A 114,213-nucleotide genomic window follows, 5' to 3' on the forward strand; every position below is an offset into this window, starting at 1 on the left:
CACTGGATCTCGGCCCGTGGGACGTGCGCGTCTTCGCCTGCGCCGACACCGACGGCACCCCGGCCCGCTGAAGCCGGCGACCGCTCCTGGAACCCGAACATCATCTGGTCATCCCCGAAGGAGGGGCCATGCAGAGAAGAAGGCTGGCGAAGGCGCTGGGAGGCGTCGTCGGAGCATCCGTGTTGCTGGCCATACCCGCGTCCGGTGCGCAGGCGTACAGCCCGACCGGCGGGATTCTCTACCAGCTCGGCGGCGACCCGTGCCTGAAGGGCCGGGGCAACTGCGCCGTCTACCCGAAGTCGGCCGAGCTGCCGAGCGGGCGTCTGGTCGCGTCGTTCGAGAAGTCCACGGTCGTGACGGAGACGGGAAGCGCCGACAAGCAGACCCTGCCGGTCTACAAGAGCGACGACCACGGAACGACGTGGCAGCCGCTGTCCGAGGTCAAGGCTCCGGCGTATCTGTCCAGCGATCCCCAGTACGCGAAGTACACGAGCAACTGGACCAACCCGTACCTCTACGTCCTTCCGCAGGACGTCGGAAACCTGAAGCAGGGCACGCTGCTGCTCGCGAGCGTCGTGTCGGGCGACGACTACTACTACAAGGAACACAAGGCGGCCGATCCCAACTGGACGCCGTCCAACGACGGCGACCGCAAGGACCTGGCGATCGCCCTGTACTCCAGCACCGACGACGGTGCGACCTGGAAGATCGTCAACGTCGTGGCGACCGGGGGCTGGCAGGGCGGCAGCGCGGGCGCCGTCGGCCAGAACATCGCGGCCGCGAACACGAACAGGCAGGTGGACCCCCTCTGGGAGCCGTACCTGATGGTCTACAAGGGCCAGCTCGTCTGCTACTACTCCGACGAGAACGACTACACCGGCTTCAACGCCACGACCGGCGTCCCGACCTTGGACCCCGCCAACGACACCGCCACGGACTCACAGGGCCAGATCCTCGTCCACAAGACCTGGGACGGCCGTAGCACGGCGTGGAGCGCTCCCGTCGTCGACATCGCCGGGCTGAACCAGACCATGAGCGGCGGCAAGACGGAGATCGGCGGCGGCCGTCCGGGCATGGCGAACGTCGTCCGCACGACGGACGGCAAGTGGCTGCTGACCTTCGAGTACTGGGGCGGAGGCGTCAACACCAAGTACGTGCTCGCCGACAACCCGCTGAAGTTCTACACCGGCTCCGCCACGGGCACGGGCGTCACCACCCTGCCGCTCGACACCGGTTCGCACGCCCTCGCCACGGGCGGCAGCCCGGTGCTCGTCAGGCTTCCCGGTGGGCGCCTGGTCTACAACGCCGCGGGCAGCGGCAACGTCTGGGTCAACGACAGCGGACGCGGCGACGGTACGTGGAAGGAGTACCAGACGACCTCGCAGGCCGGTTACAGCCGCAACCTGCAGTACGTCGGGGGCACCGGCCGCATCGCGATCCTCAACAACCAGGGCACGTCCACGATCGCCTACGCCGAAGTCGACCTCGGCCACTCGGACGGCGCCTACTACCAGTTGGTCAACCGCAAGACCGACCAGGTGATCGGCACCGGGAACAAGACCAACGACGCCAACATCGGCAACGGAGACGTCCCCGACGTCCGGCTCGAGGCCCCGGGCTCCGCGACGAACGCGGACACCCAGTACTGGCACGTCGTCACCGAGCCGAACGGCGGCGTGACTCTGCTGAACAAGTCGGGCGGCCGCGCGGCGGCCATCTGGACGGGCAACGCGACAGCCGGCCAGAAGATCGGCCAGTGGGTCGACAACAGCGCCACCGGCAGCTGGAACCTCGTCAAGACCAGCGACGGCTTCTACAGGCTCCAGTCCGTCAAGGACACGAGCCTGTACCTGACCGGTGCGACCGCCGGAGCGCAGCTGACCTTGCAGACCGCGCTCACGGACGGTTCCCAGGACTGGGAACTCGTCCAGTAGGGCGGCCCTGCAAACGAACTCCCGTCCGGGCCTGGTCTCCTCCGACCAGGCCCACAGGGCAGCGCTGCCCCCCTCTCTTCACCCCCGGCACCGACGGCGACAATGAGCAGTCGACGGTTCGACGGCTTGGGGGAACGGGGATGCTGACCGGGATCGTGATCGACGCGCTGGATGTCGCGCGCATGGACCGCTTCTGGCAGGACGCGACGCAGGGCCGGACGGGCGGCCTGCGGCTGCGTTTCGTGCCGAGCGCGAAGCCGAAGGCGGCGCACAAGAACCGACTCCACCTCGACCTGGCCGGGGGGCCGGACTGGGAGGCCGAGGTGGCGCGCCTGCTCACCCTCGGTGCGACGCCGGTCGACATCGGCCAGGGCGACGTCCCGTGGGACGTACTGGCCGATCCGGAGGGCAACGAGTTCTGCGTACTGCGTCCCGGTCACCCCGGCGTGCTCGCCGACTCCGGCCTCGTCGCGATCTGCCTCGACGTGGCCGAGGAGGACCGCTACGCGCAATGGGCCTTCTGGCAGGCCGAGGCCGGCTGGCACACGGCCGAGTCCCACCACGGGGGCGTCCGGCTGCGCCGGAGCCCCACCAGCACGGTCTCGCTGGTGATGGGGCCGCCTGCGGCGCCGAAGGCGGGGCGGAACAGAGTGCGCCTGGAGGTCACCCAACGCGACCGGGAACCCGGCGAGTTCCTCGACGCCGGCGGGAACGAGTTCCACGTCACGTACTGACCTCCGGCTGCCCCGTCCAGCCGGAGCGAGCGAACTCACCCGCACCTCGCCGAGGTCGGCCATGAGCGGAAAATCGCTGGAACTTATCCGCCGGGCCGCTAGTTCCCACGGCGTCGCAGATCGCGAGCATCGGACCGCCGACGGGGCGGACCGGCCGTCGACTCGACCATACGGAGTTCTCATGGCCCTGTGGGACCGCTTCAAGGAGTCCGCGTCGCAGATGCAGACCCAGCTCGTGGCGAAGAAGAACGACCTCAAGAGCGGTGCCTTCCGGGACGCGAGCATGGCGATGTGCGCGCTCGTGGCCGCCGCCGACGGCACCGTCGACCCCTCGGAGCGGCAGCGCGTGGCACAGCTGATCGCCACCAACGAGGTGCTGCAGAACTTCGACGCCACGGATCTCCAGCGGCGCTTCGACTCCAACCTCGACAAGCTCACCGCCGACTTCGCCTTCGGCAAGGTGAGTGTTCTGCAGGAGATCGCCAAGGCGAAGAAGAAGCCGGCCGAAGCCCGAGCCGTCATCCAGATCGGCATCGTCATCGGCGGCGCCGACGGTGACTTCGACAAGACCGAGCAGGCCGTCGTACGGGAAGCCTGCTTCACCCTGGAACTGCCGCCGCACGAGTTCGACCTCTGAGTCGTCCTCCCGGCTGTAAAACAAGCGCCACCCGCCCGTGGCTCCCGCCTGTGCAACCTGTACCTCGGCGGCAAGCCGACCGGCACCGACGTCACGGCGGCGGCGCCACCCGCCACGCCTGACCCGCCGCCGGCGGCCGGGGAACCGTCGACAGCGTCTACGTCCCGGTGTCGTTGCTCGTGACGCCGGTGGCGGGCGGGCGGAAACAGGCCGTGACGGTCTTCCCGTGCGGGCACGGGTGCGCCTCCCAGCTGTCGGCCAGCGCGCCGACGAGGAACATGCCCCGTCCGCCGACGCGGTCGCCGCTGGGCTGCCGGGGAGCGGGCAGTTCGGCCGAGGCGTCGTGGACCGCGATGTGCAGGCACCGGCTGTCCCAGGTCATCACGAGCTGGGCGTCGCTGCGGGCGTGACGGTGGGCGTTGGTGACCAGTTCGGAGACGGTCAGCAGCACGGCGTCGACCGTCTCCGGAGTGCTCTCGGTCCAGCCCAGGCCGTCGAGGTGCTGCCGGGCCCAGTCGCGGGCCGCCTTCACCGTGCAGTCCATGGGCAGAGAGCGGGCCCACCCGACGGCCCGCAGCGCTGATCGGTCCATGCTGATCCCTCCCGAGACACTTCGCGACTGGCCGGCGTGTACCCCGGGACGCCGAGGTGACGCGGGGCATACGGCGGTCCACCCGAAGGCGTGAAGATCACACCCCGCGTGCGACACCGCCGACTCAGGTGCCCGCTCCCCGGTGCCGGGAGGCATCGTGAGGTCGTGATCGCGCTCGCCGTCCTCTTCGCCGTCCTGGGCGCCGTCAGCAACGCCGTGGGCACGGTGTTCCAGCGCAAGGCCGCCGCCACGGTGGCGCGGGGCGGCGGCCTGCGTCTGCTGCTCGCCCTCATGCGGCGGCCCGCCTGGTCGGTCGGTATCGCCGGTGTGGTGGGCGCCGCGGTGTTCCAGGCTCTGGCCCTGGTCAACGGACCCATGGCACTGGTCCAGCCCCTCTTCATCCTCGAACTGCCGTTCGTGCTGTTGGTCGCCGGGCCCGTGATGCACCGCAGGCTGTCGGCCGAGGGCTGGCGGGCGGTCGGGGGCGTAGTGGCCGGACTCGCCCTGCTCCTGGTCTCGGCCGCCCCCTCCGGGACCCGGGGACAGGCCTCCATGGAGCGGTGGATTCCAGTGCTGGCGGTCACCCTGGGAGCGATGGCCGGGGCCCTCGTCCTCGCTCGCTCCTCGTCCTCGCCGTTGTTCCGCGCCGCCGCGCTGGCCGCGGCCGCCGCGGTCGGCAACGCGCTGACCGCCGCGCTCATGAAGTCGGCCACGGGCCGCCTCGCCGACGCCGGGCTGCCCGCCTTCCTCACCACATGGCAGACCTACGGCTTCGCACTCACCGGGGTCGCGGCGCTCCTGCTGCTGGAGAACGCCCTGCAGGCCGGCCCGCTGGTCGCTTCGCAGCCGGCGCTGACCATCGGGGACGCGTCGGTGAGCCTCCTGCTGGGCGTCACGCTGTTCGACGAGAGTGTTCGTACGGGGTGGTGGCTGCTGCCCGAGGCGATCGGCGCGCTCCTGATCCTGTGGGGCGTGCTCCGGCTGACCCGCGTGGTGCCGCAGCTGGCCGACGTCATGCGGTGAGCCGGCGGTGGCAGGACGGCTTCGGTGGCTCCGCCCGGTCCGCGAGGTCCCGCTCCGCTCGAAGACCCCTGCCCGCGCACTCGGCCAAGTGGAGGACGCGTACGACACGCCGTACCCAAGCCGGGTGACGCCAGTGTCCACCGGATGCCGGAGTGCCTCGTGTGAGCGGGGGAGCGACGGGGCAACCCATCCTGCATGCGCAAAAAGGAGGCCGGGTCCGGCCGGACACCGGTGCTGCGCCCACGCACCGTCCTCGACGCGCTCGGCGACGCGATCCGTTGCGGGCCGGTCGCTGTGCGGCGGTGTCCGTGACCGGCGACGCGGCCCCGACGCGCCCCGGGCCGCAGCCCGTGCTCGCGCTGCTCGCCGCCGCCCACGGCGGGCCGGCCCTGGCGGTCGGCGTCATCGCGGGCCTGCTCGCGCTCCGCAGCGACCTTCGCCCGCTCGACGCCGCCGTCGTCACCGCGGCGGTCCTCACCGGCCAGCTCACGATCGGTTGGGGCAACGACCTGCGCGACCTGCCTCGCGACCGTGCCGTCGGCCGTACCGACAAGCCGTTGGCCTGCGGAGACCTCCCGGTCGACTGGGTGGTGCGCGCCCTCGTCGTGGCCGGACTCGCCTGCCTCGTGCTGTCCGCGCTGGCCGGCTGGCGCGTCGCGCTGGTCAACGTCGTCCTCGGCGTCGGCGCGGGCCACGCCTACAACCTGGGGCTCAAAGCGACCCGGTGGTCGTGGGTGCCGTACGCCTGTGCCTGCGGGACGCTGCCCTCGGTCGTCACCCTCGCCGGCGCCGCCCCGGCCTGGGCGCCGCCGTGGGCGACCGGTACCGGCGCCGCGCTCGGTGTCGGGGCGCACCTGCTCAACACGCTGCCCGATCTCGCCGACGACGAACGCACCGGCGTCCGCGGCCTGCCCCACCGGATCGGCGAGCGCCCTTCGCGCGTCCTGGCCGTCGTACTGCTGTCCGCTGCCTCGCTGCTGGCCGTGCTCGGTCCCGCCGGGCCCCCTCCGGCATGGGCATGGGCGGTCCTCGTGCTGGTGGCGGTCCTCGTGGTGCTCACCTCGGCCACCCGCGGCCGTGCTCCCTTCCGGGCCGCGGTGGCCATCGCCCTGCTCGACGTCGTGCTGCTCGTGGCGGCCGGTTGATGGCGCCGGCACCCATCCACTGGGACCTCGCGGTGGTCGGCGCCGGACCGGCCGGTGCCGCCGCCGCCCTGGGCGCGTTGCACGCCGACCCGGGTCTGCGCGTCGCCCTCCTGGACCGGGCGGACTTCCCGCGGGACAAGGCCTGCGGCGACGGGGTGGCCCCGCACGTCCTCGACCTCCTCGCCGAGGTCGGCGTCACCGGTCTCTTCGACGACCGCGTCCCGGTCGACCGCCTCCGCCTCGGCCGCGGCAGCCTGATCACCGAGCGGCGGATGGCCCGCCCGGCGTGGGTGGTGCCGCGCCGGATCCTCGACGCCCGGCTGGTCGACGCGGCGGTCGCCGCCGGCGTCCGGCTCCTCCGGCACCGCGTCCGCGACCTGCGGCAGCACTGCGACGCGGTGGTCCTGGACGGGGAGGTCTCCGCCGCGGTCGTGGTCGGCGCCGACGGCGCCCACTCGGCCGTCCGGCGCGCGCTCGGCCTGCCCCGCGGTCCGGTGGCCCTGGCGCTGCGCGGCTACGCCCCGGTCACACCCGGGCGGCGCGGCGCGCAGGTCATCGAGTTCGGCACCCGGCACCAGCCGTCGTACGCCTGGTCCTTCGACCGCGGTGACGGCCTCGCGAACGTCGGGTACGGCGAGTTCCTCCACCCCGGCCGTCCGGCTCCGACCCGTGCCCGACTGCTCGAGCGCCTGGAGACCCTCCTGCCCGGCACCACCGAGGGCGGGCGGCAGTGGGTCGGGCACCACCTGCCGCTCTCGACGGCGCGCCGACCCCTTCCGGCCGGCCGCGTCCTGCTCGCGGGCGACGCCGCCTGCCTGGTGAACCCGTTGACCGGGGAGGGCATCCACTCCGCCGTGGCCACCGGTATCGCGGCCGGTCGCGCCGCCGCCGCGGCCCTGCGTGAGGGACGGCCCGAGCGGGCGGGGGAACGGTACGCCGGTGCCACCCGCCGGATCCTGGAGCCCCACCTGCGCCACACCGCCCTGGCCGCCCGGCTCGCCCGCAGCACGCGCGTCATCGAGGCCGGGCTGCGGGCCTCGGCCGCCGACCAGCGCGTCTTCGACGACCTGGTCGAACTCGGTCTCGCCCGGGGCCGCCTCACCCCCACCCTCATGCTCGGCCTCGGCCGGGCGTTGCTCACACCCATCCGTCCGAGCGGCCGACATCAGGAGCCAGCATGACCATGCGCGTCCTCAGCGTCCGTGGCGTCCTGCCCGAGCACTGCCACCGCCAAGAGGAGATCACCGAGTCCTTCGCCACCACGCTGGTCCAGGGCACGGTCGACCGCGCCGTCGTCGAGAGGTTCCACCGCAACGCGTGCGTCGAGACCCGGCACCTCGTGCTCCCGCTGGAGGAGTACGCCCGGCTCGGGGACTTCGGCCGGTCGAACGACGTGTTCATCCGAGCCGGCGTCGAGCTCGGCGGGCGTGCGGTCGTCGACGCGCTCAAGAGCGCCGGCCTCACACCGGCCGACGTCGACTACATCGTGTCGTGCACCGCGACCGGCCTGGCCGTCCCGACGCTCGAGGCCCGCGTCGCGGCGCAGATCGGACTGCGCCCCGACGTGGTGCGCCTGCCCCTGGTCGGGCTCGGCTGTGTCGCCGGCACGGCGGGCATCGCACGCCTGCACGATCTGCTGCGCGGCCGCCCGGACGGGGTCGCGGTGCTGATGTCGGTCGAGCTGTGCTCGCTCACGCTCCAGCGCCAGGACACCTCGGTCGCCAATCTCGTGGCGAGCGGCCTGTTCGGGGACGGTGCCGCGGCGGTGGTCGCCGTCGGTCCCGAGCATCCGCTCGCGCGGTCCGACGACCCCGCCCGCCCCGAGGTGCTCGCCTCGCGAAGCCGCCTCTACCCCGAATCGGAACGCATGATGGGCTGGGACGTCGGTTCCGGTGGGTTCAGGATCGTGCTCGACTCCTCGGTCCCCGACCTGGTGCGCCGGTACGTCGGCGGGGACGTCCGCGGCTTCCTGGCCGACCACGGTCTGACCGACGACGACCTCGGCTGGTATGTGGCGCACCCCGGCGGCCCCAAGGTCATGGAGGCGCTGCAGGACGCCCTCGGGGTCGAGCGGGACGCCCTGGGCGTGACCTGGGACTCGCTGCGCCGGATCGGAAACCTCTCCTCCTCCTCGGTGCTGCACGTCCTGGCGGACACGCTCGCCGACCGCCCGCCCCGGCCCGGCTCCCACGGGCTCATGCTCGCCATGGGGCCGGGCTTCTGCTCCGAACTCGTCCTCCTGCGCGCCCCGGGGGACGAGAGGTGAACGGTCAGGTCCTGTTCACCGTCCTGGTCCTGGCCGTCGGTCTGGAGCGGGTCGCCGAACTGGTGGTGTCCCATCGCAACGCCGCCTGGAGCCTCGCGCAGGGCGGCGTGGAGTCGGGGCGGGGGCACTACCCGTTCATGGTGGTGCTGCACACGGGCCTGCTCGCCGGCGCGCTCGTGGAGGTGTGGGTGCGCCGACCGGACACCGTACCGGTCCTCGCCTGGACGATGCTCGCCCTCGTCGCGGCCTCGCAGGCGCTGCGCTGGTGGTGCATCGCCACCTTGGGCCGGCAGTGGAACACCCGGGTGATCGTGGTGCCCGATGCTCCGCGCGTGACCGGCGGCCCCTACCGCCGCCTCCCGCACCCGAACTACGTCGCCGTCGCCGTCGAGGGGCTCGCCCTCCCGCTGGTGCACTCGGCCTGGGTCACGGCGGTCGTCTTCACCGTGCTCAACGGGTTCCTGCTCGCCACCCGCATCCGCACCGAGGACGCCGCCCTGACGCGGCTCGCCTGAGGAGACACGCATGGATCTGCTCGTCGCGGGAGGGGGGCCCGCGGGTCTCGCCACGGCCCTGCACGCGGCCCGGGCGGGGCTCGACGTGACCGTCTGGGAGCAGCACGCCGGCACCGTCGACAAGGCGTGCGGCGAGGGTCTGATGCCGGGTGCGGTCACCGCCCTGGCAGCCCTCGGCGTGCACCCGCCGGGGCACGACCTGCGGGGCATCCGGTACGTCGCCGGGCCGCGCCGGGTCGACGCCGACTTCCGGGCGGGCCCGGGCCGCGGGGTGCGGCGCACCGCGCTGCACGGGGCGCTGCGCGCGGTGGCGCTGGCCGCGGGCGTGCGGGTCGAGCAGCGCACCGTGCGCCGTGTCGAGCAGGACGAGGACGGTGTGGTGGTCGACGGCACCCGTGCGGGCCACCTCGTCGCGGCCGACGGCCTGCACTCGCCGATCCGACGGGCCCTGGGCCTGCACCGGCCGCGTCGGGCCCACCGGCGGCACGGGCTGCGACGCCACTACGTGCTCACCCCCTGGAGCGACCGCGTCGAGGTGCACTGGGCCCGTGACGCGGAGGTCTACGTGACCCCGGTGGCCGAGGACCTCGTAGGCATCGCGGTGCTCACCTCCGGCCGCGGACCGTACGACGACCACCTCGCCGCCTTCCCCGAGGTGCGGGAGCGGCTGGCCGGAGCCCGGACTGCCGGGCCCGTGCGCGGGGCGGGCCCGCTCCGCCAGGACGCGAGCGCGCGCACCGCCGGCCGGGTGCTGCTCGTCGGCGACGCGGCCGGCTACGTCGACGCACTGACCGGCGAGGGCATCGCGCTGGCACTCGCACAGGCGCCGGCGGCGGTGCGGGCGGTCATCAGCGGCGACCTGGCGGCCTACGAACGGGAGTGGTGGCGACTCACCCGGCGCTACCGCTGGCTGACCCACGCGCTGCTCGGGGCGACCAGGGTGCCCCCGGTCCGCGCGGCACTGGTGCCCGCGGCGCAGCGGCTGCCGTGGTTGTTCTCCGCGACCGTCGACGCGCTGGCGCGTCCGGTGGGGCCGTGATCAGACGGACTGCGGGCACCGTCGTCACGGCACTAGGCGGCGACGAGGTCGGCCCATCGGGTGACCCCGCCGGAGTGGACGCGCTTGCCGTGCCGGGTCGCCAGGGCGTGCACGATCTGCTCGCCGCGGCCGTGCTCGTCCGGGTCGATGCCCGCGCGTGACTGACCCGGTGCGAGCGCCGGTCCCGCGTCGGTGACCTCGACCCGCAGGGTGCCGGGACCGTGGCCCCTGGCCCACTTCAGCCGCAGCTCGGCCGGGGGCAGGGCGTGCACGATGGCGTTCGTGAGCAGCTCCGACACCACCAGGAGCGAGTCGTCGACGAGGTCCGCGGACACCTTCCAGTCGGCAAGGACCGCCCCCACGCGTCGGCGTACTGCTGCGACGGCCCCGGGGACGGGCGGCAGCGGACACACGTGTTCCACTGTCTCCCGAGGCAGCATGTCGAGCGGTACCGCCATTTTCTCTCCTCCATTGCGTTCCGTGGGCCGGCGCCGGCCGTCGGCGCGGTTGCCGGGCACTCGGAGCACGTTAGGGAGCAAAGGGGTCCGGGTCAACGAATGGGGGTCGGCATTACCGAACACCCATGAAGCGGACCTTTCGCCGCGGTAAGAAGCGGACCCTTCGCCGCGGTAATAGGCTCGCCTCATGACCGGCCCGGTCCAGTCGATCGAACGGGCGGCGGCGATCCTGCGTCTGCTCGCCGGCGGACCCCGTCGTCTCGGGCTCGGTGAGGTGGCGACCTCGCTCGGCCTTGCGAAGGGCACCGCCCACGGCATTCTGCGCACGCTCCAGCACGTGGACTTCGTGGAGCAGGACGCGGCGACCGGAAAGTACCAGCTCGGGGCGGCCCTGCTGCATCTCGGCACCAGTTACCTCGATGTCAACGAGCTGCGGTCGCGGTCCATCAACTGGGCCGACGCCCTGGCCGCCCGCAGCGGGGAGGCGGTCCGCCTGGGCACCCCGCTGGAGGGCAAGGTCCTCGTCGTCCATCACGTGTTCCGGCCGGACGACACGTTCCAGACCCTGGACGTGGGCTCCCTGCTGCCGCTGCACGCCTCCTCGCTCGGCAAGGTGCTGCTCGCCTTCGGGACCGCTCCCGTCGACTCGGCCCTGGAATCGGGGCTGGACGCGTACACCCGGCACACCCTGGTCGACCGGCACCGGCTGGGCCGGGCGCTCGCCGAGATCCGCGAGCGCGGATGGGCGGCCGAGGTCCAGGAGATGAGCATGGGGGAGGCCGGGGTCGCCGCGCCGATCCGGGGGCACGGCGGCCTGGTGGTGGGCGCCATCGGACTGTCGGGCCCGGTCGAGCGGATCTGCGACGGCCAGGGGCATCCCCGGTCGAGCCTGATCACCCTGTTGAGGGAGGCCGCACGGGCGATCTCCAGAGACCTGGGCGCGGCGCGCTGGTGACCCCGCCCCCTCCTAGGGAGCCGGAAGGAGACCCGATCATGGTCGAACGGTATGTGATGTCCATCGATCAGGGCACCAACTCCACCCGTTGCATTCTCTTCGACCACCACGGGCGGCTGGCGTCGGTCGCCCAGCGGGAGCACCAGCAGCACTTCCCCCGGCCCGGCTGGGTCGAGCACGACGCCGTCGAGATCTGGCGCAACCTGCGGCGCATCGTGCCCGAGACGTTGTCCGGCGCCGGTGTCGACGCGGGCGAGATCGCCGCGATCGGCCTCGCCAACCAGCGGGAGACGACGGTGCTCTGGGACCGGCGCACCGGCACCCCCCTGGGCCGGGCGATCGTATGGCAGGACACCCGTACGGCGCCGCTCGTCGCGGACCTGCGCCACGACCCGGGGGACGAGTTCTTCCTCGAGCGGTGCGGTCTGCCCCCTTCGACGTATTTCTCGGCACTGCGGCTCAGATGGCTGTTCGACCACGTCGACGGTCTGAAGCGGCGTGCCGAGGACGGCGAGGTGCTGTGCGGCACGATGGAGAGCTGGCTCATCTGGAACCTGACCGGGGGCCCGGACGGCGGCCTGCACCTCACCGACGCCACGAACGCCAGCCGCACCATGCTGATGAACATCCGCACGCTCACCTGGGACGAGGAACTGCTGGCGTTCTTCGGAGTGCCCCGTGCCATGCTGCCCGAGATCAGGTCGTCCGCCGAGACGTACGGAGCCGCCCACTCGCTCCTGCCGGGCGTACGCATCACGGCCGCCCTCGGTGACCAGCAGGCGGCCCTCTTCGGCCAGACGTGCTTCTCCCCGGGCGAGGCGAAGTGCACCTACGGGACGGGCAGCTTCCTGCTGCTCAACACCGGCACCGACGTGGTGCGCTCCCGGCACGGGCTGCTGACCACCGTCGCCTACAAGATCGGGGACCGGCCGCCGGTCTACGCCCTGGAGGGCTCGATAGCCGTCACCGGCTCGCTGGTCCAGTGGTTCCGTGACCGTCTGGGACTGATCAGCAGCGCCCCGGAGATCGAGACGCTCGCCCTGACGGTCGAGGACAACGGCGGCTGCTACATCGTCCCCGCCTTCTCCGGTCTGTTCGCCCCGCACTGGCGCAGCGACGCGCGCGGGGTCATGGTCGGGCTCACCTCGTACATCACCAAGGGACATCTGGCGCGGGCCGTCCTGGAGGCCACCGGCTGGCAGACCCGGGAGGTCGTCGACGCGATGAACGCCGACTCCTCGGTGGGCCTGAAGCAGCTCAAGGTGGACGGGGGCATGACGGCGGACAACCTGCTCATGCAGTTCATCGCCGACGTCCTCGATGTGCCGGTGGTGCGGCCGATGGTCGCCGAGACGGTCTCCCTGGGCGCCGCCTACGCCGCCGGGCTCGCCGCCGGTTACTGGCCGGACCTGGAGGTCCTGCGCCGCAACTGGCACCGGGCGGCCCAATGGCTGCCGGACATGGACCCCGAACGACGGGAGTCCGAGTACGACAACTGGCAGCGAGCCGTCGAGCGGTCCCTGGGGTGGGTCAAGCCGCCGAGCCCCCCCTGACCAGGTGGAGGGCGTTGTTCAGACGCACCCCGCGAGGGCCACCGTCGTCGTGACCCGGGTGAGCGAGGGTCTCCTCGGCACCGACCCGAATCCGAAGCGCACGGGCGGTTCCACGGGTGCCGCACCACCGAGCCCGACGCCCTCCCAGAACGCCCACACCGCACGGATCGGCCGCAGGTCGCGGGCGGCGTACCACTCGTGGCGACCGGCGCCGGCGCTGCCCCGGGTCCGTACGCCGGGCAGCAGCACCCGTGCGGGCCGGTCCGTCAGCGCGCTCCACGCCGGACGGCGGGCGAGCGCGGTGGGCACCCCACGGAGCAGGAGCCCCAGCAGCCCCCGCCGCCCGGTGACGAAGCGCAGGTCGAGTGAGCCGGCGGTGACGGACCAGGTGTCGTCCGCGACGCTCACCCGCACCGGGACGACGCGTACGGTGTCGAAGGTGTAGGTGCCGCCGATGAAGTCCGCCGTCTCCCGGGTGGGGGCCAGGAGCAGCCGTTCCCCGTCGGCCCGTTCGAGCATCACATCGCTGAACGGACCGAACGGCGACCGTCGCCAGTGCCCGAGCACGACGCGTGTCCCGGAGGAGGTGCCCAGGCCGCCGATCCAGCCGTCGAAGCGCAGCAGCGGCGGACGGGCCCCTTCAGGAAGGGGCCGCCGCCGGGGCGCAGGGCCGCGAGGCTCCCAGCCGGACATGCCGGACTCCCTCCGAGAAGTGCACCACGGGCTCGCCGACCGGCGCGGGCAGTCCCACGGCCGTGGTCAGCGTCTGCTCCAGCACCTCCAGGGCGGCGCCGGCCAGTGGCCACGGCTCGTGCTCGACGGGTATCTCCCAGAGCATGCCGAACCGGTGGGTGTAGGCCCGCCACCGCGAGGTCAGCCACACGTCCCGTGCCGTCGGCTGCCTGATCGGGTCTCCGGGGCGGACGACCAGACGGTACGAGGGTCCCCGCGCCCATCTCCGGCCGGTGTACGAGACGGTGTCGCCGTTCGCGCTGACACCGAGGGTGCCCGGGTGGTACGGCGCGCCGACGGCGCGTGCCGCCAGCATCAGCGGACAGCCGACCTCCAGGGTCAGGAACCACAGGCCGTCCCGGCCGTTCCGGTGCCTGACGTAGGTCCGCACATTGGTCTCCGGGAACGTCCGCCCCCGCACCGCGGCGGGCATGCCGGGCGGGCGCACGTCCGCCATGAGGAACGGGGTCAGCCCCACCCAGGCCGCGCCCTCGTACTCCTCGACGACCAGGTGTGCGGGCAGCAGCGCCTGGACCGTCTCCGGCGGAAAGGACCAGTGGACGAACGTCTGCGTCAGCCACCCCGCCCGCAGCACGGGCAGCCACACCCTTTGCTCCGCTCCGTAGGCCACCACGACCGGCGAGTCCCCCTCGACCGGCCGCCGGAAACGCACGGCGGGCAGGGCTCGCCCCTATGCGGATGGTGGGCGAGCCCTGTCCGCCGGTTCGATTCTCGGGGCCGTGGCGCCGCGGACCCATGGGTGCGCGTGGGCCGACCGTGGTGTACGGCGCCCACGGTGTGCGGGCCGCGCACACCCCGTACGAATGTGCTGGCGGGACGCGTGACGGCCCGTACGGCGGGGAAGGGACACGTTCGACCGGGTACGACCGGTGCCTCCGGGTCCGTCCGCCCCGCCCGGGTGATCAAGCACACCCCCCGGCGCGCGATACTGGCCTGCGCGTCACCTCGTCCGCCCCTGACACCCTCTCCCACGAACGGACTCATGCACATCTCCGCGACCGTCCCGCCCACGACCCCCTCCACGGTCTGGCTCGGCCGTGGCCGCCACACCGGCCCGGCCGCGCCGGACGTGCTGCGCAAGCACCTGCAGGTGCTCAAGGACAGCGGGACGCTCCATGACTTCCGGGAGCTGCCCGACACCGAGACCGCCGAGGGCGAGTCGGCCTTCGAGGCCCGCTGGCAGGTGCCGGAGGAGGTGACCGTGCGGGCCCGGCTGAAGCTGGCCGAGTGGTCGGGCCGCGGTCAGGAGTGGACGCTGGTCGCGGAGGCGGAGCGGCCCTGGGATCCGCGGTGGCCGTCGCCCGCCGGAATGTTCTGGCCGTGGGAGACGGACACCGCGTGGGGCCACGAGACCGTGACGGGTCTGCGGTTCCTCGACGTCAACCCCCTGCCGGCCGACGACAAGGAACTGCGCCGCACGCTCCGGGGCGCCCTGCGCGACACCTGGACCATCGACGTCGTCGTCCACGAGGCCATGACGCCGGACGAGCTCGGCCGGCGTTCGCTGGTCCCGCTGCTGCCTCCGGGTCTGCACCACCGGGTGGTGGAGCACCGGGCGGCGCCGCACCAACTGCGCACAGTGAACTGGGCCCTGAAGGACTTCGGCGTCGAGGTGCCGCGCGGCGGGGCGCTGGTGCTGCCCGGCACCCCCGCGCCGGACGGATACGACGCCGGTGACTTCTCGGTGCGCAGTGTGTTCCTGGACGGCTCGCACCCGACCGAAGTGCTGGACGCGGTACGGCGGTTCGCCGCGCTGCCCGCGCAGTTGCCGGAGGGCGGCGACGCCGCGCTCACCCTGTTGCGGGAGAAGTGGCAGCTGCTGACCCTGGAGGAGGAACTCGCCCGGGAACGCGAGCTGGTCGCCATGTACAAGGAGGCCCTGGAGGCGATGACCCAGTCCCGGGACCTGTACCGGGAGGCCGCCGAGCAGGCGCACGAGGCGCTGGCCGCCTACCGCGAGGCGGCGGAGGCCGGCGGGCAGCAGCAGCCGGCGCCGGTGAAGAAGGGCGGCTCGCCGTTCCAGCAGCTGGGCCGGACCCTGGAGCGGCTCAAGGAGACCACCATGGGCCTGCGGCCGACGCCGGCGGAACCCTCCCAGGACCCGCGCGACCCGGCCGGCCCACCGGCTGACGGTCCCGAGGCGACGGACAGGTAGCCGCGCCCCGGGGCCGGGGTGCGGGGGTCGGCCATGCCGACGACACATGTGACATCCGCCACGTGAACACGCCACCCTGCGTGGCGGCCGGGCGGGCGGCGAACGGCCGGAAATCGCCTCCTCCGTTGTGGTAATCCCGCCGGAAGTGGGGAATTCGGGAACCGAAATCGGGGAAATCGAAAACTAGGCAGGAACGCCGCGCGACGGACCCGGAGGGAGGGCCCGTGGACACGACCACCACGCTCGTCACCGTCGCCGCGGCAGTGGCCGTGGCTCTTCTCGCGATCGCCGCCACGATCCTGTTGCGACTGGTCCGGGCCCGAAAGGACCTCAGACGCGCCGGACTTCCCACCGGCCCGCGCTGGGTGTTCTGGGGCGCGGTCCTGTACTTCGTGCTCCCCACCGACGTCCTGCCCGATCCGGTCTACCTCGACGACATCGGTGTCCTGCTGCTCGCCCTGCGCTCCCTGCGCCGCGCCCCCGACCGCGCGGGGATCCCAACTGACCGTATTTGAAGACGTTTTCGTCCCCCGTTCGGCTCATCTCCCCTGCTCCGCGCCCTGTTCGGGTCCCGACTCGCCGATGATCACGGAGAGTAAGGAAACCAACCACCCGTTCGATTCGTATAAGTGACTGAAGGTCGCACCAATGCAGCGGGCCCGAGTGACGTCGCACAGCGGCACCGCTTGATCGAGGCAGTACCGACGAGGGAGAGAACATGCAACCGTTCGCGCTCAACTACGCACGCCCTGCGGCGGAGTTGGAGTTCGCAACTCCGTACGCCTATGACCCCGGACTGCAGTTGAACGTACTCCTCGACGGCCGTGTCGCCGCTCGTGACCACGCCCTGCTCAGAGAACTGGGGACCACCACCTCCACAGCGGGTTCCAAGACCCACTTCGACGACTGAGCACGGGCCGCGCAAGATGACCGTGCTCATCCTGACCTGCGAAGAGGACGTCACGGCGGACATGGTGGTCGTGCACCTGAACGCCGCGGGCGTCCCGGTCGTCCGGTTCGACCCGGCCGATCTGACCAGCACCGTCGCCCTCTCGGGCGAGTACGTCCACGGTGCCTTCCGGGGCCATCTGTCCTCGGCCGGCCGGCTGGTGAGCCTGGACGGACTGCGGTCCGTGTGGGTGCGCCGGCCGGGGGTCGCGGCGGCGCGGGCGGCCCAGCCGTCCGCATGGCTCACGGAAGAGGCCTCGCAGGCCCTCTACGGCATGCTCCGGGGCACCGGGGCGCGCTGGATGAACCATCCCGACGCGTCCCTGCGTGCCCGGCACAAGCCGTGGCAGCTGCGGCTCGCCCAGCGCAGCGGGCTGCCCGTTCCCGCCACCCTCATCACGACCTTCCCGCAGGCCGCGCGGGACTTCGCGGAGCGCTACCCGGACCTGGTGGTCAAGCCGGTGTCCGGTGCTCATCCGCAGGATCCACCCCGTGCGGTGCCCACCACGCGGGTCCCGCCCGGCGCCGACTTCGCGGCCGTCGCCTACGGTCCGACGCTGCTGCAGCGCCGGGTCGCCAAGCGGGCCGACATACGGCTGACGGCGGTCGGCGACCGGATCCTGGCCGCCCGCAAGGACACGGCGCCCGGCGCGGACCCCGAGGTGGTGGACGTGCGGTACGCGCCCTCCGCCACACCGTGGCGCCCCGCCGACGTCCCGCCGCGCCTCGCCGAGGCCGTACGGACGTATCTGCGCGAGGCGGAACTGTCGTACGGCGCCTTCGACTTCGCCGAGGACGCGGACGGGACCTGGTGGTTCCTGGAGTGCAACCAGTCGGGGCAGTTCGGCTTCGTGGAGGTGGACACCGGTCAGCCCATCGCCCGCACCATCGCGGAGTGGCTCGCCGGACCTGCCCCGAAGTCCGGCCCCCGGCCCGCCGACCGGTGCGGCTCGGCGGCCTCCTGAAGGACACCCCGGTGCGGCCGGGGCCCCGATCGGGGCCCCGGCCGCACCGGCAACCGCTCAGACGGCGAGCGACAACCCCTTGCCGGCCGACGTGGCCCGGGACTCGAGCAGGGCGTCCGCCGCGGCGAGCGCCTCGCGGACCTCGGATGTGCCCATCAGCACACAGAGCGTGTAGGTCACGTCCCGCAGCTCACGGGCCGTCTCCGGCCGCTCCTGCTCCGCCTGAGCGATCCTCAGCGTCGCGTACCGGGTCAACAACGTCCTGGCTACCTTGGGGTCCGGAACGATCACGAGCGCCCCTCTCTACAGTTGTTGCGCTGCGTGTGCCCGGAGCTGGGCGAATCATGCGCACGGGGCGGACGTGTCACCCTCCGGGGGCACTATCGCGCCACGCGGGTTCGTGCCGTACGTAACGCGGGCACGCACGCTGAGTCACGCACGTTCCCCTTCGTGCCACGCCACTCGTGCGCGGTGCGGGTCCGTCACTTCCAGACTGCGAGGAGTACACCCCGAATGGACGACGCCACGGCCGTGACGTTGCGGTCCCTGCTGGCCTTCGAGGACGGCAACGCGCTGCGCCTGCTGTGCGCGCCCGCCGCGGCCGACACCGCGGTGCGGCGGATCGCGGTCGGTCTGGACGACCTGAGCCCCGGTCAGGAGGGCGTCCTGCTGCTGGCGGTCGGGGCGGCCCCCGTCGCCGGGACGGTCGAGGAGGCCGCCCGGCGGGGTGCCTGCGCCGTCGTCCTGGGCGAGGCGGACGAGGGACTCGTGCCGGTGGCCCGCGAGGCCGGCATCGCGCTCCTGGCGCGCGCCGAGGGCACCGACTGGGCCGAGGCCGCCGCGCTGCTGCGGTCGGCGCTGTCGTACGTCGGCGCCGGCCGGGAGGAAGACACCGAGCCGCTGCGGGGCCCGGAGGCGGCGCCCTCGCTCGCCGTGCTGGCGGCGCGGGTCGCGGCGTACGTGAAGGGGTCGATCACCATCGAGGACACCCGGCTGCGGGTCCTGGCCCACTCCGCGACCGGCCCCGGGGCCGACGCGCTGCGCCGGACCGTCATCCTCGGCGGCCGGGTGCCGGACTGGCGGGTGGCCGAGCTGCGCCGCAGCGGGCTGCTGCGGGCCCTGTGGACCTCGCCGGACGTCATTCACAGGGCGGCCGACGGCGACAACCCCGAGCGGCTGGTGGTCGCCGTGCGCAGCGGCCGGGAGGTGCTCGGGTCGATCTGGGCGGCGGCGGACGGCGCGGCGCTGGCCCCGGACGCCGCCCGCTATCTGCGTACCGCCGCCGGGCTGGCCGCTCCCCTGCTGGTGCGCGAGCGGCTGCGGGAGAGCGGCACGGCACACCGCCGGGAGGCCGCGCTGCGCGGACTGCTGCACGGGCTCGGGGACCGCCGTACGCACGCCTGGTCACTGGGGCTGTCCCCGGACGCGCCGTGCGCGGTGGTGGTGGCCGAACGCCGGCCCACGGGACGGGCCGACGACCGCTCCCTGGACGTACTCGTCCTGGAGATCTCGGCGCACCGCCCCGGCACGGGTGTCCTGCGGGACGGCGACCGGCTGGCGCTGCTGCTCACCGGGGAGGGTGCGGCGGCGGACCACGAGAAGGCCGTACGGGCCGTCGTGCGCGACCTGGACGCGGCCGTCTCCTCGCTGCCCGGCGCGGGGGCGGTGTGGCTGGGCGTCGGCCCGGTGGTGCCGCCGGAGCGGGCCGCGTGGTCGCAGGAGCGGGCGATGCTGGTCGTACGGGCGCTGCGGGAGCGGGAGGCCCGGGCGTCCGCCGCCGGACGGCCCCGGCCGGCGCGCTTCTCGGACGCCGCCGGCGTGGGCGCCCCGCTGGAGGTGCTGCGGGTGCTGGACGCGGTGCGGCCGGTGTGGGAGTCGGGGGCCGGACCGGTCCACGAGCTGATCCGCGCGGATCTCGCCACGGGCGGGGAGCTGGTCCGGACGCTGGCGGAGTGGTGCGACACCGGGGGCGACGTCCCGGAGGCGGCCCGTCGGCTCCTCGTGCACCCCAACACGCTCCGCTACCGCCTGGGCCGGGTCCGGGAGCGGTACGACGTGGACCTGGACGACCCCGACACGCGGCTGCTGCTGGCCCTGGCGGTCCGACTGGCCGCTCCTCCGTCGCCCTGAGGTTGTGGGCGGACACAGGGATTGCGGTCGTCTTTGGACCGTACTCCAAAGACGTATGCCTCGTCGGGGGGTGAACCTGGAAGTGTCCCGCCCCTCACCGAAGGAGACCCGGACGTGTCGCTTCCCACCCCGCACCCCACCTCGCCGCCCGCCGAGAAGCTCGCGCCCGCCGTCCGGCAGGCCGTCGCCGACGGCCTGCTGACCGAGGACCGGCCGGTGGCCGGCTTCCTCGACGTCCGGGGCGTGCGCGAAAGCGTCGCCGCGCTGCACGAGGCGTTCGCGGACGTGCCGGACGTGCTGCACGCCTTCGCGGCCAAGGCCTGCCCCCTGGTACCCGTACTACGGCTGCTCGCCGACGCCGGGATGGGCTGCGAGGTGGCGAGCCCCGGCGAGCTGCGGCTGGCGCTGGACGCGGGCTTCGCCCCCGCGCGTGTCGTGCTGGACTCCCCCGCCAAGACCCGCCGGGAGATCCGGGAGGCACTGGAGCTGGGCGTCGCGGTGAACGCCGACAACCTCGCCGAACTCGACCGGATCGACGTCCTGCGCCCCGCCGACTGCGCCTCCGTCCTCGGGCTGCGGGTCAATCCGCAGGTCGGCAGCGGCTCCATCGGCGCGATGAGCACCGCGACCGCGCACTCCAAGTTCGGCGTGGCCCTGCGCGACCCCGGCGCCCGTGAGCGCGTCGTCCAGGCCTTCGCACGGCGCCCCTGGCTGACCCGGCTGCACGCGCACGTCGGCTCGCAGGGCTGCCCCCTGCCGCTGATCGCGCAGGGGCTCGCGGCACTGCACCGGCTCGCCGAGGAGATCAACGCGCGCGTCGGCCGCCGTCAGGTCACCAGCCTCGACCTCGGTGGCGGGCTGCCGGTGAACTTCGCCGACGACTGCGTCACGCCGTCCTACGCCGAGTACGTGGCCGCGCTCACGGCCGTGGAGCCGGCCCTGCTGGACGGCCGCTACCAGGTGGTGACCGAGTTCGGGCGCTCCCTGCTCGCCAAGAACGGCTTCACCGCCGCGCTCGTCGAGTACGTCAAGGAAGCGGGCGGCCGCCGGATCGCGCTCACCCACGCCGGCGCCCACCTCGCCACCCGGACGGTGTTCATGCCGGAGGCCTGGCCGCTGCGGATCTCCGCGTACGGCCCCGACGGCACGCCGAAGCGGACGCCCGTGGTGCCGCAGGACGTCGCCGGGCCCCTCTGCTTCGCCGGGGACGTCGTCGCCCACGCCCGCCCGCTGCCCGAACTCGACGAGGGGGACGTGGTCGTCCTGCACGACACGGGCGCCTACTACTTCTCGGCGCCCTGGGCGTACAACAGCCTGGCCAGGCCCGCCGTGTACGGCTATCTGGAGCAGGGAGGCCGGATCGAGTTCGCGGCGGTCCGGCCCGCCCAGTCGCTGCGGGAGATCTCCCTGGAGAGCGGCCTGGACCTGGCGGACGCGCTGCTGACGGGTTTCGCCGCGCCCTCCCTGCCCTGATCCGGCGGAGAGTGGCGTGCATCACCTGGCCGATTCTGAGCACCCGTCCCGCTGTCGCCGGACGAGGAGAGAACCGTGCTCTGGGTCGCCGTACTGCTGCTGCCGTCCCTGTCAGCCCTGCTGGCGCTCATGGACCGTGTCGAGGACCAACTGCTGGCCCCCGCCACGGCCAGGCGCCGGCACGCGGCACGCCGACGGCATCTGTACCTGATCGGGGGCACCACGGCAGTGCGCGCGGGGGCCACGGACGGGCCCGCGCACAGGGCCGGCCCGGCGGAGGCTCGATCGGCGCACTCGGGCGAACCGGCGAAGGCTCAGCCGGCGCCCTCGGGCCGAGCCGCCGAGGCCCTGGCGGCGGACGCGGGGTCGGCGGCGGACCACGAGGGTCGGCCGTCGGGGGCGCGGGCCGCCTGAAAGGGCCGTGCCCGGCCGCCTGAAGTGGGCGTTCCCCGGACGGGGGCGCACCCCGGGCTACCCCCGGCAAACTTCGTGTGCGAGGCTCGCCCACGGTCTGTTCTCTACAGCAGGGAGAGCCAACAGCATGCGTATCGGTCTGCTCGGCACCGGTCCCTGGGCCGGGATGGTCCACGCCCCCGTCCTCGCCTCGCACGACGGTCTCGACTTCGCGGGGGTGTGGGGCCGCCGGCCGGAGGCCGCCAAGGAGCTGGCGGACCGTCACGGGACGCGGCCCTACGACGACGTCGACGCGCTGCTCGCGGACGTGGACGCGGTCGCCGTCGCGTTGCCGCCGGACGTGCAGGCGGAGCTGGCGGTCCGGGCCGCCGGCGCGGGCTGCCATCTGCTGCTCGACAAGCCCGTCGCCACCAGGCCGGCCGCGGCACGGGCCGTGGTACGGGCCGCCGAGGAGGCCGGCGTCGCCTCGGTCGTCTTCTTCACCACCCGGTTCCTGTCCGAGACCGGCGACTGGATCGCCGAACAGGCCCGGACCGGGGGCTGGTTCACGGCGCACGCCCAGTGGCTGGGATCGGTGTTCGCCGAGGAGAACGGGAGCCCGTTCGCCACGCCCTGGCGGCGGGAGAAGGGCGCCCTGTGGGACGTGGGCCCGCACGCCCTGTCCGTCCTGCTGCCCGTACTCGGCGACGTCCGCCGGGTGACGGCCGCGGCGGCCGGCCCGGGCGACACCGTCCACCTGGTCCTCGACCACACCGGCGGCGCCTCCAGCACGGTGACCCTCAGTCTGACGGCCCCGCCCCAGGCATCGGGCGCGGGCATCGAGGTGTACGGCGCGTCCGGGGTCACCCGGCTGCCGCAGCCCACGGGAAGCGCCGCCGACGCCCTCACCCGGGCCGCGGACGAACTGTGCGCCGCGGCCCGGGACGGCAGTCCGCACCCCTGCGACGCCGCCTTCGGCCTGCGCGTCACCGAGATACTCGCCGACGCCGAGGCCCTGTTGGGCGACGGCGTCGGCGCAACACCCTGACTCCGGGGGGACCTCGTCAGCGGGCGTCGAAGTTCGCCCGTTCGCGTACGACGGGGTAGCCCGCCTCGGCGAAGTGGGCGGCCATGGGGAAGTTGCCCTGGTCGGTCGCGGCGGCGATGAACTGCGCGCCCCGTTCGACGAGGTAGTGGGTGCACTCGGCGAGGAGGTCGTAGGCGTACCCGTGGCCGCGGTGTTCCGGCAGGACGCCGATGAAGCCGACGCAGGGGCCGGAGGGGTTGTGGGCCGGGATGTGGATGCCGACCGGATCGCCGTCCGGGGTGTACGCGACCTGCCACCACTCGCGCGGGGACGGGCACCAGCGGAAGAAGTCCAGCTCCTCCTGGGCGGCTTGGTCGAGTCCGCCCTCCTCGACGGCCTTCAGGGCGTGGGCGTCGAGGGTGGCGGAGTGGATGCGGCGCAGGGCGTCGAAGAACACCGCGTCGTCGGGCTCGGGGGCGAACCGCAGCCTGCCGGGGCGGTCGGGAAGGCCGCACTCCGGTGTCCAGCGGTACACGAAGCGTTCCACGAGCAGGGTGTGGCCGGCGGCGCGGGCGGCAGCGTAACGGGCCTCGGCGGCCGCCCGCAGGGCGGGGTCCTGGCGCCAGCCACCGGGCAGGGCCAGTTCCAGGCCGACCCGCCAGGGCGCGGTGCGCAGGAGTTCGGCGCCCGCCTCCTCCTCTCCGTCGGCGAAGTCGAACCACTCGACGACGACGGGTTCGCCGTCGTCGGGTCCGCCCCACCATGCGGCGCGGGCCACGACCCGGCCGTCGCGCAGGGCGACCCGCTTCCATTCGGGGCGGTATGTCGCGTTGCGGAACGCCTCGGCCGCGCGCAGCGGGTCGGGCAGGGTGTCGAAGAGATGGACGTCGCGCTCGTCGAGCGCGCGGATGACCGGATCGGTCACGGATTCCTCCGGGATACGGACGGCTTGGTGCGCTCCCGGGCGTCGGACACGGAGGTCAGACGTGGCACGCCGGGGTCACGGAACGGGAGCGCGGGGCGGATGAGTACGTCATCGGCGCTCGCCTCCTTCCGTGGTGTCCGGGCGTGCGGTCACACGCTACGGAGTCGTCCTCGACCGCGTCCAACGGTTTTCTCGGCGTGCGGCGGCCGGTGCCGGGGTGGAGCGTGGTGATGTGGCACGAGTGGACGGGGACCGGCGGAGCTGGCTGCGGGGCGCGCCCGCGCCGCCCTGGGTGCGGGCACTGCCCATCCTGCTGATCGCGGGCGTCGGCGCGGCGACGCTGGCGAGCCCCGAGCGGCTCGACATCGGCTTCCTGCTGGGTGCCATCCCGCCGCTGGCGGTGCTGTCGTACGGCCCCGTGGCGACCGCGGTGCTCGGCGCGGCCGTGGTCGTGATGCTCAACGTGCCGGCGTTCGGACTGGACCGGCCGGGCCGGACCGACCTCCTGACGGTCTGTTTCGTCGCCCTGCTGAGCGTGTTCGTGGCGTTCGTGCGCAGCCGCCGGGACGAGCAGGCGGACATGGAGCGCATGGTCGCGGAGGCGGCGCAGCGCGCCGTGGTGCCCTCGGTGCCGGAGCGGGTGGGTCCGGTGTGCTGTGCGGGCCTGTACCGGGCGGCCGAGCGCGGGACGCTGGTCGGCGGCGACTTCTTCGACGTACGGGAGAGCGCGCACGGGGTGCGGGCGGTGCTGGGGGACGTCAAGGGGCACGGACTGGCGGCGATCGCGACGGTGGCGTCCCTGATGGGGGCGTTCCGGGAGGCGGTGCTCGACCAGCCGTCCCTGGAGGCGGTGGCGGCCCGCCTCGACCGGCGGCTGGCGGTGGACTCGGCGCGGGTCCCGCACGCCGAGCTGTTCGCGACGGCCGTCCTGCTGGAGTTCGCGCCGGCCGCGGACGCCGTACGGATCGTGGTGTGCGGGCATCCGCCGCCGGTGCTGCTGCGCGACGGTACGGCGACGGAGGTGGCCCTCGCCCCGTGGACGCCGCTGGGTCTCGGCCTCCCGGACGCGGCCCGGCCCGTCGGCCACGCCGTGCCCCTGCTCCCCGGCGACCGCCTCTTCCTCGCCTCCGACGGCGTCTGGGAGGCCAGGAACACCGCCGGCGCCTTCTATCCCCTCACCGACCGGCTGCCCGCCCTCACCGCCGGCACCGACCCGGCGACCACGGCCGAGCGTGTCTGGGCGGATCTGCTGCGTCACTCCCCCACCGTCGGCGACGACGTCACGATGCTCGTTCTCGCGCCCGGCCGTCCGGCTCGCCGCTGAGGTTCTCGGCGTCCCCCTCGGCGTCGATGTGCGGCAGGATCCGGTCCAGCCAGCGCGGCGTCCACCAGGCGTGCGCCCCGAGCAGGGTCATCACCGCGGGCACCATGAGCAGCCGTACGACGGTGGCGTCGATGAGCACGCTGACGGCGAGGCCCAGGCCCAGCATCTTGACGACGATGCTGTCGCTGATGAGGAACGCCGCGAACACGCTCACCATGATCAGGGCCGCACAGGTGATCACCCGGGCGGTGATCTCCAGGGCGTGGGCGACGGAGTCCTTGGCGTCGCCGGTGCGCTTCCAGGCCTCGTGGACGCGGGAGAGCAGGAAGATCTCGTAGTCCATGCTGAGGCCGAAGATGATGGCGAACATCATCATCGGCACATAGCTCTCGATGGGCACGTCGCCGTTGACGCCCAGCGCGGGGCCGCCCCAGCCCCACTGGAAGACGGCGACGACGACGCCGTAGGAGGCCGTGATCGACAGGACGTTGAGGACGGCGGCCTTGACCGCGACGAGGAGGCCGCGGAAGACGGCGAGGATGATCAGGAAGGCGAGGGCGACGACCACCCCGATGATCAGGGGCAGCCGGCTGGCCACGATGTCGCGGAAGTCCACCTGGGCGGCCGTGGTGCCGGTGACGTACCCCTTGGCGTCGTAGCCGGAGACGGCGTCGGGGAGGGTGTCGTCCTTGAGCCGGTTCGTCAGGTCGGTGGTGGTGGCGTCCTGCGGGGCCTGGGTGGAGTAGACGGTGGCGATCAGGACGTCGCCGTCCTCGGTGGCCGTCAGCGGGGTGACCGTGGCCGCGTCGGGGACGGCGTTCAGGGTCTTCTGCGCCTGGGAGGTGAGGTCGGAGCGTTTGTCCGAGGGGACGTCCGTCTGGTCGATGACGACGGTGAGGGGCCCGTTGGAGCCGGGGCCGAAGGCGTCGGTCATCAGGTCGTAGGCACGCCGGTCGGTGAAGGACGTCGGGTCGGCGCCGTCTCCGATGTGGCCGAGCTGGATGGAGAAGACGGGGATGGCGAGGATCGCGATGACGGCGACGCCGGCCCCGAGGTACTCCCAGGGTCTGCGCTCGACGCGTCTGGCGTAGCGGTGCCAGGTGCCGTGCGGGGTGGCGCCCGGTTCGGCGTCGGTCTCGGCGACCGGTTCGCGCACGTGGTAGCGGTCGATGTGCCGGCCGATGAGCCCGAGAAGGGCGGGGACGAGGGTGAGGGCGCCGACGACGGCGGAGACGACCGTGATGGCGGCGGCGAGGCCGAGCTTGCCGATGAAGGACACCCCGGAGGCGTAGAGGCCCGCGAGCGCGATGATCACGGTGGTGCCGGAGACCAGGACGGCGCGGCCGCTGGTGGCGGTGGCGTGTCCGGCGGCCTCTGCGGGATCGGCGCCGTTCATGAGGTTCTGCCGGTGCCGGGTGATCAGGAAGAGGGCGTAGTCGATGCCGACGCCCAGGCCGATCATGGTGGCGAGGGTCGGTGAGACGGTCGCGAAGGTGAAGGCGGCGGCGAGCAGGCCGAGGCAGGCGAGACCGCCGACGACGCTGATCAGCGCGGTGACCAGCGGCAGACCGGCGGCGATGACGCTGCCGAAGCCGACGAGCAGGACCACGACGGCGACCGCGAACCCGATCAGCTCGCTGACCCGGTCGTCGGCCGTGGGCCGGGCCAGTTCGCCGAGCGAGCCGCCGTACTCGACCTCGGCGCCGGCCTCCCGCAGCGGCTGGACCGCCTTGTCGACGCCGGTCAGGTAGTCGTCGCCGAGGGTGGAGGGCTGGACGTCGAAGCGGATGGTGATGTACCCGGTCCTGCCGTCGTCGGATACCGGGCCGACCTTGCCGGGGGTCTGCGAGAGCGGATTCTGCGCGGCGAGCACATGGGGCAGTTTCTGCAGGTCACCGACGGTGGTGGACATCTGGGACCCGAGGGCGCTCAGCGCCTGCTTGTCGTCGTGCAGGACGATCTGGCTGCTGTAGCCGCCGGCCTGGGGGTCGTGCTCCTTCAGGACCTCCAGGCCCTTCTCGGACTGCACGTCCGACAGCTGGAAGTTGTCCTCGTAGGTTCCGCCGACGGAGCGGTCGATCACCTGGAGGGCGACCAGGGCCACCAGCCAGGCGACGATGACGAACAAGGAGTGATGGGCGCACCAGGCGCCGAGCCTGCGCAGTCCCCCGCGTCGCGGGTCCCCGGCGGTGGTGGGTGCCATAGGGCCCATTGCACGCCCGCCCGATCTTCCCGGCATCTCAGCCGCGTCTGATCGGATTGCACGGCGCGGCTCCAGGATGAATGGTGTTAGTACATTCCTTCGGACGCGAGGAGCAGACATCATGCCGACGTCACAGCCCGGCGCCGCCCGGCCCTCCCCGGAACGCGTCACCCCGGACAACCTGCTCCACACGCGCACCGGCACCGAAGTGTCGCCTGAGGACATGGTCCTGGCCACGGGCAGGGACCTCACCCCGCGCAACCTCGAGTGGGCCCGGCGCAAGCTCGACAAGGAGGGCCCGAGCGCGATCGAGAAGCTGCTGCCCTAGAAGTCCGTACGCTCTTTCGCTGTGGGCCCCCGCGCTGTCAGACTGCGGAGGGTGCCCGACTTCGACATGCTCGTCCTCGGATCAGGTCCCGGCGGTCAGAAGGCCGCCATCGCCGCGGCCAAACTGGGCCGCCGAGTCGCCGTCGTCGACCGCCCCGACATGGTCGGCGGGGTCTCCCTCCACACCGGCACCATCCCCTCCAAGACCCTGCGCGAGGCGGTGCTGTACCTCACCGGTCTCACCCAGCGCGACCTGTACGGACAGAGCTACCGGCTGAAGGAGGACATCACCGTCGCCGATCTCACCGCGCGCACCCAGCACGTGGTCGGCCGGGAGATCGACGTCATCCGCAGCCAGCTGTCCCGCAACCACGTCTCCGTGTTCGCCGGCACGGGCCGGTTCGTCGACGCCCACACCGTCGCGCTGCGCGAGATCAGCGGCCAGGAGCGGCTGATCAGCGCCGACCACGTCGTCATCGCCACCGGGACCAGGCCCGCGCGCCCGGACAGCGTGGAGTTCGACGGGCGGACCATCCTCGACTCCGACAACGTCCTGACGATCGAGCGGGTGCCGCGGTCCATGGTGATCGTGGGCGCGGGTGTCATCGGCATGGAATACGCCAGCATGTTCGCCGCGCTCGGCAGCAAGGTCACGGTGGTGGAGAAGAGGGCCGGGATGCTCGACATGTGCGACGTCGAGGTCATCGAGTCGCTCAAGTACCACCTGCGGGACCTGGCGGTCACCTTCCGGTTCGGGGAGACCGTCGCCGCCGTGGAACGGCATCCGCGGGGTGCGCTGACCGTGCTGGCCAGCGGCAAGAAGATCCCCGCGGACGCCGTGATGTACTCGGCGGGCCGGCAGGGCCTGACCGACGGACTCGACCTGCACCGGGCGGGGCTGACGGCGGACCGGCGCGGCCGGATCGAGGTGGACGAGCACTACCGTACGCAGGTCCCGCACATCTTCGCCGTCGGTGACGTCATCGGCTTCCCGGCGCTGGCGGCGACGGCGATGGAACAGGGCCGGGCGGCCGCCTACCACGCCTTCGGAGAGCCGGTCGGGCAGATGCACCACCTCCAGCCGATCGGTATCTACACCATCCCGGAGATCAGCTTCGTGGGGCGCACGGAGGACCAGCTCACCGAGGACAGCGTGCCGTTCGAGGTGGGTGTCGCCCGCTACCGGGAGCTGGCGCGCGGGCAGATCATCGGCGACGCGCACGGCATGCTGAAGCTGTTGGTCTCGCCCGAGGACCGCACGCTTCTCGGCGTGCACTGCTTCGGGGCCGGCGCGACCGAGCTGATCCACATCGGGCAGTCGGTGATGGGCTGCGGCGGGACGGTCGACTACCTGGTCGACGCGGTGTTCAACTACCCGACGCTGGCGGAGTCGTACAAGGTCGCCGCGCTGGACGCCACCAACCGGCTGCGGCAGTTGGACCGGATCGGGGACTGATCATTCACTCCTCGATGATGTGAACGGCGGCCTCCTCGGCGCCCGCCGCCCCGCCGTCGATCCCCTTGTCCTCGGCGACCTCCTCCTTGGTGGTGTCGGGGTGGGCGCCCTCGTCCGGGGCGACCAGACGGCCGGCGCGGGCGTCGCCGACCTCGGGGTCGAGGGGTTCTCCCGCCCCGTCGGGGAGGTCGCCGATGCCGTCCCCGGCCGGCTCGGAGACGTCCGGGACCTCCTGGGCGAGGCGCTGGTCGAGGGTCTCGCCGTCGTGCTGCTCGGCCGCGGTGGTGCCGTGTTTCGTGACGCCGAGCGGCTTCTCGGGCGGGGAGTAGCCTTCGTCCAGGGTGTCGTCGTAGGTGCGTTCGTCGAGGGCGTCCTGGAGGTCGAGCGGGGCGGCGTCCTCCTGCTCCTCGTTCGTGCCGGTGGGCTGGTAGGCGTCGTCGCCCATCGCCGCGGACCCGGTACCCATGGGTGCCTCCCTCGTCTTCGGACTGCTGGTGTCCCCGTCCGCGTTTCCCGTGTCGCCCGCTCCAATCGCGGTACCTGCCGCGCCCGCGCGGACGCACGGTTACCCACCCGTCAATCTTGAAAGCTCAAGCGGTGGGGCTATCATCACTCGCACACTGGGTGTGACCGTTCCTGAACGCTCTGGTGACCGGCAACCGCCGTGCTCCTCCCCGCCGTCGTTTCCCGAGGACATCCCTCTCCGGTGCGCGGCGGTGCTCCACCCTCACCCCCCATACGCCGTCGTACCGTTCCCCACCGGCGGTGTGCACGAAGGAAAGCGGCACAAGCATGAGCAACAGCACCGGAAGAGGGCTGCAGGCCAACGTCCTCGGCACCTTCGACACGGTGGTGATGGCGGTCGCGGGCAGCGCACCGGCGTACTCCATCGCCGCCACGACGGCGGTCCTGGTGGGCGCGGTGGGCCTGGCCAGCCCGGCGGCGCTGCTGTACTGCGCGATACCGATGCTGGGCATCGCGCTCGCCTTCAGCCGGCTCAGCCGGATCGACGTGAACGCGGGCGCCAGTTACTCATGGGTGGGCCGGACCCTCCACCCCTTCCTCGGCTTCCTCAGCGGCTGGGCGCTGGTCGTCTCGGCGACCATCTTCATGGTGGCGGGATCGCTGCCGGCCGGTTCGATGACACTCGCCCTCTTCGACGAGGGCCTCGCCGACGACACGGCGCTGTCCACGGTGGTGGGGGCGGCCTGGTTCCTGGTGATGCTGGCGGTGGTGCTGGGCGGGGCCCGGCTCACCGTGCGCGCCCAGCTGATCATGTCGGGTGTGGAACTGGCCGTCCTGGCGGTGTTCGCGCTGCTCGCCTGCTTCCACACGAAGGACAACGCGCTGCCGTTCGACTGGTCCTGGCTCGGGTTCAGCCACTTCGACGGGGTCTCCGGCTTCGCGTCGGGCGCGCTCGTGGCGGCGTTCTACTACTGGGGCTGGGACGTGACCAGCAACCTCAGCGAGGAGACCCGCAACAGCCGCCGTACGACCGGCCTCGCGGGCCTGGTCGGCGTCGGCATCGTCTTCCTGCTCTTCGAGGTGTTCACCATCGCCGTGAACATCGTCCTCAGTTCGCAGCGGATCGAGGACAACGGGGCGAACGTGCTGGGCGCACTCGGCGAGGAGCTGTGGCCTGGCGTGGGCGGCAAGGTGCTGATCGTCGCCGTGATGCTGTCCACCATCGCCACGCTGGAGACGACGCTCATCCAGGTGACGCGCTCGCTGTTCGCGATGGGCCGCGACCGTACGATGCCGTCCGCGCTGGGCCGGGTGCACCGCACCTGGAACACGCCGTGGATCGCGATCGCCGTGGTCGGCGGGGTGGCGCTGGCGATGTTCGTCGCCTCCAACGCGCTGGGCTCGGTGGGCGACATCCTGGCCGACGCGATCTCGGCGATCGGGCTGCAGATCGCGGTCTACTACGGCCTCGCGGGCCTGGCGGCGGTCGTCGCCTACCGCAGGACGCTGCTGCGGTCCCCGTCCGACTTCCTCCTCGGCGGGCTGTGGCCGCTGTTCGGGGCGGCGTTCATGTTCTGGATCTTCGCGGAGTCGCTCGGCGAGCTGGAGCCGGCGGCGATCGCCATCGGCATCGGCGGGCTCGCCGTGGGGCTGGTGCCGATGCTCTGGTACTGGCGGCAGGGCAGCGACTACTACCGGCCGGCCCGGCTGGACGCCTCGCGGACCGTCGAGGCGGACTACGTCCCCGACGGGCACGCGGCCGCGCACTCCACCGCCTACGAGGGTCTCCCGACCGACTTCTGAGAGGAACCCCGTTGGCGCGAGACCGTTTCGCTCCCGACTTCGACCCCGACTGCGGGGACGCGTCCCTCTCCTCCGCACGGCACGACATCGTCATCGGGCGCTGGCAGGGCCTGCGGGAACTGCTGCGCACGACCGGCCCCGACTGGCTCGCCCGCGGCCACCGGGTGCGGCTGCTGGCGCAGGCCTGCGCGGGCAGTTCGACGGTGGAGACCTGGCTGGCCGCCGAGCCGCGCAGCGCCGACGCGCTGGTGCTGCGGGCGGCCACGGAGACCGCCCGGGCGTTCAACCTGGCCATCGCCGCGGGCCGGGGCGTGCCGATCGACCAGCAGCGCGTCGACGCGGCGGTGCTGGCGTGCCTGTCGGCCGCCGAGGCGTACCTGGACGACCCCACGCCGTGGATCTCGCTGATCTCGGTGGCCCGCCTCTACCCGGCCGGGGTGCGCCGGCAGGAGATGGCGCGCTGGTGGGACGAGCTGCACCGGCGGGACCCGTTCAGCATGGAGGGCCACCTCCAGGTGCTGCACTACTACTCCGCCCGCTGGCACGGCTCGCACGGCCTGATGTACGACTTCGCCCGCGACGCCGCCGGGGTCGCCCCGCCGGGCTGCCCGCTGCCGGTCCTCGTCCAGTACGCCCGCGTCGAGGAGTACCGCCACGCCGTCGACACCCCCCGGGGCCGCCCCGCCACGGTGGGGCTCGCCCAGCACTGGAACAACGACGGCGCGGTGAGCGACGTCCGCCGCACCTGGGAGCGGTGGATCACCGGCCGGCCGGACTCGGTCATCGCCCCCGGCGAACTCCGTGACGTCAACTACCTGGCTCATGCGGCCTGTTGGGCGGACGCGGACGACGTGGCCACGCCGTTGCTGCGACTGCTCGGGCGGCGTGCCACCCGTACTCCCTGGTCCTACACGGGGGATCCGGCCCAGCAGCTGCTGCGATGGCACAAGGGGTGGGTGCCGCGTTCGTGAATACCGTGGTCGGCCGCGGGTCGTCCGTGGCTGGTCACGCGGTTCCCCGCGCCCTTGGGGCGTTGCGCTTCACGCTGTTGCGTTCGGGCCGTCCGGTCGCCGGCTGCGGTGGGCGACCATCTCGCGGCTCAGTTCCTCGGTCTCCGGCTCGGACAGCCGCTCGAAACCCTCCTCGGTGATGACCGAGACGATCGGGAAGATACGGCGGCTGATGTCGGGGCCACCGGTGGCGGAGTCGTCGTCGGCCGCGTCGTAGAGTGCCTGGAGCGCGGCCAGGGACGCCTCGCGGCGGGTCATGCCGGGGCGGAACAGCTTCTTCAGGGCGCCGCGGGCGTACGGGGATCCGGAGCCCTCGGCGTGGAAGGGCGCCTTCTCGTACAGGCCGCCGGCCACGTCGAAGCTGAAGATGCGGCCCTTGGCGCCCTCGGGGGCGGTGAAGTCGTAGCCCGCGAGGAGGGGGACGACGGCGAGGCCCTGCATGGCCTGGCCGAGGTTCTGCCGGATCATCGTGGCGAGCCGGCGCGCCTTGGCGCCGAGGGTCATGGGGACGCCCTCGACCTTCTCGAAGTGGGTGAGCTCGACCTGGTACAGCTTCACCATGTCCAGGGCGAGTCCGACGGTGCCGGCGAAGGCGACGGCGGTGTGGTCGTCCGCCGGGTGCACCTTCTCCAGGTCGCGCTGGGCGATGAGGTTGCCCATCGTGGCCCGGCGGTCGCCTGCGACGAGGACGCCGTCGCGGTAGGAGAGGGCGAGGACCGTGGTGCCGTGCGGGAACCGGTCCGGGGCGGCCCGCACACCGTCCGGGAAGGGGCGGCGGGTCGGGAGCAGTTCGGGCCGGTGTGCCGCCAGGAACTCGCTGAAGGACGAGCTCCCCGGCGTGAAGAACTCCTCCGCCGGCCGACCCTCGTGCCCACTGCCTGCCGCCATGCCACTCCCCCTCGCCCGCCCGGTCACCGACATCCCCTACCTACCTGCGGCCGGCGGCCGGGAAACACGTGGACGGCTCAGCGGGTGGTCGGCCCCCGGTGCGGGGGCTGAGCGGGAGCCGGGCGCGCCGGGGCCGCGGGTACCGCGCGCACGACGGGACCGTCCCCGTTGACGGTGACCGGTGCGCCGTGGTGGCTGATCGTCAGGGGGCCGCCGGCCAGCAGCGTGTACGTCGCCTTGTCGGGGCCGATCTCCACGCGCAGGCGGCTGCCGAGGAGTTGCACGCTGAAGGCGAGACGGCTGAACCTCTCCGGCAGACGGGGCGCGAAGCGGAGGCTGTCGCCGTCGCGGCGCAGTCCGCCGAAGCCGGCGACGAGGGCCGTCCAGGTGCCGGCCAGGGAGGCGATGTGCAGTCCGTCGCGGGTGTTGTGCTCCAGGTCGGCCAGGTCCATCAGCGCGGCCTCGGCCGTGTAGGCGTACGCCAGTCCCAGATGGCCGGCCTGAGTGGCGATCACGGCCTGGCAGCACGCGGAGAGGGAGGAGTCGCGGACGGTGAGGGGCTCGTAGTAGGCGAAGTTGCGGGCGAGCTGCTCGTCGTCGAAGTGGCTGCCGCAGGTGTACATCGCGAGGACCAGGTCGGCCTGTTTGACGACCTGTTTGCGGTAGAGGTCGAAGTACGGGAAGTGCAGGAGGAGGGGGTACTGGTCGGGGCGGGTGCCGGCGAAATCCCAGTGCTGGTAGCGGGTGAAGCCGGCGTGCTGTTCGTGGACGCCGAGTTCGTGGTTGTACGGGATGTGCACCGCCTCGGCCGCGTCGCGCCAGGCGGCGCTCTCCTCCTCGTCGACGCCGAGCCGGGCGGCCTCCTCGGGGTGGCGTTGGACGGCGTCGGCGGCGGCGAGGAGGTTCGCGCGGGCCATGAGGTTGGTGTACGTGTTGTCGTCGGCGACCGCGCTGTACTCGTCGGGGCCGGTGACGCCGTCGATGTGGAAGGTGCCGTGGGCGTCGTGGTGGCCGAGCGAGCGCCACAGCCGGGCCGTCTCCACCAGCAGTTCGACGCCCGTGGTCCGTTCGAAGTCGGCGTCCCCGGTCGCGGCGACGTACCGCACGACGGCGTCGGCTATGTCGGCGTTGACGTGGAAGGCGGCCGTCCCGGCCGGCCAGTACGCGCTGCCCTCGGAGCCCTCGATGGTCCGCCAGGGGAACGCGGCGCCGCGCAGGCCGAGTTGGGTGGCGCGCTCACGGGCGGCGGGCAGGGTGTTCTGCCGCCAGCGCAGGGCCTCGGCGACGGCGTCGGGCGCGGTGTAGGTGAGCAGGGGCAGCACGAAGGTCTCGGTGTCCCAGAACGCGTGCCCGTCATAGCCCGAGCCGGTCAGGCCCTTGGCGGGGATGGCGCGCTGCTCGGCGCGGGCGCCGGCCTGGTAGACGTGGAAGAGGGCGAAGCGGACGGCCTGCTGGATCTCCTCGTCGCCGTCGACCTCGACGTCCGCGCGGGCCCAGAAGTCGTCGAGGCAGGCCCGCTGTTCGTCCAGGAGGCCCTGCCAGCCGCTGTGTCCGGCGGCGGCGAGGGCCGCCTCCACCTGGTCGCTCATCGCCGGCCGGGAGCGGGCGCCGGACCAGCCGTGCGCGACGAGCTTCTCCACCCGCAGCGTCTCGCCCGGCTCCAGGACGGAGGTGACGGTGAGGCGGGCCACGTCGACGTTGCTCTCGCTGGCGGTGGTGGTCCGCTCGGGGCCGGTGACGGTGTGGTCGGCGGCCACGGCCACCCTGAGCCCGCTGCGTTTCGTACGGTGCACCAGCCGGAGCCGGTTGCCGACGGCGACGTCCTCCTCCGGCTCCAGCGGCGACTTCAGGGCGCGGGCGGCGCGCGGGTCGCCGTCGGGGTCGGGCAGGCTCTCGTTGGCGACCAGCTCGGACTGGATCACCACGCGGGAGCGGCTGCCGACGGCCTCCACCTCGTAGGCGACGGCGGCGACGGCCCGCTGGGTGAGGGAGACCAGCCGGGTCGAGCGCACCCGGATCGTGGACCCGGCCGGCGAGGTCCACTCGCAGGTCCGCTCCAGGACGCCCCGACGCAGGTCGAGCACCCGCTCATGGGCGACGAGACGGCCGTAGCGCAGGTCGAACGGCTCGTCGTCGACCAGCAGCCGGAGGATCTTGCCGTTGGTGACGTTGATGACGGTCTGTCCGGACTCCGGATAGCCGTAGCCCGCCTCCGCGTAGGGCAGGGGGTGCAGTTCGTGGACGCCGTTGAGGTAGGAGCCGGGCAGGCCGTGCGGTTCGCCCTCGTCGAGGTTGCCGCGCCAGCCCACGTGCCCGTTGGACAGCGCGAACACCGACTCGCTCTGCGCGAGGACGTCGAGGTTGAGTTCCGTCTCGCGCACGCACCACGGCTCCACGCCGTACGAACGGTGGGTGATCACGCGTCCCCTCCCCGTCCCAGAAGGTCTGCCAGGTCCTTGACGACGACGTCCGCGCCGTGCGCGGACAGCGCGTCGGCCTGTCCGACGCGGTCGACGCCGACGACGTACCCGAAGTTCCCGGCGCGCCCCGCGTCCATCCCGGCCAGCGCGTCCTCGAAGACGGCCGCCCGCGCCGGCTCGACGCCGAGGTCGCGGGCGGCGGCGAGGAAGGTGTCGGGGTGCGGCTTGCCGGGCAGCCCGCGCTCGGCGGCCACCACGCCGTCGATCCGGATCTCGAAGAGGTGCTCGGCGCCGATCGAGCGCAGCACGTCGCGGGTGTTGGCGCTGGAGGAGACGATCGCCGTGCGCAGCCCACGCGCGCGGACCGCCTCGATGTAGCGCAGGGTGCCGTCGTAGGCCTCGACGCCCTCGGTGCGGATCTTCGCCAGGAGGATCTCGTTCTTGCGGTTGCCGACGCCGTGCGCGGTCGCCGCGTCGGGCGGATCCTCCGGGTGGCCCTCGGGCAGGTGGATGCCCCGGGAGGCGAGGAAGGTGCGGACGCCGTCGGCGCGCGGGCGGCCGTCGACGTACTCGTCGTAGTCGTCGGCGGTGTCGAAGGGACGGAAGCCCTCCCCCTCGCGCTCGCGCAGAAACGCGTCGAAGGTCTCCTTCCAGGCAGCCGCGTGCACCACGGCCGTCCGGGTGACGACCCCGTCGAGGTCGAAGAGGCAGGCCTGGATGGTGTCGGGGAGCCCGAGCGTCGTCGTCATACAGGGTCGGTTCCCCGGGATCGGCCCTCTCAACGGTGTGGCACACGCCACACCTTCGCGCCATCAGTCGTGCGGGAACGAGTGGTGCTCGTGCGCGATCAGCCAGCGGCCGTGCTCCTTGCGCAGGCCGAAGGTGAGGCGCAGCCGCAGGGTGGGGGTCTCGGCCAGCTCCTGGGGTGTGCCGCAGCGCAGCAGGGCGTGGGCGTAGGCGACGTCCTGACCGGCGGTGACGTCGAGGGTGTCGATGTCGAAGCGGGCGCCCTGGGCCTGCCAGGCGAAGAACGGCGGCCACAGGGCCCGGTAGGCCGCGAGACCGCGGAGGCCGGCGTGTGGCGGGGGGACGTAGTACAGGACGAGGTCCTCCGTGTGGTCGGCGAGGACGGTGTCGAGGTCGCCGCGGTGGACGGCGTCGGCCCAGCGGGTGATCAGAGTGCGGATCTGCGTCTCGTCGTCGGACACGGTCGCCCTCCTCTCGATACGAATCGATACGAACCGGTGCGGATCTGCGTGGGGTCTCCTTCCAGGAGACTGCGACACTCTGCTGTGTGCTCACTTTCGACGATCTGGTGCATCGGGCCCGTTCCCTCGCCGGGGACGGCCGGCGGCGCACGCTGCTCGGCATCACGGGCAGTCCGGGCGCGGGCAAGACGACTCTCGCCGAGCGCCTGGTGAGGGAGCTGAACGGCGACGGCGTGCCCTGGGCCGCGCACGTCCCGATGGACGGCTTCCACCTCGCCGACGTCGAACTCGACCGCCTCGGCCGCAGGGACCGCAAGGGTGCCCCGGACACCTTCGACGCGGCCGGGTACGCGGCCCTGCTGCACCGGCTGCGGGAGCGGACGGACGGCGAGGACATCGTCTACGCGCCGGGTTTCGAGCGGGTGCTGGAGCAGCCGGTCGCGGGCGCGGTCCCCGTACTTCCCAGCGCCCGGCTGGTCGTGACGGAGGGCAACTACCTCCTCCTCGGCACGGGTGCGTGGACGCGGGTGCGGGCGGCGCTGGACGAGGTGTGGTTCTGCGAGGCCGACGAGGACGACCGGGTCCGCCGGCTGGTCGCCCGGCACGAGGAGTTCGGCAAGGGCCACGAGGAGGCGGTGGCCTGGGTGGAGAGAAGCGACCAGCGCAACGCCGCGCTGGTGGCGGGAACGCGGGAGCGGGCGGACCTCGTGGTGCGCATACCCCTGTGAGGCCGGGGCCGTTGTCGGCGCCGCCCGTTGCGGTGTCCACGTCGTGGCCCACACCGTGCGCGGCCCCCGGATGCCCTCACCGGCTGACGGCGCGCAGCGTCGACTGCGGCGCCCCGTGGGCGTCCTCCGCTCCGACGACCGCCGTGAAGGCGTCCCTCCTCCCCCCGGCTGACGCCGGAGGGCAGGGCCTGCTCGATGACGTCGGCGAGGACGGCGTTCAGCCCTTCATGCCCGAGGTGGCCATGGCCGGGGTCGTCCCGGTCACCCGACAGGGGCGGGCCGGCGGGTACGCAGCGCGACGGTCAGTGTGTGCGGGCCCTGTCCACCGACGTAGACGCGGTTCCCGATCGTCGCGTCGGTGCCGCCCACCACGGTGTGGTCCTGGCCGGGGTCGTACCGCAGTACGTCGCCGCGTTCCGGCCCGGCGAGCGCTTCGCCGGCCTGGACGCCCACCTCGACCCGGATCTCGTCGTCACCGACCCGGTACGTCATCGGCCCGGTCGTCAGGCACCAGCGTCCGTCGCCGACCGGTACGGCGCCGTCCGGCACTCCGCCCGGCCGGAAGGTCAGTTCGAGGGCCCAGGGCACCCGCGGTCCGCTGATGTCGATCCGGAGGTCGGCACCGTCCTCCCTCAGGTCCACCTCGACGCGGGTCGTGTGGGAGACCTCGTCCCGAGGCCGGTCCGGGAAGGCCATCGCGGCGGAGAAGCGTCCCTCGTCCACCAGCCGGTAGACGCCGTCGTCCCGCCTCCGATCCGCCGGGAGCGGCTGGTAGTAGGCGGCCGTGAGGGTTTCGGTGAGCCGGTACCGGTTGTCGGCGAGCTGTTCCATGCCGGCGGCGCGGAACGGGCCCAGGTCGAAGAACCCCCGCGAGAGACGGACCGCGTCGAGGACGGCGTCGCCGGCGAACAGGCGCAGGAAGGTGGGGTTGCAGGCGAGGCCCGAGCGGATGCGCCGGTGCCCGGGCACGTCGGAGCCGCCGTAGACCACCGTGTGCGCGGTGGTGGAGGCGCGTGCGGCGAGGCGCGCGGTGGTGAGGTACCGGTCGCGGGGCAGTGTCTCGGCGACCGGAGCCGGCAGCGCGTGGCACAGGTCGGGGGTGAGGAGGGTCTGGGCGAGCAGGTCGGGGTCGTCGATGCCGCCTGCGGCCGCCAGCCGCGCCGCCCGGCTGAAGTCGCCCCGGCCGGTGCGGACCGCGAACAGCCGGTAGTGCGGCAGGTAGGGCGCCAGCGGGAACGGGTGGTTCTGGTCCTGCCGTCGCGAGTGGACGGTCTCCACCGTGCCGTCCGGCCTGATGAGGTCCAGGGTGGTGGCGAGGTTGCGTTCGACGGCGTCCCGCAGGTCGGCGCGGCCGAGCACGTCGGCCAGCAGGATCAGCGAAGGGTTGGACACGTGGGCCGCGTAGTTGGCGCTCCGTTCCGAGTACAGGCCCTCCGCGTCGATGTCGACGCCCTCGGCGAGCCACTCCTCGACGCGGTCGAGCAGCCGGTCGTCGGGGAACGACCGGTGCAGTCGGGCCAGCGCCGCGCACAGCTCCCAGCGGTGGTTCGGGGTGTGCACCCCCCCGGTCAGGAGACTGCCGGACGCGGCGCCGGCGATCTGCGCGAGCGCGGCCGTGACGTCGCGCAGTTCCGGCCCCGCGCCGGCGGCGAGGACGTGCGCGTCGCACACGTCGTTGACGGTGAACGCGGAGTCCGGCGGTGACTGCACGTTGTCGCCGCCGGCGAAGAGGCCGGTGGTGGTCTGCGCGGCCCGCAGGGCGCCGAGGTGGGTCATCGCGGCGGCGATGGCCCGCCTGCTGCCGTGCAGTGCCGAGTCCGGGGACCGGTACGCCGCGACCAGGGTCTTCACCCGGCGCGCCAGAACGCGGTGGGTCACACCGGCGGGTTCCTCGTCGGGGACGGCCGCCGGCGGGGTGGCCAGCCGGTCGGCGGCACGGGCCGCCGCGCGGAGGAACTCGTGGTCGAGCGCGGAGGTCACGGTCAGTCCTTCAGTCCGGCATTGATGTCGGCGCTCATCACGTAGCGCTGGAAGACGAGGAAGATGACGATCAGCGGGATCATGGAGATGACCGATGCGCCGAGCAGTACCGACCAGTTGATGTTCTGCGCGCCGACGATGCTCTGGATGCCGATCTGCACGGTGAACTTGTTGGGGTCGTTGAGCATCAGAAGCGGCCAGATGTAGTCGTTCCACCGCCACTGGAATGACAGGATGGCGAGGGTCAGCATGATGGGCCGGGAGAGCGGCACCATGATCCGCAGGAAGATCGACAGTTCGCGGGCGCCGTCGATGCGTGCGGCTTCCACGAGTTCGTCGGGAACCGTCAGGAAGAACTGGCGGAACATGAAGCATCCGGTCGCGGTGAGCACGGCCGGGAGGATGATGCCGGCGAAGGAGTTGTAGAGGCCGAGGTTGCGGACGACCAGGAACTCCGGGGCGAGCATGACCTCGGACGGCAGCATCGTGGTGGCCAGGATGCAGATGAAGAAGACCTTGAGCCACTTGTTGTCGTACTTGGCGAGCGCGTACCCGGTGCAGCAGCTGACTCCCACCGTGAGGATCGTCGTGATCACGCACACGATGGTCGTGTTGATGAAGTACTGGGAGAAGTTGGCACTGCGCCACGCCGTCAGGTAACCCGACAGGGTGGGGTTGTGCGGAACCGGCGTCAGCGGATAGGAGAACAGATCCGAGGCCGGCTTGAGGGAGCTGAGGATGAACCACAGCACCGGCAACCCGTAGAGGCACGCCAGGATCCACAGCAGCGTCGTCGCGGGCACCGCCCGCCGGAGCCCACCGCTGCCCCCGCTGCGGGGCCGCTTCTTGGAGACGACCCGTCCGGGACCGGCGTCGACCGGGCGTGGCATGTCTGTGGTTGTCATCGGTTCTCCACCCGCCGGTTGACGATCAGCTGGATGATCGCGACGGCCATCAGGATGAGCATGAGCACGAATGACGCGGCACTCGCGTAGCCGATCTGGCCCCGTTTGAAGCCGGTCTCATAGATGTACTGGACAAGCAGGTTGTTCGACGTTCCGGGTCCGCCGTTGTTGAGGGCGACGAACACCGGGTATTCCTTCATCGCGTTGATCGTGTTGAGCAGGATGACGATGAACGAGGTGGGCGCGATGCTCGGCAGCGTGATGCTGATGAACTGGCGCCATGGGCCGGCGCCGTCGAGCGAGGCCGCCTCGTAGTACGACACGGGTACGTTTCTGATCGCCGCGATGAACAGCAGCATCGAGAAACCCGTCCAGGCCCATGATGCCGCCATCACCACCACGATCAACGACAGGTCCGCGTTCGACTGCCACGGAACGGCACTTCCGCCGAGCTTCTCGATGACGTAGTTGACCAGTCCGAAGTTCTCACCGAACAGCCACCGCCACAGGACACCCACGACGATGGGCGACAGAAGCCACGGGATGAAGAAGATGACGCGGGCGACCGACGCGCCCTTGGCGTGCTTGCTCACCACCAGGTTGGCGGCGAGCAGCGCGAGCGCGAAGTTCAGTGGAACGAAGAGCACGGCGTACAGCAGCGTCCGGGTCAGCGCGGCGTAGAAGGTGGAGTCCCCGAACAGGTTGTGGTAGTTGTCCAGTCCGATGAACTGGAACGCCCCCACACCCGTGTAGTTCGTGAAGGAGTAGACGAGCCCGATCACCGCCGGCCAGACGAAGAACAGCGCGAAGAGCACGACATTGGCCGCGATGAGGACGAGCGGCGCGATGATGTACCTGTTGCGTCTCCTGGGCGGGCTCGCGGACACGGCCGAGGCGCGTTTTGTCATCTTCCTGACTCCGTGCTGGTGGAATGGATTCCCTGTGGGCTCACGCCATGAGCCCGGCATCACATGGGCGCCGGGGCCGGGCGGCGGTGTCGTGACTCCGCCGCCCGGCCCCCTGGCCTACGATCAGCCACCGACCTGCTGGTTGTAGCCGGCCACGATGTTCTCCAGTGCCTTGTCGGCCGACTGCTGGCCGTTGATCGCCTTGCCGAGCTCCGTCTTGGTCGGGTCCTCGGTGAGGCTCTTGCCCTTCAGCACCCAGTTCGTCTGCGCGGTGTTGAAGTAGCCGGAGATCGGGGCGTAGAGCGGAATCTCCTCGTTGTACAGCTTGAACGCCGCCTGCGCCGCCTCGGAGGTGAAGGGGTACTTCGGGCTCAGACCGCTCTCGACCGGCAGGAAACCGGACGCCTCGCACAGCGCCTGGTAGTGGGCCGGCTCGTACAGCCAGGACAGGAACTTCGTCGCGGCGGCGGCCGCGTCGCCGTTGTTGTTGAAGCCGACCGTCATGCCGCCGCTGTTGACGTCACTGGCCTGCACGGGCTGGGCGGGAGTCGGGACGCTCGCCCAGTCGAACTTCTTGATGCTCTCCGCGAAGGCGGGAACCTGCCACACGCCGGACCAGTAGGCGACCACGTCACCGCTCTGGAACATGGCCGACGGGTCGGCGCCGCTGGTCCACACCGACTTCGGCATGGTCTTGTCGTCGTTCAGTCCGACGAAGTAGTTCACGGCCTTCTTGGTCGCCGCGTCCACCGAGAACTTGCCGGAGGAGTCCGCGTGGACGTACTTGCCGCCCATCTCGTACACCATGGCGCGGAGCCGGGACGGCGACTGGTCGAACGTCAGGGAGTACTTGGCGCCGGTCTTCTCGCGGACCTTGTTCGCCGCGGCGATGAAGTCGGTCCACGTCCAGGTCTTGTCGGGCGAGGACGGGAAGGAGACGCCGGCCTTCTTGAACAGCGTCTCGTTGATGAACAGGCCGGACGCGGTGACGTCCGAGGGGATGGACAGCACCTTCCCGGACGAGTCCTTGGCGAGGAAGTTGGCGTTGATCTTGTTGCTCTTGTCGTTGGCGATGGAGCTGAGGTCGATCAGCTTGCTCGACCAGATCGGGTCCAGCGCCGGCACGGCCGCCACGTCGGGCAGGGAGTTCGCCTGCGCGGCGTTGTGCAGCTTCGTCGCGTAGCCGTCGTAGGGGATGTTGACGAGCTTGACGTTGACGCCGGTTTCCTTCTTGTACTGCGCCACCATCTTCTTCCAGCCCGCGTCCTGCCCCGGAACCGTGGAGATCCAGAACGTCAGCGACTTGGAGGTACCGCCCGAGTCGGATCCCGACCCGCAGGCGGAGAGCAGCAGGGCACCTGCCGTGGCCACGGCAGCGAGGGGGACCAGGCGGCGCATGCCGCCGCGGCCGAGTCGGCGGGAGCGCCGCACACCCACAGTGGTCATCTTCGATCCCTTTTCGTCATTGGGGACGGAGCACGGCGCCGACCGAGGCGGCACGGGTGCATTTTGCAGGAGGGTTCGGCTTTCCGAGGGCGCGGCCTCGCCCGGCCGCGTCATCCTGACGGGCGAGGGTCCCCGGCCGCTGTGGCCGTCGCCGCACAAGCACGCCCTGGTGCGGTTGCCGTACGTTCGAGTACGGGCGGGACGCTCGTCCCAAGCCGGCGTCCCGGCCGACTTAGAAAGCGCTTGTCCGGACATTGGCAGACCGAGTCCGAAACCGTCAATCCTTCGTCCGCGCCGCCTCGGTCACGGTTTGGACTCCTCTGGCGACCGCGAGCCGTGCCGCGCCCACGACGGTGCCGAGATCACCGACCTGGCTGCTGACCACTTCGGTGGGCCAGCTCAGCCGCTCCAGCTCGGCCCGCACACCGGGCAGGAGCTGCGGAAACGCGCCGGTGCTGCCGCCCAGCACGATCAGGCCCGGGTCCAGCACGGCGGTCACGGCGGCGGCCAGCCGGCCCACGTCGACGGCATGGCGGTCCACGACGGCACGGGCGGCGGCCCGGCCCTGGCCGGCCAGGGCGAAGAGCCGCTCGGTGGTGCGCGGGCACGGCCCGTCCCGGTCCGCCCACGTCTCCCTGGCCCGGCGCAGCAGCGAGCGGGCGCCGATGTACTCCTCCAGGGCCTCCCGGCGCGGCTCGCGGCCGTCGTCCCAGGGGTAGGGCAGCCGCGCGAGCTCACCGGCGGCGCCGTTCGAGCCGCGCAGCACCTGGCCGCCGACGACGATGCCGAGACCGATACCGACGCCGATCCGCAGATAGCCGAAGGTGTGCCGGCCGCGGGCGGCACCCTCGTGCAGCTCGGCGAGCGCGGCGCAGTTGACGTTGTTCTCCAGATGGACGGGGACGCCCGGGGGCAGGGCCACGGCCATGGCGTCGAAGACGGGCCCGGCCTTGGCCGTGGCGGGGCGCATTCCGCTGCCCTGCAGGTCCCGGGCGGTGACGTCACCGACGGCGACGACGATGGAGCGCAGCGGGGCCCCCTCGGGCAGCGCGGCGAGCGCCTCCCGTACGGCGTCCGCGGCGTCCTCGCGGGAGGCGGTGGCCTCGGCGAGCAGCATGCCGTCCAGGGCGCAGCCCCTGACCCGGGTCTGGGCGGGGCCGAGGTCGACGGCCAGGACGGCGCCGGCGGCGGGGCCGAGACGGTATACGGCGGCGGAGCGGCCGGTGCCGCTGGAGGCGGTGCCGGAGTGGGCGGCGAGCCGGGCGCCCTCCAGTTCCGCCACAGCGGAGGAGACGGTCGGCTTGGACAGCCCCGCGAGGCTCGCGAGCTGCGGCCGGGTGGCTCTGCTCGCCTGCGCCAGCACGGCGAAGACCGCGCTGGCGCTCTCGGTCAGGCGGGGGGCTTCCGCCACGTCGTGTTCCACAGTTTCCCCCACACGGGTACCGGGCCGCGCACCCGGCCGATCGGTTCGGCGGACTGCGGCGATGGGATGCGACGACGGCGCGCTTTCCCGCCCCGTGACGGCCCGGGAAGGTGCCGCCGAGGTCGAGTGCGCGACTTCTCTTGACGCACTGTACTTCGTTAGTTAACTTCCTAACGAACTTCACGGTACTCGCCTGCCGTGCTCGCCAGAAGCCCGTCCCGGGGCTTCGCTAGTTCACGAGAACCCACAATTTCGCAGGTCACGGTTCGCCCACCGTCGCAGCTCGATGCAACGACGAAAGAGGATCCGTGCAGGACTCCCCCTCTTCGCGCCCCCTCGTGGTCGGCGTCGACGTGGGCGGTACCAAGACGCATCTCCGCGCGGTCGCGGGTGAGGACGTCGTGGCCGACCGCGTCGTGCCGAGCAGCGGCTGGCGGCCGCACGACACCGCTGCCGCCGCCCGGTGGCTGACCGGGCTCGTCCACGAGTCGCTGCCTTCGGGCGTGCGCCCCGCCGCGCTCGCCGTCGGGGCGCACGCCTGTGAGACCCCCCGGCAGTGCGCGCAGATCCGCGCCGCCGTCCAGGATCTTCTCGGCGGGCCCGCGCACATCGTGGGCGACGCCGAGCTTCTCGTGCCCGCCGCCGGGCTGGACAGGGGGGCCGGCCTGGTCGCCGGCACCGGTTCGGTCGCGGTGGGCCTGCTGCCCGACGGCACCCCCGTGCAGGTGGGTGGCTGGGGCGCGGTCCTCGGCGACGAGGGCGGCGCCGCCGGACTCGTCCGGGAGGCGGCACGGGCCGTATGGGCCGCCCACGACCGCGGGGAGGAGCCGGACGCCCTCGCCGTCGGTCTCGTCGCCGCCTTCGGGGTGCCGGAGGTCCCGGCGCTCGGCGCGGCCCTGGAGAGCGCCTCGGACGTCTCCGCCGAGTGGGGCCGGCACGCCCCCGTCGTCTTCGCGGCCGCCGCCGACGGCTCCGGTCTCGCCCGTGCCGTGATCGCCGGGGCGGGCGAGGCACTCGCCGCGCTCGTCGTCCGGCTCGCCGCCCGCGGGGTCGTGGTCGACGACGTGGTGGTGGCGGGCGGCACCGTGCTCGGGCAGCCGGCACTGTACGAGGCGTTCACCGCCGCGCTCGGCGCCGCCGTACCGGGAGCACGGCCGCGGCGGCTGACCGTACCGCCGGTCGAGGGCGCGGTGGCGCTGGCGCGTTCGCTTCTGTGAGGCGCCGACTCCACGTTCATCCGCATGACATGTACTGGTCGCCGGGCCCTCGCGGAAGAGACACAGCCCGGCCGTAGATCTTCGCTCGTATGCGTCATCCGGCTCACAAGTCAACACAAGCCCCACGAGCCGCACATGACTGACCGTATCTCTTCCCTCTGGCCCCACGGCCGAAGAACTCAAGAGAGGCACACCCATGCCGTCATCCGCCGGGCTCTCCTCCCCCTCGGCCGTGAACGCCGTGAACAGAAGGCGCTTCCTGAAGGTCTCCTTCGGTGGCTCGGCGGCGCTGGTCGCCGCCCCGGCGCTGGTCTCCTGGCTGGGCGCCGCCGACGCCAAGGCCGCCACGAGCCCGCTCGCGTTCGTCGACGACTACAAGACGAACGTCCTGACGAACCTCACGCCCGAGACCAACGCCGTGGTGCGGATCCTCGGCGGCTTCGCGCAGGTGTGGAAGACCGGCTCGGCCTGGAACACCGGCACCCCGCTGCGGCCCGAGATCCTTCGCGCCAACATGCGCTACTGCGCCGCGCTCACCGGTGCCCGCACGGAGGCCCAGGGCAAGGAGGCGTTCGTCTACGACCGTCAGCACCAGAGCTACGCGATGATCGCCGGCCTCGGCCCCCTGGCCGACCTCTACAAGGCCGGCGCCAAGGCGGTCACGTCGATCACCAGCGCGCCGGACACCACGCCCGCGACCACGATCAGCGACTCGGTGCCCGCGGACGCGCCCGCCGGCAGCGCGCTCGGCGCCGGGTCGTACACCTCCGACCTCGGCCAGGTCGCCAGGCTCGTCGACACCGTGCGCGGCCCGTACGCCTCGGGCAACCCGGGCAAGTACGCCTTCCAGTACCCGCGCCCCTGGCGCATGAACGAGGACAGCGAGGTCGTCGACACCGGGAGGACCGACGCGCTGGGCTACCCGGTGTACGACTCCAAGGTGGTCGTCGTGCCGCAGCTGCTGCGTCAGCGCGGCACGTCCGCGACCGACGACGGCGGCTTCCCGAGCGGCCACACCAACGCCTTCCACCTGGCGTCGCTGGCGTTCGCCTACGCCGTGCCCGAGCGGTTCCAGGAGCTGGTGACCCGTGCCCTGGAGCTCAGCCACACCCGGATCATGTCCGGCATGCACTCCACGGTCGACGTCATCGGCGGCCGGATCATGGCCACCGCGCTCGCCGCGGCCGCCCTCGCCGACCCGGCCAACGCCGACCTGAAGGCGGCCGCCCGCGCCCAGGCCCTCGCCTACTTCACCGCGAAGACCGGCACCACCGCCGACACGCTGTTCGCCTACGCGCACTCGGACGCCTCCGACGAGTACGCCGACCGGGAGGCCAACGCCCGCACCGTCGCGCCGCGGCTGACCTACGTCCTCGAGCGGCAGGGCCGCAAGGAGCCCCTCACCGTGCCCAAGGGCGCCGAGGTGCTGCTGGAGACCCGGCAGCCGTACCTCACGGCCGAGCAGCGCCGAGAGGTGCTGCGCACGACCGCGCTGCCGTCGGGATACGTGCTGCTGGACGGCTTCGAACAGTGGGGCCGCCTGAACCTGTTCGCAGCGGCGGACGGGTACGGCTCCTTCGACTCCGACGTCACGGTCACCCTGGACGCGTCCAGGGGCGGCTTCCACGCGGCCGACGCCTGGCGCAACGACATCGAGGGCGACGGCGGACTGACCAAGCGCGGTTCCGGCACGCTGACCCTGACCGGCCACAACCGCTACCACGGCGGCACCGCGGTGGAGGCGGGCACACTCGTCGCCGGGCATGCCGACGCGCTCGGCCAGGGTGATGTGCGGCTGTCCGGCGGGACGCTGCGCGCGGAGCTGCCGGTGCGGGTGCGCGGCGCCTGGTCCCAGGAGTCCGGCGCGGTCCTCGACCTGCCGCTGCGCCGCGAGCACGGGGCCGTCCTCACCGTGTCCGGGCGGGTCCGCCTCGGCCGGGGCTCGGTGCTGTCGCTGCGCCTGGACGCCGAGCGGCCCGCGGTCGCCGGGACCACCGTCCGGGTGATCGACGCGGCCGCCCTGCGCGGCCAGTTCGACCGGGTGGAGCTGAACTCCGACCGGCTGCGGGCCGTACCTGTCTACACGGCGGACGGTCTGTCGGTACGACTCCTGAAGCGGTAACGCCCCTGGTGGCGGGAGCTGGTGCACAGTGGGCCCATGGGGCCGCCGCTGACCGCTCCCGCCATCGCCGGGCCGGTGTCGCCGCGGGGCGGATGATGACGCGCACACAGCACACGGTCCTCGAACCGGCTCCCGGAACCTCGGCGGCACGGCCGCGGCCACGCTCCCGCCGCCGGTGGCTCGTGCCGCTCCTGGCCGTCGTCCTGCTCGCCCAGATGGCGGTCGCGATGGTGACGACGGCGGTCCAGCAGACGCCGACCATCGACGAACCGGTGTACGTCGCCACGGCCGCCGACTACCTGCACGAGCACCGCCTCCGCCACAACCCCGAGCATCCGCCGCTCGGCAAGCTGGTCGTCGCCGTCGGGGTGGCCCTCGCCGACCCGCACGTGGACCCGGACTTCACCGGCGACCAGACCGAGGCGGGCCGGCATCTGCTCTACGAGTCCGGCAACGACCCCTGGCGGCTGATGCTGTGGGCGAGGCTGCCGGTGATCGTCCTGACGCTGCTGTTCGGCCTGGTGGTGTTCGTCTTCGCCCGCGACCTCGCCGGGCCGGTTCCCGCCGTGGCCGCGCTCGCCCTGTACGCGTTCTCCCCCGACGTGATCGCGCACGGGTCGCTGGCGACGCTGGACGTCCCGGCGGCGGGCTTCCTGCTGACGTCGGCGTGGCTGTTGTGGCGGGCCCGGGACGGCGGGGCGCGGCTGTATCTGCCGTCGGCCGGGGCCGCGCTCGGCGCCGCGCTCGCCACGAGGATGAGCACGCTGCCCGCCGTCCCGGTGCTGGTGGTGCTGGCGGCCTGGTCGGTGGGGCTCAGGCGCACCCGTAAGGCCCTGCCGGCGGCGGCCGTCGTCGGGATCACCGCCGTGGCGGTGGTATGGGCGACGTATCTGGTGGTCGATCCGCGGCTGCGCTGGGATCCGCGGGGGACCCATGTGCCCGTCGTGCACGGACTGCGCGGACTGCTGGTGCGGCTGCTGCCCCTCCCGGAGGCGTACCGGGACGGCATGCGGATCCAGTTCGGGCTGGAGAACCAGCCGTGGCAGGGCTTTCTGTTCGGGCATGTGCACTCCGGCCCGCGCTGGTACTACCTGCCGGTCGCTGTGGTGGTGAAGACCCCGCTGGGCATGCTGGCCCTGTGGGCGGCCGGGGCGGTCGTCCTGGTGGCCGTACGGCGGCTGCGGCCCGCGGCGCCGTATGTGCTGGTCCCGGCGGCCGTGCTGCTGGTCTCGGCGATGACCGGGTCGCGGAACCTCGGCACCCGGTACGCCGTCTTCCTGCCCATGTTCCTGGCGGTGGCCGCCGGATGCGTGCCGACGGTGCGGTGGCGGTGGCGGCAGGTGGTGACGTGGGGGCGGGTGGTGTCCTGGGGGCTCGTGGCGTTCGTCGCGGTCAGTTCGCTGCGGACGTTCCCCTTTTACCTGCCGTATTCCAACGAGGCGTTCGGCGGGCCGGCGAAGACGCATCTGCGGCTGCACGACTCGAACGTGGACTGGGGCCAGGACCTCGGCCGGCTCGCGCACCGGCTGCACGGACGGTACGCGGGCCGGCGGGTGTGGCTCGTCTACAAGGGCAGCGGCGTGCCCGCGTACTACGGCATCCGGGCCTCCGACCCCCGGCGGGTGCCCCCGCGCGAGGTGCACGGGGTGCTGGTGGTGTCGGACTCCGCGGTCGCCCAGGCCAGGGGGCGGCTGGCGCAGCTGATCCGCTCCAGCCGGGAGGTCGGCGAGGTCGGGCACTCCATCACGATTTACCAGCGGTAACGACCGGCGGGGTGTGCGCCGGGCGCGGTCTCGGGCACGCTGTCCCGCACGCTCTGTGAGCTATGTTGAGCTGCGTGGGAGACAAAGGAGGCGCACCGGTGCCATCGCCGCAACAGGCACGCGCACAGGCATCAGCGATCACCTCGGGCAAGACGGACCCTGAGGCGGAGGTGTCCCCGACCTCCCGGCTCAGGGCCCTCTTCGACGGGCCCCATCTGTCCCCGGGGCAACGGCGCATCGCCCAGTACCTGATCGAGCACATCACCGAGGCGGCGTTCCTGTCGATCACCGACCTCGCCGACCGGGTCGGGGTCAGCCAGCCCTCGGTGACCCGGTTCGCCGCGGCCGTCGGCTTCAGCGGTTACCCCGCGCTGCGCGAGAGGCTCCAGTCGATCGCGCTGGGCACCCTGGCCGGCGGCCCCGCCCCGGCCGAGGTGAACGGGAGCAACGAGTTGCAGGCGGCGGTCGACGCGGAGATCGAGAACCTGGAGAACCTGCGGCGCGACTTCGCCGATCCGGACCGGGTCATCGAGATCGGCCGGGCCCTGTCGCAGTCGACCCCGCTGACCATCCTGGGCCTGCGCATCTCCGCCTCGCTCGCCGAGTACTTCGCCTACGCCGCCCGCCGTGTCCACCCGGACGTACGGCTGGTGACCCGGGGCGGCAGCGTCGCCTACGACGCGTTGCTGCAGTCCCGGGAGGCCGGCGGGACCTGGGTGCTGGCGTTCTCGATGCCCCGGCACGCCCAGGAGACCCTGACCGCGGTACGGGTCGCGCGCAGCGCCGGCCTGAAGGTCGCGCTGGTGACCGATCTGGCGCTGGGCCCCGTGGCCGACGAGGCCGACGTCACCTTCGCGACCGGCACCGGATCGCGCCTGGTCTTCGACTCGTACGCGGCCCCCGGCATGATGGCGGCCGCGCTGCTCCAGGCCATGACCGACGCGGGCCCGGAGCGCACCCAGGCGCGGCTGGAGGAGTACGAACAGATCGCCGAGCAGCACCAGTTCTTCCTGCGTGAGTGACCGAACCCCACGCCCACCCCCTCCCCCCGGAAATGCGCAGAGGGATCATTGCGGACACATCGCACATGAATGTTTTCATACGTCTTGCAAAGCCGACGGCATATATAAATACTGCTCACGGCCGCACCCGCCCGCGAAGGGCTCCTGTACGGGCATCCGAAGCCGTCGTCCCCTACCCACGTCGGCGCCGAGGGTGCTCGGGGCATCGCTCGCGCGAGCGCCCGTGGCGGCCCCGGTCATCCCCTAGACCGGGGCCGCCCCAAAAACGTCGGACCACCCGTCCCGACACCGCACACCCGGAAGCGATGACCATGACTCTGACGACGACGCAGCGCATCAGCCCGGACTGGCCCTGCCAGGTCAAGACCCCCGGCAGCTACGACTGGGAGCGCTCGGCCGCCAAGTGGCTGCGCGAACTGGTGCCCGCGCGCTACGCCAGCTACCCGGTCCTGCTGCGTCACCCGGTGCTGCTCGGCCGCCACGCTCAGATCCAGGTCCAGCAGGAGGTCCGGGTGGCCCGCACCGCCCTGCAGACCGCCCGCGCCGATCTCCCCCGGCTGGGGATGCCGGAGTCGGTCATCGAGCACACCATCAAGGTGTACGCTGCCGAACTCATGCAGTTGCAGCACATCGCCCGCAGCGTCCGCGCCGTGACCCAGGCTCTGGTGGAGCACAACTCCGGCCGCTGAACGGCACGCTCCGCTCCGGGCGTCAACCCCTGATGGGGGCGTTGCCGAAAGGCCGCGATCGCATCCGCGTCCGTGTGCCATCCTCAAGGCGTGACGAGCGAACCCGCCCTGCCCATGGGGTCCGGTGATGTGCCCGACATGGCCGCCCTGACCCGGGTCGTGGCCCGCCAGCGCGCGGAGATGGACCGGCTGCAGGACCTGGCGGCCACTTCTGCCGTCCTGGAACGGGCCAAGGGCGCGGTGATGGCCGGAACGGGGTGTTCCCCTGACGCCGCGCAGGAGGAGCTGCAGCAGCGGGCGAAGGCAGCCCGGCGGACCCTGCTGGAGGAGTGCTGGATCACGCTCGGCTCCCTGGCTCCGCCGACGAGCGCCGCGCCGCGGCCGCCCGTGGCCGACGCCGCCGTCCGGGACGCACCGCTCCCGGCTCCGGGCCAGGCCGGCTCGGCAGCCCTGGCCCGCCTCGCCAAAGCCCTTGTGCGCGTGGGCACCACGCAGGACCTCGCCCGCTGTCTGCTGGACCGGCTCGCCCCGGACGTGGGCGCCGACGCGGTCATGATCTACGCACGGCTGCCCGCGGGCGGACTGGAGCTGGTCGGCCACGCCGGGGTCGACGACACCCTCGCCCGGCAGTGGGGCCGGGTGCCACCGCTGTCCGGGATCGCCGCGCTGGACGCCATGGCCGCCGGAGAGCCGCGCTGGCTGGAGGACGCCGGGGCGGACCAGAAGCGGTACCTGCTGATCGGGGACCCGCCCCAGCAGTGGGGCTCACGCGCCTGGCTGCCCGTGGCCATCGGGGAGTCCGCCGAGGTCGCGCTCGGGGTGCTGCGCCGCAGCGAGGGACCGTTCACGAGCGGCGTGCGAGAGCATCTGCAGGCCGTCGCCCGACTGTGCGCGGGCCCGCTGCGCACCTTCGGGGTCCGGCAGGAGCCCACCGTGCGCGACGCCGCGGACTCCGTGCAGACGGTGTTCGACCGGCTGCCGGTCGCCGCGGTACTGCTCACCCCCGTGCGCGGCCCGTCGGGAACCGTCGAGGACTTCCGGATCGACGCCGCGACCGCAGGCGCGTCCGACGCGGTGGGCCGCAGCGGCCGCGAACTGGTCGGCCTGCGCTTCCTGGAGTGCTGGCCGACGGCGGCGGACGAGCCGCTGTGGCAGGGATGCCTGGAGGCGCTCGCGGCCGAGGAGCCGTACGAGAGCGAGCCGTTCGCCCGGCAGCAGGTCGTCGCCGGGGTCGGCGAACTGTCCACGTACTCGGCACGGGCGGCGCGCATGGGCGACGGACTGGTCGTCAGCTGGGTCCGGCACGAGCCCTCGGACCGGCAGGAACAGCGGCTGGCGGACGTGCAGCGGCTCGGCAGACTCGGCTGGGCCACCTGGAGCCTGGTCACCGGCGAGGGGAACTGGTCCTCCCAGGTCTTCGCCCTCCTGGAACGCGATCCGGCGCACGGACCCGTGCCGCTCGCCCAACTCCCGCGCCTCGCCCTGCCCGAGGACCTGCCCGCGCTGACCCGTGCCGTCGGGGATCTGCTGCGGGACGGGCGGCCGTGCGACGTGCCGTTCCGGATCGCGGCCCGCGACGGCATCCGTCATCTGCGGGTGGTCGCCGAGGCGGTGGCGGACGCCGAGGGCACGCCCGTCGAGGTGCACGGCTTCGTCCAGGACGTCAGCGCCCAGCGCAGCGCCGAACTCGCCCTCGTCGCCAGTGAACGGGCGATGCTCACCCAGCACGGTGTGCTGATGGCCGAGCGCACGGTGGCCGCCCGCCTCCAGGACGCGCTGCTGCCACTGCCGAAGCAGCCCGTGCGGCTGTCCGGTCTCCGGGTCGACATCGCCTATCTGCCCGCGCAGTCGGGGCTCAACGTGGGCGGCGACTGGTTCAGCGCCATCGAACTGCCCGACGGCGACGCCCTGTTCGTGGTGGGCGACGTCGCCGGGCACGGCATGGACGCCGTCGCCTCGATGGCCCTGCTGCGGTTCACCGCCAAGGGCATGATCATCACCGGGTCGTCGCTGACCGGGGCGCTCGTCCGGCTCAACGCCCTGCTGCTGCACTCCCGCGACTCGCACGGCACCGCGACCATGATCCTGGCCCGCTACAGCCCGGCCGAGCGGCGCCTGGTCTGGGCACAGGCCGGTCATCCCCCACCGCTGCTGCTGAGCAACGGCGACGTCCGCTACCTGGAGCGCCCGCACGGCATGCTGCTCGGCGCGAGCGACTCCCCTCGCTACGAGGAGGCGGAGTGCGTTCTGGCACCGGGCGACCGACTGGTGCTGTACACCGACGGGTTGGTCGAACGGCCCGGGGAGAGCATCGACCGGGGCCTGGAGAGACTTGCCCTGGCCGCCACACTGCCCGGCCCCGGCGGATCGGCCCCGCTGGAGCGACTGCTCAGCGCGATGCTGGAGCCGGAGGGGCGGGACGACGTGTGCGTGCTGCACATCCGGGTGCCGGAGGACAGCCCTTAGGCCGGTCTCCCGCGTCCCTGCCCGCCGCTCGCTGCGACAGGCGCCACGCTCCTGTCCCGCCCTCGGGTCCGGAGGGGCACCGCGTCATCCGTTGGTGCGTGACTCCAGCGCCTCGCGGGTGTCGTCGCCGTAGACACCGTCCTCGTCGCCGCGGATGCCGTACCAGAGCTGGAAGCGGGCGACCGCCTCGGCGAGGACGGTGTCGTAGCGGCCGTCGGTGGCGCCGTTCTGGTACACGTCCGGGATCTTCAGCAGCCGCTGCTGGAGGTCGGTCACCTCGGGACCGGTGTCCCCCTCCCGCAGGGTGCCGGCGCCGTCGGGATCGGCCGATGGTGAGGAAGGGGCGGTCTCGGAGGCGGTCGGGGCCGGCTGGACGGTCTCCGCGGCCGCCTCGCCGCCCCGGCCGGGCACCAGGAGGGCACAGGCGAACCCGACGAGCGCCGCGGCGCATACGCCGACGGTGATGGCGGCACGCCGCAGTCCGGCACCGGAGCCCGACCGGTCACGCGCCCGCCCCCCACTCACCACGGACGCGGCCCCGTGGGCGGCACGCCGTCGCCTCCCTGCACTGCCGGCGTCCGCCCCACCGCGCGCCGCACCGGTCCGCCCGGTGACCGTCGCGTATGCGGCACGCCTCCGCTCCTGGACGCCTCCCGGCACCGCCGCACCACGGTACGAACCCGCGGCCTGTCCGGGCCCGGCCCCTGTCGGCCCCGGAGAGAACGCGTACCCGTCGCCCGTCTCGGGCCGCCCCGGCGGAGGCTCGTGCGGGGCGTGGTCGCCTGTCCAGTCCCGGTCGGCGGCCGGTTCCGGCGGGGGTCCGTCCTGCGGACGGTGACCTGCCCGGTCACTCCCGCCGGGCGGACCCACCGGCGGGAATTCCTCCGTCTCCGGCTCGATGTCGGCGGCCGGCTCCGCCGGCAGGGGGATCGACTCGTAGGCGACGGGGTCCTTGGTCAGTTCGGTCATCTCGCGGAAGAGTTCCGCCAGGGCATCGGTGTTCCGGGGCCGCAGGACCCTGATGGGCTCCACGATCCGGCGTTCCTGCGATTCTCCGGGTTCGGCCGGTGTCGGCACCCTGGTCTCCCTCCGTTCCGTGTCCCCCGGGAGAGATACGGGCGTACGCGCGGCGGGGTTCAGTCGGTGAGGAAGCGCCGCAGGGAACGCGCGGTCGCGGCGACGAAGGCGTCCCGCCCGCGGTCGTCGAGGGCGTCCAGGGAGAGGTACGGGTTGAGGTCCTCGAGTTCGACCAGCAGCAGCCCGCCGTCGGGGGCGCGGCAGGCGTCGACGCGCTGGATGCCGTACGCCATGGTGTTCCAGGCGATGAACCGGTGGGCGAAGGCGAGGTCGTCGGCGGTGGGTTCGTAGGGCTGGAGGTGCCAGCGGCGGTCGGGGTCCGGGGCGTACAGGGCGTACTGGAAGTCGTGGTCGACGAAGTAGAAGGAGACCTCGTACGCGAAGTCCACGCACGGCTGGACGAGAACCGTGCCGTCGGCCAGGGCCGGGAGGCGGTCGGGGGTGACGATCCGCAGGCCTATGGAGTCGGCGCCCAGCTTCGGCTTGACGACGTAGCGGTCGGCGTCGGGGAGGTGGCGCAGATCCTGCGCGCGGTCGACCGTGGGGATCACCGGGAACCCCTGGGCGCTCAGGTCGAGCAGGTACTGCTTGCCGGCCATGTCGGCGCGCCCGGTGAGCGGGTTGTAGACGCGTACGCCGTCCCGCAGGGCGCGCTCGCGGAAGGCGTCGTACTGCCGCGGGTAGCCGAGGACGGGCCCGCTGTTGCGGACGACCACGGCGTCGAAGGAGCCCATCAGGGCGGCCGCGTCCAAGGGGTGGCACAGGGCCAGGTCGAAGTCGGTGCGCAGCCGGGAGGTGAGGAAGACGTCCTCGTCGCCGTAGCGGCGGCCCCGGGCCGGGTAGGCGAGGTCGGTGACATAGAGGAGGCGGGGGCGGGCGGGGGGCACTGAGGTCTCCTCGGGGAGGGGGCGGCGCGGAAAGGTTACGTGGGGTCGGGAGGGACTCCTGCGGGGAGGTGGGCGAACGGGTCGTACGATGGCAGGACCGTCGCTTTATCCTCGCTGTTCCTCCTGCTGTCCTCCTGCTGTTGTTCTGCTTTTTCTTCTGAAGGGCTCGTCGACTCCGTGACCACCGCAACACTTCTCGACGGCAAGGCCGCCGCGGCCGACATCAAGAGCGAACTCGCCCCCCGCGTCCAGGCGTTGAAGGAGCGCGGCATCACGCCCGGGCTGGGCACGATCCTCGTCGGCGACGACGCGGGCAGCCGTTCCTACGTGGGCGGCAAGCACCGGGACTGCGCGCAGGTCGGCATCGCGTCGATCCGGGTCGAGCTGCCCGCCGACGCCTCGCAGGCCGACGTCGAGGCCGCGGTGCTGCGGCTGAACGCCGACCCGGCCTGCACCGGCTTCATCGTGCAGCTCCCGCTGCCCGCCCACATCGACACGCACGCCGTGCTGGAGCTGATCGACCCGGTCAAGGACGCCGACGGGCTCCACCCGACGAACCTGGGCCGACTCGTGCTGGGCATCCCGGCCCCGCTGCCCTGCACCCCGCGCGGAATCATCGACCTGCTGCGCCGCAACCACGTGCCGATCACCGGCCAGCAGTTCTGCGTCATCGGCTGCGGCGTGACCGTGGGCCGACCGCTGGGTCTGATGCTGACCCGCGCCACCGAGCACGCCACCGTGACCCTGTGCCACGAGGCCACCCAGGACGTCGCGGCGCACGCCCGGGAGGCGGACGTGGTGGTGGCCGCGGCCGGTGTGGCGCACCTGGTGCGGCCCGACTGGATCAAGCCGGGCGCGACCGTGCTGTCGGTGGGCCTGACGCGCACGGTCGAGGGCGTCCTCGGCGACGTCCACCCCGACGTCGGCGATGTCGCCGGCTCCTTCGCCCCGCCGATCGGCGGGGTCGGCCCGATGACCCGGGCCATGTTGCTGACCAACGTGGTCGAAGCCGCCGAACGGCTCTGACCTCGGCACGCCGTGCCAGGCACTCGGTTCCCCGAGCCGAGGGAACTGAGTGCCATGCGCCCCTCCCAGGTGTTACGTTCCCGTCCATGAGCGCCACTGAGAAGGCGGAGGTCAAGCCGCCCATGCGGGACGCCCTGGTCGCGGCGGCCTTCCGGCTGTTCCTGGAGCGGGGCTACGAGCAGACCACCGTCGACGACATCGTGGCCCTCGCGGGCGTCGGCCGGCGGTCCTTCTTCCGCTACTTCCCCTCCAAGGAGGATGTGGTCTTTCCCGACCACGAGCGGTGCCTGGCCGACATGACCGCCTTCCTCGCCGCGAGCGACGAGGGCGTGGAGCCGGTGCGGCGCGTGTGCGACGCCGCCCGCCTGGTGCTGCTGATGTACGCCGAGAACCCCTCCTTCTCCGTGCAGCGCTATCGGCTCACCAAGAAGGTGCCGGGGCTGCGCGCCTACGAGTTGTCGGTGGTGTGGCGGTACGAGCGCGCCCTCGCCGCGTATCTGCGGGGCCGCTTCGCCGGCCGGTCCGACGGCAGCCTGCGGGCCGACGTGATCGCCTCCGCCGTGGTCGCCGCGCACAACAACGCCCTGCGCTCCTGGCTGCGTTCGGACGGCCAGGGCGACGCGACCGCGGCCGTGGACCACGCGCTGGCGTATGTGCAGTCCGCCTTCGGCACAACTCCCGCGCCGAAGGCGGACGAGCACCCCGAGGACGTGGTCGTGGTGGTCTCCCGGCGCGGGGCGCCGCTGTGGCGCGTGGTGCAGGAGATCGAGACGACACTCGGGCGGAACTGAACCGCTCACATTGAGGGTACGCAGTACCTTTACGGCTGGCACTGAGTGCCATACGCTGGGCGCGTGCACGGTGGCACGGTGAACCGCGCACGTCCGTGCACGGGTGAGCCGCGCACGGGGGATTCCGGCCCAGGGCAGGGAGTTGACCAGCGTGTACCACCACTCAGGAACCGCCGTTCAGCAGACAGCCGGCTCCTCCGCGGGCCTGCTCGAGCGCGCGAAGACCGACGGCGAGGCGATCCTCTTCCAGCGCTGCACCTGGTGCGGCACAGCCATGTACCACCGGCTGCTGTGTCCGGTGTGCCAGGGCAGCGACCTGCGCACCGAGCGCAGCGAGGGCACCGGCACGGTCCGCCACTCGACGGTGGTCCACCGCAACACGCCCTCCGCGCGCAATGTGTCGCTGGTGGAGATGGCCGAGGGGTTCGTCGTGCGCGGCCGGGTCATGGGCCCGCTCATCGGCATCCACAGCGGTGACCGCGTCCGCCTCTCCACGGTGAAGGACCCGGTCCGCGGCGAACCGGTGTTCCAGCTGGTCGACGAGCCCTACCGGGGCTGGCACCACTAAGAGCTCCGAACAAAAGTGGCTCCACTTCTGTTCGGAGCCCTAAAGGCCAGGCACGAGGTCCCGCACGCTGACGGGCCGCCCCGTCTCGAAGCAGCGGTTGGCGGCGAGTCCGACGGCGAGGGCGAGCGCGTCGTCGTGTTCGGTCGCGGTGCTCGGTGAGGTGCGGGGACCGAAGAGCGCGTCGAGCATCCGGGTGTCTCCCCCGCCGTGCGCCTCGTGCTCCACCGTCACCGGGATGTCGACCGGTGGCTTCCACAGCGGGCGCAGGGTGAGCCGTACCCCACCCGCGGTGACCCCCCCGCGGGGCCTGGAGCAGGGCGCGGGGCGGCTGCCAGCGGCTCTCCTCCACCTCAAGTTCCAGCCGTCCGGCGCTGCCGTTGACCATCACCCGGTAGCCCTCCCAGGGGGAGTACGCGGTGAGGTGGTACGTCATCGTCGCGCCGCGCGCGTAGCGCACCAGGACGGCCATGTCGTCCTCGATGGTGACGGGCCCGCCGAAGACGTTGCGGTCGCGCCGGTAGCCGTCGTCCCGCTCGGCGTCCAGGTAGAGGGCGCGCAGGGTGTCGTCGGCCGCGAGGTCCAGCGCGAAGGGGTCGTCGGCGGCCGCCGCGGCGCCGTGGGCGCGGTCGTAGTCGCGGCGCAGTCCGTGGCGGGCGCCCGCCTCCGGGCCGTAGAAGGCGAGTCGGCCGTAGCCGAAGACCTCCTGCGGACGGTCGGCGAGCCACCAGTTGACGAGGTCGAAGTGGTGGCTCGCCTTGTGCACCATCAGTCCGCCGCTGTTCCGTTTCTCCCGGTGCCAGCGGCGGAAGTAGTCCGCGCCGTGGCGGGTGTCGAGGAGCCACTCGAAGTGGACGGAGAGGATCTCGCCGACCGCCCCCTCGGCGAGCAGGGCCCGCACCTTCTCGTGGACGGGGTTGAAGCGGTAGTTGAAGGCGACGGTGAGGGAGTTGCCGGTCGTGCGGACGGTGTCGAGGATGCGGGCGCAGCGGTCGGCGTCGACCGTCATGGGTTTCTCGGTGACGACCCGGCAGCCCGCCCGCAGCGCGGGGACGATGTAGCGGTCGTGTTCGGCGTCGACGGTGGTGACGACGACCTCGTCGACCCCCTCCTCGGCCAGCAGGTCGGTGAAGCGCTCCGGTTCCCAGGGCGTGGCGGGCGGTTGACCGGCCTCGGTCAGCAGCCGGTTGTGGAAGGCCATACGGGTGGGGTTGGGGTCGCACAGGGCGACGACCCGGTGGCCGGGACGGGCGGCGAGGTCCCGGGTGAAGGTCTGGGCGCGGTGGCCGGTGCCGACGACCACCGCGCGCAGAGAGGAGGTTCGGCTCATGGGCAGTGGCCTTTCCCGGGGTCCGGCGGGACAGTCCCCGGGGTGCCGACCTGGCTGAATTCTTGTCACCCATGGGCTGGTTCCGCGGACCACAGGCAACCCACAGATCCCGTTTCGAATCCTTGGTGACGTGAGGTGCTCCCGGGACGGACGGGGTGCCCGCGCTCCAAGTGTGAGGAGGGGACCCTTGATCCATGCCCGGCGAATAGGTGTCACCGCCATGGCCGTGCTCGCGGCACTGGCGGCATCACCGGGACTGGCCCAGGCCCAACAGCCGCACGGGACGACGACGTTGACGGCGGCTTCCGAGAGCGGGCTGCCGCCGGGCTGGCGCGTCACCGGGGAGGGGGCCGCGCGTGAGCTGGTCTGGCGGTCGGACAGGGTGGTTCCGATGGGCGACTCCCGGGTGGAGTTCCACGCGGACGGCCGGCTGCTCGGCGTACCGGAGGCGGCCAGGGACGGACACACGTTCCGGCTCACCCTGGACCAGGACGTCCCGCTGAAGGACCTCCAGGTCCTCGCGGGCGGACGCCGATTGGACGCGCCCGCCGGCAACTCCGGCAAGGAGCCGAAGAAGGCGCTGTCCGCCGCGAAGCCCCCGGCCGCGCTCCCGGCGAACTCCGTGGACCCCGGCAAGCCGGGTCCTTTCCGCACGGTCACCGGCGAGTACGACCTCGCCCCGGTGAAGCTGCCGGACTTCCCCGAACCGGTCGAGATGCAGGCCGTGGTCGTCGCGCCGAAGGGCGCCACCGGCAAGCGGCCGCTCGCGCTGTTCCTGCACGGCCGCCACACCACCTGCTACAAGCCCGGCGGCACCGAGGACGACGTCGACATCACCTGGCCGTGCCCCGCCGGCATGGAGTCGATCCCCAGCTACAGAGGCTATCTGCAGGACCAGAAGCTCCTCGCCTCGCAGGGCTACGTCACCGTCTCCATCTCGGCCAACGGCGTCAACGGCCAGGACTGGGACGCCGACGACGGCGGCGCGCAGGCGCGTTCCTCACTGGTGCGGCAGCACCTCGCCAAGTGGGCGAACTGGGCGGCCCATCCCGGCACCGCCCCGGCCGTCGTCCACGACGCGCCGAAGGCCGACCTCTCCAAGGTGCTGCTCGTGGGCCACTCGCGCGGCGGCGAGGGCGTCAACCGGGCCGCGATGGACAGCCTGTACCCGGCACCGGCCGCCCAGGACGGCTACCGCGGCCCGGTCCGCTGGAAGATCGCCGGCACGGTCCTCATCGGACCGACGATCTTCGGCCAGAATCCGGTCGCCGACGTTCCCTCCGCGACCATCCTGCCCGGCTGCGACGGCGACGTCGCCGACCTCGAGGGCGAGACGTACCTCGACGGGTCGCGCGGCATCGGCACGGGCACCGCCCTGCACAGCGCCGTCTACGTGGTCGGCGCCAACCACAACTTCTTCAACACCGAGTGGACGCCGGGCAAGTCCGCGGCGCCCTCCTTCGACGACTTCTGGACAGACCCCGAGGAGGGGCAGCGCGACCCGGTGTGCTCCGTGGGCGCCCCCACGCGGCTGACCGCCGACCAGCAGCACCAGGCCGGCACCACCTACATCGCCGCCGCGGCCCGGCTGTTCGTCGCCGGTGACGACCGGGCGCGTCCGCTCCTCGACGGCACCGGCGGGCGGGCGCCCTCCGCCGACCCGGCCCGCGTCCTGACGCACGCGGTCGGCGCCCGGCGCACGGGTGGTTTCCTGCTCGACGACGGGGTGCAGGTGACCGGCGGCCGGGTGTGCTGGAGCGACCCCGACCCGGCCAAGGCCTGTGTGCCGGGCGGCAGCGCCACGGGGATGTCCCCGCACTTCCAGTGGTGGTATCTGGAGAAGGACACCGGCAAGCGCGGGGTCGCCATGGAGTGGTCCGCGCCGGGCACGCCGACGACGTTCACCTCCCCCGATCCCGTCTCCCTGTCCGGCTCCAAGAGCCTGGCGCTGCGCGTGTTCGTACCACCGAACACCACCGGCACCCAGTTGGACGTGACCGTCACCGACTCCCACGGCCGTCGCGCGAAGCTCGGCCGGGTCACGGTCGACGGGCTGCCGGGCTCCGAGCACACCTCCTCCTACTGGGCCCGCGAACTGCGCGTTCCGCTGACCGCCGCCACCCGCGCCGGGCTGGACCTCAAGCACGTCGAGTCCCTCCAGCTGACCCCGCGTTCGCCGTCCGGGCAGGCGTGGTTCATGGACGCCTGGGGCTGGGCTCCCGGCCTGCCGGCGGTGAAGTCGGCGGCGCTGCCGCGCGTCGACATCGGCCGGCTCAAGGTCGAGGAGGGCGACTCCGGCACCCGCACCTACCACGTCCCGGTCCAGGTGTCCGGACACGGCAGCGGCCAGGTCCGCTTCTACGTCGTCGACAACGAGACCGGCGAGGCCGAGGAGAAACTGGTCACGGTACGGCCCGGCGTCACCCCGATCGACGTGCCCGTCGAGGTGACGGGTGACACGCGCTACGCCTACGACGAGCAGCAGGACCTCCTCGTGAAGCCCGTGCGCGGTGCCGTCGTCGGCTCCGGCCGCGGCGGGGTCACCGCGGTGAACGACGACCCGGAGCCCGGGATCACCCTCACCCCGGTCACGGACAGCGTGACCGAGGGCGGCACGCTGACCTGGCGGATCTCCCTCTCCGAGCCGGCCGACGTCGAGCTCTGGCAGCCCCTGCGGGTGCTCCCGGTCACCGGGGGCGCCGAGCTGTCCACCAAGGACGTGGACCCGCAGTGGCTGCTGGACACCTCCGGTGAGGCACCCGACCCGGAGCGCCCGCTGTCCCAGGCGAGCCTGTGGGTGTGGATGAAGGTCCCGGCCGGGGACTCGAGCGTCGACTTCACCGTGCCGACGGTGAAGGACGGGGTGGCCGAGCCGGCCGAGTCGGTGCGCCTCGCGCTGACCGACGACGAAGCCGACCCGCTGCCCGGCCGGCCCGTGGTGACGGGGACGGTGACGGACGCGCCGTAAGCCGCGCCCGCCTGACAAAAGAAAGGGGGCATGGACCGGCCCGGCCCATGCCCCCTCCTGTGTGTCACCGCGTGATACGGATCCCGACCGTCCCGTCCAGGCCTCGCCGCAGTCGGCTGCCCAGAAGGACCAGGCGCCCCATGATGCCGTACTTGCGGGCGAGCAGCGTGCGATAGCGCGCGGTGGTCTCCGCGTCGCAGATCTCGGCGGTGGCCGGGACCTGGTCGCCGGTGGGGTTGCCGCGGGCGTCGCAGGGTCCGACGAGGACATCACCGCGGGCCCGGATCCGCTTCACCTTCCAGGAGTCAGCGGCCGACCAGGCGCCGATCGTGTCCCCGTCGCGCACCACCCACACCGGGGTCGCGACCCCGGTCCCGTTCTTCCGGTAGCTGGTGATCAGCAGGTACTTGCCCGCCCCCAGGCGCTCGAGCGCGTTCTCGTCCATGCTCAGCAGTCTAGGGCGGGACACCACCTCGGCAGCCTCAGCTCCCGGTCCGGCCGGATCCGCGGGCGCCCGGTGTCGTCCCGGCTGCGCACCGCCGAGTCGAGGGCGTCCGGGCCGGGCTCGACGCCGCGGCCCGAGGGGAGGATCAGCGCAGGGCCGCCGCCATCCGCCGTACGCCCTCGGTGAGAATCTCGGGCGAGGTGGCCAGATTCAGCCGTGCGTACCCCGCCCCGCCGGTGCCGAACTCGGGCCCCCGGCTGAGCGCCACCCGGCCGCGCTCCAGGAAGACCTCGGCCGGGTCGTCCCCGAGGTCCAGGGCCCGGCAGTCCAGCCAGGCGAGGTAGGTCGCCTCCCCCGGCCGGTAGCGCACCCCGGGCAGGTGCTCGGCCAGCAGATCGGTGAGCAGGCGGCGGTTGGCGTCGAGCCCGGCCAGCAGGGCGTCCAGCCAGGCGGTGCCGTCGCTCAGGGCGGCGGTGTGGGCGAGGACGCCGACGTGACTCGGTCCGTGCGAGACCTCCTCGGGCAGCAGGGCCAGGTCGGCGGCGGCACCGGGGCCCGCCACGGCCAGGGCCGCCTTGAGACCGGCCAGGTTCCACGCCTTGGAGGCCGACATCAGCGACAGGCCGTTCTCCGCGCCGGGTACGTCGAGGTAGGGCACGAAGTCGACCCCGGTGGCGGTGAGCGGGGCGTGGATCTCGTCGACGACGACACGGACGCCGTAGCGCTCGGCGAGGGCGGCGACGGCGGCCAGCTCCCCGGCGGTGTGCACGGTGCCGGTCGGGTTGTGCGGGCTGCACAGCAGGTGCGCGGCCCGCCCGCCGCCCGCGACGGCCCGCCGGTAGGCCTCCTCCAGGACGGCGAGGTCGAGTCGTCCGTCCGCACCGAGCGGGGCCTCGGCGATCCGGCGGTCGAGATGGGTGACGAACCGGAAGAACGGCGGGTAGACCGGCGGGTTGACGACGACCGGGTCGCCGGGCCCGGTCACCAGCTTGAGCATCTCGACGACGCCCAGCATCACATCGGGCACCATCGCGGTCCGCTCGACCGCGAGTCCGTGCCACCCCCAGCGTTTGGCGGCGAAGCCGGCCAGCGCCTCCGCGTAGGCGGAGCCCACCGGGTAGCCGGTGTCGCCGAGTGCCATCGCCTCCGTGACCGCACGGACCACGGGCTCGGCGAGCGGCACGTCCATCTCCGCGACCCACAGCGGAAGGACGTCGGCCGGATAGGTGCGCCATTTCATGCTCGTACGACATCGGAGCCGGTCGAGGGTGACGGCGCGAAAAGGGTTTGGTGCACCGGAGGTTTCGTGCGGGATGCTGTTCATGGGGCACAAGATAGGGGGCCGTGGTGTGACCTGGGATCGCGCGAACGGGACATCTCTGGAGGTGGCCTGCGACGAGTCCGGCTCGGACGGGGAGAATCTCACCGGCGGGAACACGGATGTGTTCGCGCACGGCAGTGTGCGGCTGCCGGAGGAGTTCGCCGCCGCGCAGGTGCGGGAGATCCGTGACCGTATCCGTTCGCCCGCCGAGGAGTACAAGGCGAACCATTTGCTGCGGGAGAAACACCGGGCCGTCCTGGAATGGCTGCTGTCGGAGTCCGGACCGTTGTACGGGCACGCGCATGTACACCTGGTCGAGAAGGCGTTCTTCGTCGTGGACCGGACCGCCGACCTGCTGCTCGACGAGCCGGAGATGGCCGGCCAGCTCTTCCGGGAGGGGCGGCGGACTTTCCCGGCGGCCACATGGCGGCAATTCCTCGAAGCGGCCAACCGATTGCTGCGCGTGCGGGCCGGTGAAGGAGCGGAGGAACCCGTCGAAGCGTTCTTCCGCACGGTCGGCACACTGTGCGAGGAGTACTCCGGAACGCGCGCGGCGGACATTCTGGCGCTGCTGTCGGCGGAGCGGTCCCGTGCCATCGCCTACCGGGACGGAATCCGGGACGGCACGGCCGCTCTCGTTCCGGTGCTGAATCCCCTGCTTCCCTCCATTCTGCGCACGGCCGCGCACTGGAGCCGCGGCGGGCGGGCGGTCCGGCTCGCGCACGACCGGCAGAACATGCTCACGCCGGAGCGGATCGCCTGGATCGAGGAGGCGGCGGGGCGGGAGGGCATCGCCCTCGCCGGGCTGCGGCTCGTCGTCGCCCGGGACGACGCGCGGGTGCAGCTCGCCGACTTCCTCGCCGGGATCGCCCGCAGGATCGCCTCCGACGAACTGAACGGGCGTGGCGACCCGGTGCTCGCCGCGCTGCTGCGCCCTTACACCGGCGGATCGGCGGTGTGGGGCGACGAGCGCAGCTGGGCACGGCTCCAACCGGCGGCGGCGCAAAGCGGCGGTCCTGCCACGGGCGTCAACTTCCCTGTCTAGATTGTTTGTTGACTGCGCACGTCACCACTCCTCCCGCCGGAGCCGACCCATGACAGAGAACACGCGTATCAACATCACCCAGCCGCACACGGCCCGCATCTGGAACTACTGGCTGGGCGGCAAGGACAACTACGACGTCGACCGGGCGACCGGCGACCGGATCCGGGAGTTACACCCGGGCATCGGCGAGTACGCGCGCGCCGACCGGCTCTTCCTGGGCCGCGCCGTGGAGCATCTGGTGAGAGAGGCCGGCATCCGCCAGTTCCTCGACATCGGCACCGGTCTGCCGACCGCGGACAACACCCACGAGGTCGCCCAGCGTCTCGCCCCGGACGCCCGGGTGGTGTACGTCGACAACGACCCGCTGGTCCTGGCGCACGCCCGGGCCCTGCTCACCAGCACGCCCGAGGGCCGCACCGACTACCTCGACGAGGACCTGCGCAACTACGACGCGATCCTCCAACACGCCGCGAAGACACTGGACTTCGACGAGCCGGTGGCGCTGATGCTGCTCGGCGTGGTCATCTTCATCGGCGACGACGAGGACCCGTACGGGCTGGTGCGCCACCTGCTCGACCGCCTGCCGTCGGGCAGCCATCTGGTGCTGTCGCACACCGTCACCAGTCCGGCGATGCCCGACGTGGACGAGGCGGTGATGTTCTGGAACGAGCACGGCACGCCGAAGCTGACCCAGCGCACGCCCGAGAACGTGGCCCGGTTCTTCGACGGCCTGGAGCTGCTGGAGCCGGGTGTGGTGTCGTGCTCGCGCTGGCGCCCGTCCCCGGAGGGGACCGGCGGGGCCGAGCCGGCGGAGGTCGCGATGTTCGGCGGGGTGGCGCGAAAGCAGTGAGGTGATCCCCGACGCCGATGTGATCACGTCCGGGGTGAACGCGGCCGGGCCTTCGCACGTATGGGGATGAGGGCGCTCGACGACCGGAGAGCCCCGCGGCGTTGAGGCCGCACGTTCGGGGTTTTCGGGAGCCAGGCATGAGGCACGCACGACGACGGATCGTCCGGCGAGTGACACGGCTGGCGGCAGTCGGCGGACTCCTCCTGGGAGGAGCCATGGTCACCCAGGCGGCCATGGCGACCGAGACGCCCGCCGGCTCGGCGACGCCGCGCAGCGCGCCGGAGTCCGTCGTCACCAATCCCGGGGCGGCGCTTGTCAAGGAGCTCGGCACCTCCCGTACGGCGGGCACCTGGCTCGACGCCGAGGGGCGTCCGGTCGTCGCGGTCACCGACGAGGAGTCGGCCGCCACGGTACGCGCGGCGGGCGCCACCGCGAAGCTCGTGGGCCACAGCATGAACGAGCTCAAGTCGGCCGCGGCAACGCTGCGTTCGGCACCCAAGGTGCCCGGGACGGCGTGGGTCATGGACTACCGGACCAACGAGGTCGTCGTGCAGGCCGACAGCACCGTGTCGGGCTCCGACTGGGCGCAGCTGACGAAGACGGCCACCGGCATCGGCAGCTTCGTGCGCATGGAGCGCACCACCGGCAAGTTCACCACCCGCCTCAACGGCGCCCAGCCGATCCTGTCCACCAGCGGGCGCTGTTCGGCGGGGTTCAACGTGACCAACGGGACGAACGACTTCATCCTCACCGCCGGGCACTGCGGGCCGAACGGGTCGACCTGGTTCGCCGACAACACGGCCAGGCAGCAGGTGGGCCAGACCGTCAACCAGAGCTTCCCGGTCAACGACTTCTCGCTGGTGCAGTACGCGAGCGGCAAGGCCGGTGACGGGGCCGACGTGGTGGCGATCGGCGACGGCAACGGGGTGCGCATCACGGGCACGGGTGACGCGGCCGTCGGCCAGCGGGTGTTCCGCAGCGGCAGCACCACGGGGCTGCGGGACGGCCAGGTCACCGGACTCGACGCGACGGTGAACTACCCGGAGGGCACGGTCAGCGGGCTGATCGAGACGAACGTGTGCGCCGAGCCCGGCGACAGCGGCGGGCCGATGTTCTCCGAGGGCATCGCGCTCGGCATCACCTCGGGCGGCAGCGGTGACTGCACGACGGGCGGGACGACGTTCTTCCAGCCGGTGACGCGGGCGCTGGCCCAGCTGGGGGTGACGCTGATCGTGGCCGCGCCCTCGGACAACGCCGGCCAGGGCTCCACGTCGCCGTCCGGTGCTCCGCAGCCGTCGGTCTCGCCCACCCAGGCGGCGATCGCGCCGGGTTCGACCTCGCCGGGCTCGACCACCCCCGTGACGGGCCTCGGTGACGGCGCGACCCTGGCCTCCCGGCTCACCGACCCGAAGAACATCGGCCCCGGTCTGCTGGTGATCGGCGGCAGTCTGGTCGCCCTGGTCGCGACCCGGTACTTCCGCGCCGAACAGGACCGCAGGGCCTACCGGGAGTACTACTCGGCGACCTGGGGCTGAGTCGCCCGCAGGGGCCGCGGACAACGAAAAGGGCACCCGGTCAGGGTGCCCGCTTCGGTCGACGAGGCTCGGAGATCCTCAGGGAGCGTCAGACCGCGTTCAGCGGCTGCGGGGCCGCGGCGGCCCACTCCAGGACGAGCCGCTGGTACTCCTCACGCTGCTCGACGCTCAGTGTCCCGCCCGACCGCAGCCACAGGGCCCGGATCTCCTCGTTGACCTCGTCAGCCGAACGATCGGAAACGGTTTCAACAGTGGTGGACATGATGTGAGCATACGGCTGCCGAGGTGAAGGCCGCGTGAGTAAGTACGCATAATTCGGGCATTCGACACCGTGTTACTGATCACGTCCATCTGTCAACCCCCGCGCGCCCGTTCATCCCTGCGCCCACCCCTCCGCCGTGCCCAGTACCAGCACCTGGATCGCCAGTACGGCGGCTCCGCGCGCCCAGTCGTGGAAGTCCGACACCTTGGTCTCCAGGTCGACGGGGGCGGCCATCGGGTGCCGGTGGGCGCGGATGGTCTCCTCCACCGTCCCTCCTGCCACGTCCATGAGGCCGACGCCCTCACCGGCCAGGAGGATCTTCTGCGGCAGGACGAAGTTGGCGATCTGCGCCACCAGCGTGCCCAGGGCGCGGGCCGCCTCGTCGACGACCCGGGCGGGCAGGGGGTCCCCGGCGGCGGCGCCGGAGAGGATCTCCTCGTACGTCCACTCCCGGCCGGTGGCGGCCTGGACCTGGTAGCGGATGCTGGGGATGGTCAGCAGCGAGACGGCGCTGCCGCGTTCGCCGTCGGGGGTGAGCGGGCCGTGGGGGTTCACGATCCAGTGGCGGCCGAAGCCCCGGTCCTCCTCGGCGAAAGGGACCCGCTTGCCGCCGAGGACGAGGCCGTAGCCGAGACCGGCGCCGATGGTGAGCACGGCGAAGCGGTCGAGGCCGCGGCCGGCGCCGAACCAGGTCTCGGCCTCGACGAGGGCGGCGACGTCGTTCTCGACCACCACCGGCAGCCCCGTGCGCTCCTCGGTGAGCGCGGCCAGCGGCACGTCGCGCCAGCCGAGGAAGGCCGACTCCCCGACGACGGCACGGTCCTGGACGAGCCCGCCCACCCCGATGCCGATGCCGGCCAGACCGGGGTGGGTGCGGGCCAGTTCGTCGGTCATCTCGCCGAGGACGGCGACCACCTCCCCGGGTTCGTGGCTGGTGAGCGGGCGGTCGTGGCGGGCGACGATGTCGCTCCGGAGGGTGGTGACGACGCCGTACACCATGTCCTCGGTGACCTTGAAGCCGAGGAAGGAGCGGGAGCCGGCGACCACGTCGAGCGGCTGTGAGGGGCGCCCCTGCCGCACCTCCGCCGGGACGCCCCCCTCGGGCACCTCGACGAGCAGCCCCGACTCGATCAGCGGTTTGGTCAGCCGGGTGAGGCTGCCGGCGGAGAGGTTGAGCCGGCGCGCCAGGTCGGTGCGCGACAGCGGGCCGTGGACGAGCACCTCGATCGCGACCGAGCGCTCTCCGGAGCTCAGCGGCAACCAGCTGGCGGTACGTGCGGTCATGAGGGTCAGTCTCCCCCACCTGTTCGCCTCGGTGATTTTTTTTGCCATGGAAGTATCGAGGTCACTCTAGGGCCCGTGGAGTCCACGCCAAAAGATGTGCGCACGCCTCTTGACGCCTCGATTCTTTCGGTTCAAAAGTAAGTCCGAGAGTGAGCCGCGACAGACGAGGGAGTCTTCCGATGACGATCGCCTCCAGCAGCCCGAGCAGAGCGCCCACACGGCGGGGGAACGGGGACGGACGCCTCGCCGCGGTCTTCCTGGCACCGGCCCTGCTGGGTTTCCTGGTCTTCCTGCTCTGGCCCACGCTGCGGGGCGTCTATCTGAGCTTCACCCGCTTCAACCTGCTGACGCCGGCGGAGTGGGTGGGCCTGGCCAACTACGACCGGATGGTCCACGACCCGATCTTCTGGAACTCCCTGCGGGTCACCGTCGAGTACGTGGTCATCAACATCGGTGTCCAGACGGTCTGCGCCCTCGCCATCGCCGTACTCCTTCAGCGGCTGACGCAGTCCGCGCTGCTGCGCGGGATCGTGCTCACCCCCTATCTGATGTCCAACGTCGTCGCCGGTGTCGTCTGGCTGTGGATCCTCGACACCCAGCTCGGCATCGGCAACGAGGTCGTCTCCGCGCTCGGGTTCGACCGCATCCCGTTCCTCGCCGACGAGACCTGGGCCATCCCGACGATCGCGCTGATCAACGTCTGGCGCCATGTCGGGTACACCGCGCTGCTGCTCTTCGCCGGGCTCCAGGCCATTCCGAGCGACATGTACGAGGCGGCGAAGGTGGACGGCGCGAGCGAGTGGCGGATGTTCTGGCGGATCACCATGCCGCTGCTGCGGCCGGTGCTGGCGGTCGTGCTGATCATGACGGTGATCGGTTCGTTCCAGGTCTTCGACACGGTCGCCGTCGCCACGCAGGGCGGACCGGCGAACGCCACCAACGTGCTCCAGTACTACATCTACGGCGCCGCCTTCGGCCGCTTCCAGTTCGGCTACGCCTCCGCGATGTCCGTCGCGCTGCTCGTCGTGCTGAGCGCGATCACCGTCCTGCAGTACCGGCTCACCCGGGCCGGCCGGACCGACCTCGGCTGAGAGGAGACTTCCATGGCTGTCGTGGCAGACACACCGGCGACCACGCCGACCGCACCGACCACCACGACCGTACGGCGGACCGGACGCCGGCCCTCCATCGGCCGGATCGCGGCATGGGCGGCGATGGCCGCGATCGTGCTCATCACCCTGCTGCCGTTCTACTGGATCCTGCGCACCGCGTTGTCCACCAACACCGCGCTCGCCGCCCACCCCGGCGACCCGCTGCCCACGGGCCTCACCACCGGTGGCTTCGAGCGGGCCCTGGGCCTGCAGTCCACCAAGGAGGCGATCGCCCAGGGCGGCGCGGGCGGCGGGCTGACGTTCTGGCGGTATCTGATCAACTCGGTGGTCGTCTCCACCCTGGTCACCGTCTGCCAGATCTTCTTCTCCGCGATGGCCGCGTACGCCTTCGCCCGGCTGCGCTGGCGGGGCCGGGACCAGGTGTTCGGGCTCTTCCTGGCGGGGCTGATGGTGCCGGCCATCTTCACCCTGCTGCCGAACTTCGTGCTCATCAAGCAACTCGGCCTGGTGGACACCTTGCTGGGCATCGCGCTGCCGACGATGTTCATGACGCCGTTCGCGGTGTTCTTCCTCAGGCAGTTCTTCATGAACGTGCCCCAGGAGGTCGAGGAGGCGGCCCTGCTGGACGGCGCCGGAAAGGTCCGGATCTTCTTCCGGGTGCTGCTGCCGATGGCGTCCACGCCGATCCTCACGCTGGGCGTGCTGACGTACATCACCGCCTGGAACGACTACTTCTGGCCGCTGATGGTGTCCTACAGCGACAGCTCGCGGGTGCTCACCGTGGCCCTGGCCGTCTTCCGGGCACAGACCCCGCAGACCGGTTACGACTGGTCCGGCCTGATGGCGGCCACGCTCATCGCCGCCCTTCCGATGCTCGTGCTCTTCGGCTTCTTCGCGCGCCGCATCGTCGGCACCATCAGCTTCACCGGAATCAAGTGAGGGGACGGGCATGCGAGTTCGTATGCGTACGGTCGTGGCGATGACCGGGGCGCTGGCGCTGTCCCTGGTGGCCGGGTGCGCCCAGGGCGGCGCCGCCGGATCCGGCGCGCACACGGTGACGTACTGGCTGTGGGACGCCAACCAGCTGCCCGCCTACCAGGCCTGTGCGAAGGGCTTCGAGAAGGCGAACCCGGGCCTGAAGGTGAAGATCACACAGATGGGCTGGGACGACTACTGGACCAAGCTCACCGCGAGCTTCATCGCGGGCACCCAGCCGGACGTGTTCACCGACCACATCCAGAAGTTCGGCCAGTTCGCCGATCTTAAGGTGCTGGAGCCGCTCGACGACCTCGGCATCGACGAGTCGGCGTACCAGTCCGGGCTCGCCGCCAACTGGAAGGGCCAGGACGGACACCGCTACGGCGCGCCCAAGGACTGGGACACCGTCGCGCTCTTCTACAACCAGAAGATGGCCAAGGCGGCCGGGCTCACCGCACAGGACCTGAACGGGCTCTCCTGGAACCCGAAGGACGGCGGCACCTTCGAGAAGGCCGTCGCCCACCTCACCGTCGACGTCAACGGCAGGCGCGGCGACGAGGCGGGCTTCGACAAGGACCATGTGAAGGTGTACGGGCTGGCCACGGGCGGCGCCGGGGACGGCGACGGCCAGACGCAGTGGAGCACCTTCGCCGCCTCCGCGGGCTGGACCTACACCGACAAGAAGCGGTGGGGCACCGAGTACCGGTACGACGACAAGACCTTCCAGTCCGTGATCAAGTGGTACTTCGGCCTGGCGAAGAAGGGCTATCTGGCCCCGCTCACCGACTACAACGCGGGCGCCAACCCGGCCAACGCGCAGGTCGCCGCGGGCAAGGCCGCCGCCGCCTTCGACGGTGCCTGGATGATCTCCACGTACTACGCCTTCAAGGGCATCAAGGTGGGCACCGCCGTCACCCCGGCCGGCCCCACCGGCAAGCGGGCCACGATGATGAACGGCCTCGCGGACTCCGTCACCAGGAGTGCCCGCAACAAGGAGGGCGCGAAGAAGTGGGTGCGGTATCTGGCCTCCGACGAGTGCCAGAAGACCGTGGGAGCGTACGGCATCGTCTTCCCGGCCACCCCCGACGGCACGAACGCCGCCATCGCCGCGTACAAGAAGAAGGGCATCGACGTCACGGCCTTCACCAAGCCGGTCGCCGACCACGAGGACTTCACCACCTTCTCCTATCCGATCACCGACTACGCGGCCGACGTGTTCGCGTTGATGCACCCTGCCATGCAGGACGTGTACGGCAACGGCAAGTCCGTGAGCAGCCTCGACGAGACCAACGACCAGATCAACCTGATCCTCTCCCAGTGACTCCACCAGTGAAGGGCACGCCCCCCATGACGTTCTCCCTCGGCATCGTCGGCGCCGGCCAGTTCTCCGGCCAGTTCGCCACGCTGTTCCAGGCCCACCCCGGCGTCGGTGACGTGTACGTCACCGATCTGCTGCCCGAACGGGCCGAGCAACTCGCGTCCGCCCAGGGGCTGGCCGGCACCTTTCCCTCGTACGAGGCGATGCTGGAGTCGCCGGCGGTCGACGCGGTCGCGATCTTCACCCAACGCTGGACGCACGGCCCGCTGGTGCTGCAGGGCCTGAACGCCGGCAAGCACGTGTACTCCGCCGTTCCCATGGCGATCAGCACCGAGGAGATCGCGGCGATCATCGACGCGGTCAAGGCGACCGGGCTGACGTACATGATGGGCGAGACCAGCCAGTACAACCCGGCGACCGTGCACGCCCGCAACCAGATCGCCGAGGGCGCCTTCGGACGGATCTTCTACGCCGAGGGCGACTACGTCCACGACATGGACCTGGGGTTCTACGAGGCGTACCAGTACAGCGGCGGCGAGAACTGGAGGGCGACCGCCAGCTATCCCCCGCTGCTGTACCCGACGCACTCGGTGGGCGGGGTGCTGGGCGCCTGGCGGACGCACGCGGTGAGCGTGTCGGCCATCGGGGTCGTCGACGAGCGGCGCGACGGCGTCTTCGACCGGTCGGTCAGCCAGTTCGGGAACGACTTCTCCAACGCGACCGCCCTGTTCGAGGTGGCGGGCGGCGGTTCGTTCCGTACGAACGAGTTCCGGCGGGTGGGCTACCCCTCCCACATCCGGGAGTCGCGTTTCCGGTTCTTCGGTACGGAGGCGAGCATGGAACAGCTCGCGACGGTGGCGCTGTGGCAGGACAAGAAGGGGGTCAAGGACATCAGCGAGCTGCTGGAGCCCAAGCCCACCCTGTCCCCCGACGACCCGTCGCTCCAGCACATAGCGCCCGACCTGAGGGCCGCCTTCACCTCCGGTTCGGCGCCGGTGCACGACCGCTCACGGCTGCCCCGGGTGTTCGACCAGCTGCACAACGGGCACGAAGGCAGCCACCACTTCCTGGTGGACGACTTCGTGACCGCGGTCAACACGCGCACGCTGCCGTCCGTGAACGCCTGGGTGGCGGCCCGCTACACCCTGCCGGGCATCGTCGCGCACGAGTCGGCACGGCAGGGCGGGGTGCGGCTGGAGATCCCGGACTTCGGGGACGCCCCGGAGAGCTGAGCCGGGCGGGCCGGGTGCCCTCAGGTGCCCGGCTTGCGGCCGTAGACGAAGACGTCGTCGCCGTTCTTCAGCAGCGACCAGTACTTCTTGGCGGTGGTCGGGGTCATGTTGACGCAGCCGTGGGAGCCCGGCGGGTTCCACATGCTGAGGTTGACCGAGTGGAAGGCCTGGCCGCCGTCGAAGAACTGGCTGTAGGGCATCGGCACGTTGTAGATGCTGGAGACGTGGTCGATGTCCCGCCAGTAGATCTTCTTCAGGCCGGTGCGGGTCTCGTACCCGTTGCGGCCGGTGCGGACCGGGACGGGACCGTAGACCAGCCTGCTGCCGTCCTGGATCCAGCTGAGCTGGAGGGTGAGGTTGACGCAGGCGATCCGGCCCTTGTTGGTCGGGCAGGCACCGGACCGGTTCGGGTTGGTGCCCACCGCCTTCTGCTTGTTCATGAGATCCATCACGCCCCAGGTGACGGATCCGGCGTAACCGATGTTCGGGGTGATGCCGTGCTTGGTCTGGAAGGCCTGGATCGCCCTGCAGTCGGCTGTGGACTGCCTGCCGTCGACGGGCCGGCCGAGGAACTTCTCCACCTGCTTCTGGTACGGCCCGGCCTGCGTGGTGCAGGTCGCGGCCTGGGCCGGCGCGGCGCCCAGCACGAGCGTCAGCGGGGCCATGAGCCCCGTGACCCCGAGAGCGACGGCTCCTCGTCTGCGTATGTCCCCCATGGGTGCCCTCTTCCTGGCGCGGTTGCGGCGATCTCGTCAACCTAGACCGGTGACCGGGGGCGGCGGTTGTAGTCCCGCTCAAGCTGTGACGAAACGGTGAACTTCCTGTCCGCCCTTGTCCCGCACGACAGGCGGGAAGGCCGGCGGGTGCGGGGAGCGAGTGCTCAGCGGTAGCCCGTCACGTCGGCCGGCCTGCCCGCGTCCTGGACCTCGACGAGGTAGCGCCAGGCGTCCGGGCGGCTGCCGTCGAGGTCGGTGAAGCCGTACACCGGGGCGAGGCCGCCACTGGAGAGGGACCGGCCGTTGAAGCGGGCCACCTCGGGGTCGGCCGCGAGGGCGGCCACGGCCCGGCCGACGTAGCGGGGTGTCTCGGAGATGGCGAAGTGGGGGACGCGGTCGAGGGCCTCGCGCCAGGTGTCCTCGGTGACGCCGAAGGTGTCGAGCATGAGTTCCGAGCGCAGCCAGCCGGGGGTGAGCGCGACGGCGGTGGCGCCGCGTGGGCCGAGTTCGTGGCCGAGGGCGAAGGCCATGCGCAGGACGGACGCCTTGGCGAGGTCGTAGAAGAAGTTCACGCGGTAGGTGTCCCGGTTGTACTCGGCGGTGCCGTCGGTCATCTCGACGACCAGGCCGCCGGGGTGGCGCAGCAGCAGCGGCAGGGCGTGGTGACTGGTGACGGCGTGCGTCTCGACGGCGAGGCGGAGGAGCCGGAGGCCGTTGTCGAGGTCGTGCTCCCAGACCGGGGTGTCCCACTCGAAGAGCTTGTCCCCGCCCCAGATGTCGTTGACGAGGAGGTCGAGGCGCCCCTGCTCGGCGTCGATGCGGTCGACGAGGGCGCGGACCTGGGTGGGTTCGAGATGGTCGGTGGGTACGGCGATGCCCTGGCCGCCGGCCTCGGTGACCAGGTCCGCGGTGTCCTCGATGGTCTCGGGGCGGTCGTACTCGGAGCGGCGGGCGCGGGTGGTGCGTCCCGTCACGTATACGGTGGCGCCGGCCGCGCCCAGTTCGACGGCGATGCCCCGCCCGGCGCCCCGTGTCGCTCCGGCTACGAGCGCGACCCTGCCCTGCAGCGGACCCGGCATGTCCGGCCTCCCTTTCCCTGGTGAGTGGTGACACCCGAGCGGTGTCACTCCGAGGGTGCCGGGGAAGCCGGACATCTCCTGTCACCTTTGTCAGTGGCCCCGGGCGATCCACTCTTCCAGGTGCGGTGCCTCGGCACCGATGGTCGTGGCCTCGCCGTGGCCGGTGAGCACCTTCGTCCCGGGCGGGAGGGAGAGCAGCTTCTCGCGGATGGACGTGATGATCGTCGGGAAGTGCGAGTAGGAGCGGCCGGTGGCTCCGGGGCCGCCCTGGAAGAGGGTGTCGCCGGTGAACACCACACCTAGCCCGGGGTCGTAGAGGCAGACCGCGCCGGGCGCGTGCCCGGGGGTGTGCAGAACGGTCAGGTCGGTGCCGGCGGCCTCGATGACCTGTCCGTCGGCCAGATGGGCGTCGGGCTCGCGGCCGGGGTGGGTGAGCTTCCACAGCGGCAGGTCGTCGGGGTGCAGCCAGATGGTGGCGCCGGTGAGGTCCGCGAGGGCGGGGGCAGCGCCGACGTGGTCGTTGTGGGCGTGGGTGCACACGATGGCGGTGAGCCGGCGGTCGCCGACGGCCTCCGCGATGGCGGCGGCGTCATGGGCGGCGTCGATGACGACGGCCTCGTGGTCGTCGCCGACGATCCAGACGTTGTTGTCCACGTCCCAGGTGCCGCCGTCGAGGCTGAACCGGCCCGAGGTGACGAGGTGTTCGATGCGGGCGGCCATCACAGCACCACCACCGAACGCAGGACGTCGCCGTGGTGCATCCGCTCGAACGCCTTCTCCACCTCGTCGAGGGCGATGGTCTCGGTCACGAACGCGCCCAGGTCCAGGCGCCCCTGCAGGTGCAGGTCGATCAGCATGGGGAAGTCGCGGGAGGGCAGGCAGTCGCCGTACCAGGAGGACTTCAGCGCTCCGCCGCGCCCGAAGACGTCCAGGAGGGGGAGTTCGAGCTTCATCTCGGGGGTGGGCACCCCGACGAGGACGACCGTGCCGGCGAGGTCGCGGGCGTAGAAGGCCTGCTGGTACGTCTCCGGGCGGCCGACCGCCTCGATGACGACGTCGGCGCCGAAGCCGCCGGTCAGCTCGCGGATCGCCTCGACCGGGTCGTTCTCCTTGGAGTTCACGGTGTGCGTGGCGCCCATCTCGCGGGCCTTGGCGAGCTTGCGGTCGTCGATGTCGACGGCGATGATCTTCGCCGCTCCGGCCAGGTTCGACCCCGCGATCGCCGCGTCACCGACCCCGCCGCAGCCGATGACCGCGACGGTGTCCCCGCGCCCGACGTTGCCGGTGTTGATCGCGGCACCGATGCCGGCCATCACCCCGCAGCCCAGCAGACCGGCCACGGCCGGCGACACCGACGCGTCGACCTTCGTGCACTGGCCGGCCGCGACCAGCGTCTTCTCCGCGAAGGCGCCGATACCGAGGGCCGGGGAGAGTTCGGTGCCGTCGAGCAGGGTCATCCTCTGCTCGGCGTTGTGCGTGTCGAAGCAGTACCAGGGGCGGCCGCGCAGACAGGCCCGGCACTGTCCGCACACCGCTCGCCAGTTCAGGATGACGAAGTCACCGGGCGCCACGTCCGTGACACCCTCGCCGACGGACTCCACCACGCCCGCGGCCTCATGTCCGAGCAGGAAGGGGAACTCGTCGTTGATGCCGCCCTGCTTGTAGTGCAGGTCGGTGTGGCACACCCCGCAGGCCTGGATCTTCACGACCGCTTCCCCCGGGCCGGGGTCCGGCACCACGATCGTCTCCACCCGCACCGGCTCGTTCCTGCCCGGCGCGATCACTCCGCGTACTTCCTGCGGCATGGTGCTGCCCCTTTCTTCGGCGGTCATCCGTCCCAGGTCCGACCCTACGCGTGACTGATCGGTAGGGGCACGGCCGACGGCTCCGGAACCCCTCCTTGCGGCCACGCTCGGCTACCGCCGCCGTAGCCTGAAGGCTCCGTCCGACCCCCGAGGAGCGCCGTGAGCAACGCAGAGACAGCCGACGTACGGCCCCCGTGGCGGCTGCTGCTCGACTACGTACGACCGCACCGCTGGACACTGCTGGCGGGAGCGGTGCTGTCGCTGGTCACCGGAGCCACGGGGCTGCTGCTGCCGCTCGTGGCACGGGGGTTGATCGACGACCTGGCCCACGACCGCGCGATAACCGGCGCGTTGCTCGCCCTGACAGCGCTCGTCGTCGCCAACACGGCGGTGGGGGCGCTCGGTTCGTATGTGCTGCGGCGCACCGCCGAGTCGGTGGTGCTGGGTGCGCGGCGGACGCTGTCCTCGTATCTGCTGCGGCTGCGGATCCCGGCCGTCGACCGCAGCGAGCCCGGTGATCTGATGGCCCGGATCACCTCCGACACGACGCTGCTGCGCGAGGTCACCACCGACTCTCTGGTCGGCCTCGGTACCGGTGGGCTCACGCTCACCGCGACCGTCGTGATGATGGGTCTCGTCGACCCTGTGCTGCTGGGGGTCACGCTGGCCGTGGTCCTGGGTGCGGGCACGGTGCTCGGGGTGATCGTGCCGCGTATCAACCGGGCGAGCCGCCGGGCGCAGGACGCGGTCGGCGTGATGGGGGCCTCGCTGGAGCGGGTGCTGGGCGCCCTGCGCACGGTCAAGGCGTCGGGCGCCGAGCACCGGGAGGAGGAGACGCTGCACGCGGCGGCCGAGGAGTCCTGGCGGCAGAGCGTGCGCGCCGCCAAGTGGTCGGCGGCGGCCGGGAACACGGCCGGCCTCGCGATGCAGACCGCGTTCATCACCGTGCTGGCGGTGGGCGGTGCGCGGGTCGCCACGGGTGCGATCGACATCGGCACGCTGGTGGCGTTCCTGCTGTACGTCTTCTATCTGATGTCGCCGATCCAGCAGGTCGTCGGCGCGGTCACCCAGTACCAGACGGGCGCGGCCGCCCTCAGCCGTATCCAGGAGGCGCTGCGGCTGCCGGCCGAGCCGGTGGCCCGGCCGGCGCCGCTGCCCTCCCCCGCCGCCGAGCCGGCCTCGCTCGCCTTCGCCGACGTCCGCTTCCGGTACGCCGACGATCTGCCGTACGTCCATCACGGGGTGACGTTCGACGTGCCGGCGCGCGGCATGACGGCGTTCGTCGGGCCGTCGGGCGCGGGCAAGACCACGGTGTTCTCGCTCATCGAGCGGTTCTACGACCCCGAGTCGGGCACGATCAGCCTCGACGGCCGCGACCTCACCGACTGGGATCTGCCCCTCCTGCGGTCCTCCATCGGGTACGTCGAGCAGGACGCGCCGGTGCTGTCGGGCTCGCTGCGGGAGAATCTGCTGCTGGGCAACCCGGAGGCGGACGAGGACACCGTGCGGCGGGTGCTGAAGACGACCCGTCTGGACGGGCTGGCCGCCCGGCTGCCCCAGGGCCTGGACACGCTGGTCGGGCATCGCGGGACCAAGCTGTCCGGCGGCGAGCGGCAGCGGGTGGCCATCGCCCGCGCCCTGCTGCGGCGCCCCCGGCTGCTGCTGCTCGACGAGGCGACCTCGCAGCTGGACGCGGTGAACGAGGCGGCGCTGCGCGACACCGTCGCCGATGTCGCCCGGACGACGACGGTGCTGGTCGTGGCGCACCGCCTGTCGACGGTGACGACGGCGGACCGGATCGTCGTCATGGACGCGGGCCGGGTCCGGGCCGTGGGGACGCACCGTGAGCTGGTGGCGGGCGATCCGCTGTACGCGGAGCTGGCGGCGACGCAGTTCCTCGCGACGGCCGAGTGAGGCGCCGCTCGTCCCCGGCGGCGAGGGCCGGCGCGAGTGGGGCCGCCTCCCGACGGTCCGGGTGCGGCCCTCAGGGAGCCGGCGGTCAGGCCTGGAGCCCGGGGAGCAGGCCGGTGACGGGGGCCACGAGGTCGGTGACCTGGTGCAGTTCGTTCAGCTTGTCGAGTTCGCTCACCTGGTTCAGCTCGGCCAACTGCCGGGAGACCGGCGGGAGGTCGGCCCGGTGCTCGGCGGGGAGCCCGCTCGTGGTGAGCGCGTCGAGCGTGGTCATCAGGCTGGTCCTGCCGGTGTCCGGGGCTTCGGCCGCGTGCGTCAGGGGCGCGGCGAGACCCGTGACCCCGGCGGCGAGAGCGGCGGCGGCGACGATACGTCGAGTGAAGATCATGCCCTCGGCAACGCGGCGCGCGCCGCCCCGGACACGGCCGGCGGGCACCGCTCACCCGACAGGCGGACCGCCGCACCCGCTCGCCGGGCCGTGGCGGCTGCGCTTGCCGAGCCCCGTGCGGCGGAGGAGCCTCGAAGGTGAGGGCGCGGCCGACACCTCTCCCCCCGGGTCCGCGGCCCTCCAAGGAGGTCACCATGGGCACCGCGGCAGGCTCCGCCTTCGACACCGACACCCTGCGCAGGGCCATAGAAGGCCCGGCTCCGAACACGCTGTTGTCGCTCTACGCGGACGACGCGGAACTGCGCGTCGTCGATCACAACACCCAGCCCAGCAGTCCTCGCGTCCTGCACGGCCGGAGCGAGATAGCCGAGATGCTGGACGACGTCTACAGCCGGGACATGACGCACAAGCTGGAGGAGTGCGTCGTCCAGGGCGACCGCGCCGCCTTCAGCGAGTCCTGCGAGTACTCGGACGGCGTGCGCGTACTCGCCGACTCGATGCTCAGGCTGCGGGACGGCAAGATCGTCGAGCAGACGATCATCCAGGCCTGGGACGAGTAGGAAGGAAGTTCGCCGGGGCCCAGGTCACCTCCCGGCCTGGGCCTTCTCGATGCGGGCGGGTTGCCCGAGCCGTCGCGGCCGTCGGACGGTCCCGGCTGATCAGGGGCAGGACGTCAAGCGGGGCGCGTGGACGTCGACACGGGCTACGCGGGCGGTGTCGTCGCCTTCGACTCGGCGGTGGAGAGGGACTCGGCCGGGAGGTAGCGGGCCGGGACGACGTGCCAGTCGAGGGTGATGCCGTTCGTCTCGGACGGCTGGGTGTCGCCGGTGTAGGTGTAGAGGGGGGAGCCGTCGTAGGTGAGCTGGAGGGTGCCGTCGTCGGGGCGGGTGGTGGTGCCGAGGGTGCCGGCGACGCCCGGGGGGAGGGTTGGGGTGCCGCCGGCGGCGACGCGCAGCGGTCTGCGCAGGTCGGTGCAGGCGCCCGCGCAGAGGCCGCGGTCGTAGGTGTACAGGGTGTGGCCGGCGGTGTCCGTCAGGACGTGGCCCATCGACTCGGTGGCACCGACCAGCACCGTGGGAGCCGGGGCGAAGGCCAGGCACCCCAGTGCGGCGATGACCGCGAGCAGGGGTTTCGTCAGTGTGCGCATGGAGTTCCTCGCAGTCGGTCAGTAACCGATCCTGATGCCGGTCACGGTGTGGGTGTCCGTCCGGGTGCCGGTCGCGCCGGAGAATCCGACGAGCACGTTGGGCGGCAGGGTCACCGCCTTGTCGATGACCTGGGTGCCGTCGACGCTGACGACCAGGTGCCCAGCGCTGGTCACGGTGGCGTCCACGGTGTGGGAGCCGGTGCGCAGGGCGGGGACGGCGGTGGAGGTGGCGATGTAGTTCGGGCGTCCGCCGGTGCTGCCGTTGGCGACGCCGACGAAGTTGGCGGAGGGCTCGGTGCCGTTCCTGTAGGTGTCGAGGGCGACGGCGAGTCCGGGGAGTCCCGCGTAGCCGAGGCCCATGCCTCCCCCGCCGAGGGCCTTGGCGGTCGTCCTCGACGCGTCGAGGAGGAGCAGAGCGAGGCCGTCGGCGCCGGTGCCGCCGCCGATCGTGGCGGTGAACCGGGCGCGCAGGCGGGCGGACGGGACGGCGGTGCTCTGGATGCCGGTTCCCCGGGTGTCGGCGGTGGCGGGGGTCAGGATCAGGTTCGTGGCGTTGGAGAGGACGGCTGAGCCGTTGTAGCGCCAGCCGTTGGGGCCGGGCGGCGGTACGGCGTACGAGGTGGCGGTGACGGCGACGTCCCGCACGGTGTGGATGTCGGTCCGGGATCCGGTGCCGCCGGTGAAGGCGACGAACGCGGTCGGGGGGAGGGCCGGCACGGTCGTCTTCAGGAGCTGGGCGCCGTCCATCGACACCGTGATCGTCTTGCCGGAGACCGACAGGGCGACGGCGTGCGGACCCGAGCGCAGATCGGGGACCGCGGTCGTGGTGGAGGCGTACGTGAGGGACGTACCGCTGCCGGTGAGGGCGATGCCGACGAAGTTCGCGGAGGGGTCGCTGCCGTTGCGGTAGGTGTCGACGGTGACCGCGATGCCCGGCACGCCGGCCCAGCCGAGGCCGCCGCCGGTGCCGCCGAGGGTGCTCGGGGTGGCCCTGGCCGGGTCGACGAGGGCGAAGGTGAGGCCGTCGGCGCCGGTGCCGCCGCCGATGACGGTGGTGAAGGTGGTGTTCAGGCCGTCGGTGAGGACCGGGACCGGGAAGACCGCCGAGCCCGCCTGGTCGCGGGTGGCCTGGGTGAGCTGGAGGTCGTCGCCGGAGAGCTGGGCGGAGCCGTTGAGCTGCCAGCCGCCCGCGCCCGGCGCCGGGAGGGTGACGCCGGTGCCCTGGGTGCCGGTGCCGGTGAGGGCCTCGTTGTGGGCACCGCTGCCGTCGTCGGCGGTGAGTTCGTAGGTGCCGCTGACCGCGCCGACGGAGGTCGGGGAGAAGGTGACGGCCTGGTGGACGACGTCCTCCGGGCCGATGACCTGGCCCTCGCTGAGCGGGTTGCTGACGTGGAAGGGGGCGGCGGGGGCCTTGGCCTTGGTGATGGTCAGCGGGATGTTGCCGGTGTTGCCGATGTCGAAGGTCTTCGTGACGGACTGGCCGACCTTGACCTGTCCGAAGTCGGTGGAGGTCGGGGTGATCGTCAGATGCGCCTCGCCGGTGACCGCGGAGCCGGTCAGTGCGACGGTGACGGTGCCGTGCTGCCCGGTGACGGAGAAGGCCGAGGAGTCGTCGCCGGCCTCGGTCGGGGCGTAGGTCACCTGGACGGTGACGGACTGCTTCGGCTGGACGACCGTGCCGTTCGCGGGCAGTCCCTGGACGGTGAAGGGAGCGTCCGGGGCGGTGGTCGCGGAGATCGTCTCCGGGCCGGTGCCGGTGTTGGTGAAGGTGACGCCGAGGGTCTTGTCGGTGGTGGTGGGCACGGTGTCGAAGGCCACGGAGGGCGGGGAGGCGAGCAGGCCGTCCCGGGTCGCGTATCCGGTCAGGCCGAGGCCCGTGTCGCCGAGGTCGGTGGCGAAGTTCAGTACGACGTTGTCGGGGCCGGGCGTGGTCGGGGCGAAGGAGACCGGGACGGAGTAGGTGTCGCCGGTGTGCAGGGTGCGGGGCAGTCCGGCGGGCGCGGCGGAGAAGGCGCTGCCCGCCGGGGCGGTCACGGCGTTGATCGTGACGTCGCGGGTCGCGGTGACCGTGGCCGTGGCGTGCCCGGTGCCGCCGACGGGTACGTCGCCGAAGTCCACGGTGTCGCCGATGAGGGCGGCGTTGGAGGGCCGGCCGAAGGCGAGGACGTGGCCGTCGCGGGTGCCGACATAGACGCGGCCGCCGTCGGTGGCGGGCACGGAGAACTTGGAGGCGACGCCGATCGGCGCCGACCACAGCCTCTTGAGGGTGCCGTTCACCGGATTGGCGTCGTACGCGCGCAACTGCCCCTTCGCTCCGCTCGAACCGTCCGAGTACACCACCCACACGACCGCCGAGCCCGGCGTGGTGCCGGTGGAGGTGATCACCGGCGAGCCGGAGGTGTAGCCGAAGGTCTCCGTGGAGCGGCCGGTGTTGGTCAGCGCGGGCAGGCCGGTGCCGGTGACGCCGTACTTGAACGCCCGCAGCGGGCCGCGGCTGCCGACCGTGTAGACGTAGCCGCCCTGTCCGCCGTACACGCCGGGGTGGCCCCACACGCCCTCGTAGGGGCCGAAGCCGCCGAGGACCTTGTCGGTGCCGCCCGAGCCCTGGCTGCGGCCGCCGAGGCCGTCGCGGTCGAGGAGGAACAGCCGGCCGTCCTTGCCGATCTGCACCAGGAGATGGGGGTGCTGGGCGGTGCCGAAGACGTCGTCGGGGAGGGCCACCGGGCCGCCGGAGCCGAAATCGGTGTCGTTCTGGTCGAGGGTGGGGGCGTTGGAAGGGCTGAAGAAGTCCTGCGCGGACATCGTGCCGTCGCTGTTGACGCCGATCCGGACGACGGCCTCGGCCAGCTGGCCCGGCGGCCTGGAACCGGGTCCGGGGGCCGGGGAGATGCCGTTGCCGGTGGAGAAGAGGATGCGGCCGGGACCGTCGGAGACCAGGCCGCCGCCGCTCATCCAGATGCCGGCCATGCCGTTGGCGGAGGAGTTCTCGGTGGCCCACAGGGTCTGCTTGCGGGTCGAGGTGTTGACGCCGAGGACGTATCCGACGTAGGGCGTGTGGTCGCAGTGGGAGGCGAAGCCCGCGTACACCGAGCCGCCCATCAGCAGCAGACCGGGGCGCTGCATCGCGGTGTAGGCGTTGAAGGGCCGGGTCGGGTCGTTGACCGGGGCGCCGGCCACCTTGACCGGCCAGCCGCTGCGCTCGGCGCCGGTGGTGGCGTTCAGGGCGTGGACGTACCAGCTGGGGTGCTGGGTGTCGGGGCCGTCGTTGACCTTGGAAGTGAGGTAGACGGTGCCGGTGGCCGGGTCGTACACGGGGGTCGCGGTCACGCCGATGTTCGGGACCAGGTCGCCGCAGCCGATGGCCGAGGCGGGCCAGGCGGCGCCCAGGTTCTTCGTCCAGGTCTTGGCGCCGGTGGCGGAGTCCAGGCCGTACACCTTGTTGTTCTCGGTGGCGACGACGACCGTCTTCCCGACGACGAGGGGCTGGGCGTAGACCTGTCCGTCGACGGTGGTGGAGAACTGCTGCCCGAAGTCGGAGCTGGAGACCTGGTCGGGGGCGAGGCCGGGTTCGTTGGCGTCCCAGCCGGTGCGGTAGGTGTCCTCGGACACGGTGGTGACGTCGGCGGCGCGGGAGCGTCTGTCCTCGGGGACGGCCGGGGAGGCCGTGCTGAGGCCTCCGGTCAGCAGACAGGCCGTCACCAGCGAGGCGAGGAAACCGAACCTGCTCTGCATGCGCCGCTCCGCCCGGGTGATGCGAGGGCGGGCGTGTCCCGCCGATCGTCATGATCGGCGGGACGGTGCGATTTACGGATGATTACCGGCGGATGTGCCCGTGGGATCCACCCGGACAGGTGTACGCGCCGTCAGGTGAGCGTCCACTTCTGATTGTCGGCGCCGCTGCACGACCACAGGACCATCGGTGTGCGGTTGGCCGTGCCCGCCCCGTTGGCGTCGAGGCAGAGTCCCGCGTTGACGTTGGTGAGGGTGCCGTCGCTGTTGACGTTCCACTTCTGGTTGTTCTGGCCGTTGCAGTCCCAGATCACGACCTTGGTGCCGTTGGTGGTGCCCAGGTTGTAGGCGTCCAGGCACTTGTTGCCGTACACCACCAGTTCCTTGCGGGAGGTGTACGTCCAGGCCTGGTTGGAGCCGCCGTTGCAGTCCCAGATCTCCGCCTGGGTGCCGTTGGTGATGGTGCTGTTGTAGATGTCCAGGCAGCGGCCGGACTGCTTGCCGACGACCAGGGTGGCGTTCATGCCGGGCAGGGGTTTGACGGTGATGTCCGCGAGGGTGGGGGCGCCCGTGAAGACCAGGGTGTTGGAGGAGCCCTTGGACAGGGCCACTTCGAGGGTGATGGTGCCCTGGCTCGATCCCGTCGGCGGGAAGGAGACCGTGGTCGCGGTCTGGCCGTTGACCTTGAGGGTCGCGGTACGGGCCGTGGCGGCGGTGTTGGTGTAGGCCACGTCCACGATCTTCAGGCCGGTGGCGCCGGCGACCACTCCGGAGAAGCTCGAGGTACCGGTGTAGGTGCTGCCGGACGCCTCGGTGCCGCCGGTGACGGTGAGCATGACCGAGCCGCCCGCCGGGACGTTCGCGGTGTAGCCCGTGCCGTACGAGCCCACGTCGGCACGGGCCCACAGGTCACGCACGGTCGCGGAGGCGTTCGTCAGGCCCAGGTCGGACCAGCGCACGGTGATGTTGGCCGCGGCGGAGGTGCGGTTGAGCAGGACGACGGCGCGCTTGCCGGTGCCGGCCAGGACCTTGCCGTACACCTGCAGCCCGCTGCTGTCCTCGGCGACCTTGACGCCCTGCAGGCCGCGCGGGTCCTGGTCGACGGCGATGACCTCGGGGTTCTTGAGGATGTTCGCGGTCTCGGTGGTCATCGTGCTGAGGTCGTTTCCGGCCAGCAGCGGGGCTCCGGAGATGGCCCACAGGTTCATGTGGGTGCGGTTCTGGGCGGCGGTGAAGCCGTCCATGCCGACCATCAGCATGTCCGGGTCGTTGTAGTAGCCGGTGTGCTGGGCGGTGGGGTGCAGGCCCTGGTCGAAGTTGGACAGCAGGTTCGTCATCGACGGCTTGTTGCCGTAGAAGATGATGTCGGTGCTGGTCCGGTACATGGGAGCGAGGCCCGGGGCCCAGTTCCAGGTGTTCTGGTAGCCCCAGTTGCAGATGGAGAGGGTCAGCGGACGGCCGGTGGCGGCCGCCGCCTTGGCGACCGCGCCGCTGATCGCGGTGTACGTCGTCGCCGCGTCGAGGCCCTCGGCGTCACCGCCGCACCAGTCGACCTTCACGAAGTCGAAACCCCACTTGGAGAACTGGAGCATGTCCTGCTCGTAGTGGCCCTCACTGCCGCTGCCCGGGGCGGCGGGGCGGCCGGTCGGGAAGTAGTAGCCGCAGCCGTCCTTGCCTGCGTCCGTGTAGATGCCGGCCTTGAGGCCCTTGCTGTGGATGTAGTCGGCGATGGCGCTCATCCCGCCGGGCCACTCGGACTCGTCGACGGTGATGTTGCCCGCGCTGTCACGGGTGCCCTGCCACCAGCCCTCGTCGATGTTGACGTACTGGTATCCGGCGGCCGGCAGACCCGCCGCGACGAACGCGTCCACCTGCTTCTTGATGACGCTGTAGTCGATCTTGGCGGCGAAGCTGTTCCAGGACGCCCAGCCCATCGGGGCGGCGGGCACCGGTATCTGACGGCTCGTCGCCGCCTGCGCCGCGCCCGGACCGGCGAACAGCAGAGCGGCGGTCGCGGTCAGCGCCAGGACGAGGAGGCGTACGGCGGCGGATCTGCAACGCCGGAGGAGATGCGAGCGCGGTGGGGGAAACATACGGCGGCTCCGTGTACGAGAAATTCGAAATACCGAACGAATGTCGGCGAACCGAACGTGCTGCGCGCCGAAAGTAGAGCCGCGGGAGGGTGAAGTCAACGGCCGTGACAGAAGTGGTGTGACCGGTCTCAAGAGTGAAGTGGCCGCTTTCGCAGGGTCGTTCACACCTCATCGGCCCGGGCGCCGCCATACTGTCCGGCGTGCGAGTGGCGATCATGACGGCGGGCTCCCGGGGCGATGTCGCCCCCTTCACCGGTCTGGGGCACGCCCTGGTGCGCGCGGGCCACGAGGTCACCCTGGTCACGCACGAGCGGTTCGCGCCGCTGGTGGCGGGCTCGGGGGTGGGCTTCCATCCCCTCCCGGTCGACCCCCGGGCCGAACTGGAGTCGGCGCGCGGGCGCGGACTGCACCGCAGCGCCACCGGGGTGGGCAAGCTGGCGCGGGTGGTGCGGATGGCGCGGGCACTGGTCGGACGGATGACCGACGACGTCGTTGCGGCGGCCCGGACCAGCGAAGTACTGCTGCTCTCCGCATCCATGGCGCCCCTCGGCCACACGGTCGCCGAGGGGCTGGGCCTGCCCGCGCTCGACCTCCCGCTCCAGCCGATCGCCCCCACGAGGGAGTTCGCGCCGCCGATGCTCGGCGGCGGCTCCTTCGGTGCGCTCGGCAACCGCCTGGCCGGACACGGCGTGCAGTGGGCCGTGGAACGCGTCTTCGCGCCCGCGCTCCCCGAACTCCGCGCCCGCCTCGGCCTGCCGCCCGCCCGCGGCACCCGCAGGCCGCCCGGGCCGATACTGCACGGCTTCAGCCCGCTGCTGGTGCCCCGGCCCCGGGACTGGCGGGCGGGGCTGGACGTCACCGGGTACTGGTGGCCGTACGACCGTGAAGACCGGCTCCCCGCCGAGCTGCGGGACTTCCTGGGCGCGGGCCCACCACCGGTGTATGTCGGCCTGGGCAGCGCGACCGTGCCCGATCCGCGCCGGCTGAGCGCCGAGGTGGTACGGGCGCTGCGGATGGCCGGGCTGCGTGGGGTGATGCAGCGCGGGTGGGCCGGTCTCGCCGCCGACGGCGACGACATGCTGACCCTCGACGAGGTGCCGCACTCCCTGCTGTTCCCGCACATGGCGGCCGTGGTCCACCACTGCGGCGCGGGCACGACGGCGGCCGGAGTCCGGGCGGGCGTGCCGGCCGTACCGGTACCGATCCAGTTCGACGAGGGCTTCTGGGCGGCCCGGCTGGTCGCGGCCGAAGTGGCCCCGCGCGCACTCCCCCTGCGCGGGCTCACCGCCGAGAGGCTGGCGGAGGCGCTCGTACAGGCCACCCGGGGACCGGAATTCGGGGAGCGCGCACGGGAACTGGGGGCACGGGTGCGGGACGAGGACGGGGTGGGGCGGGTGGTGGAGGCAGTGGAGCGACTGGGGTGACACCACCTGGACGGGGGCAGGGCACCTGCGGACAGGCCCGGCCGCGAACAGCACCGCGCCCGCCCGACCACCCCGTCAGCGCACCTCCGAGTCCCACCCCGCGGGCCGCAGTATCCCCAGAAGTTGCCGCACCAGTTCGTCGACCACCTCGTCCAGGGTCGCGTCCACCCAGCCGGCGCTCCAGTCGTGGAGGAGGCCGTTGACGCTGCCGATGAAGGCGGTGGAGGCGAGGCGGTAGTCGCGGGGGGCCGCCTCTCCGCGCGCGGCGGCGGCCGTGGCCTCGGCGCAGATCAGGTCGACCCAGCGGGCGCGGCGGGCCAGGCGCTGCTCCTCCAGGCGGGGGCTGACGCCGACGATCTCCACGAAGGTGATGCGGATGCGCCGCGGGTCGGCGGTGACGTTGGCCGCGTAGGCGCGGAAGATCGCGGTGACCCGGTCGGCGAGCGGCAGGCCCTGGGCGGCGGCGAAGGCGCTCACGACCGCTTCCTCCGCCCAGTCGTTGACCCGGAGGTGCAGGGCGGCGAGGACGTCCTCGAGAGTGCGGAACTCCTCGTAGAACTGGCGGGTCGACAGGCCGGCGGCCTCGCTCAGCGCCGCGACCGTGGTGCAGCGGTAACCGGGTGTGCCGCCGAACAGTTGCAGCGCCGCGTCCAGAAATCTTCCGCGCCGCTCGGCCTGCCGCTCGGCCGCGGTCTTGCCGCCGTACCGGCCGGTCGGCGCCCTGAGCCTGCCCGTCACTGGACCCTCCCTCGTCGCTCCGTGCTCCCCGCCGCCAATTTTGTCGTGCACGGAGTCTTGTGGCGAAGGGCACCCCTTCCTTACTTTCCAGTAAGTCCATTCTGAACGCAGCCGTGTTCAGATTCGGGCGAGCCGTCACCCGTATGCCCCCCCCTTCCGCCACTCCAGAGGAGAGAGCAGTCATGGCTGCCTTCAGGCCCAGGCACCTTTGCTCCGTAGCCGCCGCCCTCGTCCTGACCGTCACCGCCCCCGCGACCGCCGCCACCGCCGCGTCGGACGCCTCGAACGCCGCCGCGCTGCGCGAGGTGCTGTTCGTCGGCAACAACTGGGAGGGCACCTCGGACGTCATCAAGTCCACCGGTGACTTCGCGAAGATCGGCCGGATCAACGTGATCCCCGACAAGGACGAGCGGATGGCGGAGATCAGCGCCGACCCGATCAAGTGGATCTACTTCATGGCGATCCGCAACGGCGTCGGCGAGGGGCACGACCAGTTCGTGGACGACATGTACTCCACACCCGACGGCAAGTCCGTGGTCGTCTCACGGCCCAGCTTCGCCGACGTCGTCTCGATCAATTTGGCCACCGGGGCGATCAACTGGCGCTTCCCCGTGTCCGGTTACCGTTCCGACCACATGGCCGTCTCCCCCGACGGCACCCGGGTCGCGGTCTCCGCGTCGACGGCGAACACCGTGCACGTGCTGGACATCGACACCGGCAAGCAGCTCGGGTCGTTCGCCACCGGCGACAAGCCGCACGAGAACATCTTCAGCAAGGACGGCAAGTACATCTACAACATGGCGATCGGCGACGTGAACACCGATCTCGACGCCCCGTGGCTGGACTGGACGAAGGGCGACCGGCACATCACCGTCGTCGACGCGACCACGTACAAGCAGGTCAAGACCATCGACATGCGGGCCAAGCTGGACGCGATCGGTCTCACGGACTACTCGGACGCCGTGCGCCCGGCCGTGTTCTCGCCGGACGAGTCGAAGCTGTACTTCCAGGTGTCGTTCTTCAACGGCTTCTTCGAGTACGACCTCGCAGCCGACCGCATCACCCGCACCAAGACCCTGCCGAAGAACCCGGCGACCAGCGACGACCGCACCTCCTTCGTCAACGACTCGCGCCACCACGGCCTGTCGATGAGCCCCGACGGCAGCAAGCTGTGCGTCGCCGGCACGATGGACGACTACGCGACGGTCGTCAACCGCAGCACCCTCCAGGAGGGCCCGCTGGTCACCGCCTCCAAGCCGTACTGGGCCACGGTCAGCGGCGACGGCAAGGACTGCGTGATCTCCGAGAGCGGCGCCGACCAGGTCACGGCGATCGACTTCGCCACCGGCCAGAAGGTCCTGTCGATCCCGGTGGGCGACCACCCGCAGCGGGTCCGGCTGGGCCATGTCGCCGCCGACTGGACGGGCACCGGCAGCTGACGGGACGTGGACGAGGGGTGGGTGGCGGGCGCCACCCACCCCTCCTTCTTGCGCCTCGGGCCTATCCCACCTTCTGCGCCACCCACGCCGCCAGCTCGCTGCGGGCCGCGGCCAGCAGCGTCGCGGACGGCGAGGTCGCCCCGTTGGTGACCAGCGCGTAGTGCACCACGCCGGAGTCCGGGGCGCCGAGCAGCAGACGGCGGCTGCCCGTCCCGCCCGGTTCCGCGGCGACGGCGATCTTCGTGGAGGACGTGTAGGCCGGCGGGCCGTACACCGTGCCCAGATCGGAGACGACCGTGGTGGACGCGGTCGGGAAGGACGCGGGCAGGTGCAGTTCGGTCGGCGCGCTGCCGCCGTTGGAGCGCCAGACCAGCACGCTGTACTGGCCGGAGCCGACCAGCGAGGCCACATTGGGCAGGGTGCTGGGGACCGGGTTCCAGGTGAGGGTGGTGGAGCCGTCGCGGGAGCGGTCCTCGTAGGTGAAGGCGACGGTCGTGCCGGAGGTGGCGCTCGGGTAGACGCGGTCGAGCAGCCGGGCGTCCTGACGCAGTGTCGCCGTGCCGCTGTCGTCGAGGCGTACGGCGGAGAGGTCCTCGTCGTTCCAGGCGTCACCGGAGGTCCGCACCTTGTCGGCGTTGCCGTTCATCAGCTCGTGGTGGCGGCCGTTGTAGATGTCCCACTGCCACTGCGAACCGGACAGCACCGGGCCGGAGGTGGCGGGGGTGGTCCACCAACTGGCGCCCTTCACCCGGGAGTCGAGGCCCTGGTACATCGCTTTCAGGACGGTCGGCGCCTTGCCGGAGACCGAGCCCGACAGCGGATGGCCGAACTCGCTGACGATCGCCGTCGTCCCGGCCGCCGAGGCCCGGTCACGGACCGTGCCGAAGTCGGTGACGTACTGGCCGTCCTCGGCGTTGCCCCACATCAGGACCCCGGAGATCGCCTTCTGGTCGTAGAAGTGGGTGTTGAAGACGTACCGGGAGCCGAGCGTGCCGGCGTCGAGAAGGCCGCCCTCCTCCTTGCTGACGTTGCCGTTCCAGAAGAGGTTCGGTTCGACGAAGGCGGGCTTGTCCTGCCATCCGGCCGCGTCCATCCGGGCGCGGAACCTCACGTAGAAGGGCCACAGCAGGTCGCGTTCCCAGGTGCGGCTGGCCTGGCCGGAGTCGTAGGTGCCGGCGTACGGCTCGTTGTAGGGGTCGAAGCCGAGGACGCCCGTGAACTGCTCGGTCGTCAGGTTCTGCTTGATGTACGCCATCGTCTGCTGGGCCATGGCGAGGAAGGAGTCCTGGAGGCCGTGGGCGTTGTGCCAGAAGTCGTACTGGGCGGCCTTCACCGCGCCGTTCTGGGTGAGGTTCTGGCCCCAGAGGAAGCAGATCCCGCAGGACTCGTCGGGGTAGTTGCCGAGGTCCACCGCCCACTGCGGGGCGCCGTCGCCCGTGTACCAGCTGTCGGGGTCGAAGAGGTAGCGGGAGTACAGGTCCTGGTGGAAGTCGGGGTAGACCCGGATGCCCGCGTCCAGGAAGGCACGCATCTGGGCGGTGGCGGCGGCCAGGTACGTGGTGTCGACCTGGCCCTTGACCGGTTCGGCGTAGGCCCAGGAGAGCAGGAAGCGTACGGAGTTGCCGCCGCCGAGGGCGCGCAGGGCCGTCGCCGACTTCTTGGCGTCGGCGACCGAGGCGAAGGGGAGGCCCTTGTTCTCGGCGAGTTTGGTCTCGCCGGAGACGTTGTAGCCGCGCAGCACGACCTCGCGGCCGTTTCCGTCGACGAAGCGGCCGTTCGACACGGTGAGCGCCGTGCCGTCGAAGGAGAGGGAGTCGGGGACGGTGGCCGCGGCGGCGGACGGGGTGACCGCCGCCGTCAGGAAGCCGCAGAGTCCGCAGAGGACAACCAGAACAGCGAGCAGACGTGCCCGGATATTCGGCATGTCCACTACAGTCCGGTGATTTCCGGACACCGTCAATACCTTCTGACCCACGAGTAAGTTGACTGTCCGTCACCCCCTTTGCTGTGACTCACCTCGGCTTTCCCTGCCGTCACCCACGTCACTCAGGCACCCGTCCGGCCCGTCACGTTCAGCAGGTACTCCTTACGGTTGAGCGGGTTGTGGTCGGTGCGCGGCCGCTCCGGGACCGTGCCGTGGACGACGGGCGCGTGGTGGTCGAAGGCGCTCTCCCACTCCCCCTCACCCCGGGTCAGTCCGGGGACGCGCTGCTCCAGGCCGTGCACCCGGGCGGCCGGTACCGCTCCCTCCAGCACGCACCGGCCGCCCCGGGTCTCGGTCGTCCGGGGCACGGCCCGCAGCGCGGCGAGCACCGGCAGCAGTCCGCCCAGCGTGTCCGCCGGGGCCTCCAGCCGGAAGCGGTGCATCGGCTCGTACACCCGCGTGCCCGCCCGGCGCAGCGCCTCGACGAGGACCAGCGGGGTCAGACCGCGGAAGTCGTACCCGGTGCTGGACATGCTCTTGTCGAAGCCCTGGTGGGCATGGCTCTGGCGGGGCCAGTAGCCGGAGTGGGTCATGGTGACCGCGCAGTCGGTGACCTGCCAGCCGTGCAGGCCCTGCCCGAGCGTGGCGCGGACCGTGTCCTCCACCGCCTTGAAGAAGGCGTACGGCATCGCGCCCAGCTCCACCTCCAGGCCGAAGGTCACGCCGGCGCCGGGCGGGGCCGGCTCGACGCGCAGGCCGACGGTGGCGAGGAAGGGGTTGGCGCCCTTCTTGATGAACTCGGCGGCCTCCCCGGTACCGACCGGGCGCTCCACGCACAGGGGCGTCGTCTCGCGGAAGGTGACGTGCAGGCCGTACTCGTCCGCGAGGGTGGCCTGGACGACCTCCTTCTGCACCTCCCCGTACAGGGACACGGAGGTCTCCTGCCGGACCTCGTCGTGGCGCAGTCCGATCAGCGGGTCCTGTTCGGCCAGTTGGGTGAGGGCGAGGTGCAGGGAGCGCCGGTCGGTGTCCGGGCCCGGCACGACGACCGTCTCCAGGGTCGGCGGCGCGAAGAAGTGGCCGTACTCCTTGTGCGGTTCACCGAGGGTGTCGCCGACGCGGATGCCGGTGAGGCCCCAGAGGCGGGCGATACGGCCGGCCGGGACCGACTCGTGGCGTACGTCGGTGCCGTGGCCGAAGACGCTGATCGCGGTGACCCTTCCCTCGCCCTGCGCGACGGGGATCCGGTCGCGGGTGCGCAGGGTGCCGGAGAACAGGCGGGCGTAGGCGATCTTCTCGCCCGCCGGGCCGCGCTCCACCTTGAAGACGGTCGCGGAGAGCGGACCCTCGGGGTCGCCGTCGGCGGCGGGCAGCAGCTCCTTGATCGCGGCGATGAGTGCGGGCACCCCCGCACCGGTCGCGGCGGAGCCGAAGTACACCGGGTGGACCAGGGTGCGGCGGGTCTGGGCGCGCAGGGCGTCCCGTACCCGGGCGGGCGCGAGGGTGCCGTCGACGTAGGCGGCGAGCAGGTCGTCGTCGTGGTCGGTGAGCACGTCCTCCGGCACGGGGCCCGGGTGGAAGGCGGCCGAGCCGGTGCCGAGGTCCGTGACCGTGCCCATCGGGACGACCGGGGCCGACAGCCGCTCGGTCAGCTCCCTCAGCACGTCCGCGTCGCGCGCCCCGCGCCGGTCGATCTTGTTGACGAAGACGAGCGTGGGGATGCCCAGCCGGCGCAGGGTCCGCATCAGGATCCTGGTCTGCGCCTGGACGCCCTCGACGGCAGAGACGACGAGGACGGCCCCGTCGAGCACACCCAGGACCCGTTCCACCTCGGCGATGAAGTCGGGGTGACCGGGGGTGTCGATGAGGTTGACGGTGACGTCGTCGACCGGGAAGGAGACGACGGCGGACTTGATGGTGATGCCGCGCTGCCGCTCCAGCGCGAGGGTGTCGGTCTGCGTGCTGCCGGCGTCTACGCTGCCGATCTCGTCGATGATCCCGACGGAGTGCAGCAGCCGCTCGGTGAGGCTGGTCTTACCTGCGTCGACATGCGCGAGGATCCCGAGGTTGAGCAAGTGCACGAAGTGTCATGTCCTTTGAAATGGGGGTCGTTCCTTCCTGCTGGGTGGACATGAACGATGTGCGCATCTCGGCTCCTGCGAAGTCGGGGAGTGGTACTCGCGCAGTGCAGCAGAAAGGCGAGCGGAGCGGCAACGGATTAACGTGCGAACGTGCGTGAGATTCTGCCGGTGCTGAACGGGTGGTACGCCGCCGGTGTGCCGTTCGGGCTCGCGACCGTGGTCGAGGTCAGCCGCAGCGCGCCGCGCGGTCCCGGCGCGTCGATGGCGGTGGGACCGCACGACGAGGTCGTGGGCAGTGTGTCGGGCGGCTGTGTGGAGGGCGCCGTCTTCGAGCTCGCCCAGGAGGCCGTGGCGAGCGGGGAGGCCCGGCTGGAGACCTTCGGCTACAGCGACGCGGACGCGTTCGCGGTCGGGCTGACCTGCGGCGGGGAGATCACGGTGCTGGTACGGCCCGTCGCGCCGGGCCGCGATCCCTCGTTCGGCGCGGTCGCCGCGTCGGTCGCGGGAGGCGAGCCGGTGACCACGGCGACGGTGACCGACGGCCCGGCGCCGCGCGGCGCCACGCTCGCGGTCTGGCCGGACCGGGTCGTCGGCACGCTCGGCAGCGAGGGTCTGGACGCGGCGGTCACGGCGGACGCGCGCGGTGAACTCGCTCTCGGCGTCACGGGCGTACGGCGCTACGGGCCGCGCGGGCAGCGGCGCGAGGACGCGGTCGCGGTGTTCCTGCACTCCTTCGCGCCGCCGCCGCGCATGCTGGTGTTCGGGGCGATCGACTACGCGGCGGCCGTGGCCCGGATCGGCGTCTTCCTCGGCTACCGGGTGACGGTGTGCGACGCGCGTCCGGCGTTCGCCACGCCGCGTCGCTTCCCGGAGGGCGTCGAGGTGGTCGTCGACTGGCCGCACCGCCGTCTGCGCGCCACGGACACCGACGAGCGCACCGTGATCTGCGTCCTCACCCACGACCCCAAGTTCGACGTGCCGCTCCTTCGGGAGGCGCTGCGCCGGCCGGCGGCGTACATCGGCGCGATGGGCAGCCGCCGCACCCACGACGACCGACGGCGACGGCTGGTGGAGGCCGGGCTGACCGAGCGCGAGCTGGCGCGGCTGCGCTCGCCGGTCGGCCTCGACCTCGGCGCCCGTACACCCGAGGAGGTGGCCGTGTCGGTGGCCGCCGAGATCGTCGCGCTGCGCTGGGGCGGCAGTGGTGCCCCGCTGACGGCGACAGCAGGGGCAATCCATGGTCAAATGCCCGAAATTCCGTCGATTTAGGGCGTGTGAGAGGGGAGGGGGCGGGGTAGTCGCCCCTTCAACGGACAGGCATGCATGTCCTGTGTCTCCGTGAGGGAAGGAGGTCCGTGAAGACACGCACACTCGCAGCAGCCGGGCCGCCTCCGACCGTTTCGGCCGGGAGCGGCCCGGTTCCTTGTGAGCGGGGCGTCAGCGCGGTGGCAGCCGGTGCAGGACGACGTCGGTGAGGCGGCCGTCGGCCACGGTGGCGGTCAGGTAGGTGCAGTGCGGCTGCCGACGGCGGTCGGTCGGGGAGCCGGGGTTGAGCAGGCGCAGTCCGCCGGGGGCGGTGGTGTCCCACGGGATGTGACTGTGCCCGAAGACGAGGACGTCGAGGTCGGGGAAGCGGGCGGCGCAGCGGGCCTCGCGGCCCTGGGCGGGGCCGGTCTCGTGGACGACCCCGAAGCGCAGCCCGCCCAGGTCGGCACGGGCGACCTCGGGCAGCCGGGCGCGCAGCTGCGGGCCGTCGTTGTTGCCGTACACGCCGATCAGCCGGTGGCTGCGGTCCTCCAGCAGGTCGAGGGTGGCCGCGTCCACCCAGTCCCCCGCGTGGACGACGACATCGGCGCGCGGAAGCTCCTCGAGCAGCGGGTCGGGGAGAGCCTTGGCGCGCTTGGGCAGATGGGTGTCGGACATCAGCAGCAGACGCACACGTCCAGGCTACGCGTGCCGCCCGCGACAGCGGCCCGTCCCCCGGCCGGGCGAAGGCGGTGGATCGGCCGGAGGCCCGCAATGGTGGGCAACGGCTGGTGAACGCTGGGGAACAGGACAGGTGGCCCGGCAGCGGCGGAGTTAGCATCGGGCCACGCGCATCCGCCCGACGGCGAAGATCAAAAGGGGGCCAGGAGCCCGATGCCGGTCAAGGTCAGCGTCATCGTGCCGGTCTACAACCCCGGCCCCTACATCGAGGACTGCATCGCGTCCCTGCTGAGGCAGTCGCTGCCGCCCGACGAGTACGAAGTGATCTTCGTCGACGACGGCTCCACCGACGCCACCCCGGCCCGCCTCGACGCGCTCGCCGCCGAGGACCCCCGGGTGCGCGTCGTCCACCAGGAGAACTCCGGCTGGGCGGGCAGGCCCCGCAACGTCGGTATCGACGCCGCCCGGGGCGAGTACGTCATGTTCGTCGACAACGACGACCACTTGGGCGACGAGGCCCTGGAGCGGATGTACGCGTACGGGGTGGCCAACGACGCCGACGTCGTCGTGGGGAAGATGGTCGGCCGCGGCCGCGGGGTGCCCGTGGAACTCTTCCGGACCAACCGGCCCAAGGCGAACGTCGAGAACGCGCCGCTGATCGACAGTCTCACCCCGCACAAGATGGTCCGCCGGGCGTTCCTGGAACACACCGGACTGCGCTTCCCCGAGGGGCGGCGCCGCCTGGAGGACCACGTCTTCGTCACCGAGGCCTATCTGCGCGCGGACAACGTCTCGGTGCTCAGCGACTACGTCTGCTACTACCACGTCCGGCGCGACGACGACGCGAACGCGGGCTTCCAGCGCTTCGACCCGGTCGGCTACTTCAAGAACCTCCGTGAGGCCCTGGACGTCGTCGAGAAGTACACCGAGCCGGGTCCGCTGCGCGACCGGCTGTTCCGGCGCTGGCTGCGCGTGGAGATGGTCGAACGCCTGCGTGGCAGGCGCTTCCTGAAGCTGCCCGAGGACTATCGCAAGGAGCTGTTCGACGAAATCCACGGGGTGGTCGTCGAGCGGTTCGGGCCGGGCGTGGCGGCACCCCTGCAGCCCACCCAGCGGGTGGTGGCCGCGCTGGTCACGGACGGGCGCTACGAGGATGTCGTCGCGTTCGCCGAGTGGGAGGCCGGTGTCGCGCTCACCGTGGACCCGGAGGACGTCCGCTGGGACGACGGCGTGCTGCGGATCGGGTTCGCCGCCGAGCTGACGCACGACGGCGGTCCGATGACGTTCCCGGCCGCCGGGGGCTCCCCGCGGTGGCCGCCGGCGGATGTCGGCGAGGCGGTGCGGTGGCTGGGCGAGGACACCGTCGGCCGGTTCGGGAAGGCGAAGCCGGACCTGCTGCTGCGCGACCGGGCCAGCGCGGCCCAGTACTTCCATCCGGTCGAGGTCGTCCGGGAGACGGTTCCGGCCGGGGACGGCAGCCGGGTACGGCTGGTGCTGCGGGGGACGGCGACCGTCGACCCCTCGGACCGCACGGTGCTGCCCGCCGACGGTCTGTGGGACGCGTACGTTCGGGTCGGCCTCGGCGGCTGGACGAAGGAGCTGCGGCTGGGCCCGGCGCCCCGCAACGACCGTCCCGCCCCGCCCGCCGGAGTCGTCGCGGGCCGCGTGGTGCTGCCGTACTGGACCGACAGGCATGCCAGTCTCGCGCTGGACGTCGACCGCGCGGGCAAGCGGCTGGGGCTCGGCCGGCTCGGGCCGGGGGACGTCACGGTCGCCGGCGAGCGGATCGGCGCGGACCTGCCGCTGTACGTGCCCGCGCGCACCGAGGCGCTGCTGCGGCTGACCGGGGCCGGCTCCCGGGACGTTCCCGCCGTGCTCTCCCCCGGCGGCCGGCTGGAGGCCTTGCTGCCCACCGCGGACCTCATGGGCCGCGCCTGGCGCACGGCGCTGTGCCTGACCCCGGGCGCGAAGGAGGCGCGCTTCCATCCGCTGTCCGTGGCGCTGCGGGTGGGAGCCGAGGGGGTGCGCGTGGTGCCGGCGCCCCGGCCGGGCGGCCTGCGGAGGCTGGCCCGCCGGGTACGCCGCACACTGCACCGGCTGCTCGGGCGGGGCACGGCCCGCGGGGGATGACGGCACGCCGTCGCCGGGGCACGCATCCCGGTGGGTCCGGGGCTCAGCGGCTGAGCGTCACCTGCTCCGCCAGCGCGCCGCGCAGCGCGCCCCACCCCCGGGACCGGGAGAGGCCGAGGTTGCGGGCGCGGACGAGGGGGCGCCAGAAGCCGGCCTCCAGCAGGGTCTCCGGCGGGACCGCCCGCACCCGGTCCAGGACCGTCTCGGGGACCTTCTGCGGGTCGGGCACGTCGAACTCGGCGAGGATCTCGTCGTACTTCTGGCGCAGCACCGGGTTGCGGGGGTCGGCGCCGAAGACGACGAGCTGGCCGGTGGGCTGGGTGTCGACGAGGACGGTGACCAGGTCCGGGCGGTAGCGGTCGAGGATCTCGGTGACCTTGTAGACGTCGCCGGCCCAGGCGCCGGTGTGGCGGTCGCGGGCCGCCTCGTCGACGTTGCGCGGCAGCATGTCGTCGAAGACGATCACGCTCGCCCAGTCGGAGTGCCGCTCGATGTTGATGAAGTCGCGCAGCGCGTACTCGAACAGGTGCATGCCGTCGATGAAGGAGAGGTCGAGGGTGGTGCGCCGCCAGTGGCCGAGGGGGTGGCGGCCGCGGCGCAGGTTGCGCCAGGGGTGGCGGCCGCCCTTGAGATGCTGGAGCGGGTTGGCGCGGGCGAAGAAGTCGTCGCTGGTGGCCTTCACCAGGTGCACGTCGCAGCGGATCTCGGTGGTCACCTTGAACGCGGGGTCGACGGCGATGCTCGGCACGCGGGACAGGCGCAGGCTTCGGCCGTCGTTGACCCCGATCTCCAGGTAGTTGCGGTTGGCGGTGACCTTGTGCAGTTCCCGCAGGAACTCGTGGCGTTTCACGAACGGACTCCTTGGGTCGCCTTGCGGATGAGGGGCAGTGCTGCGTGCAGGGCCGTGCGCCAGTCCCGCAGGGGGCCGAGGCCCGTCTCCCGCCAGCGGCCGTGGCCGAGCACGCTGTACGCGGGGCGCGGCGCGGCGCGGGGGAAGGCGTCGCTGGTGGTGGGGCGCACCCGGTCGGGGTCGGCGCCGATCTCCCGGAAGATCTCGCGGGCCAGTTCGTACCAGCTGGCCTCGCCGGCCGACGTGGTGTGGAAGACGCCCCTGGCGGTGCGGCCGGCCCTCGGCCCCAGGTCGGCGATGCGGGCGGCGACGTCCGCGCTCCAGGTGGGCTGGCCGCGCTGGTCGGCGACGACGTCGAGGGTGTCGCGGCGGGCCTCCAGATCGAGCATCGTACGGACGAAGCTGTGGCCGTGGACGCCGTACAGCCAGGCGGTGCGCAGGACGACGGAGGCTTCCGGGAGCTCGGCGCGGACGGCCCGTTCACCGGCGAGCTTGGTGCGGCCGTAGGCGGTGCGCGGGGCCGGGGGGTGGTCCTCCGGATAGGGGGCGGTGGCGTCCCCGGCGAAGACGTAGTCGGTGGAGACGTGGATCAGCCGGGCACCGTGCGCGGCGCAGGCCCGGGCGAGCAGTCGGGGGCCTTCGCCGTTGATCCGCAGGGCGCGGGGCTCGTCGGTCTCGGCGTCGTCGACCGCCGTATGGGCCGCGCAGTTGACGACGAGGTCGGGGCGGTGCGCGGCGAAGGCCCGGTCCACGGCCCCGGGGCGGGTGATGTCCAGGCCGGCGTGGTCGAGGCCGGTCACGTCCTCGCCTCGCCGGGCCAGTTCCTCGACGGTGTCGCGGCCGAGCATGCCGCCCGCTCCGGTGACGAGCCATCTCATACGCCGCGCGCTCCCCGCTTGAGGGGCTCCCACCAGTCTCGGTGGTCCCGGTACCAGGCGACGGTGTCGGCGAGGCCGGCTCCGAAGTCGTGGCGGGGCCGGTAGCCGAGCTCGGTGCGGGCCTTGGTCCAGTCGACGCTGTAGCGCAGGTCGTGGCCCTTGCGATCGGGCACGTGGTCGACCCGGTCCCAGCCGGCGCCGCAGGCGTCGAGGAGCAGGCCGGTCAGTTCACGGTTGCTCAGTTCGGTGCCGCCGCCGAGGTTGTAGACCTCGCCGGGGCGGCCCTTGCCGCGGACGAGGTCGACGCCTCGGCAGTGGTCCTCGACGTGCAGCCAGTCGCGTACGTTGCGTCCGTCGCCGTAGAGGGGGACGCGCTCGCCGTCGAGGAGGTTCGTCACGAAGAGGGGGACGACCTTCTCGGGGAACTGGTGCGGGCCGTAGTTGTTGGAGCAGCGCGTCACACGGACGTCCAGGCCGTGGGTGCGGTGGTAGGCGAGGGCGATCAGGTCGGAGGACGCCTTCGACGCGGAGTACGGGGAGTTGGGGGCGAGCGGATGGTCCTCGGGCCAGGAGCCGGTCGCGATGGAGCCGTACACCTCGTCGGTGGAGACGTGCACGAACGGGCCGACGCCGTGCCGCAGTGCCGCGTCCAGGAGGGTCTGGGTGCCGAGCACGTTGGTGCGGACGAAGGTCGCCGCTCCGTCGATGGAGCGGTCCACGTGGGACTCGGCGGCGAAGTGCACGACCTGGTCGGCGGCGGCCGTCAGCTTGTCGACGAGGTCGGCGTCGCAGATGTCGCCCTGCACGAACTCCAGGCGGGGGTGGCCGATGGGCAGGTTGGTGAGGGTGCCCGCGTAGGTGAGCTTGTCCAGGACGGTGATGTCCAGGGCGGTGTCGCGGGAGAGGAGGCCGCGGACGTACGTGGAGCCGATGAACCCGGCGGCTCCGGTGACGAGGAGGTTCATGTGTGGATCTGTACCTTGCTGTGATCGCCGAGTACCAGCCGGTGGGCGCTGGGTACCCCGGGCGCCGGAGTCACCTCGACGTGCCGGCCGATCAGGGAGTTCTCGACGCGGCCCACTCCGTCGATGGAGGAGTCGCGCAGCACGATGGAGAACTCCAGTTCGCTGTCGGTGATCCGGCAGTTCTCGGCCACGGAGGTGAAGGGGCCGATGTAGGAGTCGCGGACCTCGGTGCCCGCGCCGATGACGACGGGGCCGACGAGCCGCGAGTTGACGACCCGGGCGCCCGCCTCGACGACGACCCGGCCGACGGTCTCGGAGGCCTCGTCGACCTCTCCGTCGATCCGGCGGTCGAGGCCCTCCAGGACGGTCCGGTTGACCTCCAGCATGTCCACGACGTTCCCGGTGTCCTTCCAGTAGCCCTTGATGATCGTGGAGCGCACGTCGGCGCCCGCGTCGATCAGGTGCTGGATGGCGTGGGTGATCTCCAGCTCGCCGCGCCGGGACGGCCCGATGGCGCGTACGGCGGCGTGGATCGCCGGGGTGAACAGGTAGACGCCGACCAGGGCGAGGTCGCTCTTGGGCCGTTCGGGCTTCTCCTCCAGGCCGACGACCTGTCCGGTCGCGTCGAGTTCGGCGACGCCGAAGGCGCGGGCGTCGGGGACGCGGGTGAGGAGGATCTGGGCGGCGGGGCGGGTTCTGCGGAACTCGTCGACGAGGTCGGTGATGCCGCCGACGATGAAGTTGTCTCCCAGGTACATCACGAAGTCGTCGTCGCCGAGATAGTCGCGGGCGACGATGACCGCGTGGGCGAGGCCGAGGGGTCTCTCCTGCGGGATGTAGGTGATGTCGAGGCCGAAACGTGAGCCGTCGCCGACGGCGTCACGGATCTCGTCGGCCGTGTCGCCGACGATGACACCGACCTCGGTGACGCCCGCGGCGGCGATGGACTCCAGGCCGTAGAAGAGCACGGCCTTGTTGGCCACGGGGACGAGCTGTTTGGCCGATGTGTGGGTGATCGGCCTGAGTCGGGTACCGGCACCGCCGGACAGCACGAGAGCCTTCATCGCCTCACCTCGGCTCCCGGTGGTGCCCGGACGCCTAGCTAGTCGTGGTCACTAGTCCTCACCCCTGACGATGTTCCATTCCGGGCCGGAGCGCATCCCGGGCGGGGCGCCGGGAGTGACGACGGCGGGCAGGCAGGTGCGCAGGGCCCACAGGTCGTGGCGGAGCCGGCGGGCGCGGGCCCAGCCGGTCTCGGCCCGGCGGACGGCGGGTTTCTTCCCGGTGGACGACGGGGCGGGGGCGGACGGGGTCACAACGGTTCATCACCTTTCACATGGGCCCACGGAACTCTTCACGTGCAGCCACGGACGGCCGAGTACCCTGCTCACCCGCGCGGACACCCCGACCTCAGGGGTCCAGGGGAACCTCGGCCCACACCTGCTTGCCGCCGCTGACCGGCAGCGTGCCCCAGGCGGCGGACACGGCCTCCACGAGGAGGATGCCGCGTCCGCCGGTGGCGTCCCAGCCCAGCTGCGTGGGTTTGACGGGGGTGCGGGGCGAGGCGTCGGTGACGGCGACGCGCAGGCGGTGGCCGATCAGGGTGAGGTCGAGACGGACGGGGCCGTCGGTGTGCACCAGGGCGTTGGTGACGAGTTCGGAGACGACGAGCAGGGCCGTGTCCATGGCGTCCTCGGGCATGTCCCAGGAGCGCAGGCTGCGCCGGGTGAAGCGGCGGGCGTGCCGGGCCGCCTCGGGCACGCGCCAGACGGTCCAGCCCTCGCGCAGGGGCCTGACGGCCATGCCGTCGTAGCGCAGCAGAAGCAGGGCGATGTCGTCCTCGCGGTGGGCGCCGCGGAGCAGGGCGTCGGCGACGAGGCCCAGGTGGGCGGGGTCGGAGAGGGACAGTTCGTGGGCGAGCCGGTCCAGGCCGATGTCGATGTCGAGCTCGGCCGACTCGACCAGACCGTCCGTGGTCAGGGCGATGATCGTGCCCGGCAGCAGCCTCAGCGGGGTCATCGGGAACTCGGCGCGGTCCAGCACGCCGAGCGGCGGGCCGCCGTCGGCCTCGACGATCTCGGTTGCGCCGTCCGGGTGACGCAGCACCGGCGGCGGGTGTCCGGCGCGCACACACCAGGCCGTGCCGGCCTCCATGTCGACGTCGACGTAGCAGCAGGTGGCGAAGAGGTCGGTCTCCAGCTCCATCAGCAGCCGGTTGGCGTGGGCGACGACCACGTCCGGCGGATGGCCCTCGGCGGCGTAGGCGCGCAGGGCGGTGCGCATCGGGCCCATCAGGGTGGCGGCGGCCGTGCTGTGGCCCTGGACGTCGCCGATGACCAGGGCCACATGGTGGTCGGGCAGCGGGATCACGTCGTACCAGTCGCCGCCGACCTCCAGGCCCGCGGTGGCCGGCAGATAGCGGGCGACGGCGACCCCGCCGGGAAGCTCGGGCAGGCGGCGCGGGAGGAGCTGACGCTGGAGCATGCCGACGAGTTCGTGCTCGGCGTCGAAGGCGTGGGCGCGCAGCAGGGCCTGCCCGGCGAGACCGGCGGAGGCGGTGAGCAGGGCACGTTCCTCGGGGCCGAAGTCGTGCGGACTGTCCCAGCCGATCAGACAGGCCCCCGCCATCCGGCCCGCGGCGGGCAGCGGGAGCACGGCGAGGCCACCGGGGCCGACCTCGGCGAGCCCGGGTTCCAGTTCGGTGGCGCCGGCGGGCCAGATCCGGGCGCGGCCCTCGCGCAGCGCGGTGGCCAGGGTGGGCATGGAACGCACGGGCGCGTCGGGCCACTCGCCGCGCCACTCCGACCGCCACAGCTCGGGCCACGCCTCGGGTTGGGGCGGGTCGAGGACGGTGACGACGAGCCGTTCGTTCTCCAGCTCGGCGAGGGCGATCCGGTCGGCCCGCAGCGGCTCGCGCAGCGCGCTGACGACGGCGTGGCTGACGTCGCGGACTGTCCCGGCGGTGGCGAGCGCGGCGGCCAGACGCTGGACCCGGGCCACGTCGGTGACCTCGGCGCGCAGGGTGGAGGCGTCGGCGACGGTGCCGGCGAGCCGCGCCGGCCGGCCCTCCCTGCCGGGCACCAGCCGGCCGCGCAGCCGCAGCCACCGAGGCGGTCCGTCGGGCCGGAGCACCCGGAACTCCAGCTCGCGCTCGCCGATCGACATGTGGTCGGCCTCGACCACGGACATCAGCGAGGGCAGGTCCTCGGGGACGGTCCGGGCGAGCAGGGTCTCCACCCGGCCGTCGAACTGCTCCCGGTCCATGCCGAACAGCTCCAGGATCGCGTCGCCGACCTCGACGCGTCCGGTGTCCATGGCGAGACCGAAGGTGTCGGCCCTCGGTTCGCGGCCCTCCTCGGGAGGGGCCGGCGCGGGTGCGGCGAGGGCCTCCGCGACGCGTTCGAGGCAGCCGCGGTCGTCGCTGTCGAAGCCGCCCGGCCGCTCACTGACGGCGAGCAGACAACCGGCCTCGCCGTCGTGCACGGGCAGCACCGCAAGCTGGATGTCCCGGAAGGGCACCCGTCCGGCATCCGCGCACTCGGCGAGCCGGTCGGGGCCCAGCCACTGCGGGCGCCCGGTGCGGTGCGCCTCGGCGGCCGGGGAGTGCCCGGCCCCGGTCGCACCGGCCTGCACCGGGTAGCTCTCGCGCAGCCCGTACAGCGTCCCGGGGACCCCGGCCCACTCGGTGAGGCGGAGCAGGCCGTTGTCGCCGGGGCGGTACACGGCGGCGAGGGACGCGCCCGTGAAGACGAGCGCCTGTTCGAGGATCCGCCTGACCCGCTCCGATGCCACGGAATCCGACATGATCGTTTCGAGGGCGAGTTCGGCGCGCACGGGTCCCGTCCCGCGCGCCGCCGCACCCTCATTGACCACGTCCGCAATTACAGCGCTTGTGGGACGAGTGCGCAGCCCCTGTGGGCCCGGCCCCGCTCGCCGTGCGCGGTGGGTCGCCAAGGGGCAGATTTGGACCCTGGGAGTCCAAGGCGGCCGGCGGGGCGAGGAGGTGGTCGCCATGTCCGACGGACAGGAGTCGGGTCCGGCGCCGACGGCCGTACGGACGCCGGTCGACCGCCCCCTGCTGTCCCTGGCGCTGACCTCGATGATGGAGGCCGTCGGCGCGCATTCCGGCGCGGTCTACCTGGGCCCGGCCGAGGAGCCGGTGCTGCAGATGGCGGTGATGGCGGGGCTGCCGCGGGCGTTCGCGGCGCCCTGGGAGCGGGTGGGGCTGAGCGCCCCGATCCCGGTCGCGGAGGCGGTGCGCGAGCGGCGGCTGGTGTGGGTCGGCGGGGAGGAGGAGATGGCCCGCCGCTATCCGCGGATCGCGGTCGTCCTGCCGTACTCGTTCGCGCTGGCCGCGATGCCGGTGGCGACGGAGTCACGGGTGTACGGCGCGGTGTTCGTGACCTGGCCGGGCTCGCATCCGCCGGAGCTGTCCGAGGGCGAGCGCGAGCAGCTGACCTCGGCCTGTGGCCGGCTGGCGCGGCGGCTGGAGCGGGCGGCGGCGGAGAACCGCGCGCTGCGGGCCGAGTCCGATCTGGTGGACGCCGGGCCGATCGGCGGAATCTCGGGCACGCTCGGCACCGTGGAGGCGGCGCGGATGGTGGCCCGGCTGCCGTACGGGATGTGTTCCCTCGACGTCAGCGGGCGGGTGGGCTTCGCCAACGCCGCGGCGGCCGAGATGCTCGGGGTGCCGGTGAGCGGGCTGCTGGGGACGCATCTGTGGGCGTCGGTGCCCTGGCTCAACGACCCCTCCTACGAGGAGCGCTACCGGGCCGCGCTGCTCAGCCAGGACCCCGTGTCGTTCGTGGCGCTGCGACCGCCCTCGGACTGGCTGTCGTTCCGGCTGTATCCGAGCACCACCGGGATCAGCGTCCGGATCAGCCGGGCCCGGGGCGTGTCGGAGTTCGGCCCGTCCGTCCCGCGCTCGGGGGACGCCCCGACCCGGCTGGTGTCGATGTCGCAGGCGCTGAGCATGGCGGGGGCGCTGACCGAGACACGGAGCGTGCAGGACGTGGTGAGGCTGGTGGCGGACGAGATCGCGCCGGCCGTGGGCAGCCGGGCCCTGGTCCTGCTCGGGGCGCGGGCGGGGCGGCTGCGCGTGCTGGGCCACCACGGGTACCCCGACCCGCATGTCGTGGAGCGGTTCGACGGGATGCCGCTGTCCGCGCCGACCCCGGGCGCGCACGCCGTCGCCCACGGCGTCCCGGCGTTCTTCGAGTCCCGGCAGCACCTGGAGCACCTGTACCCGCTCCGGCACTCCGCTCCCGACGGCTTCGCGGCCTGGGCGTACCTGCCGCTGATCGCCTCCGGCCGCCCGGTGGGCGCCTGTGTCCTGGCGTACGCCGAACCGCACGTCTTCTCCACCCACGAGCGCGCGGTGCTGACCAGCCTGGCCGGGCTGATCGCACAGGCCCTGGACCGTGCGCTGCTGTACGACGTCAAGCACCAGCTCGCCCACGGGCTGCAGGCGGCCCTGCTCCCCCCTTCCCTGCCGCGGCTGCCCGGCATCGAGGCGACCGCCCGCTATCTGCCCGCCACACGGGGGATGGAGATCGGTGGCGACTTCTACGACCTGGTCCCCTCCCGGCCGCTCGCGGCGGCGGTGATCGGGGACGTCCAGGGCCACAACGTGACGGCGGCCGGGCTGATGGGGCAGCTCCGTACGGCCGTGCGGGCGTACACGGCCGTGGGGCAGGAGTCGGCGGAGGTCATGCGCAGCACCAACCGGCTGCTGATCGACCTGGGGTCCGAGCTGTTCGCCAGCTGTCTTTACCTGCGGCTGGATCCGGGGCGCGGGCGGGCGGTGATGGCGCGGGCCGGGCATCCCCCGCCGCTGCTGCGCCGGGCGGACGGACAGGTGCGGGTCCTCGACCTCGCGGGCGGGCCGCTGCTGGGCATCGACGGCTCGGCGACCTATCCGACGACGGAGGTCGAGCTCGGTCCCGGGTGTGTTCTCGCCCTGTACACGGACGGGCTGATCGAGTCGCCGGGGGTGGACATCGAGGACGCGGTCGCCGATCTGGGGCGGCGGCTGGGGGAGAGCGGCGGCCGTCCGCTGGAGGAGCTGGCCGACGAGCTGGTGGGGCCCCACGCGACGGCCGAGGAACGGCTCGACGACGTGGCGCTGCTGTTGCTGAGGGCGCGGGCGCAGACGTGAGCGGTCCGGCCCCCGCCGGAGGACCGGACCGCTCAGATACCGCTGGGTCAGTGCGACTCGGTCACACCGGAGCCGTCCTCCAGGCCGTTGCCGGACTGGTCCTGGCCGCCCGCGTTCTCGTCGGCACCGCCCTGAATGGCTTCGCCCGTCTTGTCGTCGACACCGTCGCCGTTCTCGTCCACGGCACCGGCACCGGCCTCGTCGCCGCCGCCCTGAATGGCTTCGCCCGTCTTGTCGTCGACACCGTCGCCGTTCTCGTCCACGGCACCGGCACCCGCACCGGCACCCGCACCGGCCTCGTCGCCGCCGCCCTGAATGGCTTCGCCCGTGTTGTCGTCGACACCGTCACCGTTCTCGTCCACGGCACCGGCACCCGCACCGGCCTCCTCGCCGCCGACCTGGTCGTCGGCGCCGATGCCGCCACCGCCGTCGCCGAGGGTCGCGCCGGTGGCCTCGAGAGCGGTGGTCACGGGCTGGAAGAAGGTCTCGCCGCCGGCGGTGCAGTCACCGCTGCCGCCGGAGGTCAGGCCTATCGCGAGGCCGTCCTGGGTGAACAGGGAGCCGCCGCTGTCGCCGGGCTCGGCGCAGACGTCGGTCTGGATGAGGCCCGTGACGGTGCCCTCGGGGTAGTTCACCGTGGCGTCGAGGCCGAGCACCGTGCCGTCGTTGAGGCCGGTGGTGCTGCCCATCCGGAAGACCTGGGTGCCGACCGTCGCGTCGGCGGCCTGGCTGATCGCGACGGTCTGCTGACCGACGTTCACCTCGCTGGGCGCTTGTGTGTTCGGGTCGTCGTACTTCACGAGTGCGAAGTCGCCGTCGCCGGGGAAGGTCGCCTGGTCGACGGTGGCGATCGGCTCGCCGTTCTCGGAGTCGGACCACTGCTCGGCCGCGACCCCGCAGTGACCGGCCGTCAGGAAGGCCGGCGAACCGTCGCTCGCGGTGACGTTGAAGCCGAGGGAGCAGCGTGCCCCGCCGCCGAAGATGGCGTCACCGCCGGAGACGAAGGGCTTGAAGGTGCCGGCCGACTTCTGGAGGGTCGCCATGCCCGAGCCGAGGGTCTTCACCGTCGACTCGACCTGGTCCCACTTGCTGCCGGTGACGGTGGAGTCGGCGGTGACGAGGATCTTGTTCGTCTTGGGGTCCACGGCCCACGCGGTGCCGGGGATGGTCGCGTCCGCCTTCAGCGTCTTGGCGGCGGCCTCGAGTTCCGCGGTGCTGTTCTCCACCTGGCGGACCTTGGCTCCGGCCTTCTTGGCCTGGACGATGACGTTGTTGTCGTCACCGGAGACGTTCACGACGTTCACCACGAGCTGCTGACCGTCGGAGTCGTAGTACGAGCCGGCGAAGGCTTCACCGAGCAGCTCCTGGAGCTGTGCGGCGAGGTCCGAGGCGTCGCCCGCCTTCAGGGCCTTCACCGAGGCGGCGTCGTTGGAGCCGCCGTCCTGGGAGGCGTTGGCCTGGGGAAGCAGGATGGCCGCCGCTCCGAGCGCCGCCACACCGCCGACCGCGATGATGGCCTTACGCTTCGTAACTCGCTTGTGACTCAAAAAACTCGACCTCCTGGGGGACGGGGTCTGGCTGCCGGTGGTCGGCAGCTCCGTACAGCGGCGCCTGGTTGGCCATGGGTACGCGGGGGGCACGCGATGCGTTCAATCGCGTTTGCCAACTTCCTTTGCGAAACACGGAATCGGCCATGACCCGCGTCTGACCCGACGGCCCGGGGAACAATCACCCATATGACGATGACGACCGCCGAAGCCGACAAGATCCTTTCCGCCAACTTCGCGCCCTGGGTGCTCGCTCTGGACCTGTCCGTCGAGAGCCTGGGCGAGGACCGGGCGTTGCTGCGTATTCCCTGGTCAGCGTCGCTGGCACGGGAGGGCGGAGGGCTGTCGGGGCAGGCCCTGATGGCGGCCGCTGACACGGCCACCGTGATCGCCGTGTCGGCAGCGCGGGGAGCCTTCGTCCCCATGACGACGGTGCAGCAGTCCACCTCGTTCCAGCGCGCGGTGGCTGATTCGGATGTCCTGATCGAAGCGGTCCTGACCAAGCTGGGCCGCCGGATGGCGTTCGCCGACATCACGATGACGGCCGTGCGGACGGGGGAACTGGCGGCGCGGGCGAGCACGGTCTACGCGCTGCTGGGCTGAGACCGAGCGCCCGCCCGCCGAATCGATACCGACGGTGACCGGCTACTGACGGGCCGTCCCGATCCCTGAGCGGAATCCCTGCTTCAGAGAATCTGCACATCGATTGCCCAACCGGGTCACCGCGAGCGGGGATTCTGCACAACTCGGCGGCACCGCCCACGCCATTGGGGCAGGAGTGTCGGATTCGCCGCGACGGCCCCCGCCGCTCATCCGAGCGAACCCGGCCCGAGGTGTGAAGGAGTCGGCGGCAACTCGTGCCCGCCCCTGCACGGTTCAACGCCCCTGTGACGCAAGTGCCCAGGTGGGACGGTTGGTTGATTGGCTGTGCCGACGGCAAACCTGCTTTGATCCATCGCACCGCAGGGCCCGTACGGCTCCCGGAGACGGGCGCCCAGAGCTCGCGGTCGCGGCCGTCGTCTGTCCCCAGAGGGGGCCGCTCCCCCTGATGAGAAATCCATGTGAAGGGAAGTTCCACCATGAACTCCACCCCCCAGGTTGAGACCGTCGAGATCTCCGACGCGGACCTCGACAACGTCTCCGGCGGTCTGTCCGTGAACGCGCTCGGCACCGTCACCGGCCTGGTGGACGGCGTCGCCCCCGTCTCCGGCCTGGTCGACACGGCCGTGGGCACCGTCGAGGGTGTCACCGGTCTGAACACCGCGCCGGTCACCAGCCTGGTCGCCGGTCTCTGATCGCACCCGGTGTGACCTTCTGAGTCCCGGAGCCGTCCCCCGGCTCCGGGACTCGTCGCAGTGCCCGAACCCCTCGAGAGAAGCCCGTGCAGTTCCGCCAACAGGCCCTCGCCAAACTCCAGTCGCCGGAGGAACTCGACCTCCCGGTGCGTTTCGCGCGCCCGCAGGGCTGGCTGGTGCTGTCCGTGACCGTGGTCGTCATGGCGGCCGCGTCCGTCTGGGCGGTGACCGGCTCGGTCGCGTCCACGGTGAGCGCGCCCGCCGTCCTCACCCACGGCGAGGGCAGCTACATCCTGCAGAGCCCCGCCGCCGGCCAGGTCACGGCGGTGCTCGCGAAGGAGGGCGAGCGGCTGCCCGCCGACTCCCCCGTGCTCAAGGTGCGGACGGCCGAGGGCGACGCCGTGGTGCGGACGGTCGCCGCGGGCCGGATCACCGCGCTCGCCGCCACCATCGGGCAGATCATCTCCACCGGCGCGAACGTCGCCTCCGTGGAGAAGGTCGCCGACGCCGACGACCCGCTGTACGCGACGGTGTACGTCCCGGCGGAGAACGCCGCGTCGATCCCCGCGGACGCGGCCGTCGACCTGACCGTGCAGACCGTGCCCTCCCAGGAGTTCGGCGTGCTGCGCGGCCATGTGAAGTCGGTGGACCGTACGGCCCAGTCGGCGCAGCAGATCGCCGCGTTCCTCGGCGACAGCCAGCTGGGGCGGCAGTTCACCGAGGACGGCCGTCCGGTGGCCGTGCTGGTCCGGCTCGACACGTCGGCGTCGACGAGGAGCGGCTACAGGTGGTCGTCGGCGGACGGACCGCCGTACCGGCTCACCTCCATGACTCTGGCCACGGGTTCTGTCCGGCTGGCCGATCAGCGTCCCGTCGATTGGCTGCTGCCGTGACCACCGCCGAGCAGACCCGGAGCAGGCGGCGGGCCGCACCGCCCCGGCGCACGGTCCCCAAGAGCCGCGCGAAGACCGTCCGTACACCCACCGTGCTCCAGATGGAGGCGGTGGAGTGCGGCGCCGCCTCCCTCGCGATGGTCCTCGGCCACTACGGCCGGTACGTCCCGCTGGAGGAGCTGCGTATCGCGTGCGGAGTCTCGCGCGACGGTTCCCGGGCGAGCAACCTGCTGAAGGCCGCGCGCGGTTACGGGCTGACGGCCAAGGGCATGCAGATGGACCTGGCGGCCCTCGCCGAGGTGAAGGCGCCCGCGATCCTCTTCTGGGAGTTCAACCACTACGTCGTCTACGACGGCATGGGCCGCCGCTTCGGCCGCCGGGGCGTGTTCGTCAACGACCCCGGCAAGGGCCGGCGTTTCGTGCCGATGGAGGACTTCGACGGCAGCTTCACCGGGGTCGTGCTGGTCCTGGAGCCGGGCGAGAGCTTCGAGCGGGGCGGGCGCAGGCCGGGCGTGCTGGGCTCGATGCCGGCCCGGCTTCGGGGCACCGCCGGCACCCTGCCCGCCGCCGTACTGGCGAGCCTGCTGCTGGTGCTGGTGGGCGCGGCGGTCCCGGCGCTGAGCCGCACCTACATCGACATGTTCCTGATCGGCGGTCAGACCTCGCTGCTGGAGGTGCTGTTCGCCTCGATGGCCACCTGCGTGGCCCTCACGGTCGCGCTGACCTGGCTCCAGCAGGCCAACCTCCACCACGGCCGGATCATCTCCTCCACCCTCTCCAGCGCCCGCTTCCTGCGCCATCTGCTGCGGCTGCCGGTGACGTTCTTCTCCCAGCGCAGCCCGGCCGACCTGGTGCAGCGCCTCCAGTCGAACGACGCGGTCGCCGAGACCCTCGCCCGCGATCTGGCTTCCGCGGGCGTGGACGCGGTGGTCGTCGTCCTGTACGCCGTCCTCCTCTACACCTACGACCCGCAGCTGACCTTCGTCGGCATCGGCGTGGCGCTGCTGAACGTCGTCGCGATGCGGATCGTGATCCGGCTGCGCGCGACCCGTACCGCGAAACTGCGCGCGGACAACGCGCGGCTCATCAACACGGCGTACACCGGGCTGCAGTTGATCGAGACGATGAAGGCGACCGGCGGTGAGGACGGCTACTTCCGCAAGTGGGCCGGGCAGCACGCGACCACGCTGGAGGAGCAGCAGCGGCTCGGGGTGCCGAGCGCCTGGCTGGGCGTGGTCGCGCCGACGCTCGCCTCGCTGAACAGCGCGCTGATCCTGTGGATCGGCGGGATGCGGGCGATCGAGGGTCATGTCTCGGTGGGTCTGCTGGTCGCCTTCCAGGCGCTGGTCACCCGGTTCACGGCCCCGCTGACCCGTCTGAACGGCGTCGCCGGCCGCATCCAGGACTTCGCGGCGGACGTGGCCCGGCTCAGGGACGTGGAGAACTTCCGTGCCGACCCGCTCTACGACCGCCCGGGCGGCGCCGACTCCACGCGCCGTCTGCAGGGTCACGTCGAACTGGAGAACATCTCCTTCGGCTACAGCCCCCTGGACAAGCCGCTGCTGTCCGGCTTCGACCTGACCGTCGGGCCGGGCCGGCAGGTGGCGCTGGTCGGCGGTTCGGGAAGCGGCAAGTCGACCGTGTCCCGGCTGATCTCGGGGCTCTACGCGCCCTGGGAGGGCGTGATCCGCATCGACGGACAGCGCCTGGAGGACATCCCGCGCGGGGCGCTGGCCTCCTCCGTCTCCTTCGTCGACCAGGAGGTGTTCCTCTTCGAGGGGACGGTCCGCGACAACGTGGCGCTGTGGGACCCGTCCGTCCCGGACGACGCCGTGACGGACGCGCTGCGGGACGCGGCGCTCTACGACGTCGTGATGCGCCGGCCCGGCGGCATCCACAGCAGGGTCGAGCAGGACGGCCGCAACTTCTCCGGCGGCCAGCGCCAACGCCTCGAGATCGCACGGGCGTTGGTGCGCCGGCCCAGCATCCTCGTCCTGGACGAGGTGACCAGCGCGCTGGACGCGGAGACCGAGCTGGTCGTCATGGACAACCTGCGCCGGCGGGGCTGCGCCTGCGTGGTGATCGCCCACCGGCTCAGCACGGTCCGCGACAGCGACGAGATCGTCGTCCTCCAGCACGGCACGATCGTGGAGCGCGGCCGGCACGAGGACCTCGTCGCGCGGGGCGGGGCGTACGCGGCACTGGTCAGGGAGCGGTGAGATGACAGCCGTACCGGAAGAGGACCACGTCCTCGCCGCACTCGGACGGATGGGCGCCCGCATCGACTGCGCGGGCTCCGGCCGGCTCGACCTGGAAGGCCCGCAGGTGCTGTGGCTGGTCGCGGCCGGGGCGCTGGACCTCTTCGCGGTGGACGCCGAACAGCAGGGCCACTGGCACCATTTGGGCCGTCTGGAGGCGGGAGCGCTCCTGCTCGGCCCGGTTGCCGGCCCCCAGCACACCCTTCTCGCCCGGCCGTTGCGCGACTGCGTGGTCCACCGCATCGGCCTGCGCGAGCTGTACCAGACCGCGAACACCCAGACCTGGTCCTACGACGAGTACGGCAACCCCCAGTACCTGCCGCCGGCGTCGAGCCCGCTGGAGTACGCGCTCGCCCTCGGGGTGGGCCGTGGTCTGTCCGTCCTCTTCCAGGCGCCGATGGCCACCGAGCGGCCCGCCGAGGTCACCGACGACGACGTCTTCTGGATGCAGGTGCCGCCCGGCAGCGTCCAGTACGGCTCGCTGTACGGCGCGGAGGCGGCCGCCGATCTGCTGATGGACCCGGCGGTGTGGCAGTCCATGGTGGACCAGCAGTACCGCCTGCTCACCACACTGGACCGCTGGATCGAGCAACTGGAGCGAACCCACGAGACGCGCGCGGCCGCCGGCATCAAGGCGGGCGAGGCCGTGCGAGCCCGGGCCGACCGGACCCTGCTCGCCTCGATCGGCGGGAAGTCGGGGCAGCGCACCACGTCCGCCGACGCGGACGCCACCTTCGCCGCGTGCAGGCTGGTCGCCGAGGCGGCCGGCATCACCCTCGCCGAACCCGCGCGGGCGGGCGCCGGCAACGACCGTCTGGACCCGGTCGAGCAGGTGGCCCTCGCCTCCCGGGTGCGCACCCGTGCCGTACGGCTCGAGGGGCGCTGGTGGCGGGACGACGTGGGCCCGCTGGTGGGTCACCGGGCGCTGTCGGGGGCGCCGGTCGCGCTGCTGTGGCGGCGTGGCGGTTATGCCGCCGTACACCCGGCGACCGGGCGGGAGACGCCGGTCGAGAAGGCGAACGCGGAGGAGTTCGAACCGCGGGCGGTCATGTTCTACCGGCCGCTGCCGGAGCGGCGGCCGAGTCCGCTCGGGCTGCTGCGGTTCAGCATGCGGGGCACGGGCGGCGATCTGGCGAACCTGCTGCTGAGCGGGCTGGTGACGGTGGCGATCGGGGCGCTGGTGCCGATCGCCACGGGCAGAGTGCTCGGCGAGTACGTGCCGAAGGCCCAGGAGGGGCTGATCGTGCAGGTGTGTCTGGCCGTGATGGTCAGCAGCGTGGTCGCGGCGGCGTTCACGCTGCTGCAGAACCTGACCATCCTGCGTCTGGAGGGCCGGATCGAGGCCACGCTGCAACCGGCGGTCTGGGACCGGCTGCTCAGGCTGCCGACGAAGTTCTTCGCCGAGCGGTCGACGGGCGAGC

98 protein-coding genes (2 of these 98 only partly in view) are annotated in these 114,213 nt (G+C 72.2%); 55 read left to right on the forward strand and 43 right to left on the reverse strand.

The window, feature by feature from the left end; genetic code table 11:
• The 4 genes from ACIBVL_RS06860 to ACIBVL_RS06875 all read left to right on the forward strand — a co-directional run.
• Positions 1-71 carry the 3' portion of a beta-galactosidase gene (locus ACIBVL_RS06860; RefSeq protein WP_399092998.1) on the forward strand. It extends 2,092 nt beyond the left edge of the window, so the window shows 71 of its 2,163 coding nt (coding positions 2,093-2,163); its start codon lies off the left edge, out of view; its stop codon occupies positions 69-71.
• Between the two features lie 57 nt (positions 72-128).
• A complete protein-coding gene (locus tag ACIBVL_RS06865; protein WP_399093001.1) occupies positions 129-1,934 on the forward strand; it encodes an RICIN domain-containing protein in 1,806 nt (601 codons plus the stop codon).
• Positions 1,935-2,074: 140 nt separating this feature from the next.
• The gene (locus ACIBVL_RS06870; RefSeq protein ID WP_399093004.1) at positions 2,075-2,668 is read left to right on the forward strand and encodes a VOC family protein; all 594 of its coding nucleotides are present in this window, start codon (positions 2,075-2,077) and stop codon (positions 2,666-2,668) included.
• Positions 2,669-2,849: 181 nt separating this feature from the next.
• Positions 2,850-3,305 carry a tellurite resistance TerB family protein gene (locus tag ACIBVL_RS06875; protein ID WP_399093007.1) on the forward strand — a complete coding sequence of 152 codons (456 nt, stop codon included), beginning with the start codon at positions 2,850-2,852 and terminating at the stop codon, positions 3,303-3,305.
• 157 nt (positions 3,306-3,462) lie between these two features.
• On the opposite strand, the gene ACIBVL_RS06880 is transcribed toward ACIBVL_RS06875, so the two are convergent.
• On the reverse strand, positions 3,463-3,897 hold the full coding sequence (locus ACIBVL_RS06880) for an ATP-binding protein (RefSeq protein ID WP_399093010.1): 435 nt from the start codon (positions 3,895-3,897) through the stop codon (positions 3,463-3,465).
• Between the two features lie 165 nt (positions 3,898-4,062).
• Between ACIBVL_RS06880 and ACIBVL_RS06885 the strand changes: the two genes are divergently transcribed.
• The 6 genes from ACIBVL_RS06885 (at position 4,063) to ACIBVL_RS06910 (ending at position 9,885) form a co-directional block, all read left to right on the forward strand.
• Positions 4,063-4,920, forward strand: coding sequence for a DMT family transporter (locus ACIBVL_RS06885; RefSeq protein ID WP_399093013.1), 858 nt, complete (start codon positions 4,063-4,065; stop codon positions 4,918-4,920).
• 308 nt (positions 4,921-5,228) lie between these two features.
• Complete coding sequence (locus ACIBVL_RS06890) at positions 5,229-6,065, forward strand: UbiA family prenyltransferase (protein ID WP_399093016.1); 837 nt, start codon at positions 5,229-5,231, stop codon at positions 6,063-6,065.
• Positions 6,065-7,246: an NAD(P)/FAD-dependent oxidoreductase gene (locus ACIBVL_RS06895; protein WP_399093019.1), complete on the forward strand. Its 1,182-nt coding sequence runs from the start codon at positions 6,065-6,067 to the stop codon at positions 7,244-7,246. The genes ACIBVL_RS06890 and ACIBVL_RS06895 overlap by 1 nt, the downstream gene beginning before the upstream one ends.
• Entirely contained in the window at positions 7,243-8,331 is a 1,089-nt protein-coding gene (locus ACIBVL_RS06900) for a type III polyketide synthase (RefSeq protein WP_399093022.1), read from the forward strand. The genes ACIBVL_RS06895 and ACIBVL_RS06900 overlap by 4 nt, the downstream gene beginning before the upstream one ends.
• The gene (locus ACIBVL_RS06905; protein ID WP_399093025.1) at positions 8,328-8,846 is read left to right on the forward strand and encodes an isoprenylcysteine carboxyl methyltransferase family protein; all 519 of its coding nucleotides are present in this window, start codon (positions 8,328-8,330) and stop codon (positions 8,844-8,846) included. Before ACIBVL_RS06900 ends, ACIBVL_RS06905 begins: the two co-directional genes overlap by 4 nt.
• A 10-nt stretch (positions 8,847-8,856) precedes the next feature.
• The gene (locus ACIBVL_RS06910; RefSeq protein WP_399093028.1) at positions 8,857-9,885 is read left to right on the forward strand and encodes an NAD(P)/FAD-dependent oxidoreductase; all 1,029 of its coding nucleotides are present in this window, start codon (positions 8,857-8,859) and stop codon (positions 9,883-9,885) included.
• A 32-nt stretch (positions 9,886-9,917) separates the two neighbouring features.
• Here the strand turns inward: ACIBVL_RS06910 and ACIBVL_RS06915 are convergent, their stop codons facing one another.
• Entirely contained in the window at positions 9,918-10,343 is a 426-nt protein-coding gene (locus ACIBVL_RS06915) for an ATP-binding protein (protein WP_399093031.1), read from the reverse strand.
• Positions 10,344-10,530: 187 nt separating this feature from the next.
• On the opposite strand from ACIBVL_RS06915, the gene ACIBVL_RS06920 reads away from it, so the two are divergent.
• Positions 10,531-11,298 carry an IclR family transcriptional regulator gene (locus tag ACIBVL_RS06920; RefSeq protein ID WP_399093034.1) on the forward strand — a complete coding sequence of 256 codons (768 nt, stop codon included), beginning with the start codon at positions 10,531-10,533 and terminating at the stop codon, positions 11,296-11,298.
• Positions 11,299-11,336: 38 nt separating this feature from the next.
• The gene (glpK, locus tag ACIBVL_RS06925) at positions 11,337-12,851 is read left to right on the forward strand and encodes a glycerol kinase GlpK (RefSeq protein WP_399093037.1); all 1,515 of its coding nucleotides are present in this window, start codon (positions 11,337-11,339) and stop codon (positions 12,849-12,851) included.
• 18 nt (positions 12,852-12,869) lie between these two features.
• On the opposite strand, the gene ACIBVL_RS06930 is transcribed toward glpK, so the two are convergent.
• Together ACIBVL_RS06930 and ACIBVL_RS06935 are read right to left on the reverse strand one after the other, a co-directional pair.
• Positions 12,870-13,544, reverse strand: a complete 675-nt coding sequence (locus ACIBVL_RS06930; protein WP_399093040.1) for a hypothetical protein — start codon at positions 13,542-13,544, stop codon at positions 12,870-12,872.
• Complete coding sequence (locus ACIBVL_RS06935) at positions 13,492-14,217, reverse strand: YqjF family protein (protein ID WP_399094800.1); 726 nt, start codon at positions 14,215-14,217, stop codon at positions 13,492-13,494. Before ACIBVL_RS06935 ends, ACIBVL_RS06930 begins: the two co-directional genes overlap by 53 nt.
• Positions 14,218-14,586: 369 nt before the next feature.
• On the opposite strand from ACIBVL_RS06935, the gene ACIBVL_RS06940 reads away from it, so the two are divergent.
• The 4 genes from ACIBVL_RS06940 (at position 14,587) to tgmB (ending at position 17,672) form a co-directional block, all read left to right on the forward strand.
• Positions 14,587-15,759, forward strand: coding sequence for a hypothetical protein (locus ACIBVL_RS06940; protein ID WP_399093042.1), 1,173 nt, complete (start codon positions 14,587-14,589; stop codon positions 15,757-15,759).
• A 224-nt stretch (positions 15,760-15,983) separates the two neighbouring features.
• Positions 15,984-16,274: a DUF1232 domain-containing protein gene (locus tag ACIBVL_RS06945; RefSeq protein ID WP_399093045.1), complete on the forward strand. Its 291-nt coding sequence runs from the start codon at positions 15,984-15,986 to the stop codon at positions 16,272-16,274.
• 203 nt (positions 16,275-16,477) lie between these two features.
• On the forward strand, positions 16,478-16,669 hold the full coding sequence (tgmA, locus tag ACIBVL_RS06950; RefSeq protein ID WP_055632657.1) for a putative ATP-grasp-modified RiPP: 192 nt from the start codon (positions 16,478-16,480) through the stop codon (positions 16,667-16,669).
• A gap of 16 nt (positions 16,670-16,685) precedes the next feature.
• Positions 16,686-17,672, forward strand: a complete 987-nt coding sequence (tgmB, locus tag ACIBVL_RS06955; RefSeq protein WP_399093048.1) for an ATP-grasp ribosomal peptide maturase — start codon at positions 16,686-16,688, stop codon at positions 17,670-17,672.
• 57 nt (positions 17,673-17,729) lie between these two features.
• Here tgmB and ACIBVL_RS06960 read toward each other — a convergent pair whose 3' ends face one another.
• Positions 17,730-17,963 carry a DUF5133 domain-containing protein gene (locus ACIBVL_RS06960; RefSeq protein ID WP_399093051.1) on the reverse strand — a complete coding sequence of 78 codons (234 nt, stop codon included), beginning with the start codon at positions 17,961-17,963 and terminating at the stop codon, positions 17,730-17,732.
• Between the two features lie 222 nt (positions 17,964-18,185).
• Between ACIBVL_RS06960 and ACIBVL_RS06965 the strand changes: the two genes are divergently transcribed.
• The 4 genes from ACIBVL_RS06965 to ACIBVL_RS06980 all read left to right on the forward strand — a co-directional run bounded on the left by ACIBVL_RS06965 (position 18,186) and on the right by ACIBVL_RS06980 (position 22,716).
• Positions 18,186-19,802 carry a PucR family transcriptional regulator gene (locus ACIBVL_RS06965; RefSeq protein WP_399093054.1) on the forward strand — a complete coding sequence of 539 codons (1,617 nt, stop codon included), beginning with the start codon at positions 18,186-18,188 and terminating at the stop codon, positions 19,800-19,802.
• Positions 19,803-19,916: 114 nt separating this feature from the next.
• Positions 19,917-21,275 carry a diaminopimelate decarboxylase gene (locus ACIBVL_RS06970; protein WP_399093057.1) on the forward strand — a complete coding sequence of 453 codons (1,359 nt, stop codon included), beginning with the start codon at positions 19,917-19,919 and terminating at the stop codon, positions 21,273-21,275.
• Between the two features lie 75 nt (positions 21,276-21,350).
• Positions 21,351-21,689, forward strand: a complete 339-nt coding sequence (locus tag ACIBVL_RS06975) for a hypothetical protein (RefSeq protein WP_399093060.1) — start codon at positions 21,351-21,353, stop codon at positions 21,687-21,689.
• 127 nt (positions 21,690-21,816) lie between these two features.
• The gene (locus ACIBVL_RS06980; protein WP_399093063.1) at positions 21,817-22,716 is read left to right on the forward strand and encodes a Gfo/Idh/MocA family protein; all 900 of its coding nucleotides are present in this window, start codon (positions 21,817-21,819) and stop codon (positions 22,714-22,716) included.
• Between the two features lie 16 nt (positions 22,717-22,732).
• On the opposite strand, the gene ACIBVL_RS06985 is transcribed toward ACIBVL_RS06980, so the two are convergent.
• Positions 22,733-23,620: a GNAT family N-acetyltransferase gene (locus tag ACIBVL_RS06985; protein ID WP_399093066.1), complete on the reverse strand. Its 888-nt coding sequence runs from the start codon at positions 23,618-23,620 to the stop codon at positions 22,733-22,735.
• Between the two features lie 232 nt (positions 23,621-23,852).
• Here ACIBVL_RS06985 and ACIBVL_RS06990 point away from each other — a divergent pair, with 232 nt between their 5' ends.
• The gene (locus tag ACIBVL_RS06990; protein ID WP_399093070.1) at positions 23,853-24,944 is read left to right on the forward strand and encodes a PP2C family protein-serine/threonine phosphatase; all 1,092 of its coding nucleotides are present in this window, start codon (positions 23,853-23,855) and stop codon (positions 24,942-24,944) included.
• Here ACIBVL_RS06990 and ACIBVL_RS06995 read toward each other — a convergent pair.
• Positions 24,901-27,156, reverse strand: coding sequence for an MMPL family transporter (locus ACIBVL_RS06995; RefSeq protein ID WP_399093073.1), 2,256 nt, complete (start codon positions 27,154-27,156; stop codon positions 24,901-24,903). The two genes, ACIBVL_RS06990 and ACIBVL_RS06995, sit on opposite strands and share 44 nt — an antisense overlap.
• A 112-nt stretch (positions 27,157-27,268) precedes the next feature.
• Between ACIBVL_RS06995 and ACIBVL_RS07000 the strand changes: the two genes are divergently transcribed.
• Both ACIBVL_RS07000 and sthA read left to right on the forward strand, forming a co-directional pair.
• A complete protein-coding gene (locus ACIBVL_RS07000) occupies positions 27,269-27,475 on the forward strand; it encodes a hypothetical protein (RefSeq protein WP_399093076.1) in 207 nt (68 codons plus the stop codon).
• A gap of 51 nt (positions 27,476-27,526) precedes the next feature.
• Positions 27,527-28,930: a Si-specific NAD(P)(+) transhydrogenase gene (gene sthA / locus ACIBVL_RS07005; protein WP_399093079.1), complete on the forward strand. Its 1,404-nt coding sequence runs from the start codon at positions 27,527-27,529 to the stop codon at positions 28,928-28,930.
• A 4-nt stretch (positions 28,931-28,934) separates the two neighbouring features.
• Here sthA and ACIBVL_RS07010 read toward each other — a convergent pair whose 3' ends face one another.
• Positions 28,935-29,396: a DUF5709 domain-containing protein gene (locus tag ACIBVL_RS07010; RefSeq protein WP_399093082.1), complete on the reverse strand. Its 462-nt coding sequence runs from the start codon at positions 29,394-29,396 to the stop codon at positions 28,935-28,937.
• Positions 29,397-29,722: 326 nt separating this feature from the next.
• Between ACIBVL_RS07010 and ACIBVL_RS07015 the strand changes: the two genes are divergently transcribed.
• Together ACIBVL_RS07015 and ACIBVL_RS07020 are read left to right on the forward strand one after the other, a co-directional pair.
• Positions 29,723-31,198, forward strand: a complete 1,476-nt coding sequence (locus ACIBVL_RS07015; protein ID WP_399093085.1) for an APC family permease — start codon at positions 29,723-29,725, stop codon at positions 31,196-31,198.
• Positions 31,199-31,209: 11 nt separating this feature from the next.
• Positions 31,210-32,169: a hypothetical protein gene (locus ACIBVL_RS07020; protein WP_399093088.1), complete on the forward strand. Its 960-nt coding sequence runs from the start codon at positions 31,210-31,212 to the stop codon at positions 32,167-32,169.
• A 69-nt stretch (positions 32,170-32,238) separates the two neighbouring features.
• On the opposite strand, the gene prcB is transcribed toward ACIBVL_RS07020, so the two are convergent.
• From prcB to ACIBVL_RS07040, 4 genes are all read right to left on the reverse strand, one after another.
• Positions 32,239-33,096: a proteasome subunit beta gene (prcB, locus tag ACIBVL_RS07025; protein WP_399093091.1), complete on the reverse strand. Its 858-nt coding sequence runs from the start codon at positions 33,094-33,096 to the stop codon at positions 32,239-32,241.
• 77 nt (positions 33,097-33,173) lie between these two features.
• Entirely contained in the window at positions 33,174-35,516 is a 2,343-nt protein-coding gene (locus ACIBVL_RS07030; RefSeq protein WP_399093094.1) for a glycoside hydrolase family 65 protein, read from the reverse strand.
• Entirely contained in the window at positions 35,513-36,265 is a 753-nt protein-coding gene (locus ACIBVL_RS07035) for an HAD family hydrolase (protein ID WP_399093097.1), read from the reverse strand. The genes ACIBVL_RS07030 and ACIBVL_RS07035 overlap by 4 nt, the downstream gene beginning before the upstream one ends.
• Positions 36,266-36,328: 63 nt before the next feature.
• The gene (locus ACIBVL_RS07040; RefSeq protein WP_399093100.1) at positions 36,329-36,724 is read right to left on the reverse strand and encodes a YybH family protein; all 396 of its coding nucleotides are present in this window, start codon (positions 36,722-36,724) and stop codon (positions 36,329-36,331) included.
• An 86-nt stretch (positions 36,725-36,810) separates the two neighbouring features.
• Here ACIBVL_RS07040 and ACIBVL_RS07045 point away from each other — a divergent pair, with 86 nt between their 5' ends.
• Positions 36,811-37,452 carry a nucleoside/nucleotide kinase family protein gene (locus ACIBVL_RS07045; protein WP_399093103.1) on the forward strand — a complete coding sequence of 214 codons (642 nt, stop codon included), beginning with the start codon at positions 36,811-36,813 and terminating at the stop codon, positions 37,450-37,452.
• Between the two features lie 261 nt (positions 37,453-37,713).
• Here the strand turns inward: ACIBVL_RS07045 and ACIBVL_RS07050 are convergent, their stop codons facing one another.
• The 5 genes from ACIBVL_RS07050 to ACIBVL_RS07070 form a co-directional block, all read right to left on the reverse strand.
• Positions 37,714-39,432: a hypothetical protein gene (locus ACIBVL_RS07050; RefSeq protein ID WP_399093106.1), complete on the reverse strand. Its 1,719-nt coding sequence runs from the start codon at positions 39,430-39,432 to the stop codon at positions 37,714-37,716.
• Positions 39,433-39,434: 2 nt separating this feature from the next.
• Entirely contained in the window at positions 39,435-40,337 is a 903-nt protein-coding gene (locus ACIBVL_RS07055) for a carbohydrate ABC transporter permease (protein WP_399093110.1), read from the reverse strand.
• Entirely contained in the window at positions 40,334-41,245 is a 912-nt protein-coding gene (locus tag ACIBVL_RS07060; RefSeq protein ID WP_399093113.1) for a carbohydrate ABC transporter permease, read from the reverse strand. The genes ACIBVL_RS07055 and ACIBVL_RS07060 overlap by 4 nt, the downstream gene beginning before the upstream one ends.
• Positions 41,246-41,368: 123 nt before the next feature.
• A complete protein-coding gene (locus ACIBVL_RS07065; protein ID WP_399093116.1) occupies positions 41,369-42,691 on the reverse strand; it encodes an extracellular solute-binding protein in 1,323 nt (440 codons plus the stop codon).
• 277 nt (positions 42,692-42,968) lie between these two features.
• Positions 42,969-44,102: an ROK family protein gene (locus tag ACIBVL_RS07070; RefSeq protein ID WP_399093119.1), complete on the reverse strand. Its 1,134-nt coding sequence runs from the start codon at positions 44,100-44,102 to the stop codon at positions 42,969-42,971.
• Positions 44,103-44,422: 320 nt separating this feature from the next.
• Between ACIBVL_RS07070 and ACIBVL_RS07075 the strand changes: the two genes are divergently transcribed.
• The 6 genes from ACIBVL_RS07075 to ACIBVL_RS07100 all read left to right on the forward strand — a co-directional run bounded on the left by ACIBVL_RS07075 (position 44,423) and on the right by ACIBVL_RS07100 (position 53,393).
• Positions 44,423-45,331 (forward strand): N-acetylglucosamine kinase, encoded by a 909-nt coding sequence (locus tag ACIBVL_RS07075; protein WP_399093122.1) that lies wholly within the window; start codon positions 44,423-44,425, stop codon positions 45,329-45,331.
• Positions 45,332-45,527: 196 nt separating this feature from the next.
• Positions 45,528-47,453, forward strand: coding sequence for a phosphatase PAP2 family protein (locus ACIBVL_RS07080; protein WP_399093125.1), 1,926 nt, complete (start codon positions 45,528-45,530; stop codon positions 47,451-47,453).
• Positions 47,454-47,545: 92 nt separating this feature from the next.
• Positions 47,546-49,216, forward strand: a complete 1,671-nt coding sequence (locus ACIBVL_RS07085; protein ID WP_399093128.1) for an ArnT family glycosyltransferase — start codon at positions 47,546-47,548, stop codon at positions 49,214-49,216.
• Between the two features lie 98 nt (positions 49,217-49,314).
• On the forward strand, positions 49,315-50,238 hold the full coding sequence (locus ACIBVL_RS07090; RefSeq protein ID WP_399093131.1) for a MurR/RpiR family transcriptional regulator: 924 nt from the start codon (positions 49,315-49,317) through the stop codon (positions 50,236-50,238).
• Between the two features lie 305 nt (positions 50,239-50,543).
• Positions 50,544-50,927: a hypothetical protein gene (locus ACIBVL_RS07095; RefSeq protein WP_399093134.1), complete on the forward strand. Its 384-nt coding sequence runs from the start codon at positions 50,544-50,546 to the stop codon at positions 50,925-50,927.
• Positions 50,928-51,041: 114 nt separating this feature from the next.
• Positions 51,042-53,393, forward strand: a complete 2,352-nt coding sequence (locus tag ACIBVL_RS07100; protein WP_399094803.1) for a SpoIIE family protein phosphatase — start codon at positions 51,042-51,044, stop codon at positions 53,391-53,393.
• 84 nt (positions 53,394-53,477) lie between these two features.
• On the opposite strand, the gene ACIBVL_RS07105 is transcribed toward ACIBVL_RS07100, so the two are convergent.
• Positions 53,478-54,425 (reverse strand): peptidoglycan-binding protein, encoded by a 948-nt coding sequence (locus tag ACIBVL_RS07105; RefSeq protein ID WP_399093137.1) that lies wholly within the window; start codon positions 54,423-54,425, stop codon positions 53,478-53,480.
• 104 nt (positions 54,426-54,529) lie between these two features.
• A complete protein-coding gene (locus tag ACIBVL_RS07110; protein WP_399093140.1) occupies positions 54,530-55,357 on the reverse strand; it encodes a hypothetical protein in 828 nt (275 codons plus the stop codon).
• 177 nt (positions 55,358-55,534) lie between these two features.
• On the opposite strand from ACIBVL_RS07110, the gene ACIBVL_RS07115 reads away from it, so the two are divergent.
• The 3 genes from ACIBVL_RS07115 (at position 55,535) to ACIBVL_RS07125 (ending at position 57,742) form a co-directional block, all read left to right on the forward strand.
• Positions 55,535-56,383 carry a bifunctional methylenetetrahydrofolate dehydrogenase/methenyltetrahydrofolate cyclohydrolase gene (locus ACIBVL_RS07115; RefSeq protein WP_399093143.1) on the forward strand — a complete coding sequence of 283 codons (849 nt, stop codon included), beginning with the start codon at positions 55,535-55,537 and terminating at the stop codon, positions 56,381-56,383.
• Between the two features lie 122 nt (positions 56,384-56,505).
• Complete coding sequence (locus ACIBVL_RS07120) at positions 56,506-57,174, forward strand: TetR family transcriptional regulator (protein ID WP_399094806.1); 669 nt, start codon at positions 56,506-56,508, stop codon at positions 57,172-57,174.
• Positions 57,175-57,325: 151 nt separating this feature from the next.
• Entirely contained in the window at positions 57,326-57,742 is a 417-nt protein-coding gene (locus tag ACIBVL_RS07125) for a Zn-ribbon domain-containing OB-fold protein (protein WP_399093145.1), read from the forward strand.
• On the opposite strand, the gene ACIBVL_RS07130 is transcribed toward ACIBVL_RS07125, so the two are convergent.
• Positions 57,630-59,069, reverse strand: a complete 1,440-nt coding sequence (locus tag ACIBVL_RS07130; protein ID WP_399093148.1) for a Gfo/Idh/MocA family protein — start codon at positions 59,067-59,069, stop codon at positions 57,630-57,632. The two genes, ACIBVL_RS07125 and ACIBVL_RS07130, sit on opposite strands and share 113 nt — an antisense overlap.
• 220 nt (positions 59,070-59,289) lie before the next feature.
• Between ACIBVL_RS07130 and ACIBVL_RS07135 the strand changes: the two genes are divergently transcribed.
• Complete coding sequence (locus ACIBVL_RS07135; RefSeq protein WP_399093151.1) at positions 59,290-62,037, forward strand: hypothetical protein; 2,748 nt, start codon at positions 59,290-59,292, stop codon at positions 62,035-62,037.
• A 64-nt stretch (positions 62,038-62,101) separates the two neighbouring features.
• On the opposite strand, the gene ACIBVL_RS07140 is transcribed toward ACIBVL_RS07135, so the two are convergent.
• Both ACIBVL_RS07140 and ACIBVL_RS07145 read right to left on the reverse strand, forming a co-directional pair.
• Positions 62,102-62,482 (reverse strand): PPOX class F420-dependent oxidoreductase, encoded by a 381-nt coding sequence (locus ACIBVL_RS07140; RefSeq protein WP_399093154.1) that lies wholly within the window; start codon positions 62,480-62,482, stop codon positions 62,102-62,104.
• A gap of 145 nt (positions 62,483-62,627) precedes the next feature.
• The gene (locus tag ACIBVL_RS07145; protein WP_399093157.1) at positions 62,628-63,806 is read right to left on the reverse strand and encodes a MalY/PatB family protein; all 1,179 of its coding nucleotides are present in this window, start codon (positions 63,804-63,806) and stop codon (positions 62,628-62,630) included.
• Here ACIBVL_RS07145 and ACIBVL_RS07150 point away from each other — a divergent pair.
• The 3 genes from ACIBVL_RS07150 (at position 63,805) to ACIBVL_RS07160 (ending at position 67,233) form a co-directional block, all read left to right on the forward strand.
• Positions 63,805-64,848: a hypothetical protein gene (locus ACIBVL_RS07150; RefSeq protein WP_399093160.1), complete on the forward strand. Its 1,044-nt coding sequence runs from the start codon at positions 63,805-63,807 to the stop codon at positions 64,846-64,848. The two genes, ACIBVL_RS07145 and ACIBVL_RS07150, sit on opposite strands and share 2 nt — an antisense overlap.
• 49 nt (positions 64,849-64,897) lie before the next feature.
• Positions 64,898-65,698, forward strand: coding sequence for an SAM-dependent methyltransferase (locus ACIBVL_RS07155; protein ID WP_399093163.1), 801 nt, complete (start codon positions 64,898-64,900; stop codon positions 65,696-65,698).
• Positions 65,699-65,835: 137 nt separating this feature from the next.
• A complete protein-coding gene (locus ACIBVL_RS07160) occupies positions 65,836-67,233 on the forward strand; it encodes a S1 family peptidase (protein ID WP_399093166.1) in 1,398 nt (465 codons plus the stop codon).
• A gap of 88 nt (positions 67,234-67,321) precedes the next feature.
• On the opposite strand, the gene ACIBVL_RS07165 is transcribed toward ACIBVL_RS07160, so the two are convergent.
• Positions 67,322-67,495, reverse strand: coding sequence for a hypothetical protein (locus ACIBVL_RS07165; protein ID WP_399093169.1), 174 nt, complete (start codon positions 67,493-67,495; stop codon positions 67,322-67,324).
• Between the two features lie 111 nt (positions 67,496-67,606).
• A complete protein-coding gene (locus tag ACIBVL_RS07170; RefSeq protein WP_399093172.1) occupies positions 67,607-68,779 on the reverse strand; it encodes an ROK family protein in 1,173 nt (390 codons plus the stop codon).
• A gap of 179 nt (positions 68,780-68,958) precedes the next feature.
• Between ACIBVL_RS07170 and ACIBVL_RS07175 the strand changes: the two genes are divergently transcribed.
• The 4 genes from ACIBVL_RS07175 to ACIBVL_RS07190 are packed head-to-tail and all read left to right on the forward strand — an operon-like array spanning position 68,959 to position 73,419.
• The gene (locus ACIBVL_RS07175; protein WP_399093175.1) at positions 68,959-69,870 is read left to right on the forward strand and encodes a carbohydrate ABC transporter permease; all 912 of its coding nucleotides are present in this window, start codon (positions 68,959-68,961) and stop codon (positions 69,868-69,870) included.
• Between the two features lie 12 nt (positions 69,871-69,882).
• Positions 69,883-70,830, forward strand: a complete 948-nt coding sequence (locus ACIBVL_RS07180) for a carbohydrate ABC transporter permease (RefSeq protein ID WP_399093178.1) — start codon at positions 69,883-69,885, stop codon at positions 70,828-70,830.
• A gap of 10 nt (positions 70,831-70,840) precedes the next feature.
• On the forward strand, positions 70,841-72,190 hold the full coding sequence (locus ACIBVL_RS07185; protein WP_399093181.1) for an extracellular solute-binding protein: 1,350 nt from the start codon (positions 70,841-70,843) through the stop codon (positions 72,188-72,190).
• A 26-nt stretch (positions 72,191-72,216) separates the two neighbouring features.
• Positions 72,217-73,419, forward strand: a complete 1,203-nt coding sequence (locus ACIBVL_RS07190) for a Gfo/Idh/MocA family protein (protein ID WP_399094809.1) — start codon at positions 72,217-72,219, stop codon at positions 73,417-73,419.
• Positions 73,420-73,439: 20 nt separating this feature from the next.
• Here the strand turns inward: ACIBVL_RS07190 and ACIBVL_RS07195 are convergent, their stop codons facing one another.
• The 4 genes from ACIBVL_RS07195 to ACIBVL_RS07210 all read right to left on the reverse strand — a co-directional run bounded on the left by ACIBVL_RS07195 (position 73,440) and on the right by ACIBVL_RS07210 (position 77,019).
• Entirely contained in the window at positions 73,440-74,135 is a 696-nt protein-coding gene (locus tag ACIBVL_RS07195) for a L,D-transpeptidase family protein (protein WP_399093184.1), read from the reverse strand.
• A gap of 164 nt (positions 74,136-74,299) precedes the next feature.
• On the reverse strand, positions 74,300-75,214 hold the full coding sequence (locus ACIBVL_RS07200; protein WP_399093191.1) for an SDR family oxidoreductase: 915 nt from the start codon (positions 75,212-75,214) through the stop codon (positions 74,300-74,302).
• Positions 75,215-75,304: 90 nt separating this feature from the next.
• Positions 75,305-75,934 (reverse strand): MBL fold metallo-hydrolase, encoded by a 630-nt coding sequence (locus ACIBVL_RS07205; RefSeq protein ID WP_399093194.1) that lies wholly within the window; start codon positions 75,932-75,934, stop codon positions 75,305-75,307.
• Positions 75,934-77,019 carry an S-(hydroxymethyl)mycothiol dehydrogenase gene (locus ACIBVL_RS07210; protein ID WP_399093197.1) on the reverse strand — a complete coding sequence of 362 codons (1,086 nt, stop codon included), beginning with the start codon at positions 77,017-77,019 and terminating at the stop codon, positions 75,934-75,936. The genes ACIBVL_RS07205 and ACIBVL_RS07210 overlap by 1 nt, the downstream gene beginning before the upstream one ends.
• A 159-nt stretch (positions 77,020-77,178) precedes the next feature.
• On the opposite strand from ACIBVL_RS07210, the gene ACIBVL_RS07215 reads away from it, so the two are divergent.
• On the forward strand, positions 77,179-78,933 hold the full coding sequence (locus ACIBVL_RS07215; protein WP_399093200.1) for an ABC transporter ATP-binding protein: 1,755 nt from the start codon (positions 77,179-77,181) through the stop codon (positions 78,931-78,933).
• An 85-nt stretch (positions 78,934-79,018) separates the two neighbouring features.
• Here the strand turns inward: ACIBVL_RS07215 and ACIBVL_RS07220 are convergent, their stop codons facing one another.
• Complete coding sequence (locus ACIBVL_RS07220) at positions 79,019-79,318, reverse strand: hypothetical protein (protein WP_399093203.1); 300 nt, start codon at positions 79,316-79,318, stop codon at positions 79,019-79,021.
• A 194-nt stretch (positions 79,319-79,512) separates the two neighbouring features.
• Between ACIBVL_RS07220 and ACIBVL_RS07225 the strand changes: the two genes are divergently transcribed.
• The gene (locus ACIBVL_RS07225) at positions 79,513-79,878 is read left to right on the forward strand and encodes a nuclear transport factor 2 family protein (protein ID WP_399093206.1); all 366 of its coding nucleotides are present in this window, start codon (positions 79,513-79,515) and stop codon (positions 79,876-79,878) included.
• A 143-nt stretch (positions 79,879-80,021) separates the two neighbouring features.
• On the opposite strand, the gene ACIBVL_RS07230 is transcribed toward ACIBVL_RS07225, so the two are convergent.
• The 3 genes from ACIBVL_RS07230 to ACIBVL_RS07240 all read right to left on the reverse strand — a co-directional run bounded on the left by ACIBVL_RS07230 (position 80,022) and on the right by ACIBVL_RS07240 (position 86,287).
• Complete coding sequence (locus tag ACIBVL_RS07230) at positions 80,022-80,465, reverse strand: hypothetical protein (RefSeq protein WP_399093209.1); 444 nt, start codon at positions 80,463-80,465, stop codon at positions 80,022-80,024.
• Positions 80,466-80,483: 18 nt separating this feature from the next.
• Entirely contained in the window at positions 80,484-84,197 is a 3,714-nt protein-coding gene (locus ACIBVL_RS07235; protein WP_399093212.1) for a choice-of-anchor D domain-containing protein, read from the reverse strand.
• A gap of 131 nt (positions 84,198-84,328) precedes the next feature.
• A complete protein-coding gene (locus ACIBVL_RS07240; RefSeq protein ID WP_399093215.1) occupies positions 84,329-86,287 on the reverse strand; it encodes a ricin-type beta-trefoil lectin domain protein in 1,959 nt (652 codons plus the stop codon).
• Positions 86,288-86,502: 215 nt separating this feature from the next.
• Between ACIBVL_RS07240 and ACIBVL_RS07245 the strand changes: the two genes are divergently transcribed.
• On the forward strand, positions 86,503-87,711 hold the full coding sequence (locus tag ACIBVL_RS07245; RefSeq protein ID WP_399094812.1) for a glycosyltransferase: 1,209 nt from the start codon (positions 86,503-86,505) through the stop codon (positions 87,709-87,711).
• Positions 87,712-87,786: 75 nt separating this feature from the next.
• On the opposite strand, the gene ACIBVL_RS07250 is transcribed toward ACIBVL_RS07245, so the two are convergent.
• A complete protein-coding gene (locus ACIBVL_RS07250) occupies positions 87,787-88,449 on the reverse strand; it encodes a TetR/AcrR family transcriptional regulator (RefSeq protein ID WP_399093218.1) in 663 nt (220 codons plus the stop codon).
• Positions 88,450-88,631: 182 nt separating this feature from the next.
• Between ACIBVL_RS07250 and ACIBVL_RS07255 the strand changes: the two genes are divergently transcribed.
• Positions 88,632-89,888, forward strand: coding sequence for a YncE family protein (locus ACIBVL_RS07255; RefSeq protein WP_399093221.1), 1,257 nt, complete (start codon positions 88,632-88,634; stop codon positions 89,886-89,888).
• Between the two features lie 61 nt (positions 89,889-89,949).
• Here ACIBVL_RS07255 and ACIBVL_RS07260 read toward each other — a convergent pair whose 3' ends face one another.
• Positions 89,950-91,812, reverse strand: a complete 1,863-nt coding sequence (locus ACIBVL_RS07260; RefSeq protein ID WP_399093224.1) for an endoglycosylceramidase — start codon at positions 91,810-91,812, stop codon at positions 89,950-89,952.
• Positions 91,813-91,934: 122 nt separating this feature from the next.
• Complete coding sequence (locus ACIBVL_RS07265) at positions 91,935-93,893, reverse strand: GTP-binding protein (protein WP_399093227.1); 1,959 nt, start codon at positions 93,891-93,893, stop codon at positions 91,935-91,937.
• A gap of 150 nt (positions 93,894-94,043) precedes the next feature.
• On the opposite strand from ACIBVL_RS07265, the gene ACIBVL_RS07270 reads away from it, so the two are divergent.
• Positions 94,044-95,162, forward strand: a complete 1,119-nt coding sequence (locus ACIBVL_RS07270; protein WP_399093230.1) for an XdhC family protein — start codon at positions 94,044-94,046, stop codon at positions 95,160-95,162.
• A gap of 168 nt (positions 95,163-95,330) precedes the next feature.
• Here ACIBVL_RS07270 and ACIBVL_RS07275 read toward each other — a convergent pair whose 3' ends face one another.
• Positions 95,331-95,831 (reverse strand): metallophosphoesterase family protein, encoded by a 501-nt coding sequence (locus ACIBVL_RS07275; RefSeq protein ID WP_399093233.1) that lies wholly within the window; start codon positions 95,829-95,831, stop codon positions 95,331-95,333.
• A gap of 201 nt (positions 95,832-96,032) precedes the next feature.
• Here ACIBVL_RS07275 and ACIBVL_RS07280 point away from each other — a divergent pair, with 201 nt between their 5' ends.
• Complete coding sequence (locus ACIBVL_RS07280; protein WP_399093236.1) at positions 96,033-97,949, forward strand: glycosyltransferase family 2 protein; 1,917 nt, start codon at positions 96,033-96,035, stop codon at positions 97,947-97,949.
• A 43-nt stretch (positions 97,950-97,992) separates the two neighbouring features.
• Here ACIBVL_RS07280 and ACIBVL_RS07285 read toward each other — a convergent pair whose 3' ends face one another.
• From ACIBVL_RS07285 to ACIBVL_RS07310, 6 genes are all read right to left on the reverse strand, one after another.
• The gene (locus tag ACIBVL_RS07285) at positions 97,993-98,799 is read right to left on the reverse strand and encodes a class I SAM-dependent methyltransferase (protein ID WP_399093239.1); all 807 of its coding nucleotides are present in this window, start codon (positions 98,797-98,799) and stop codon (positions 97,993-97,995) included.
• Positions 98,796-99,677 carry a dTDP-4-dehydrorhamnose reductase gene (gene rfbD, locus ACIBVL_RS07290; protein WP_399093242.1) on the reverse strand — a complete coding sequence of 294 codons (882 nt, stop codon included), beginning with the start codon at positions 99,675-99,677 and terminating at the stop codon, positions 98,796-98,798. Before rfbD ends, ACIBVL_RS07285 begins: the two co-directional genes overlap by 4 nt.
• Complete coding sequence (rfbB, locus tag ACIBVL_RS07295; RefSeq protein WP_399093245.1) at positions 99,674-100,642, reverse strand: dTDP-glucose 4,6-dehydratase; 969 nt, start codon at positions 100,640-100,642, stop codon at positions 99,674-99,676. The genes rfbD and rfbB overlap by 4 nt, the downstream gene beginning before the upstream one ends.
• Positions 100,639-101,706: a glucose-1-phosphate thymidylyltransferase gene (locus tag ACIBVL_RS07300; protein WP_399093248.1), complete on the reverse strand. Its 1,068-nt coding sequence runs from the start codon at positions 101,704-101,706 to the stop codon at positions 100,639-100,641. Before ACIBVL_RS07300 ends, rfbB begins: the two co-directional genes overlap by 4 nt.
• A gap of 51 nt (positions 101,707-101,757) precedes the next feature.
• Positions 101,758-101,958 carry a hypothetical protein gene (locus ACIBVL_RS07305; RefSeq protein WP_399093251.1) on the reverse strand — a complete coding sequence of 67 codons (201 nt, stop codon included), beginning with the start codon at positions 101,956-101,958 and terminating at the stop codon, positions 101,758-101,760.
• A gap of 94 nt (positions 101,959-102,052) precedes the next feature.
• Entirely contained in the window at positions 102,053-104,515 is a 2,463-nt protein-coding gene (locus tag ACIBVL_RS07310) for a SpoIIE family protein phosphatase (protein ID WP_399093254.1), read from the reverse strand.
• A 139-nt stretch (positions 104,516-104,654) separates the two neighbouring features.
• Here ACIBVL_RS07310 and ACIBVL_RS07315 point away from each other — a divergent pair, with 139 nt between their 5' ends.
• Positions 104,655-106,799 (forward strand): SpoIIE family protein phosphatase, encoded by a 2,145-nt coding sequence (locus ACIBVL_RS07315; protein ID WP_399093257.1) that lies wholly within the window; start codon positions 104,655-104,657, stop codon positions 106,797-106,799.
• 47 nt (positions 106,800-106,846) lie between these two features.
• Here ACIBVL_RS07315 and ACIBVL_RS07320 read toward each other — a convergent pair whose 3' ends face one another.
• A complete protein-coding gene (locus ACIBVL_RS07320) occupies positions 106,847-108,346 on the reverse strand; it encodes a S1 family peptidase (protein WP_399093260.1) in 1,500 nt (499 codons plus the stop codon).
• Between the two features lie 189 nt (positions 108,347-108,535).
• Between ACIBVL_RS07320 and ACIBVL_RS07325 the strand changes: the two genes are divergently transcribed.
• The 5 genes from ACIBVL_RS07325 to ACIBVL_RS07345 all read left to right on the forward strand — a co-directional run.
• Positions 108,536-108,949: a PaaI family thioesterase gene (locus ACIBVL_RS07325; protein ID WP_399093263.1), complete on the forward strand. Its 414-nt coding sequence runs from the start codon at positions 108,536-108,538 to the stop codon at positions 108,947-108,949.
• Between the two features lie 476 nt (positions 108,950-109,425).
• Entirely contained in the window at positions 109,426-109,641 is a 216-nt protein-coding gene (locus ACIBVL_RS07330) for a type A2 lantipeptide (protein WP_399093266.1), read from the forward strand.
• Positions 109,642-109,727: 86 nt separating this feature from the next.
• Positions 109,728-110,534: an HlyD family efflux transporter periplasmic adaptor subunit gene (locus ACIBVL_RS07335; protein WP_399093269.1), complete on the forward strand. Its 807-nt coding sequence runs from the start codon at positions 109,728-109,730 to the stop codon at positions 110,532-110,534.
• Entirely contained in the window at positions 110,531-112,753 is a 2,223-nt protein-coding gene (locus ACIBVL_RS07340; protein ID WP_399093272.1) for an NHLP family bacteriocin export ABC transporter peptidase/permease/ATPase subunit, read from the forward strand. The genes ACIBVL_RS07335 and ACIBVL_RS07340 overlap by 4 nt, the downstream gene beginning before the upstream one ends.
• Before the next feature lies 1 nt (position 112,754).
• On the forward strand, positions 112,755-114,213 hold the 5' portion of the coding sequence (locus tag ACIBVL_RS07345) for an NHLP bacteriocin export ABC transporter permease/ATPase subunit (protein ID WP_399093275.1). 1,358 nt of this gene lie beyond the right edge of the window; the window shows 1,459 of its 2,817 coding nt (coding positions 1-1,459); it begins with the start codon at positions 112,755-112,757; the stop codon falls past the right edge of the window.

Source organism: Streptomyces sp. NPDC049687 (assembly GCF_044465285.1).
In the GTDB taxonomy this organism is placed as follows: domain Bacteria; phylum Actinomycetota; class Actinomycetes; order Streptomycetales; family Streptomycetaceae; genus Streptomyces.

What these genes read in the sequence shown, in the direction of transcription:
- ACIBVL_RS07330 (WP_399093266.1), top strand. Translation starts at nt 109,426, where the DNA reads ATGAACTCCACCCCCCAGGTTGAGACCGTCGAGATCTCCGACGCGGAC.
- ACIBVL_RS07230 (WP_399093209.1), bottom strand. Translation starts at nt 80,465, where the DNA reads ATGCGCACACTGACGAAACCCCTGCTCGCGGTCATCGCCGCACTGGGG.
- ACIBVL_RS07240 (WP_399093215.1), bottom strand. Translation starts at nt 86,287, where the DNA reads ATGTTTCCCCCACCGCGCTCGCATCTCCTCCGGCGTTGCAGATCCGCC.
- ACIBVL_RS07060 (WP_399093113.1), bottom strand. Translation starts at nt 41,245, where the DNA reads ATGACAAAACGCGCCTCGGCCGTGTCCGCGAGCCCGCCCAGGAGACGC.
- ACIBVL_RS07120 (WP_399094806.1), top strand. Translation starts at nt 56,506, where the DNA reads ATGCGGGACGCCCTGGTCGCGGCGGCCTTCCGGCTGTTCCTGGAGCGG.
- ACIBVL_RS06920 (WP_399093034.1), top strand. Translation starts at nt 10,531, where the DNA reads ATGACCGGCCCGGTCCAGTCGATCGAACGGGCGGCGGCGATCCTGCGT.
- ACIBVL_RS06880 (WP_399093010.1), bottom strand. Translation starts at nt 3,897, where the DNA reads ATGGACCGATCAGCGCTGCGGGCCGTCGGGTGGGCCCGCTCTCTGCCC.
- ACIBVL_RS06895 (WP_399093019.1), top strand. Translation starts at nt 6,065, where the DNA reads ATGGCGCCGGCACCCATCCACTGGGACCTCGCGGTGGTCGGCGCCGGA.
- ACIBVL_RS07085 (WP_399093128.1), top strand. Translation starts at nt 47,546, where the DNA reads ATGATGACGCGCACACAGCACACGGTCCTCGAACCGGCTCCCGGAACC.
- ACIBVL_RS06910 (WP_399093028.1), top strand. Translation starts at nt 8,857, where the DNA reads ATGGATCTGCTCGTCGCGGGAGGGGGGCCCGCGGGTCTCGCCACGGCC.
- ACIBVL_RS06930 (WP_399093040.1), bottom strand. Translation starts at nt 13,544, where the DNA reads ATGTCCGGCTGGGAGCCTCGCGGCCCTGCGCCCCGGCGGCGGCCCCTT.
- ACIBVL_RS07185 (WP_399093181.1), top strand. Translation starts at nt 70,841, where the DNA reads ATGCGAGTTCGTATGCGTACGGTCGTGGCGATGACCGGGGCGCTGGCG.
- glpK (WP_399093037.1), top strand. Translation starts at nt 11,337, where the DNA reads ATGGTCGAACGGTATGTGATGTCCATCGATCAGGGCACCAACTCCACC.
- ACIBVL_RS07140 (WP_399093154.1), bottom strand. Translation starts at nt 62,482, where the DNA reads ATGGACGAGAACGCGCTCGAGCGCCTGGGGGCGGGCAAGTACCTGCTG.
- rfbB (WP_399093245.1), bottom strand. Translation starts at nt 100,642, where the DNA reads ATGAACCTCCTCGTCACCGGAGCCGCCGGGTTCATCGGCTCCACGTAC.
- ACIBVL_RS07245 (WP_399094812.1), top strand. Translation starts at nt 86,503, where the DNA reads ATGACGGCGGGCTCCCGGGGCGATGTCGCCCCCTTCACCGGTCTGGGG.
- ACIBVL_RS06875 (WP_399093007.1), top strand. Translation starts at nt 2,850, where the DNA reads ATGGCCCTGTGGGACCGCTTCAAGGAGTCCGCGTCGCAGATGCAGACC.
- ACIBVL_RS06980 (WP_399093063.1), top strand. Translation starts at nt 21,817, where the DNA reads ATGCGTATCGGTCTGCTCGGCACCGGTCCCTGGGCCGGGATGGTCCAC.
- tgmA (WP_055632657.1), top strand. Translation starts at nt 16,478, where the DNA reads ATGCAACCGTTCGCGCTCAACTACGCACGCCCTGCGGCGGAGTTGGAG.
- ACIBVL_RS07205 (WP_399093194.1), bottom strand. Translation starts at nt 75,934, where the DNA reads ATGGCCGCCCGCATCGAACACCTCGTCACCTCGGGCCGGTTCAGCCTC.
- ACIBVL_RS07220 (WP_399093203.1), bottom strand. Translation starts at nt 79,318, where the DNA reads ATGATCTTCACTCGACGTATCGTCGCCGCCGCCGCTCTCGCCGCCGGG.
- ACIBVL_RS07315 (WP_399093257.1), top strand. Translation starts at nt 104,655, where the DNA reads ATGTCCGACGGACAGGAGTCGGGTCCGGCGCCGACGGCCGTACGGACG.
- ACIBVL_RS07015 (WP_399093085.1), top strand. Translation starts at nt 29,723, where the DNA reads ATGAGCAACAGCACCGGAAGAGGGCTGCAGGCCAACGTCCTCGGCACC.
- ACIBVL_RS07065 (WP_399093116.1), bottom strand. Translation starts at nt 42,691, where the DNA reads ATGACCACTGTGGGTGTGCGGCGCTCCCGCCGACTCGGCCGCGGCGGC.
- ACIBVL_RS07095 (WP_399093134.1), top strand. Translation starts at nt 50,544, where the DNA reads ATGACCATGACTCTGACGACGACGCAGCGCATCAGCCCGGACTGGCCC.
- ACIBVL_RS07000 (WP_399093076.1), top strand. Translation starts at nt 27,269, where the DNA reads ATGCCGACGTCACAGCCCGGCGCCGCCCGGCCCTCCCCGGAACGCGTC.
- ACIBVL_RS06870 (WP_399093004.1), top strand. Translation starts at nt 2,075, where the DNA reads ATGCTGACCGGGATCGTGATCGACGCGCTGGATGTCGCGCGCATGGAC.
- ACIBVL_RS07200 (WP_399093191.1), bottom strand. Translation starts at nt 75,214, where the DNA reads ATGCCGGGTCCGCTGCAGGGCAGGGTCGCGCTCGTAGCCGGAGCGACA.
- ACIBVL_RS06915 (WP_399093031.1), bottom strand. Translation starts at nt 10,343, where the DNA reads ATGGCGGTACCGCTCGACATGCTGCCTCGGGAGACAGTGGAACACGTG.
- ACIBVL_RS06965 (WP_399093054.1), top strand. Translation starts at nt 18,186, where the DNA reads ATGGACGACGCCACGGCCGTGACGTTGCGGTCCCTGCTGGCCTTCGAG.
- ACIBVL_RS07195 (WP_399093184.1), bottom strand. Translation starts at nt 74,135, where the DNA reads ATGGGGGACATACGCAGACGAGGAGCCGTCGCTCTCGGGGTCACGGGG.
- ACIBVL_RS07175 (WP_399093175.1), top strand. Translation starts at nt 68,959, where the DNA reads ATGACGATCGCCTCCAGCAGCCCGAGCAGAGCGCCCACACGGCGGGGG.
- ACIBVL_RS07160 (WP_399093166.1), top strand. Translation starts at nt 65,836, where the DNA reads ATGAGGCACGCACGACGACGGATCGTCCGGCGAGTGACACGGCTGGCG.
- rfbD (WP_399093242.1), bottom strand. Translation starts at nt 99,677, where the DNA reads ATGAGATGGCTCGTCACCGGAGCGGGCGGCATGCTCGGCCGCGACACC.
- ACIBVL_RS07180 (WP_399093178.1), top strand. Translation starts at nt 69,883, where the DNA reads ATGGCTGTCGTGGCAGACACACCGGCGACCACGCCGACCGCACCGACC.
- ACIBVL_RS07170 (WP_399093172.1), bottom strand. Translation starts at nt 68,779, where the DNA reads ATGACCGCACGTACCGCCAGCTGGTTGCCGCTGAGCTCCGGAGAGCGC.
- ACIBVL_RS06940 (WP_399093042.1), top strand. Translation starts at nt 14,587, where the DNA reads ATGCACATCTCCGCGACCGTCCCGCCCACGACCCCCTCCACGGTCTGG.
- ACIBVL_RS07055 (WP_399093110.1), bottom strand. Translation starts at nt 40,337, where the DNA reads ATGACAACCACAGACATGCCACGCCCGGTCGACGCCGGTCCCGGACGG.
- ACIBVL_RS07225 (WP_399093206.1), top strand. Translation starts at nt 79,513, where the DNA reads ATGGGCACCGCGGCAGGCTCCGCCTTCGACACCGACACCCTGCGCAGG.
- ACIBVL_RS07300 (WP_399093248.1), bottom strand. Translation starts at nt 101,706, where the DNA reads ATGAAGGCTCTCGTGCTGTCCGGCGGTGCCGGTACCCGACTCAGGCCG.
- ACIBVL_RS07100 (WP_399094803.1), top strand. Translation starts at nt 51,042, where the DNA reads ATGGGGTCCGGTGATGTGCCCGACATGGCCGCCCTGACCCGGGTCGTG.
- ACIBVL_RS07155 (WP_399093163.1), top strand. Translation starts at nt 64,898, where the DNA reads ATGACAGAGAACACGCGTATCAACATCACCCAGCCGCACACGGCCCGC.
- ACIBVL_RS07150 (WP_399093160.1), top strand. Translation starts at nt 63,805, where the DNA reads ATGGGGCACAAGATAGGGGGCCGTGGTGTGACCTGGGATCGCGCGAAC.
- ACIBVL_RS07235 (WP_399093212.1), bottom strand. Translation starts at nt 84,197, where the DNA reads ATGCAGAGCAGGTTCGGTTTCCTCGCCTCGCTGGTGACGGCCTGTCTG.
- ACIBVL_RS06900 (WP_399093022.1), top strand. Translation starts at nt 7,243, where the DNA reads ATGACCATGCGCGTCCTCAGCGTCCGTGGCGTCCTGCCCGAGCACTGC.
- ACIBVL_RS07010 (WP_399093082.1), bottom strand. Translation starts at nt 29,396, where the DNA reads ATGGGTACCGGGTCCGCGGCGATGGGCGACGACGCCTACCAGCCCACC.
- ACIBVL_RS07325 (WP_399093263.1), top strand. Translation starts at nt 108,536, where the DNA reads ATGACGATGACGACCGCCGAAGCCGACAAGATCCTTTCCGCCAACTTC.
- ACIBVL_RS07145 (WP_399093157.1), bottom strand. Translation starts at nt 63,806, where the DNA reads ATGAACAGCATCCCGCACGAAACCTCCGGTGCACCAAACCCTTTTCGC.
- ACIBVL_RS07035 (WP_399093097.1), bottom strand. Translation starts at nt 36,265, where the DNA reads ATGACGACGACGCTCGGGCTCCCCGACACCATCCAGGCCTGCCTCTTC.
- ACIBVL_RS07255 (WP_399093221.1), top strand. Translation starts at nt 88,632, where the DNA reads ATGGCTGCCTTCAGGCCCAGGCACCTTTGCTCCGTAGCCGCCGCCCTC.
- ACIBVL_RS07135 (WP_399093151.1), top strand. Translation starts at nt 59,290, where the DNA reads ATGGCCGTGCTCGCGGCACTGGCGGCATCACCGGGACTGGCCCAGGCC.
- ACIBVL_RS07190 (WP_399094809.1), top strand. Translation starts at nt 72,217, where the DNA reads ATGACGTTCTCCCTCGGCATCGTCGGCGCCGGCCAGTTCTCCGGCCAG.
- ACIBVL_RS07280 (WP_399093236.1), top strand. Translation starts at nt 96,033, where the DNA reads ATGCCGGTCAAGGTCAGCGTCATCGTGCCGGTCTACAACCCCGGCCCC.
- ACIBVL_RS07080 (WP_399093125.1), top strand. Translation starts at nt 45,528, where the DNA reads ATGCCGTCATCCGCCGGGCTCTCCTCCCCCTCGGCCGTGAACGCCGTG.
- prcB (WP_399093091.1), bottom strand. Translation starts at nt 33,096, where the DNA reads ATGGCGGCAGGCAGTGGGCACGAGGGTCGGCCGGCGGAGGAGTTCTTC.
- ACIBVL_RS07165 (WP_399093169.1), bottom strand. Translation starts at nt 67,495, where the DNA reads ATGTCCACCACTGTTGAAACCGTTTCCGATCGTTCGGCTGACGAGGTC.
- ACIBVL_RS06995 (WP_399093073.1), bottom strand. Translation starts at nt 27,156, where the DNA reads ATGGGCCCTATGGCACCCACCACCGCCGGGGACCCGCGACGCGGGGGA.
- ACIBVL_RS06865 (WP_399093001.1), top strand. Translation starts at nt 129, where the DNA reads ATGCAGAGAAGAAGGCTGGCGAAGGCGCTGGGAGGCGTCGTCGGAGCA.
- ACIBVL_RS07130 (WP_399093148.1), bottom strand. Translation starts at nt 59,069, where the DNA reads ATGAGCCGAACCTCCTCTCTGCGCGCGGTGGTCGTCGGCACCGGCCAC.
- ACIBVL_RS07210 (WP_399093197.1), bottom strand. Translation starts at nt 77,019, where the DNA reads ATGCCGCAGGAAGTACGCGGAGTGATCGCGCCGGGCAGGAACGAGCCG.
- ACIBVL_RS07260 (WP_399093224.1), bottom strand. Translation starts at nt 91,812, where the DNA reads ATGCCGAATATCCGGGCACGTCTGCTCGCTGTTCTGGTTGTCCTCTGC.
- tgmB (WP_399093048.1), top strand. Translation starts at nt 16,686, where the DNA reads ATGACCGTGCTCATCCTGACCTGCGAAGAGGACGTCACGGCGGACATG.